The sequence below is a fragment of the Streptomyces sp. NPDC086147 genome (genome assembly GCF_040702165.1).
Taxonomy (GTDB): Bacteria; Actinomycetota; Actinomycetes; order Streptomycetales; family Streptomycetaceae; genus Streptomyces.
Genome location: NZ_JBFBJO010000003.1, coordinates 315,731 through 426,967, shown reverse-complemented (window position 1 = coordinate 426,967; position 111,237 = coordinate 315,731). Strand labels below are relative to the sequence as shown.

General features: G+C 72.3%; 111 protein-coding genes, 1 tRNA gene, 1 pseudogene and 1 riboswitch (2 of these 114 only partly in view). Of the genes and pseudogenes, 63 read left to right on the top strand and 50 right to left on the bottom strand.

The window, feature by feature from the left end; genetic code table 11:
- From AB0398_RS10070 to clpB, 4 genes are all read right to left on the bottom strand, one after another.
- Positions 1–528 carry the 5' portion of a YbjN domain-containing protein gene (locus AB0398_RS10070; RefSeq protein WP_366373475.1) on the bottom strand. It extends 6 nt beyond the left edge of the window, so 528 of the gene's 534 nt are visible here — the first part of the coding sequence; its start codon is at positions 526–528; the stop codon falls past the left edge of the window.
- A gap of 71 nt (positions 529–599) precedes the next feature.
- Entirely contained in the window at positions 600–923 is a 324-nt protein-coding gene (locus AB0398_RS10065; RefSeq protein ID WP_366373473.1) for a type II toxin-antitoxin system PemK/MazF family toxin, read from the bottom strand.
- Positions 920–1,144 carry a hypothetical protein gene (locus AB0398_RS10060; RefSeq protein WP_033208190.1) on the bottom strand — a complete coding sequence of 75 codons (225 nt, stop codon included), beginning with the start codon at positions 1,142–1,144 and terminating at the stop codon, positions 920–922. Before AB0398_RS10060 ends, AB0398_RS10065 begins: the two co-directional genes overlap by 4 nt.
- A 24-nt stretch (positions 1,145–1,168) precedes the next feature.
- On the bottom strand, positions 1,169–3,772 hold the full coding sequence (gene clpB / locus AB0398_RS10055; RefSeq protein ID WP_366373471.1) for an ATP-dependent chaperone ClpB: 2,604 nt from the start codon (positions 3,770–3,772) through the stop codon (positions 1,169–1,171).
- A gap of 145 nt (positions 3,773–3,917) precedes the next feature.
- Here clpB and AB0398_RS10050 point away from each other — a divergent pair, with 145 nt between their 5' ends.
- On the top strand, positions 3,918–4,322 hold the full coding sequence (locus tag AB0398_RS10050; protein ID WP_366373470.1) for a TIGR03618 family F420-dependent PPOX class oxidoreductase: 405 nt from the start codon (positions 3,918–3,920) through the stop codon (positions 4,320–4,322).
- A gap of 164 nt (positions 4,323–4,486) precedes the next feature.
- Here AB0398_RS10050 and AB0398_RS10045 read toward each other — a convergent pair whose 3' ends face one another.
- The gene (locus AB0398_RS10045) at positions 4,487–4,807 is read right to left on the bottom strand and encodes a hypothetical protein (protein ID WP_030206166.1); all 321 of its coding nucleotides are present in this window, start codon (positions 4,805–4,807) and stop codon (positions 4,487–4,489) included.
- Positions 4,804–5,100: a hypothetical protein gene (locus AB0398_RS10040; protein WP_366373468.1), complete on the bottom strand. Its 297-nt coding sequence runs from the start codon at positions 5,098–5,100 to the stop codon at positions 4,804–4,806. The genes AB0398_RS10045 and AB0398_RS10040 overlap by 4 nt, the downstream gene beginning before the upstream one ends.
- A gap of 127 nt (positions 5,101–5,227) precedes the next feature.
- Here AB0398_RS10040 and AB0398_RS10035 point away from each other — a divergent pair, with 127 nt between their 5' ends.
- Together AB0398_RS10035 and AB0398_RS10030 are read left to right on the top strand one after the other, a co-directional pair.
- The gene (locus AB0398_RS10035; protein ID WP_366373466.1) at positions 5,228–6,220 is read left to right on the top strand and encodes a helix-turn-helix transcriptional regulator; all 993 of its coding nucleotides are present in this window, start codon (positions 5,228–5,230) and stop codon (positions 6,218–6,220) included.
- Positions 6,217–6,714 carry a hypothetical protein gene (locus tag AB0398_RS10030; RefSeq protein WP_366373465.1) on the top strand — a complete coding sequence of 166 codons (498 nt, stop codon included), beginning with the start codon at positions 6,217–6,219 and terminating at the stop codon, positions 6,712–6,714. Before AB0398_RS10035 ends, AB0398_RS10030 begins: the two co-directional genes overlap by 4 nt.
- A 71-nt stretch (positions 6,715–6,785) precedes the next feature.
- On the opposite strand, the gene AB0398_RS10025 is transcribed toward AB0398_RS10030, so the two are convergent.
- The 4 genes from AB0398_RS10025 to dnaK are packed head-to-tail and all read right to left on the bottom strand — an operon-like array spanning position 6,786 to position 10,943.
- Positions 6,786–7,229 carry a helix-turn-helix domain-containing protein gene (locus AB0398_RS10025; RefSeq protein WP_121830304.1) on the bottom strand — a complete coding sequence of 148 codons (444 nt, stop codon included), beginning with the start codon at positions 7,227–7,229 and terminating at the stop codon, positions 6,786–6,788.
- Positions 7,230–7,233: 4 nt separating this feature from the next.
- Complete coding sequence (gene dnaJ, locus AB0398_RS10020) at positions 7,234–8,409, bottom strand: molecular chaperone DnaJ (RefSeq protein ID WP_366373463.1); 1,176 nt, start codon at positions 8,407–8,409, stop codon at positions 7,234–7,236.
- A gap of 30 nt (positions 8,410–8,439) precedes the next feature.
- Complete coding sequence (grpE, locus tag AB0398_RS10015; protein WP_366373461.1) at positions 8,440–9,102, bottom strand: nucleotide exchange factor GrpE; 663 nt, start codon at positions 9,100–9,102, stop codon at positions 8,440–8,442.
- On the bottom strand, positions 9,099–10,943 hold the full coding sequence (dnaK, locus tag AB0398_RS10010) for a molecular chaperone DnaK (RefSeq protein WP_366373459.1): 1,845 nt from the start codon (positions 10,941–10,943) through the stop codon (positions 9,099–9,101). The genes grpE and dnaK overlap by 4 nt, the downstream gene beginning before the upstream one ends.
- A gap of 260 nt (positions 10,944–11,203) precedes the next feature.
- Here dnaK and AB0398_RS10005 point away from each other — a divergent pair, with 260 nt between their 5' ends.
- The 3 genes from AB0398_RS10005 to AB0398_RS09995 all read left to right on the top strand — a co-directional run bounded on the left by AB0398_RS10005 (position 11,204) and on the right by AB0398_RS09995 (position 15,244).
- Complete coding sequence (locus AB0398_RS10005; protein ID WP_366373458.1) at positions 11,204–11,752, top strand: sugar transferase; 549 nt, start codon at positions 11,204–11,206, stop codon at positions 11,750–11,752.
- A gap of 213 nt (positions 11,753–11,965) precedes the next feature.
- Positions 11,966–14,227 (top strand): (Fe-S)-binding protein, encoded by a 2,262-nt coding sequence (locus tag AB0398_RS10000; RefSeq protein ID WP_366373456.1) that lies wholly within the window; start codon positions 11,966–11,968, stop codon positions 14,225–14,227.
- Positions 14,228–14,365: 138 nt separating this feature from the next.
- Complete coding sequence (locus AB0398_RS09995) at positions 14,366–15,244, top strand: YIP1 family protein (RefSeq protein WP_366373455.1); 879 nt, start codon at positions 14,366–14,368, stop codon at positions 15,242–15,244.
- Between the two features lie 72 nt (positions 15,245–15,316).
- Here AB0398_RS09995 and AB0398_RS09990 read toward each other — a convergent pair whose 3' ends face one another.
- The 3 genes from AB0398_RS09990 to AB0398_RS09980 form a co-directional block, all read right to left on the bottom strand.
- Positions 15,317–15,814, bottom strand: coding sequence for a phosphoribosyltransferase (locus AB0398_RS09990; protein ID WP_062754055.1), 498 nt, complete (start codon positions 15,812–15,814; stop codon positions 15,317–15,319).
- A gap of 13 nt (positions 15,815–15,827) precedes the next feature.
- The gene (dcd, locus tag AB0398_RS09985; RefSeq protein WP_362104232.1) at positions 15,828–16,403 is read right to left on the bottom strand and encodes a dCTP deaminase; all 576 of its coding nucleotides are present in this window, start codon (positions 16,401–16,403) and stop codon (positions 15,828–15,830) included.
- A gap of 69 nt (positions 16,404–16,472) precedes the next feature.
- A complete protein-coding gene (locus tag AB0398_RS09980; RefSeq protein WP_366373454.1) occupies positions 16,473–16,646 on the bottom strand; it encodes a hypothetical protein in 174 nt (57 codons plus the stop codon).
- Positions 16,647–16,814: 168 nt separating this feature from the next.
- Here AB0398_RS09980 and AB0398_RS09975 point away from each other — a divergent pair.
- Positions 16,815–16,885, top strand: a tRNA-Gly gene (locus AB0398_RS09975).
- Positions 16,886–17,006: 121 nt separating this feature from the next.
- Positions 17,007–17,228, top strand: a complete 222-nt coding sequence (locus AB0398_RS09970) for a hypothetical protein (RefSeq protein ID WP_366373452.1) — start codon at positions 17,007–17,009, stop codon at positions 17,226–17,228.
- 610 nt (positions 17,229–17,838) lie between these two features.
- On the opposite strand, the gene AB0398_RS09965 is transcribed toward AB0398_RS09970, so the two are convergent.
- The 4 genes from AB0398_RS09965 to AB0398_RS09950 all read right to left on the bottom strand — a co-directional run bounded on the left by AB0398_RS09965 (position 17,839) and on the right by AB0398_RS09950 (position 22,366).
- A complete protein-coding gene (locus AB0398_RS09965; RefSeq protein ID WP_366373450.1) occupies positions 17,839–19,020 on the bottom strand; it encodes an HTTM domain-containing protein in 1,182 nt (393 codons plus the stop codon).
- Entirely contained in the window at positions 19,010–19,567 is a 558-nt protein-coding gene (locus tag AB0398_RS09960; protein WP_366373448.1) for a DUF5819 family protein, read from the bottom strand. The genes AB0398_RS09965 and AB0398_RS09960 overlap by 11 nt, the downstream gene beginning before the upstream one ends.
- Before the next feature lie 302 nt (positions 19,568–19,869).
- On the bottom strand, positions 19,870–21,072 hold the full coding sequence (locus tag AB0398_RS09955; RefSeq protein ID WP_366373446.1) for an ice-binding family protein: 1,203 nt from the start codon (positions 21,070–21,072) through the stop codon (positions 19,870–19,872).
- Positions 21,073–21,511: 439 nt separating this feature from the next.
- The gene (locus AB0398_RS09950) at positions 21,512–22,366 is read right to left on the bottom strand and encodes a helix-turn-helix transcriptional regulator (RefSeq protein WP_366373444.1); all 855 of its coding nucleotides are present in this window, start codon (positions 22,364–22,366) and stop codon (positions 21,512–21,514) included.
- 242 nt (positions 22,367–22,608) lie between these two features.
- Here AB0398_RS09950 and AB0398_RS09945 point away from each other — a divergent pair, with 242 nt between their 5' ends.
- Both AB0398_RS09945 and AB0398_RS09940 read left to right on the top strand, forming a co-directional pair.
- Complete coding sequence (locus AB0398_RS09945; protein WP_366373730.1) at positions 22,609–23,286, top strand: DUF1206 domain-containing protein; 678 nt, start codon at positions 22,609–22,611, stop codon at positions 23,284–23,286.
- Between the two features lie 88 nt (positions 23,287–23,374).
- Complete coding sequence (locus tag AB0398_RS09940) at positions 23,375–23,788, top strand: hypothetical protein (protein ID WP_366373443.1); 414 nt, start codon at positions 23,375–23,377, stop codon at positions 23,786–23,788.
- 570 nt (positions 23,789–24,358) lie between these two features.
- Here the strand turns inward: AB0398_RS09940 and AB0398_RS09935 are convergent.
- Positions 24,359–25,012, bottom strand: coding sequence for a hemolysin III family protein (locus AB0398_RS09935; protein WP_366373728.1), 654 nt, complete (start codon positions 25,010–25,012; stop codon positions 24,359–24,361).
- Positions 25,013–25,508: 496 nt separating this feature from the next.
- Between AB0398_RS09935 and AB0398_RS09930 the strand changes: the two genes are divergently transcribed.
- The 3 genes from AB0398_RS09930 to AB0398_RS09920 all read left to right on the top strand — a co-directional run bounded on the left by AB0398_RS09930 (position 25,509) and on the right by AB0398_RS09920 (position 26,680).
- Entirely contained in the window at positions 25,509–26,060 is a 552-nt protein-coding gene (locus AB0398_RS09930; RefSeq protein ID WP_366373441.1) for a DUF5994 family protein, read from the top strand.
- 4 nt (positions 26,061–26,064) lie between these two features.
- Positions 26,065–26,274, top strand: coding sequence for a hypothetical protein (locus AB0398_RS09925; RefSeq protein ID WP_366373439.1), 210 nt, complete (start codon positions 26,065–26,067; stop codon positions 26,272–26,274).
- A 238-nt stretch (positions 26,275–26,512) separates the two neighbouring features.
- Positions 26,513–26,680 (top strand): hypothetical protein, encoded by a 168-nt coding sequence (locus AB0398_RS09920; RefSeq protein ID WP_366373437.1) that lies wholly within the window; start codon positions 26,513–26,515, stop codon positions 26,678–26,680.
- Positions 26,681–26,790: 110 nt separating this feature from the next.
- On the opposite strand, the gene AB0398_RS09915 is transcribed toward AB0398_RS09920, so the two are convergent.
- Positions 26,791–27,288: a DUF5994 family protein gene (locus AB0398_RS09915; RefSeq protein WP_366373436.1), complete on the bottom strand. Its 498-nt coding sequence runs from the start codon at positions 27,286–27,288 to the stop codon at positions 26,791–26,793.
- 239 nt (positions 27,289–27,527) lie between these two features.
- Here AB0398_RS09915 and AB0398_RS09910 point away from each other — a divergent pair, with 239 nt between their 5' ends.
- From AB0398_RS09910 to AB0398_RS09900, 3 genes and pseudogenes are all read left to right on the top strand, one after another.
- The gene (locus AB0398_RS09910) at positions 27,528–27,794 is read left to right on the top strand and encodes a hypothetical protein (protein WP_366373434.1); all 267 of its coding nucleotides are present in this window, start codon (positions 27,528–27,530) and stop codon (positions 27,792–27,794) included.
- Between the two features lie 166 nt (positions 27,795–27,960).
- A complete protein-coding gene (locus AB0398_RS09905) occupies positions 27,961–29,166 on the top strand; it encodes a PP2C family protein-serine/threonine phosphatase (RefSeq protein ID WP_366373433.1) in 1,206 nt (401 codons plus the stop codon).
- A gap of 581 nt (positions 29,167–29,747) precedes the next feature.
- Positions 29,748–29,881: pseudogene (locus AB0398_RS09900) on the top strand (IS5/IS1182 family transposase); the annotation flags it as partial.
- Between the two features lie 142 nt (positions 29,882–30,023).
- On the opposite strand, the gene AB0398_RS09895 reads toward AB0398_RS09900, so the two are convergent.
- Positions 30,024–31,673, bottom strand: coding sequence for a SulP family inorganic anion transporter (locus AB0398_RS09895; RefSeq protein WP_366373432.1), 1,650 nt, complete (start codon positions 31,671–31,673; stop codon positions 30,024–30,026).
- 184 nt (positions 31,674–31,857) lie between these two features.
- On the opposite strand from AB0398_RS09895, the gene AB0398_RS09890 reads away from it, so the two are divergent.
- The 4 genes from AB0398_RS09890 to AB0398_RS09875 all read left to right on the top strand — a co-directional run bounded on the left by AB0398_RS09890 (position 31,858) and on the right by AB0398_RS09875 (position 35,604).
- Positions 31,858–33,171 (top strand): DUF1254 domain-containing protein, encoded by a 1,314-nt coding sequence (locus AB0398_RS09890; RefSeq protein ID WP_366373431.1) that lies wholly within the window; start codon positions 31,858–31,860, stop codon positions 33,169–33,171.
- Between the two features lie 12 nt (positions 33,172–33,183).
- Positions 33,184–34,569 (top strand): DUF1254 domain-containing protein, encoded by a 1,386-nt coding sequence (locus tag AB0398_RS09885; protein WP_366373429.1) that lies wholly within the window; start codon positions 33,184–33,186, stop codon positions 34,567–34,569.
- A 7-nt stretch (positions 34,570–34,576) separates the two neighbouring features.
- Positions 34,577–35,257 (top strand): GAP family protein, encoded by a 681-nt coding sequence (locus AB0398_RS09880; protein ID WP_366373427.1) that lies wholly within the window; start codon positions 34,577–34,579, stop codon positions 35,255–35,257.
- A gap of 113 nt (positions 35,258–35,370) precedes the next feature.
- Positions 35,371–35,604: a hypothetical protein gene (locus AB0398_RS09875; protein WP_366373426.1), complete on the top strand. Its 234-nt coding sequence runs from the start codon at positions 35,371–35,373 to the stop codon at positions 35,602–35,604.
- Positions 35,605–35,890: 286 nt separating this feature from the next.
- Here AB0398_RS09875 and AB0398_RS09870 read toward each other — a convergent pair whose 3' ends face one another.
- Together AB0398_RS09870 and AB0398_RS09865 are read right to left on the bottom strand one after the other, a co-directional pair.
- Positions 35,891–36,106, bottom strand: coding sequence for a DUF6243 family protein (locus tag AB0398_RS09870; RefSeq protein ID WP_366373424.1), 216 nt, complete (start codon positions 36,104–36,106; stop codon positions 35,891–35,893).
- A gap of 161 nt (positions 36,107–36,267) precedes the next feature.
- Positions 36,268–36,747, bottom strand: a complete 480-nt coding sequence (locus AB0398_RS09865; RefSeq protein ID WP_366373422.1) for a MarR family transcriptional regulator — start codon at positions 36,745–36,747, stop codon at positions 36,268–36,270.
- Between the two features lie 58 nt (positions 36,748–36,805).
- Here AB0398_RS09865 and AB0398_RS09860 point away from each other — a divergent pair, with 58 nt between their 5' ends.
- Entirely contained in the window at positions 36,806–37,930 is a 1,125-nt protein-coding gene (locus AB0398_RS09860; RefSeq protein WP_366373421.1) for a questin oxidase family protein, read from the top strand.
- 208 nt (positions 37,931–38,138) lie between these two features.
- Here AB0398_RS09860 and AB0398_RS09855 read toward each other — a convergent pair whose 3' ends face one another.
- Positions 38,139–38,690 carry a Shedu anti-phage system protein SduA domain-containing protein gene (locus AB0398_RS09855; protein WP_366373419.1) on the bottom strand — a complete coding sequence of 184 codons (552 nt, stop codon included), beginning with the start codon at positions 38,688–38,690 and terminating at the stop codon, positions 38,139–38,141.
- 122 nt (positions 38,691–38,812) lie between these two features.
- Here AB0398_RS09855 and AB0398_RS09850 point away from each other — a divergent pair, with 122 nt between their 5' ends.
- The gene (locus AB0398_RS09850; protein ID WP_366373418.1) at positions 38,813–39,334 is read left to right on the top strand and encodes a hypothetical protein; all 522 of its coding nucleotides are present in this window, start codon (positions 38,813–38,815) and stop codon (positions 39,332–39,334) included.
- A 198-nt stretch (positions 39,335–39,532) separates the two neighbouring features.
- Positions 39,533–39,853 (top strand): hypothetical protein, encoded by a 321-nt coding sequence (locus AB0398_RS09845; RefSeq protein WP_366373416.1) that lies wholly within the window; start codon positions 39,533–39,535, stop codon positions 39,851–39,853.
- Between the two features lie 15 nt (positions 39,854–39,868).
- Here the strand turns inward: AB0398_RS09845 and AB0398_RS09840 are convergent, their stop codons facing one another.
- From AB0398_RS09840 to AB0398_RS09820, 5 genes are all read right to left on the bottom strand, one after another.
- Entirely contained in the window at positions 39,869–41,584 is a 1,716-nt protein-coding gene (locus AB0398_RS09840) for a hypothetical protein (RefSeq protein ID WP_366373414.1), read from the bottom strand.
- A 117-nt stretch (positions 41,585–41,701) separates the two neighbouring features.
- Positions 41,702–42,700: an ATP-grasp domain-containing protein gene (locus tag AB0398_RS09835; RefSeq protein WP_366373412.1), complete on the bottom strand. Its 999-nt coding sequence runs from the start codon at positions 42,698–42,700 to the stop codon at positions 41,702–41,704.
- 386 nt (positions 42,701–43,086) lie between these two features.
- The gene (locus tag AB0398_RS09830; protein ID WP_366373411.1) at positions 43,087–43,563 is read right to left on the bottom strand and encodes a hypothetical protein; all 477 of its coding nucleotides are present in this window, start codon (positions 43,561–43,563) and stop codon (positions 43,087–43,089) included.
- Positions 43,564–44,232: 669 nt separating this feature from the next.
- Positions 44,233–44,643, bottom strand: a complete 411-nt coding sequence (locus AB0398_RS09825; RefSeq protein ID WP_366373409.1) for a VOC family protein — start codon at positions 44,641–44,643, stop codon at positions 44,233–44,235.
- Between the two features lie 201 nt (positions 44,644–44,844).
- The gene (locus tag AB0398_RS09820) at positions 44,845–46,218 is read right to left on the bottom strand and encodes a glutamate decarboxylase (RefSeq protein ID WP_366373726.1); all 1,374 of its coding nucleotides are present in this window, start codon (positions 46,216–46,218) and stop codon (positions 44,845–44,847) included.
- Positions 46,219–46,651: 433 nt separating this feature from the next.
- On the opposite strand from AB0398_RS09820, the gene AB0398_RS09815 reads away from it, so the two are divergent.
- From AB0398_RS09815 to AB0398_RS09795, 5 genes are all read left to right on the top strand, one after another.
- Positions 46,652–47,401 carry a methyltransferase domain-containing protein gene (locus tag AB0398_RS09815; RefSeq protein ID WP_366373407.1) on the top strand — a complete coding sequence of 250 codons (750 nt, stop codon included), beginning with the start codon at positions 46,652–46,654 and terminating at the stop codon, positions 47,399–47,401.
- 277 nt (positions 47,402–47,678) lie between these two features.
- A complete protein-coding gene (locus AB0398_RS09810; RefSeq protein ID WP_030206327.1) occupies positions 47,679–47,882 on the top strand; it encodes a cold-shock protein in 204 nt (67 codons plus the stop codon).
- Positions 47,883–48,077: 195 nt separating this feature from the next.
- Entirely contained in the window at positions 48,078–49,526 is a 1,449-nt protein-coding gene (locus AB0398_RS09805; RefSeq protein WP_366373405.1) for a DEAD/DEAH box helicase, read from the top strand.
- Positions 49,527–49,730: 204 nt separating this feature from the next.
- A complete protein-coding gene (locus AB0398_RS09800) occupies positions 49,731–49,949 on the top strand; it encodes a CBS domain-containing protein (protein WP_366373724.1) in 219 nt (72 codons plus the stop codon).
- 43 nt (positions 49,950–49,992) lie between these two features.
- Positions 49,993–50,283, top strand: coding sequence for an SCO5918 family protein (locus AB0398_RS09795; protein ID WP_366373403.1), 291 nt, complete (start codon positions 49,993–49,995; stop codon positions 50,281–50,283).
- A 106-nt stretch (positions 50,284–50,389) separates the two neighbouring features.
- Here the strand turns inward: AB0398_RS09795 and AB0398_RS09790 are convergent, their stop codons facing one another.
- Positions 50,390–50,752 carry a hypothetical protein gene (locus AB0398_RS09790; protein WP_366373402.1) on the bottom strand — a complete coding sequence of 121 codons (363 nt, stop codon included), beginning with the start codon at positions 50,750–50,752 and terminating at the stop codon, positions 50,390–50,392.
- Positions 50,753–50,856: 104 nt separating this feature from the next.
- Between AB0398_RS09790 and AB0398_RS09785 the strand changes: the two genes are divergently transcribed.
- From AB0398_RS09785 to AB0398_RS09770, 4 genes are all read left to right on the top strand, one after another.
- Positions 50,857–51,258, top strand: a complete 402-nt coding sequence (locus AB0398_RS09785; protein ID WP_366373400.1) for a MerR family transcriptional regulator — start codon at positions 50,857–50,859, stop codon at positions 51,256–51,258.
- An 87-nt stretch (positions 51,259–51,345) separates the two neighbouring features.
- The gene (locus AB0398_RS09780; protein ID WP_366373398.1) at positions 51,346–52,818 is read left to right on the top strand and encodes an APC family permease; all 1,473 of its coding nucleotides are present in this window, start codon (positions 51,346–51,348) and stop codon (positions 52,816–52,818) included.
- Positions 52,815–53,252: a hypothetical protein gene (locus AB0398_RS09775; protein ID WP_366373397.1), complete on the top strand. Its 438-nt coding sequence runs from the start codon at positions 52,815–52,817 to the stop codon at positions 53,250–53,252. Before AB0398_RS09780 ends, AB0398_RS09775 begins: the two co-directional genes overlap by 4 nt.
- A 195-nt stretch (positions 53,253–53,447) precedes the next feature.
- Positions 53,448–54,407, top strand: a complete 960-nt coding sequence (locus tag AB0398_RS09770; protein ID WP_366373395.1) for a D-2-hydroxyacid dehydrogenase family protein — start codon at positions 53,448–53,450, stop codon at positions 54,405–54,407.
- A 66-nt stretch (positions 54,408–54,473) separates the two neighbouring features.
- Here the strand turns inward: AB0398_RS09770 and AB0398_RS09765 are convergent, their stop codons facing one another.
- The 3 genes from AB0398_RS09765 to AB0398_RS09755 all read right to left on the bottom strand — a co-directional run bounded on the left by AB0398_RS09765 (position 54,474) and on the right by AB0398_RS09755 (position 56,368).
- On the bottom strand, positions 54,474–54,830 hold the full coding sequence (locus AB0398_RS09765; protein ID WP_366373394.1) for a GntR family transcriptional regulator: 357 nt from the start codon (positions 54,828–54,830) through the stop codon (positions 54,474–54,476).
- 2 nt (positions 54,831–54,832) lie between these two features.
- Positions 54,833–55,786 (bottom strand): hypothetical protein, encoded by a 954-nt coding sequence (locus tag AB0398_RS09760; protein ID WP_366373393.1) that lies wholly within the window; start codon positions 55,784–55,786, stop codon positions 54,833–54,835.
- Positions 55,787–55,921: 135 nt separating this feature from the next.
- Complete coding sequence (locus AB0398_RS09755) at positions 55,922–56,368, bottom strand: MarR family transcriptional regulator (RefSeq protein ID WP_366373391.1); 447 nt, start codon at positions 56,366–56,368, stop codon at positions 55,922–55,924.
- 92 nt (positions 56,369–56,460) lie between these two features.
- Between AB0398_RS09755 and AB0398_RS09750 the strand changes: the two genes are divergently transcribed.
- The gene (locus tag AB0398_RS09750; RefSeq protein WP_366373390.1) at positions 56,461–56,808 is read left to right on the top strand and encodes a DoxX family protein; all 348 of its coding nucleotides are present in this window, start codon (positions 56,461–56,463) and stop codon (positions 56,806–56,808) included.
- A 110-nt stretch (positions 56,809–56,918) separates the two neighbouring features.
- Here the strand turns inward: AB0398_RS09750 and cobN are convergent, their stop codons facing one another.
- The gene (gene cobN / locus AB0398_RS09745; RefSeq protein WP_366373388.1) at positions 56,919–60,536 is read right to left on the bottom strand and encodes a cobaltochelatase subunit CobN; all 3,618 of its coding nucleotides are present in this window, start codon (positions 60,534–60,536) and stop codon (positions 56,919–56,921) included.
- 39 nt (positions 60,537–60,575) lie between these two features.
- Positions 60,576–60,702, bottom strand: a riboswitch (cobalamin riboswitch).
- A 53-nt stretch (positions 60,703–60,755) separates the two neighbouring features.
- Positions 60,756–61,004, bottom strand: a complete 249-nt coding sequence (locus tag AB0398_RS09740) for a hypothetical protein (protein ID WP_366373387.1) — start codon at positions 61,002–61,004, stop codon at positions 60,756–60,758.
- Between AB0398_RS09740 and AB0398_RS09735 the strand changes: the two genes are divergently transcribed.
- From AB0398_RS09735 to AB0398_RS09720, 4 genes are all read left to right on the top strand, one after another.
- A complete protein-coding gene (locus AB0398_RS09735) occupies positions 61,003–61,386 on the top strand; it encodes a hypothetical protein (protein ID WP_366373385.1) in 384 nt (127 codons plus the stop codon). The genes AB0398_RS09740 and AB0398_RS09735 overlap by 2 nt on opposite strands.
- Positions 61,387–61,519: 133 nt before the next feature.
- Entirely contained in the window at positions 61,520–62,737 is a 1,218-nt protein-coding gene (locus AB0398_RS09730) for a cobalamin biosynthesis protein CobG (RefSeq protein WP_366373383.1), read from the top strand.
- Complete coding sequence (locus AB0398_RS09725; RefSeq protein ID WP_366373381.1) at positions 62,734–63,384, top strand: precorrin-8X methylmutase; 651 nt, start codon at positions 62,734–62,736, stop codon at positions 63,382–63,384. Before AB0398_RS09730 ends, AB0398_RS09725 begins: the two co-directional genes overlap by 4 nt.
- A complete protein-coding gene (locus AB0398_RS09720; RefSeq protein WP_366373379.1) occupies positions 63,381–64,877 on the top strand; it encodes a precorrin-2 C(20)-methyltransferase in 1,497 nt (498 codons plus the stop codon). Before AB0398_RS09725 ends, AB0398_RS09720 begins: the two co-directional genes overlap by 4 nt.
- Positions 64,878–65,056: 179 nt before the next feature.
- Here AB0398_RS09720 and AB0398_RS09715 read toward each other — a convergent pair whose 3' ends face one another.
- Positions 65,057–65,782 carry a cobalt-precorrin-6A reductase gene (locus AB0398_RS09715; RefSeq protein WP_366373377.1) on the bottom strand — a complete coding sequence of 242 codons (726 nt, stop codon included), beginning with the start codon at positions 65,780–65,782 and terminating at the stop codon, positions 65,057–65,059.
- Between the two features lie 12 nt (positions 65,783–65,794).
- Here AB0398_RS09715 and AB0398_RS09710 point away from each other — a divergent pair, with 12 nt between their 5' ends.
- On the top strand, positions 65,795–66,925 hold the full coding sequence (locus AB0398_RS09710) for a cobalt-precorrin-5B (C(1))-methyltransferase (protein ID WP_366373375.1): 1,131 nt from the start codon (positions 65,795–65,797) through the stop codon (positions 66,923–66,925).
- An 85-nt stretch (positions 66,926–67,010) separates the two neighbouring features.
- On the opposite strand, the gene AB0398_RS09705 is transcribed toward AB0398_RS09710, so the two are convergent.
- The 3 genes from AB0398_RS09705 to cbiE all read right to left on the bottom strand — a co-directional run bounded on the left by AB0398_RS09705 (position 67,011) and on the right by cbiE (position 69,738).
- Entirely contained in the window at positions 67,011–67,367 is a 357-nt protein-coding gene (locus tag AB0398_RS09705; protein WP_366373373.1) for a type II toxin-antitoxin system prevent-host-death family antitoxin, read from the bottom strand.
- Between the two features lie 356 nt (positions 67,368–67,723).
- The gene (cobM, locus tag AB0398_RS09700; protein WP_366373371.1) at positions 67,724–68,473 is read right to left on the bottom strand and encodes a precorrin-4 C(11)-methyltransferase; all 750 of its coding nucleotides are present in this window, start codon (positions 68,471–68,473) and stop codon (positions 67,724–67,726) included.
- On the bottom strand, positions 68,470–69,738 hold the full coding sequence (gene cbiE / locus AB0398_RS09695; RefSeq protein ID WP_366373723.1) for a precorrin-6y C5,15-methyltransferase (decarboxylating) subunit CbiE: 1,269 nt from the start codon (positions 69,736–69,738) through the stop codon (positions 68,470–68,472). The genes cobM and cbiE overlap by 4 nt, the downstream gene beginning before the upstream one ends.
- Positions 69,739–69,985: 247 nt before the next feature.
- Between cbiE and AB0398_RS09690 the strand changes: the two genes are divergently transcribed.
- The 4 genes from AB0398_RS09690 (at position 69,986) to AB0398_RS09675 (ending at position 72,691) form a co-directional block, all read left to right on the top strand.
- Positions 69,986–71,065, top strand: coding sequence for an LLM class flavin-dependent oxidoreductase (locus AB0398_RS09690; RefSeq protein WP_366373721.1), 1,080 nt, complete (start codon positions 69,986–69,988; stop codon positions 71,063–71,065).
- Between the two features lie 4 nt (positions 71,066–71,069).
- Complete coding sequence (locus AB0398_RS09685; protein ID WP_366373370.1) at positions 71,070–71,693, top strand: FMN reductase; 624 nt, start codon at positions 71,070–71,072, stop codon at positions 71,691–71,693.
- A gap of 74 nt (positions 71,694–71,767) precedes the next feature.
- A complete protein-coding gene (locus AB0398_RS09680; protein WP_366373368.1) occupies positions 71,768–72,193 on the top strand; it encodes a universal stress protein in 426 nt (141 codons plus the stop codon).
- A gap of 123 nt (positions 72,194–72,316) precedes the next feature.
- A complete protein-coding gene (locus AB0398_RS09675; protein WP_366373366.1) occupies positions 72,317–72,691 on the top strand; it encodes a VOC family protein in 375 nt (124 codons plus the stop codon).
- A 44-nt stretch (positions 72,692–72,735) separates the two neighbouring features.
- On the opposite strand, the gene AB0398_RS09670 is transcribed toward AB0398_RS09675, so the two are convergent.
- The 4 genes from AB0398_RS09670 to AB0398_RS09655 all read right to left on the bottom strand — a co-directional run bounded on the left by AB0398_RS09670 (position 72,736) and on the right by AB0398_RS09655 (position 76,443).
- Positions 72,736–73,602 carry an ABC transporter permease gene (locus tag AB0398_RS09670; protein ID WP_366373364.1) on the bottom strand — a complete coding sequence of 289 codons (867 nt, stop codon included), beginning with the start codon at positions 73,600–73,602 and terminating at the stop codon, positions 72,736–72,738.
- A complete protein-coding gene (locus AB0398_RS09665; RefSeq protein ID WP_366373362.1) occupies positions 73,599–74,567 on the bottom strand; it encodes an ATP-binding cassette domain-containing protein in 969 nt (322 codons plus the stop codon). The genes AB0398_RS09670 and AB0398_RS09665 overlap by 4 nt, the downstream gene beginning before the upstream one ends.
- A gap of 36 nt (positions 74,568–74,603) precedes the next feature.
- Positions 74,604–75,011 (bottom strand): hypothetical protein, encoded by a 408-nt coding sequence (locus tag AB0398_RS09660; protein WP_366373360.1) that lies wholly within the window; start codon positions 75,009–75,011, stop codon positions 74,604–74,606.
- A gap of 97 nt (positions 75,012–75,108) precedes the next feature.
- Positions 75,109–76,443, bottom strand: a complete 1,335-nt coding sequence (locus AB0398_RS09655) for a PLP-dependent aminotransferase family protein (RefSeq protein WP_366373359.1) — start codon at positions 76,441–76,443, stop codon at positions 75,109–75,111.
- Between the two features lie 77 nt (positions 76,444–76,520).
- On the opposite strand from AB0398_RS09655, the gene AB0398_RS09650 reads away from it, so the two are divergent.
- The 9 genes from AB0398_RS09650 (at position 76,521) to AB0398_RS09610 (ending at position 84,868) form a co-directional block, all read left to right on the top strand.
- Complete coding sequence (locus tag AB0398_RS09650) at positions 76,521–77,318, top strand: alpha/beta fold hydrolase (protein ID WP_366373357.1); 798 nt, start codon at positions 76,521–76,523, stop codon at positions 77,316–77,318.
- Positions 77,319–77,355: 37 nt separating this feature from the next.
- On the top strand, positions 77,356–77,856 hold the full coding sequence (locus AB0398_RS09645) for a hypothetical protein (protein WP_366373356.1): 501 nt from the start codon (positions 77,356–77,358) through the stop codon (positions 77,854–77,856).
- A gap of 5 nt (positions 77,857–77,861) precedes the next feature.
- A complete protein-coding gene (locus AB0398_RS09640) occupies positions 77,862–78,290 on the top strand; it encodes a hypothetical protein (RefSeq protein WP_366373355.1) in 429 nt (142 codons plus the stop codon).
- A 55-nt stretch (positions 78,291–78,345) separates the two neighbouring features.
- Positions 78,346–79,389, top strand: coding sequence for an endonuclease/exonuclease/phosphatase family protein (locus AB0398_RS09635; RefSeq protein ID WP_366373353.1), 1,044 nt, complete (start codon positions 78,346–78,348; stop codon positions 79,387–79,389).
- A gap of 18 nt (positions 79,390–79,407) precedes the next feature.
- Positions 79,408–79,644 carry a DUF2630 family protein gene (locus tag AB0398_RS09630; protein ID WP_366373351.1) on the top strand — a complete coding sequence of 79 codons (237 nt, stop codon included), beginning with the start codon at positions 79,408–79,410 and terminating at the stop codon, positions 79,642–79,644.
- A 47-nt stretch (positions 79,645–79,691) separates the two neighbouring features.
- Positions 79,692–80,069 (top strand): nuclear transport factor 2 family protein, encoded by a 378-nt coding sequence (locus tag AB0398_RS09625; protein ID WP_366373350.1) that lies wholly within the window; start codon positions 79,692–79,694, stop codon positions 80,067–80,069.
- A gap of 100 nt (positions 80,070–80,169) precedes the next feature.
- Positions 80,170–82,128 carry an FUSC family protein gene (locus AB0398_RS09620; protein ID WP_366373349.1) on the top strand — a complete coding sequence of 653 codons (1,959 nt, stop codon included), beginning with the start codon at positions 80,170–80,172 and terminating at the stop codon, positions 82,126–82,128.
- Between the two features lie 195 nt (positions 82,129–82,323).
- The gene (locus tag AB0398_RS09615; RefSeq protein ID WP_366373347.1) at positions 82,324–83,793 is read left to right on the top strand and encodes an APC family permease; all 1,470 of its coding nucleotides are present in this window, start codon (positions 82,324–82,326) and stop codon (positions 83,791–83,793) included.
- Positions 83,794–83,860: 67 nt separating this feature from the next.
- The gene (locus tag AB0398_RS09610; RefSeq protein WP_366373345.1) at positions 83,861–84,868 is read left to right on the top strand and encodes a hypothetical protein; all 1,008 of its coding nucleotides are present in this window, start codon (positions 83,861–83,863) and stop codon (positions 84,866–84,868) included.
- A 25-nt stretch (positions 84,869–84,893) separates the two neighbouring features.
- On the opposite strand, the gene AB0398_RS09605 is transcribed toward AB0398_RS09610, so the two are convergent.
- Positions 84,894–86,945, bottom strand: a complete 2,052-nt coding sequence (locus AB0398_RS09605) for a PhoX family protein (RefSeq protein WP_366373343.1) — start codon at positions 86,943–86,945, stop codon at positions 84,894–84,896.
- Positions 86,946–87,204: 259 nt separating this feature from the next.
- Between AB0398_RS09605 and AB0398_RS09600 the strand changes: the two genes are divergently transcribed.
- Entirely contained in the window at positions 87,205–88,857 is a 1,653-nt protein-coding gene (locus AB0398_RS09600; RefSeq protein WP_366373341.1) for a VWA domain-containing protein, read from the top strand.
- Positions 88,858–88,860: 3 nt separating this feature from the next.
- Here AB0398_RS09600 and AB0398_RS09595 read toward each other — a convergent pair whose 3' ends face one another.
- Positions 88,861–89,946 carry an ATP-binding protein gene (locus AB0398_RS09595; RefSeq protein ID WP_366373340.1) on the bottom strand — a complete coding sequence of 362 codons (1,086 nt, stop codon included), beginning with the start codon at positions 89,944–89,946 and terminating at the stop codon, positions 88,861–88,863.
- Positions 89,943–90,596 (bottom strand): response regulator transcription factor, encoded by a 654-nt coding sequence (locus AB0398_RS09590; RefSeq protein WP_366373339.1) that lies wholly within the window; start codon positions 90,594–90,596, stop codon positions 89,943–89,945. The genes AB0398_RS09595 and AB0398_RS09590 overlap by 4 nt, the downstream gene beginning before the upstream one ends.
- A 90-nt stretch (positions 90,597–90,686) precedes the next feature.
- Here AB0398_RS09590 and metG point away from each other — a divergent pair, with 90 nt between their 5' ends.
- Together metG and AB0398_RS09580 are read left to right on the top strand one after the other, a co-directional pair.
- Positions 90,687–92,294 (top strand): methionine--tRNA ligase, encoded by a 1,608-nt coding sequence (gene metG / locus AB0398_RS09585; protein ID WP_366373337.1) that lies wholly within the window; start codon positions 90,687–90,689, stop codon positions 92,292–92,294.
- Between the two features lie 92 nt (positions 92,295–92,386).
- The gene (locus AB0398_RS09580; RefSeq protein ID WP_366373335.1) at positions 92,387–92,752 is read left to right on the top strand and encodes a hypothetical protein; all 366 of its coding nucleotides are present in this window, start codon (positions 92,387–92,389) and stop codon (positions 92,750–92,752) included.
- Here AB0398_RS09580 and AB0398_RS09575 read toward each other — a convergent pair.
- Positions 92,739–93,077: a DoxX family protein gene (locus AB0398_RS09575; RefSeq protein ID WP_366373334.1), complete on the bottom strand. Its 339-nt coding sequence runs from the start codon at positions 93,075–93,077 to the stop codon at positions 92,739–92,741. The two genes, AB0398_RS09580 and AB0398_RS09575, sit on opposite strands and share 14 nt — an antisense overlap.
- 525 nt (positions 93,078–93,602) lie before the next feature.
- On the opposite strand from AB0398_RS09575, the gene AB0398_RS09570 reads away from it, so the two are divergent.
- From AB0398_RS09570 to AB0398_RS09545, 6 genes are all read left to right on the top strand, one after another.
- A complete protein-coding gene (locus AB0398_RS09570) occupies positions 93,603–94,310 on the top strand; it encodes a helix-turn-helix domain-containing protein (RefSeq protein ID WP_366373332.1) in 708 nt (235 codons plus the stop codon).
- A 35-nt stretch (positions 94,311–94,345) separates the two neighbouring features.
- Positions 94,346–95,242, top strand: a complete 897-nt coding sequence (locus AB0398_RS09565) for a hypothetical protein (protein WP_366373330.1) — start codon at positions 94,346–94,348, stop codon at positions 95,240–95,242.
- Between the two features lie 314 nt (positions 95,243–95,556).
- Positions 95,557–96,033 (top strand): SseB family protein, encoded by a 477-nt coding sequence (locus AB0398_RS09560; protein ID WP_366373719.1) that lies wholly within the window; start codon positions 95,557–95,559, stop codon positions 96,031–96,033.
- Complete coding sequence (locus AB0398_RS09555) at positions 96,030–96,677, top strand: hypothetical protein (protein ID WP_366373328.1); 648 nt, start codon at positions 96,030–96,032, stop codon at positions 96,675–96,677. Before AB0398_RS09560 ends, AB0398_RS09555 begins: the two co-directional genes overlap by 4 nt.
- Complete coding sequence (locus AB0398_RS09550) at positions 96,677–101,350, top strand: putative T7SS-secreted protein (protein WP_366373327.1); 4,674 nt, start codon at positions 96,677–96,679, stop codon at positions 101,348–101,350. The genes AB0398_RS09555 and AB0398_RS09550 overlap by 1 nt, the downstream gene beginning before the upstream one ends.
- 11 nt (positions 101,351–101,361) lie before the next feature.
- The gene (locus AB0398_RS09545) at positions 101,362–101,805 is read left to right on the top strand and encodes a hypothetical protein (protein WP_366373325.1); all 444 of its coding nucleotides are present in this window, start codon (positions 101,362–101,364) and stop codon (positions 101,803–101,805) included.
- Between the two features lie 84 nt (positions 101,806–101,889).
- Here the strand turns inward: AB0398_RS09545 and aspS are convergent, their stop codons facing one another.
- Positions 101,890–103,707 carry an aspartate--tRNA ligase gene (gene aspS / locus AB0398_RS09540; protein ID WP_366373324.1) on the bottom strand — a complete coding sequence of 606 codons (1,818 nt, stop codon included), beginning with the start codon at positions 103,705–103,707 and terminating at the stop codon, positions 101,890–101,892.
- A 137-nt stretch (positions 103,708–103,844) separates the two neighbouring features.
- Between aspS and AB0398_RS09535 the strand changes: the two genes are divergently transcribed.
- A complete protein-coding gene (locus tag AB0398_RS09535; protein WP_366373322.1) occupies positions 103,845–105,965 on the top strand; it encodes a SpoIIE family protein phosphatase in 2,121 nt (706 codons plus the stop codon).
- 3 nt (positions 105,966–105,968) lie between these two features.
- Here AB0398_RS09535 and AB0398_RS09530 read toward each other — a convergent pair whose 3' ends face one another.
- From AB0398_RS09530 to AB0398_RS09520, 3 genes are all read right to left on the bottom strand, one after another.
- Positions 105,969–107,051: an AI-2E family transporter gene (locus tag AB0398_RS09530; protein ID WP_366373320.1), complete on the bottom strand. Its 1,083-nt coding sequence runs from the start codon at positions 107,049–107,051 to the stop codon at positions 105,969–105,971.
- Between the two features lie 182 nt (positions 107,052–107,233).
- Positions 107,234–108,196, bottom strand: a complete 963-nt coding sequence (locus tag AB0398_RS09525) for a pirin family protein (protein WP_366373318.1) — start codon at positions 108,194–108,196, stop codon at positions 107,234–107,236.
- Positions 108,197–108,320: 124 nt separating this feature from the next.
- Positions 108,321–108,821, bottom strand: coding sequence for an SseB family protein (locus AB0398_RS09520; protein WP_366373317.1), 501 nt, complete (start codon positions 108,819–108,821; stop codon positions 108,321–108,323).
- A gap of 257 nt (positions 108,822–109,078) precedes the next feature.
- Between AB0398_RS09520 and AB0398_RS09515 the strand changes: the two genes are divergently transcribed.
- Positions 109,079–110,908, top strand: a complete 1,830-nt coding sequence (locus AB0398_RS09515) for an acyl-CoA dehydrogenase (protein WP_366373315.1) — start codon at positions 109,079–109,081, stop codon at positions 110,906–110,908.
- Positions 110,909–111,042: 134 nt separating this feature from the next.
- A protein-coding gene (locus AB0398_RS09510) for a M18 family aminopeptidase (RefSeq protein ID WP_366373313.1) crosses the window boundary here: on the top strand, positions 111,043–111,237 show its 5' end (the start). 1,113 nt of this gene lie beyond the right edge of the window; 195 of the gene's 1,308 nt are visible here — the first part of the coding sequence; the start codon lies at positions 111,043–111,045; its stop codon lies off the right edge, out of view.

The window sequence follows — 111,237 nt, the reverse complement described above, 5'->3', positions numbered from 1 at the left end:
CTCGTCGCCGCCGGCCTTGTCCTCCGGGGACTCCAGGCCGAACTGCTCCACGATCCACTTGTCGAACTCGATGGAGGCGCGGACCCAGCTGACCGTGGAGGACACGAAGTGCTCCAGGGCGACGCCGGTGCCGATCAGCATCTGGGCCTCGCCGATGAGGCGGAGGGTGGCGGAGCCGTCCTCCTCCTCGTGCAGGTGGGTGTAGACCTTGGGCCACAGGGTGCGGCGGTTCCAGTCGTCGATCGCGTCGAGGATCTTCACGCGGTCGTCGGCCGAGTGCGGGCGGTCGTAGAACGTCCGGACCGAGAAGACCTGCTGCTCGTCCTCGCCGCGGAACATGAAGTAGGTGCGGAACTCCTCCCACGGCGCCGCGAGGTCACCCTCGTCGTCGACGACGTACTTCAGCTCCATCTGGTCGAGGAGCTGCTTGACGAGGTCCTGGTCGGGGACGACGGGGCCCGCCGGTCCTGCGGCCTGAGGCTGGGGCTGGCCCCCGAAATTCGGAATCGAGGACGGGTCGATGCTCACCGTGTATTTCCCTTCGTACGGATGCTCGCCATCCTCTCCCATCCCGGGCCCGTTGTGGCAACCCCAGGCCGTCAGAAGAGGCCGAGCTTGAGCATGAGGGCCCGGTCGAGGTCCCTCAGCTCCTCGGCGTCGAGCGCGCCCTTGAAGGCGCCGAAGCGCGCGGTCGGGTCGACGGAGTAGATCTGGTCGGTGAGGATCCGGGTCGTCCGGCCGTCGAACTCGATCTCCGGCCGGTAGACCGTCGGCGCGGCGCCGGTCGACGTCATCGCGACCGTCACCATCGAGGTCGCGAACTGGTCCGACTGGATCACGACGGCGTAGCGGTTCCCCTGCTGCTCGTGCCCCCGGGAACCGGGAATCCGCCGGATCTCGACGATCGCCCCCCGGAAGATCACTCGGCGACGCCCATGAAGCGCTGGATCGCCAGCATCTCGGCCTGGTCGTCGGGGTCCGCCGCCACGCGGGCCGCGTCGGACTTCGCCTGCTCGATCAGCCGCTCCTTGTAGGTGCGCAGGAGGGCGTAGCGCACGGCCTCGCTGCGCGAGCCGAACTCCTCCGCGAGCGCCCTTATGGCTGCCTCCATGGACTCGTCCGTGCGGACGTTCAGAGTTCCCATGGAGGCAGCGTATCGCAAAACGTGTTACAGGGTCTTGCCGGTGCCCGGGCCCACGATCAGGCCGTCCCCGACCCGGTCCACCCGCACCGTGTCGCCGTCCACGACCTCGCCCGCCAGGATCTCCCGGGCGAGCCGGTCGCCGATCGCGGTCTGGATCAGGCGGCGCAGCGGCCGGGCTCCGTACGCCGGGTCGTTGCCCTCCTCGGCCAGCCACTCCAGGGCCTCCGGGGTGACGTCCAGGGTGAGGCGCCGCTCGGCGAGCCGCTTGGCGAGCCGGTCGATCTGGAGCCGGGCGATCCGGCCCAGCTCGGCCCGGTCGAGGGCCGAGAAGACCACCAGGTCGTCCAGCCGGTTGAGGAACTCCGGCTTGAAACTGGCCCGCACGACCTCCAGGACCTGCTGCTTCTTGACCTCCTCCGAGGTCGCCGGGTCGACCAGGTACTGGCTGCCCAGGTTCGAGGTCAGGATCAGGATGGTGTTGCGGAAGTCCACCGTCCGGCCCTGTCCGTCGGTGAGCCGGCCGTCGTCCAGGACCTGGAGCAGGACGTCGAAGACCTCCGGGTGCGCCTTCTCGACCTCGTCGAGCAGGACCACGCTGTACGGGCGGCGGCGGACCGCCTCCGTGAGCTGGCCGCCCTCCTCGTAGCCGACGTAGCCGGGGGGCGCGCCGACCAGGCGGGCGACGGAGTGCTTCTCGCCGTACTCCGACATGTCGATGCGGATCATGGCCCGCTCGTCGTCGAAGAGGAAGTCCGCGAGCGCCTTCGCCAGCTCGGTCTTGCCGACGCCGGTCGGGCCGAGGAAGAGGAAGGAGCCGGTGGGCCGGTCGGGGTCCGCGATCCCGGCGCGGGTGCGGCGCACCGCGTCGGAGACGGCCCGGACGGCCTCGGACTGGCCGATGAGCCGCTTGCCGAGCTCGTCCTCCATGCGGAGCAGCTTCTGCGTCTCGCCCTCCAGGAGGCGGCCGGCGGGAATGCCGGTCCAGGAGCCGACCACGTCCGCGATGTCGTCGGGGCCGACCTCCTCCTTGACCATGGTGTCCTTCGAGGACTCCTGCTGGGCCTCGGCCTCCGAGGCCTCCTCCAGCTCCCGCTCCAGGGCCGGGATCTCGCCGTAGAGCAGCTTGGAGGCGGTGTCGAAGTCGCCGTCGCGCTGGGCGCGCTCGGCACGGCCGCGGGCCTCGTCCAGGCGCTCCTTCAGCTCGCCGACCCGGTTGAGGGACTGCTTCTCCTTCTCCCAGCGGGCGGTGAGGCCGCGCAGCTCCTCCTCGCGGTCGGCGAGGTCGCGCCGCAGCTTCTCCAGGCGCTGCTTGCTCGCCGCGTCCGTCTCGTTCTTCAGGGCCAGCTCCTCCATGCGGAGCCGGTCCACGGAGCGCTGGAGCTCGTCGATCTCGACCGGGGACGAGTCGATCTCCATGCGGAGCCGGGAGGCCGCCTCGTCGACGAGGTCGATGGCCTTGTCGGGCAGGAAGCGGGAGGTGATGTACCGGTCGGAGAGGGTCGCGGCGGCCACCAGGGCGGAGTCGTTGATCTGCACCTTGTGGTGGGCCTCGTACCGGCCCTTGAGGCCGCGCAGGATCGCGATGGTGTCCTCGACCGTCGGCTCGGCGACCAGGACCTGCTGGAAGCGGCGCTCCAGGGCGGGGTCCTTCTCGATCCGCTCGCGGTACTCGTCCAGGGTGGTCGCGCCGACCATGCGCAGCTCGCCGCGGGCCAGCATCGGCTTGAGCATGTTGCCCGCGTCCATGGCGGAGTCGCCGCCGGCGCCCGCGCCGACGACCGTGTGCAGCTCGTCGATGAAGGTGATGATCTGCCCGTCGCTCTCCTTGATCTCGGAGAGGACGGTCTTCAGGCGCTCCTCGAACTCGCCGCGGTACTTCGCGCCGGCGACCATCGCGCCGAGGTCGAGCGAGACGAGCCGCTTGTTCTTCAGGGACTCGGGGACGTCGCCCTTCACGATCCGCTGGGCGAGGCCCTCGACGACGGCGGTCTTGCCGACGCCGGGCTCGCCGATGAGGACCGGGTTGTTCTTGGTGCGGCGGGAGAGCACCTGGACCACGCGCCGGATCTCGTGGTCCCGGCCGATGACCGGGTCCAGCCTGCCCTCGCGCGCGGCGGCGGTGAAGTCCGTGCCGAACTTCTCCAGCGCCTTGTACTGCCCTTCCGGGTCGGGTGTGGTCACCCGGCGTCCTCCCCTGCTCGTCTCGAAGGCGTCCAGCAGCCTCTTCGCGCTCGCGCCCTGCCGGTCGAGGATCTCACCGGCCCGGCCGCCCTCGGCGGCGACACCGATGAGGAGGTGCTCGGTGGAGAGGAAGTCGTCCCCGAGCTCCTTGGCCCGCCGCGAGGCGTCCGCGATGACCGCGAGCAGCTCGCGGTTGGGCTGCGGGGGCGCGACCGTGGAGCCGGTGACGCTCGGCTGGGCGGCGAGGAGCCGCTCGGCCTCGGCGCGCACGGCCGCCTGGTCGGCCTCGACGGCGGCGAGCAGGTCGGTGATGTTCTCGTTGTCCTGGCCGGCGAGGAGGGCGAGCAGCAGATGGGCCGGGGTCAGGTCCGGGTGTCCCTCGGACACGGCGCGGCTGGTGGCCGCGTTGATCGCGTCCCGGCTCCTGTTGGTCAGTTCGGCGTCCATGTGCGGTGCTCCTCCTCGGCGTGCGGGTGCCTCGCGGATCCGTCCGGATCCGCTCCATGACTTCGGTGACTCCTCAAGAGTACACAAAGTTGAGTCGATAGCGCTCAAGTTAACGGAGGGAGGCCTCCCCGGGTAGTTTCCGGGCATGGCAACGGATCCCAGGAACCCCACCGACTCGTACCTCGGCTTCTGGCGCGAGTACCACATGTGCACCCTGACCACCCCGCGGCCGGACGGCACCCCGCACGTGGTCGCGGTCGGCGTCACGTACGACCCCGAGGGCGGGTACGCGCGGGTGATCACCAACAAGAACAGCCGGAAGGTCGCCAACGTCCTGGCGGCGGGCGCGGAGGGCGCGCGGGTCGCGGTCTGCCAGGTCGACAGGGGGCGCTGGGCCACCCTGGAGGGCGTCGCCCGGATCCGCACGGAGCCGGAGGCCGTCGGGGACGCCGTGGCCCGCTACGCGGAGCGCTACGGCCGCACGCCGACCCCGAACCCGGACCGGGTCGTGATCGAGATCGCCCTCACGCGGGCGATGGGCCGGGCCTGAGGCGACGGCGGAGCGCCCGGGGCTTGTCAGGGCCCCGGGAGAAGGCGCGGCGGGCGCCCGGAAGAACACGGACGCAGCACAGCGGCGCCATCGCGTTTCAGGTCCGCGATGGCGCCGCTGTGTGGGGGAAGTACCTGGGCGACCTACAACGACGGGGGGATCGCTCAGGCACTGCGGGGGGTGGCGGTGATGGTCTCGGGTTCGATCAGCTGGTGGTCCCGCTGGTCGAGGTTGACGAAGATCATGCCGTACCGGATGGCACAGCGGATGGGCTGCGGGGCACCGCGCGGCCGGCGCAGGCACCGGTAGGCGCGGACGTCCTCGTCCTGCTCCCGTGCGACGACGATCGGTTCTCCGAAGAGGGTGACCTTCAGCGAGTCGCCACGGTGGGGGATGGCCGTGGCGAGGTCGACGAAGTGCCAGCCCGACCGGTAGGCCGAGGCCATCTCCCGACGGAACCTGCGGTCGTCCGGTGGGACGCTCACGCTCCGACGCCCCTGGGCGCGATCTCCCAGGAGGGCTCCCCCTCCAGCGGGGCGACCTCCCACGAGGGCTCGCCCGGCTTGGCGAGCACCCCATGCGCCGGGGCGGTCTCCCACGAGGGCTCACCGGGCTTGGCGAGCAGCTCGCGCGCCGGGGCGGTCTCCCACGAGGGCTCGTTCTGCCCCGCCACCGAGTGCGCCGGGTGCGTCTCCCACGAGGGCTCGCCAACGGCGAGCGCACCGAGAGCAGCCGCCGCAACGGCTATGGCGCCAAGTGCACGAACCATCCTGGTCATGGCCGATCTCCACCTCTTTTGATCACTACCTCCCCCCCGCGCTTTAGACGATGGCTCACACCAGCTCCTTTTCACCACCCAAGCCGGGCATCATGTTCCTGTAATGCATGACCCTGAGGGGGTGTAAATGGGGCTTGAATGTGACGCTTCCGTACATAAGCACAGTCACGGGGAACTGTGCGCCGTGGGCAAGGACCTGTACGCGAAAGCCCTCCGCACGGGCCGAATAGCCCGTTCCGAGGCCGAGGCCGCCCCCTGTCTGAAGGAACTGTCGCTCCTGCACCCGGATCCGGACGACAGCCAGTGGCTGCACCCGATCCCGCCCACGATCGCCCTGAACCAGCTCATCCATCCCATAGAGCAGGAGATCCAGGCGCGCCGCCAGCACGCCATCGCCCTGGCCGACGTGTTCGAGCCGTTCCTCGCGATCCACACGCCGGACCCCTCCGCCACACAGGCGATCACCGTCCTCGAAGGCCTCAGTGTCATCAACGCCACGCTGGACCGGGTGATCAACGAGTGCACGACGGAACTCCTCACCGTCCAGCCGGGCAGCGGACGCCGGCCCGAGACCCTCGAAGCGGCCCTACGCCGCATGGAACCCCTGCTCGACCGGGGCGTCCGCATGCGCACGCTCTACCAGCACACCGCCCGGCACCATCCCGCCACCCTGGCCTACGTCGAGCGGGTCGCCCCCTACGGGCTCGTCCTGCGCACCCTGGAAGAGATCATCGACCGGCTGATCATCGTCGACCGGAAGGTGGCCTTCGTACCGGCCCGCAGCGACCGCCAGGTCGCCCTGGAGCTGCGCCACGAAGGGCTCGTCCAGTACCTCGTCGGCGTCTTCGAGCAGTTCTGGCTGCACGGCGTGCCCTGGGACGAGGAGATCCCCTACAAGCCGTCCGTGGACGGCATCGGCGGCGTCCAGCGCTCCATCGCCCGGCTCCTCGTCGAGGGGCACGTGGACGAGGCCATCGCCCGCCGGCTCGGCATGAACGTGCGCACCTGCCGGGCCCACATCGCCAAACTCGCCGCCACCCTCGGCAGCGGCAGCCGGGCCCAGCTCGGCTACCTCATCGCCCGGTCCGGCATCCTCGAACAGGACGAACCAGCACGGTGAACACCCCCATCAACAGGGACGCGGACGTACGGATCGAACTCGACGGGCCCGCCGGGACCCTGCGCGTCTCCGGGCCGGGACTGCCCGTCGTGGAGCTCGTACGGGCCCCCGGGACCGCGCCCGTGGACCACGTCCCGATCGGCACCCGCAAGGCGGCCCTCCTCACGCTCACCGTGGACGGCGCACCGGCCGTCCTCCGTCCCGCCCGGGGGCGGCTGCTGCGCCGCTCCTACCGGGTGGACGCCGTCGTCGGCGGGGCCCGCCACCGGCTCGTCCCCTGCTCGTACGCGGAGAGCCGGCTGACCCGGAACGGGCGGCGGCTCGGCACCCTGGTCTCCAGCGGGGACGGGCGCGTGGACGCCGAGTGGCTGCCGGACCGCGCCCCCGAACCGCTCGACCTCGCCGTCGGCACCGCCCTCGCCGCCGCCTTCGGCACGGGCGCGGCCCCCTGGTGGGAGACGGTCGGCGACATCGTGGCCGAGCTGATCCCCTGAGCCCCCGGGACGCGCGCGAGGCCCCTCCGCGGATGCGGAGGGGCCTCGCGACGTGAGGGCGAAGTGCGGGGCTACTCGCCGCGCTTGGGGCGCCAGACCACCAGCGCGCTCGCCTGCTGCACGTCCTGGTACGGCACGAGGTCGCGCCGGTAGGAGGCGTGCACCTGGGCCTCGCGCTGCCGCATCGCCGCCGCCGCGCCGTCCACCGCCGCCGACAGCTCGGCGATCCGGCTCTGGAGCGCCGCGACCTGGTTCTCCAGTTCGATGATGCGCTTGATCCCGGCCAGGTTGATGCCCTCGTCCTGCGACAACTGCTGCACCTGGCGGAGCAGTTCGATGTCACGGGCCGAGTAGCGCCGCCCCCGGCCCGCCGTGCGGTCCGGGGAGACCAGACCGAGCCGGTCGTACTGACGGAGGGTCTGGGGGTGCAGACCGGAGAGCTGGGCCGCCACCGAGATGACGTACACCGGCGACTCGTCGGTCAGTTCGTACGGATTGCGTCGGCGCCCTTCCACCGGGTCACGCTCCCTTCGCGGCCTGGAACAGCTCGGCCCGCGGGTCCTCGGAGGCGGTCGCCTCGCGGTAGGTCTCCAGGGCCTCGCGTGCCTTGTCGTCCAGCTCCTTCGGCACGGCGACCTCGACCGTGACGAGCAGGTCGCCGCGCGTGCCGTCCTTGCGGACCGCGCCCTTGCCCCGGGCCCGCATCTTCCGGCCGTTCGGCGTGCCCGCAGGCAGTTTGAGGGTGACCGCGGGACCGCCGAGGGTCGGCACCTTCACCTCGCCGCCGAGCGCCGCCTCCGTGAAGGAGACCGGCACCGTGACGGTGAGGTTGTCGTCCTGGCGGCCGAAGACCGGGTGGGCGTCGACGTGCACGACGACGTACAGGTCGCCGTTGGGCCCGCCGCGCTCGCCCGGCGCCCCCTTGCCGCGCAGCCGGATCTTCTTGCCGTCGCTCACGCCGGCCGGGATGCGGACCTGCATGGTGCGGGAGGACTTGGCCCGGCCGCTGCCCATGCAGACGTCGCAGGGGGTCTCGGCGATGAGGCCGCGTCCCTTGCAGTCCGCGCAGGGGTCGGTGAGCGAGAAGCCGCCGCCGCTGCCGCGCGATACCTGCCCGGTGCCGACGCAGGTCGGGCACACCCGGGGGGTGCCGTTCTTGTCGCCGGTGCCCGAACACGCCGTGCACGGCTGCTGGCTGGACATCCGCAGCGGCACGGTCGCGCCCTCGATGGCCTCGGTGAAGCTGAGCGTCACCTCGGACTCGACGTCCTGGCCGCGCCGCGGCTGGGTGCGGGCGCCGCCCCCGCCGCGGTTGAACAGGCCGCCGAAGACGTCCCCGATGCCGCCGCCCCCGCCGCCGAAGCCGCCGGGGCCGCCCTGGGCGCCTCCGAAGAGGTCGCCCAGGTCGAAGTTGAACGAGCCGCCGCCCCCGGGGCCGCCGGCCCGGAGGCCGCCGTTCCCGAAGAGCGCGCGGGCCTCGTCGTACTCCTTGCGCCGCTTGGGGTCACCGAGGACGTCGTTCGCCTCGGAGATCTCCTTGAAGCGCTCCTCGGCCTTGGTGTCGCCCTTGTTGGCGTCCGGGTGGTTCTCGCGGGCGAGCTTCCGGTACGCCTTCTTGATCTCGGCCTCGGTGGCGTCCTTGGGGACGCCGAGAACCTTGTAGTAGTCCTTCTCGACGAAGTCCTTCGTGCTCATCGACGTCCCTCCTTCCGGACGATCGTTGCGTCACCCCTCCTCGGGGGCACCGCTCTCCTCGTCGGCCGACTTCTTCTCGTCCTTGGCCGGGGCCGCGCCCGGCTGGGGCTCGGCGACGGCCACGCGGGCGGGCCTGATGGTCCGCTCGCCGATCCGGTACCCGGGCTGCAGGATCGCCACGCAGGTCGTCTCGGTGACGTCCGGCGCGTACGAGTGCATCAGGGCCTCGTGGATCGTCGGGTCGAAGGGCTCGCCCTCCTTGCCGAACTGCTGCAGACCCATCTTGGCGACGACGGTCTCCAGCGATTCGGCCACCGACTTGAACCCGCCCACGAGCTCGCCGTGGTCCCGGGCCCGGCCGACGTCGTCGAGCACGGGAAGGAGCTCGGACAGGAGGCTCGCGACGGCGATCTCCTTGACCGTGACCCGGTCCCGCTCCACGCGGCGGCGGTAGTTCTGGTACTCGGCCTGGAGCCGCTGGAGGTCCGCGGTGCGCTCGTCGAGCGCGGAGCGCACCTGGTCCAGCTGGGCCGTGAGGCCCGCGTCGGCGGCCGGCTTCTGGCTGCTTGCGTCCCCGGCCGGGGCCGTCGTGTCCTCCTGGGCGGAGTCCTCGACGGCCTCGGCGGCGTCGTCAGGGGTGGCGCCGGAGGGGACGTCGGGCTTCTCCTCGAAGCCCGGGGTCTCCTCGGTCACGCCTGACCGCCCTTCTTGGGCTCGTCGTCCACGATCTCGGCGTCGACGACGTCGTCGTCGGCCTTCGCCTGGCCGGCGGCACCGGCGTCACCGGCCGCCTGGGCGCCCTGGGCGTCGGCGTACAGCGCCTGGCCCAGCTTCTGCGAGACGGCCGCGACCTTCTCGGTGGCGGTGCGGATCTCGGCGGTGTCCTCACCCTTGAGCTTCTCCTTCAGCTCGGCGAGGGCCTCCTCGACCTCGGCCTTGACGTCGCCGGGGACCTTGTCCTCGTTGTCCTTGAGGAACTTCTCCGTCTGGTAGACGAGCTGCTCGCCCTGGTTGCGGGACTCGGCGGCCTCGCGGCGGCGGTGGTCCTCGTCCGCGTACTGCTCGGCCTCCTGGCGCATGCGGTCGACCTCGTCCTTCGGCAGCGAGGAGCCGCCGGTGACGGTCATCTTCTGCTCCTTGCCCGTGCCGAGGTCCTTCGCGGTCACGTGCATGATGCCGTTGGCGTCGATGTCGAAGGCGACCTCGATCTGCGGGACGCCGCGGGGCGCCGGGGGCAGACCGGTCAGCTCGAACATGCCGAGCTTCTTGTTGTACGCCGCGATCTCGCGCTCGCCCTGGTAGACCTGGATCTGCACGGACGGCTGGTTGTCCTCGGCCGTCGTGAAGATCTCGGACCGCTTGGTCGGGATCGTGGTGTTGCGCTCGATGAGCTTGGTCATGATGCCGCCCTTGGTCTCGATGCCGAGGGACAGCGGGGTCACGTCGAGGAGCAGGACGTCCTTGACCTCACCCTTGAGGACACCGGCCTGGAGCGCGGCGCCGATGGCGACGACCTCGTCCGGGTTGACGCCCTTGTTGGCGTCCTGACCGCCGGTCAGCTCCTTGACGAGCTCGGCGACGGCCGGCATGCGGGTCGAACCGCCGACGAGAACGACGTGGTCGATCTCGGAGAGGTTGATGCCCGCGTCCTTGATGACGTTGTGGAACGGCACCTTGCAGCGGTCGAGCAGGTCCGAGGTGAGCTGCTGGAACTGGGCGCGCGTGAGCTTCTCGTCCAGGTGCAGCGGGCCCTCGGCGGAGGCCGTGATGTAGGGCAGGTTGATCGTGGTCTCGGTCGAGGACGAGAGCTCGATCTTCGCCTTCTCCGCGGCCTCGCGGAGACGCTGGAGAGCCATCTTGTCCTTGGCGAGGTCCACGCCGTGGCCGTTCTGGAACTGCGTCACCAGGTAGTCGACGACGCGCTGGTCCCAGTCGTCGCCACCGAGGTGGTTGTCACCGTTGGTGGCCTTCACCTCGACGACGCCGTCGCCGATCTCCAGGAGGGACACGTCGAAGGTGCCGCCACCGAGGTCGAAGACGAGGATCGTCTGGTCGTCCTTGTCGAGGCCGTACGCCAGGGCGGCCGCGGTCGGCTCGTTGACGATGCGCAGGACGTTGAGGCCCGCGATCTCACCGGCCTCCTTGGTGGCCTGGCGCTCCGAGTCGTTGAAGTACGCCGGGACGGTGATGACCGCGTCGACGACCTTCTCGCCCAGGTAGGCCTCGGCGTCCCGCTTCAGCTTCTGCAGGATGAAGGCGCTCATCTGCTGCGGGTTGAAGTTCTTGCCGTCGATCTCGATCTTCCAGTCGGTGCCCATGTGGCGCTTGACCGACCGGATGGTCCTGTCGACGTTGGTGACGGCCTGGCGCTTGGCCACCTCGCCGACGAGCACCTCGCCGTTCTTGGCGAAGGCGACGACGGACGGCGTGGTCCTGGCGCCCTCGGCGTTGGTGATGACGGTGGGCTCGCCGCCTTCCAGAACGCTGACGACGGAGTTAGTCGTGCCCAGGTCGATGCCGACCGCACGTGCCATTTCGATTCCTCCAGCTGACTGACTTGAGTGGTACTGGCTCAAGGATGCACGACTCCGGGGACCGAGTCAACAGACCTGAGTCGAGTCGGCTCAACTCTTCGTCGGTCCGTTCGCTCAAAGGCCCGGCCCGGAGGGTGAGGAAGCGCGTCATTCCCCTTCCCGGGAGGGCGACCCGTGAGAGAGTCCGGGTGCCCCTTCCCGGGCAAAGAGGGCATATTCCACGAATATCCCATGATTCTCACGCGGAAGGATGTGGGGGAATGGCAGCGGGTACGGGAACGGCGGCCGACGGGGGAACGGCGGCCAAGCGCGCCTTCGACGTCCTGGGCGGTCTCGCCCTCCTCGCCGTCCTCTCCCCGCTGCTCGCCGCCGTCGCCCTCTCCCTCGCGCTCGGCCCGGCGACGCCCGGCCGCGGGGTGCTGCGCCGCCGGACGGTGGCGGGCCTGGCGGGCCGGCCCTTCACGATGCTGACCTTCCGCACCAGGGGCCCGCTGGCCGCGCTGCCCCTGCTGCTGCACGTCGTGACCGGCCGGATGTCGCTCGTCGGGCCGTGTCCGCTGACCCCGGGCCACCGGGAGTGCACGGGCGAGGGGCGCCGCCGGCTCTCCGTGCGGCCGGGGCTCACCGGGCCGTGGCAGATCAGCGGCCGCTCGGACCTGCCCTGGGAGGAGCGGGAGCTGCTCGACCTCCACTACGTGGACCACCACTGGCTGGGGACGGACCTGCTCGTCCTGGCGCGTACCCTTCCAGCAGTGCGTAGACGCCGTGCGGCGGGCCGCGCGGCGGACCGTCCGGCGGGGGTCGCGTGAGCTCCGGCGGGAGCCGCCCGGACTCCGGCGGACTCCGCCCCGGCCGTGGCGAGGGACGCCCGTGCTCCGGCAAGGGTTGCCTGAGCGACACAGATCACCGCGAGGTCCCCTGCATCAGCGGGCCCCGAACGGGTAATCTCAGCACGGACTAAATAAGTTACCGCTTAGTAGGCTCAGCTCAGGCACTGAGCGGGCCCGCTCGAGGAGCCCGTCATGCAACTCGCCGCGATCATTGTGTCGCTGACGCTGACCGTGGTCGGCGTTGCCCTGCTGGCTCGTGCCATCGGCCAGTTCGTCCGGTACTTCAAGCTCGGCCAGCCCGTCCCGGCCGGGACCCGGACCGACAATCCGTACCAGCGCAGCGTGACCCTGGTCAGGGAGTTCCTCGGCCACACGCGCATGAACCGCTGGGGCATCGTCGGATTCGCCCACTGGTTCGTCGCGGTCGGCTTCCTGACCCTGCCGCCCACCCTGGCGCAGGCCTTCGGCCAGCTCTTCCAGGCCGACTGGACGCTGCCGGTGATTGGCGGCTTCCTGCCGTTCGAGCTGTACATCGAGTTCATCGGCGTGATGACGATCCTCGGCATCGCGGCCCTGATCGTGATCCGCCTGCTGAGCCTCCCGGGCCGCGCCGGCCGCAAGTCGCGCTTCGCCGGCTCCAAGGCGGGCCAGGCCTACTTCGTCGAGTACGTCATCCTCACCATCGGCCTCGCGATCTACGTGCTGCGCGGTCTGGAGGGGGCGATCCACCACGTCGAGCACTACGAGGCCGCGTACTTCGCCTCGTACCCGCTCGTCCTGGCCTTCAAGGGCCTGAGCCTGGGCGTCCTCCAGAACCTCATCTACTTCACCGCCATGGTGAAGATCAGCACCTCGTTCGTCTGGATGATCGTCGTCTCGCTCAACACCAACATGGGCGTGGCCTGGCACCGCTTCCTCGGCTTCCCGAACATCTGGTTCAAGCGCAAGGCCGACGGCTCCACCGCCCTGGGCGCCCTCCAGCCGATGACCACCGGCGGCAAGGAGATCGACTGGGAGGACCCGGCCGAGGACGCCGTCTTCGGCGTCTCCCAGGTCGAGCAGTTCTCCTGGAAGGGCCTGCTGGACTTCTCCACCTGCACCGAGTGCGGCCGCTGCCAGTCGCAGTGCCCCGCCTGGAACACCGGCAAGCCCCTCTCCCCCAAGCTCCTCATCATGTCGCTGCGCGACCACGCGCACGCCAAGGCGCCCTACCTGCTCGCGGGCGGCGGCAAGACCATGGAGGGCGACGAGAAGGCCACCGAGGAGCAGCTCAAGGACGTCCCCGCGTCCGCCCTCGCCGAGGCCGAGCGCCCCCTCATCGGCACCGCCGAGGAGAACGGCGTCATCGACCCGGACGTCCTGTGGTCCTGCACCACCTGCGGCGCCTGCGTCGAGCAGTGCCCGGTCGACATCGAGCACATCGACCACATCGTCGACATGCGCCGCTACCAGGTGATGATCGAGTCCGCGTTCCCGTCCGAGGCGGGCACGATGCTCAAGAACCTGGAGAAGAAGGGCAACCCCTGGGGCCTGGCGAAGAAGCAGCGCGTCGAGTGGACCAAGGAGGTCGACTTCGAGGTCCCGATCGTCGGCAAGGACGTCGAGGACCTCTCCGAGGTCGACTACCTGTACTGGGTCGGCTGCGCGGGCGCCCTCGAAGACCGGGCCAAGAAGACGACGAAGGCCTTCGCCGAGCTGCTCCACATCGCGGGCGTCAAGTTCGCGATCATGGGCGGCGAGGAGAAGTGCACCGGTGACTCCCCCCGCCGCCTGGGCAACGAGCCGCTGTTCCAGCAGCTCGGCGCCGAGAACGTCGCCATGCTGAACATGGCGTTCGGCGAGGACGACGAGGACGAGTCGACGAAGAAGCCGAAGTCGGCGAAGAAGATCGTCTCGACCTGCCCGCACTGCTTCAACACCATCGCCAACGAGTACCCGCAGCTCGGCGGCGACTACGAGGTCATCCACCACACCCAGCTGCTCCAGCACCTCATCGACGAGGGCAAGCTGATCCCGGTGACCCCGGTCGAGGGCCTCATCACCTACCACGACCCCTGCTACCTGGGCCGTCACAACAAGGTCTACACGCCCCCGCGCGAGATCATGTCCGCCGTCCCCGGCCTGCGCCAGCAGGAGATGCACCGCCACAAGGAGCGCGGCTTCTGCTGCGGCGCCGGCGGCGCCCGGATGTGGATGGAGGAGCGGATCGGCAAGCGCATCAACAACGAGCGCGTCGAGGAGGCCCTGTCCCTGAACCCGGACATCGTCTCCACCGCCTGCCCCTTCTGCCTCGTCATGCTGACCGACTCGGTCAACGGCAAGAAGAACGACGGCAAGGCCAAGGAGTCCGTCACGGTCGTCGACGTCGCCCAGCTGCTCCTCGACTCGGTGAAGACCCCGGCCGACCCGGAGCCGGCGGAGGAGCCGGAGCAGGAGCCGGAGCCCGCCGCGTAACGGCACCCGAGTACGGAGAACGGCCGCCCCGCACGACATGCGCGGGGCGGCCGTTCCCGTACGTACCGTCCCTTAGGGGATGTCACAGGTCAGCCGCAAAGGAGCGCCCGACCGGCGGAAGCGGGTACGTTCATTGACGTGGCTGGATTCAGGAACGGACGCGGCCGGAACAACCGCTCCCCGCAACAACGACCGCAGCAGGCGCCGTACGGGTACGACGCGGCCCCGCCGCCCCACGCACGGCAGCAGTGGCCCCAGCAGGACCAGGGCCGGGCGCCGTACGGGCAGCAGGGCGGGCATCAGGGTGGGCAGCAGCCCTACGGCGAGCCGGAGTACTTCGGCGACCCGTACGGGCAGGAGCAGCACCCGCACGCGGTCACGGCGAACAACCCGGGCCACACGCAGATGTTCAGCGTGGACGACCCGTACGGCCCGGCCACGCCCCACCACGCCGGTGCGGCCCCCGTCCCGACGGGCCCCCGGCTCCCCTGGAAGGCCCTCCTGAGCGGCATCGTGCTGCGCCCCGCGGACACGTTCCTGCGGACGCGGGACCACGCCGTCTGGGGCCCGGCGCTGATCGTCACCTTCCTCTACGGCCTGCTGGCGATCTTCGGCTTCGACAAGGCCCGCGACGAGGCGATCAACGCGACCCTGTCGACGGCGATCCCGTACGTCCTGATGACCGCCCTCGGCTTCGTCGTCGGCGGACTGATCCTGGGCGCGGTCACCCACACCCTGGCCCGCCAGCTCGGCGGCGACGGCTCCTGGCAGCCGACGATCGGCCTGTCGATGCTGATCATGTCGATCACGGACGCGCCCCGGCTGGTCTTCGCGCTCTTCCTGGGCGGCGAGAACGGGCTGGTCCAGGTCATCGGCTGGCTGACCTGGCTGGCGGCGGGCGCCCTCTTCACCGTGATGGTGAGCCGCTCCCACGACCTGCCGTGGCCGAAGGCGCTGGGCGCGTCGGCGATCCAGCTGGTGGCGCTGCTGAGCCTGATCAAGCTGGGCACGCTGTAACGCGCACGGATGTGGAGAAGGCCCCCACCGGCATCCGGCGGGGGCCTTCTCCGTGACCTGGGGCCCGGCGTCTCAGGCGTCGAGGACCTGGCCCTCGCGGCGGACGACGGGCGGCTCGACCGACCAGGGGAAGTTGATCCACTCGTCGGTCTTCTTCCACACGTACTCGCACTTCACGAGGGAGTGGGACTTCTCGTAGATGACGGCCGAGCGGACCTCGGCGACGTGGTCGACGCAGAAGTCGTGGACGAGCTTGAGGGTCTTGCCGGTGTCCGCGACGTCGTCGGCGATGAGCACCTTCTTGTCGCTGAAGTCGATCGCGTTGGGGACGGGCGCCAGCATGACCGGCATCTCCAGGGTGGTCCCCACGCCGGTGTAGAACTCCACGTTCACCAGGTGGATGTTCTTGCAGTCCAGGGCGTAGGCCAGACCGCCGGCGACGAAGACGCCGCCGCGGGCGATGGAGAGCACCACGTCGGGCTCGTAGCCGTCGTCGGCGATGGTCTGCGCCAGCTCGCGGACGGCGAGCCCGAACCCCTCGTACGTCAGGTTCTCGCGTACTTCACTCATGACTGCGACCGCCTCACACCTGGGTCCGATGGAAGTTCATGTACGAGCGGGAGGCCGTCGGTCCCCGCTGGCCCTGGTACCGCGAGCCGTACCGCTCGCTCCCGTACGGGAACTCGGCGGGCGAGCTCAGCCGGAACATGCACAGCTGGCCGATCTTCATCCCCGGCCAGAGCTTGATCGGCAGGGTGGCGAGGTTCGACAGCTCCAGGGTGACGTGCCCGGAGAACCCGGGGTCGATGAACCCGGCGGTCGAGTGCGTCACGAGCCCGAGCCGCCCGAGGGAACTCTTCCCCTCGAGGCGGGACGCGATGTCGTCCGGGAGGGTGATGACCTCGTAGGTGGAGGCGAGCACGAACTCGCCCGGGTGGAGGATGAACGCCTCGTCGCCCTCCGGCTCGACCTCGCGCGTCAGGTCGAGCTGCTCGGTGGCGGGGTCGATGTGGGGGTAGCGGTGGTTCTCGAACACCCGGAAGAAGCGGTCAAGCCTCACGTCGATGCTCGAGGGCTGCACCATGGATTCGTCGTACGGGTCGATGCGCACCCGTCCGGCGTCGATCTCGGCCCGGATGTCCTTGTCTGAGAGAAGCACGCCCCCACGATACGCAGGGGGCGCGGGCCCGCCCCAATCGGCGGGGCTCCGCGCCCCCGGCCCTCTTCCTCAGCTCCGTTCGAGCTCCACCGGCACGGCGTGCCGCAGCCGCGCACACCGCGGACACCGGATGAGCCGCCCGGGCCCGATCCGCCCGGCCCCGAGCTGCTGGAGCGGGAACGAGGCGGTACTGAACACGTGCCCCTCGGCACAGCGGACGACGGTGCGCTCCATGGAACCCATCAAGTCCCTTCCCCTACACATGCGGTGGACGAGACAGCCACATTAGGCGACCGCGGGCCCCACCCCGGGACGGCACTCCGCACACGCGCCGGAGCGAAGGCGACTTCGCCTCGGGTGGCACATGGGGTACAGTGTGCAACGATGCGGCAGAGATCATCGGGCCGCTGTGCGGATGTAGTTTAATGGTAGAACATGAGCTTCCCAAGCTTATAGCGCGGGTTCGATTCCCGTCATCCGCTCTTGAACGAAGCCCCAGGTCAGAGACCTGGGGCTGTTGTTTTCGGCGAGACCCTCCTCGACTACCGCGCGCTGCGGACGTGAACGGCCGTAGCGGGTGTGCGTGGGCGCATACTGGCAGCAGTGACAAAGCCAAGTGCACCGAAGCGTTTTTTGCCCACCAGCCCCTTCAAAGCCCCGGTCGCGCCGCCTCCTCAGCAGTTCGCCGTGGGCGACCAGGTCACACACGACGTGCACGGCCTCGGCCGGGTCATCGGCATCGAGGACGGCATCGCGGTGGCCGTGGATTTCGGCCCGGCGCAAGAGCGGATCCTGAGTCCGTACGCCAAGATGAGCAAGTTGTAGGACCGCCGTGCCCGGTCACGGCACACCAGATCCGTTCATGGCCCCGCATGGAAGAGGACCCCTCTCATCGACCTGACCTCGCCGTTCTCCGCTCCGGAAGGGGCGCTCCCCTGTTTCGCTGCGACATCACCGCACCCCACCACGAACCCCTTCCAGGCGCCTGACTTCGGGGAGGTCGAAACCTTCCTGATCGAGGAGGATGCGCAAGCGTCCGCCTCGGGTCGAACATGGATCGAGCACTCTCACGTGTGACGATCCGGAAGGGCGGCCTCGGCAGAGTGAATGCGCTGGGGCCGTTGTGACGCACACCGCCGTGAGGTCGCTCCCCTCGACCACCGCTTCGGCGATCGGGCGGGCCGTGCGTCCCAGCGAGGCCGTCACCGCGCTCCTCGTAGGCGAACCCGTCGTGGACGAGAAGGACTGCACCCGGGCTTCCCCGCGCCGTCCTCGTCCTTGCGCGCACCGTCTCCCTCACGGCGGAACCATCCCGGCGGCTCGACCGTGACGCGCTCGCACGCGGACGGGTCCCGGCGGGTCTGGACCGTCTCCCGTCCGAGGTCGAGCCGCCTGGAAGTCCGTCACAGGGCCCATCACGTGGACCGAACCGCTTCTACCCTCTGCCCGGAACTACCTGGTCCTGCGGGGCGGGCAGTTCCGGTCTTCCCTGTGCGGGTACGGATCCCGGTCTTGTGGCCCGGTCCGGTGCCGCCCGCCGCATTCCGGTGCGCTGTGCCGCGCGGCGCAACAGGCGGGGCAGGAAGGCGTAGAAGCGGTCGGGCAGGAACACGGCGTCCGCGATGATCATCGCGCCGGAGAAGAGGGGAAGGCCCATGAGTACGGCGATGCCGATGTGCATGCCGAGCAGTACGGCCAGAACGGGGTACTTGAGCCGGCCGAAGAGTACGAACGGGAAGGCGACCTGTGCGAGCACCGTGACGTAGCCGGTGATCGCGATCACCATCGGGAAATCGTCCACGAGGTGGGAGAGCGCGGGCCAGGGCTGGAACAGTTCGAGGTTCAGCGCGTAATGGAGAGCGGTGCCGCCGCCCCAGGTGGAACCCTGGACCTTGTACAGGCCTGCCGATCCGTAGAGGAAGCAGACCTGTGCGGCGATGACGAAGACGCCGCAGTTGTGCACCACCGTGGTCAAGGTGACGCGGGCACGGCGGAGTTCCCGCGCGTACAAGCCCCGCACCGGCTCCGGCACGTCGCCCGTACGAGCCGACTTGAGCCGGTCGCGACGCGCGTCCAGGGACCAGCGCCGACCGCACGCGGTCAGGACGAGGTACACGGCCATCAGCAGGACCAGGTTGTCGCCCCCGTCCGTCATGAAGATCGACCTCGCGTGGAACGAGATCACCACGACGGCGAAGAGGACGGACATGACGCGGGTCCGCCAGCCCAGCACGAACAGTACGGACGTGACGACGGCCAGGGCGTAGCAGAACTCGAAGTAGGCAGGACTGTCGGACAGGATCAGAACGCTGTTCCAGCCCGTCTGCCCGAAGAGCTGTTCCGCCAGCGCAGGCGTCCAGGGGGAGCCGGGACCCCAGATCTCGCCGCGATGCGGGAACTCGCGGAGCAGGAAGGCCAGGTAGAGCAGCCCGTAGCCGATGCGCAGCACAGCGGCGGCATACAGGGACACCGGGCGGCCGGTGAGGAGTGCCCATAGAGCGCCGGCCCGGCCGAGGAGCCGCCGATGGGCGGTTCCGGTGAGCGAAGTCCCCGGCTTCTGGGGGTGTTGTGGTGCGGCCGCCGCGGAGGAGGGCCGGGAGGTCTGCTCATTTCCCATGGGGGGTCACCTTCCACCAGGGCAGGAGCCGGTTCTCGGTGGGTGCCGGAGGGCGGTCACCGGCGGCGGTGCCGGGCGCGGCGATGGGCATCGTGACGACCCGAAGCTGAACGAAGTCGAACGTGTCTCCGCCGTGGTGGGCCGCGAAGCGGTCCACGGCGATATTGCGCAGGTACTTCTGCATCATCACCGCCCGTTCCGAGCGTGCCGTGTCGCTTCCTCCGTGCGTCTCGACATAGGAGCTCCAGGCGCGACGCAAAAGGTTCTGAGCCGTGTGGCTCGGAAATGCGTTGTGGTCGACCACGGCATTGTCCACGGCGGCCAGGTCGAACCAGGGGCTCACTCGCACCGATCCGTCGGGGGCCTTTTGCGCGGTTCTCGCCAGAACCTTCCGGTTGAAGGAATCGGGGTCCGGTGCGAAAAGTCGCCAATTCTGCTCGAAAAGGGGGTAGACCCATCCGTTGATCTGCGGGCCGTACCTCTTCGATACGGGATTGGAGGGGGCTACGTGAAGGAACACCGTGACGAGATGGACCAACGTGGTCACCACACACAGGACCACGGCCGCGCGCAGCCCTGCTCCGAGTGCGCGGACCCTCATGGGCCGTCTGCCGGGCGGGGTCGCGCTGCCGTGTTCTGGTGGCAGGGGGGCCGCCGGACCGGAACCGGACTGCTGAAGTTCCTGCACGGCCGCTGATTCGATTCCGCCCGACACCGCCCACCCTGTCCTTCGTGCATGCGCTGCTCGCGCCTGAGTCCCTGCGCCTCCCACCGGCGGCGCACGCCGGAACCGCTGAGTGTTCCGCCGTGCGCCGTCGTCCGATGGAGGGTCTTGATGCAGCCCGCTGCTCAGCCCTCGTGGACCGCGGGCTTGTCGGCGTAGCCGTAGTGCCCGTCAGCCTGCTCACCGTGGCCGCCGTGGTCCGGCTTGCCAGGCCCCTCGTGGTGCCCGTGGTCGGGCTTGCCGTGGTCGGGCTTGCCGTGGTCGGGCTTGCCGTGGTCGGGCTTGCCGTGGTCGGGCTTGCCGCCGTTCCCTCCGGTGGCGGACCCCCCGATCGTGTTGCCGGCACTGTTGCCCGACGTGTTACCACCAGTGGTGTTCCCGGCGGTGTTGCCCACGGTGTTCCCGGAGGTGTTGCCCGCCACGTTCCCCGAAGTGCCGCCGCCCACCAGGTTGATGCTGGGCCCGCCGATGAGGGTGCCGCCGATCAGCCCCAGAGTCGTACCGGTCGTCGTGCCAGTCGTCGTACCGGTCGTCGTACCAGCCGTCGTGCCAGTCGTCGTACCGGTCGTCGTACCGGCCGTCGTGCCACCGGTAGCGCACCCGCCGAGGAAGATCCTGTTGGTGTCGAGCGTCACGGCACCGTTACGGGCCAATGCCCGACCCTCGATGTTCGTTCCTGTGGTCACGCTGATCGAGGTCAGAGCCATGATGGTGCCCACGAAGGTGGAGCTGGTACCGGGGGTGGCCGAACTCCCGACCTGCCAGTACACGTTGCATGCCGAAGCGCCGTTCGTGAGGAGCACCCGGCTGTTGGAAGCCGTCGTCAGGGCTTCAGGGATCTGGAACACCCAAACGGCGTTGGGGTCTCCTCCGGCGTCCAGGATCAGGTCGCCCGTGAGTCCGACACCGGCGACAGCGGTGTGGACGCCCGGAAGCAGCGTCTGACCGGCGCCGATTCCCGCCGGAAGCGCGAAGTCCGTGGCCTGGCCGGCAGCGTTGTTGTACGCCTGCACCAGGTCGGCCTTCGCCTGAAGGGCTACGGCGTCCGCAGCGTGCACGGCGCCGAGCACCAGGCCCGGCGGGAATCCCGAGATGGCCGGGTTCGGGTGCGTTCCGAGGTCGTGACCGATGACGGAGGGCCCGGTGTTGGTGACACCCTGACCGGCCAGAACGGAAAAACCGGCGGCTGTGGCCAGAGGCACGGGTGTCGCGATGGCCAGTGCCTGTGTCGGCAATCCGGCGACCATCACAGCGGCGACCGTCACCGCGACGGCCGAGGCCAGCCAGCCGGACAGAGCGCGGCGAGCCGCTTGGGTTCTCAGCTTCATCAAGAGGCCATTTCCTGTTGGGGGGCATGGCGTCCCGGACCTACCGATCGAACGGGACACTTTCCAGTTACGGCCGCATATTACGCATGAAAATTTGCGCACCCGCTCCAGGAGGAAACTCGAAAGGAGAATGGACATAAAAAAGTTCAATATCCCACGCTCCCGACTGTGATGAAAATATGCAGCCCTACGCCTCCGACTCATCCGGAACATCGCCGGATAGGGGATTTTTGATCAGCTCACGTGAAGCGGCACCGCACAGCTGTCCATGAAACCGAACCGATGTGAACACGGAAGTACGCCGTCCGGGTCGAATCACGAGCGCCGCAGCATGGGCGTGGCGCCCGGGACGAAAGCGGCGGGGGCGCCACTGCGCCCGCGTACGGGCCGAGGGTCGGTTCCGGGGTGCCGGGACAGCCCGGCGCGTCGTGCTCTGGGCTCAGGATGCGTAGAGCTTGATGGCGTCGGTGATGAAGTGCCGGCTCTGCTCCGGGGCGAGGGCCAGCGCCCGCAGCCGGGAGTGCGTCACGCTGTACTGCTGTACGTCGGACGTCTTCTCCAGGCAGAGGTCGCTGGTGAACCTCTCCAGATACACCACCGCCTCACGGGTGTCGGAGAACTCCAGGATGGAGAACTGTCCCGTCAGCCCCGGGTGAGCGCCTGCGCTGTGGGGGAGCACCTGGACGGTGATGTGCGGTTCGGCGCTGAGCGCGTGCAGGTGCTCCAGTTGCTCGCGCATGATCTCCCGGCTGCCGACGACACGCCGCAGGGCAGATTCGTCCAGGACGACCCGCAGGTGCAACCGGCGGGCTGGGTCATAGATCCGGTGCTGACGGCGAAGTCGCACCTTCAGCCGCGCGGCAGCCTGGTCGACCGTGACGAGAGGGATCGTTTCCTCAATGACCGCGGCGGCGTAGGCGGGAGTCTGCAGCAGGCCGGGAATCACCATGAACTCATAGGCCCGGATGGAGGCGGCGGCCGCCTCCAGGTCGAGATGGACGCTGTGGGGGATGTCGCCGTAGGAGTGCCACCAGCCCTGTCGGCTCGACTCCCTGGCCAGTGCCGTCAGGTGGTCGACGAGATGCTGGTCGGTGACGCCGTAGAGCACGCAGAGATCGCGTACGTCGCGGCGGCTGACCGCACGGCGGCCCGTCTCCATGTGACTGACCTTGGCCTGGGAGATCAGCAGTTCCGCCGCGACCTGCGTGCCGGTCATGCCGCGGTCCTTGCGGAGCCGGCGCAGCTCCGCCCCCAGTCGTCGTCCTGCGACGGTGGGGTTGTTGTTCGCCGCCATGGGCGGTGTACCTCCGGCTCCAAGCCACTACGTGTCCGAGCAGATTGGCATGGAGCGCCGATTGTCGATCACGTGCCGTGCCGCCGGTGTCGTGCGTCGGGAAAAAGGATTGTGCCGATGTAACATGCCCGGCGTCGCCCGTACGCATCAGTGCACCGACGAGCATCGAGTCGGCGGTGATCAGCGCGACCGCAACGGTCAGCAGGAAGGCGAAGCCGGCCACGTGGCCGTCGCCCCGCAGGATGGTTTCGAGGGCGCTTGTAGACGTGCCCCGATGCCCCGGAGTGATTCCGGATCCCTGTGTGTGCAGGACGGTCCCCATGCGGGTGGTTACTTCCCACAGGGGACAGCCCTACCGTGGAAAGGCAGGGAACAGCTATGGGAGCGGGGTCGTGCCGGTCAGCGCCGGAGGCCCGGACCCGGCCGTCACATCGGCCGGTGTGGCATCGCGATCCGCGGACAGCGGGCGCGTCCGGGACGCCTTCGCACGCTGGCTCCGACCCGCGACGCCCATCCCGACCGACGGTACGCCGTTCGGTGGGACCCGGCACATGGAGGTGCCGGACATGGAGCGCAGTCAGAACAGTCCGGCTCAGCCCAGGTCGCGGGGGCGACGTGTGGCCGACGGTAGTACGGCGGAGGTCGCGCCCAGGGACGGGCTCTGTGCCCGGGGAGCGATCCACGTGCTGGTGGGGATTCCGGCCGTGCGGATCGACCTCGGCAGCGACAGCGGCCGGGAGGCCGACCGGTCCGGTGCGGTGGGGATCCTCGGCGAGCAGCCGTTCGGCCGGGCCCTGCTGTGGCGGTGGCGGTGGCGGTGCAACGACTGTGTGAGGCGGCGTTCGGGCAGACGATGGAGGGCGGGGAGAAGTACTCCCGGCGTCCGGGTTCTTCGGGGATGGCGGTGTTCCACGCCGTGATCTGTGTCGGCGTGGTGCAGACGGCGCTGGTCGGTGGTTCCTCCGGGGCCGCCCCGGTGACGAGACGTCGAAGGAGTACACCGATGGGGTGCTGGACCGGCCGGGCGGCCGAGTGATCGTCGGTGCGTTCGGGATCGTCCTGATCATCGTGGGCGTGGTGATCCTGATGCGCAGCCTGATACGAAAGTTCGAGGAGAATCTCCGGGCGGATGAGATGAGCCCGGCGGGGCGTCGCGATACCGGGCATCGTCGGCGGCGCGGCGTGCGGCGTGGTTGCGGCCGGCCTGTCCGTCCTGCCGGCCGCCGTGCGGTACGACCCCGGCCGGGCCAAGGGCCTGGACGATACCCTGCGCTCGTTCGCCGCGGCCCCGCCGGGCCCGCCTTGCTGATCGCCGCCGCTGCGGGACTCCTGCTGTTCGGCCTGTGCTCGTTCTGCGAAGCCCGCCGGCGCAAGGCCGCCGAGTACGGGACTCCGGCGGTACATACGACCGGGGCTGAATGACGACCGTGCCCCGTCCGTGCCCTTCGGAACGGTGAACAGCGGTCGACACGGGTATCGACAGACCACCGAAAGGAGCCCCAGGAAGGGGCGTTTCTGCAGTTCAGATGCCTTATGATCGGCGCCGGCCACGGTGATTCCCAAGCTTATAGCGCGGGTTCGATTCCCGTCATCCGCTCTTGTGTGAAGCCCCGGGCCAGCGGCCAGGGGCTTCTTCGCTGCCCGAGTCCGTCCAGGAGCCGCGCACCACGCGTGCGCCACACGCTCTCCGTGGCGTCCGTCCTGCGGACTTCTCGCGGACCGCCCGCGTCGCCCCGTCAAGGCGGGCCATCGCTCCCCCACCCCTCGCGATCCGGGCCCCGGCCAGGACTCCTTGAGCCCGCGCGCCCTCGCGAGGTCCGCCCTCGACCGCCAGTGCCGTAGAGGCTGATCCGCGCCCTGCGCGGGCCTCTCCGACGTGCTGGCGGGTCTTCCCCGGCCGCGGCGGTCCGTGCGCTCGGTCGTCACCCTCGTACGCCGACGGGGCGCTTCGGCACCGGGGCCCATGAATGAAATCAGGCTACCGACGGAGCGTCATGACCGGTGGACGGCGAGGAAGACGGCTGTGCAGTGGGCGGCGAAGGCCGCCACGGTCAACGCGTGGAAGACCTCGTGGAAGCCGAACCAGCGGGGCGAGGGGTCGGGGCGCCGGAGGGCGTAGACGACCGCGCCCGCGCTGTAGAGGAGGCCGCCGGTCACGATCAGGGAGGCCACGGCCACCCCGCCGCCCCGCAGGAAGTCGGGCAGGTACCCCACGGGTGCCCAACCCAGGGCCAGGTAGCAGGGGGTGTACAGCCAACGGGGAGCCCCGACCCACAGGACACGGAAGGCGATGCCGGCCATCGCGCCCGTCCACACGGTCCACAACAGGACAGACCACTGGTCGGGAGAGAGCAGGAGGACGGCGAGCGGGGTGCACGTGCCGGCGATGACCAGGAAGATGTTGGCGTGGTCGAGGCGACGCAGAACGGCCTCGCCGGGCGGCCCCCAGGTGCCGAGGTGGTAGACGGCACTGGTCCCGAACAACAGCCAGGCCGTGGCGGAGTACACGGTGCAGGCCAGCACGGCCCGCGGCTCCCCCGCACGGCAGATGAGGACGATGCCCGCCACCAGCGACACGGGGACCATGCCGGCGTGGAGCCGGCCGCGCAGCCTCGGCTTGACCTGTTCCGCAAGCTCGGCGGCCAGTTCGGCCGGACCGGCGGCGGGACGGGCGTCCTCGGCGGCACCGCCGTGACGCGGTCCGGGGGCGGGACCGGCCGGCCCGTGCCCCACGACCGCCGGCGCGGAAGGGCCACCGCCGGCTTCGGCGTCGCCTCGGGACACCGCCTCCTCCGGTCCCGAACCGGTCTGTCGGGGATCGCGGGCAACCATGTGCACATCGTAGGAACCCGCCCGGAGGAGATCCCGGAACCCCGCCCCGTGGCACTCCGCGTGACGAGCTCCGGCCCTGCGGGCGGCTCCCCGCCGTCGAAGGGCGTCGGACCGGCCTGCCGGGTCGGGGCGGACGCCCGGGAACCGTCCGGCGAAAACCCTTTCGCCGGGAACCGCTCGTCCGGGCGCGGGGCGCAGTAGGCTGGGATTACCGGAAGTAACCCGTACATCCGCCGCCACGCGGACGTCGTTTCCGGCGATCAAGACACTGGGCCGCTCCGCGGAGCGGCCCGGGAATGGGTCCGCGATCATGACCACCATCGCTCCGCCCCTCCCGACACGTCTGACCCTGACGCCGGGGACCACCCCCGCCGGCTTGTTGGACGGCGCCTGGTGGCCCCGCTCACGCGATCTCGCCGTCGGGCTTCCGTCACTGGTCGACGCACTGGAGAGCCGCTTCGGGCGCATCACGCGCGTCACGGTGAACCCCGCCCGCTGGCCCGTCGTCCCTCACAAGGTCCCCGCCACCGGGCACACCGTGCACGTGGGCTGGTTCACCGAACAGGATCCCGACAAGATGATCCTGCTCTCCTACGCCGTCGGCCGCTGCGACCTGCTGGTGATCCCGCCCGGGACCAAACCCGCCGCGGCAGCCCGGCTCATGGCCGCCGCCGCCGTCCCCGGCGGCATCCTCACCGCCGGCGCACTGCTGTCCGGCGAAGCCGCGGCCGACCGCGGCGCACGGGACGCCCGAAGCCGCGAGGACTCCTGGGAGACCGATGGCGGGGCCGCCCCGCCGGCCCTCCGGCACCCGGTCGTCGGGGCACGGATGATCTCCCTGCCGGGGAACGTGCGGAGGTGACGACGTGGAGATCCTGATCACGCTCGCGGCGGGAGCCGCCCTGATCGTGCTCGGCCTGTTCCTGATCCACCGGCTCAACGCCCAGCACGACGCGCGCATCGCGGCCCACCGCTTCGGCGACCCCTTCCCCGCCGTCGCCCGGCCACCGGGTCACAGCACCCGCAGTTCGTCGGGACAGGCACCCGGCCGCGGACGCACGGGCATCCGGTCCTGACCCTCGAACCGCTCCTCCGGCCGGAGGCCGCGGGCGGTGCATCCGGCACCCGGGACGACCCGCCCGGCGGCCCGCTCCACCTTTCGTCACCAACCCACCCGAAGGCATACAATGGAACCAAGATCGAGCACTCTCACGTGCGACGGTCCGGAAGGGCGGCCCTGGCGGAGTGAATGCGCCGGGGCCGTTGTGACGACCGCCGCCGTGAGGTTCCCGCATCCGCGAACCGAGGCACACCATGGTCCTCATCTTTCTCCTGCTGATCGCCGCGATCGCGCTGATCGTCATCGGCGCGACCGTCGACGGCATGCTGTACCTGGCGTCCATCGGCACGCTCCTCCTCGTCGTGGGCGTCCTCTCCCTCGCCGTGAGGTCGGTACTGCGCCACCGACGCCCGGCGCACTGAGGTCCTTTCCCCGCCGCCGGCCCTCCCGGACCCCTCCAACCGTCACCGGGCCGCGTGACGGCAGGCGGAGCGGCGGGAGCACAGGGCCCGGTTTCGTTTCGCGGTCCGGGTCATGACGGTCCCTCGGGCCCGGTCGTCGGGGAGGGCAGGACGGCGACGAGGATCTCGGCGGCCCGCGTCACGTTGTCGGCACGGACCGCACGGGCCATGGCCGTGCGCGCGGCCTCGGGCTCGGTGTCCGGCGGCACCACCATCAGCGCGAAGTGGTCCTCGTCGCCGCGGGTGATGAGGACGGTGTCGTCGCCGACGGGGAAGGAGTCGACGTGGACGACCCGGCCGTCGACGGTCAGACGGGTCGGGATGCCGTTCCAGGCGGAGGCGTCGACACCGACCCGGCTGAGCGGACCGAGGTGCTCGGTCAGGGCGGTGACCAGGGGCGGGAACTCCCGTTCGACGTCGCGCGTGCGCGGCCACCACGCGCCGTCGAGGAGGCCCTGCCGGGACCGCGTCGTCTCCAGGCGGAGCAGGACGGTGCCCGGCCGGACGGCGTGATGGATCTCGTCGGGCAGGAGGAGCGGGGAGGTGGGGGAAGTGCCTGCGTCGGTCATGACCGGTCCGCCTGTCTGCAGGGAGCGGCTGCCGCACGGGGCGCGGCCACAGCGGGTGCCGGGCCGGCGGGCGGTGCGGGGCCTCGCTCCTTCACCGTACTCCGCGGGTTCCGCGCGTGCGCCGCTCCGTCGACGCACGAGGCCGGCGTCACCGGACGTACGGTGGACGTACCGGGAAGCGCGCCGGGCCCGCTCCGGGCGCCCGCGAACGCGTCCCGGGTGAAAGGACGGTGCCCGCCGTGGAGCACAACGACCCCGAAGCCCTGCCGCCACCCGGACACGCCGAGGTGCGCGTCGTCGCCGCCACCCCGGAAGCCGCCCGCGCGGTGGCGGAGGTCCTCCGCCGCTGCTTCGCCGGCGGCGAGCAGCGCAGCTACCCCGTCCCGGGCGGGGGCTCCCGCCTCCACCTCACCGTCGACACCGCCCGCACCGCCGGCCCGGCCCGGTCCTGGCTGACCACCAGCAGGCCCCCGAGCGGCACCGGAGCCCACTCCGAGGAACCCTGACCGGGTCCCCCGACGGCAGGACGGCACGGCGTCCCCGGCCCTAGCAGGGCACGCGTGGCGGCCCCGGCCGCCGTGCAGCATCCTGGAAGCCGCACCACGGTGCCGCCGGAACCGCACACCGGCGCCGGCCCCGGTCGTCGCCCCGCCGCCCGCCTGGAGGCCCCGGATGACCGTCGGACGGTACGAGCACGGGGGCTCCGACCGCTCGGAAGGCTTCGGGGAGACGCTGTTGGGCGGGCTCCTGGACCCCGCGCACGAGCTGCCGCCCGACCGGGTCGGGCCCGTCGTCGCCGACCTGCTGGTCCGGCTCGGATGCCGGGAGGTGCGGATCCTCCTCCAGGACTACGGGCAGCGGAAGCTGGTCCCCCTTCCCGGGGAAGGACTGGCGGGCGGCGAGCCGCTGCCGGTCGACCACTCGGAGGCCGGCCGGTGCTTCCTCACCTCACGCCCGGTCGAGACCGCGTCGGCCGAGGGGGTGCGCGTCCACGTACCGCTGCTGGCCGGCGGTGACCAGGCCGGGGTCCTGGCCGTCACCCTGGACACGGTCGACGACGACGACCGCCGCATCCTGCGCAGGATCGCGGGCCTGGTCGCCGACCTGCTGCAGACCAAGAACGGCTACACCGACCTCTTCTTCCGGACCCGCCGCGGCGAACCGATGAGCGTCGCCGCGGAGATCCAGTGGTCGCTCCTGCCGCCCCTGGCCATGTCGATGCCCCGTGTCGCGGTCGCCGGGGCCCTGGAACCCGCCTACGACGTGGCCGGCGACAGCTTCGACTACGCCCTGAACGGCGATGCCTTCCACCTCGCCATGATCGACGCGATGGGCCACGGCCTGGACGCGGCGACCATGGCGACCGTGGCCATCGGCGCGTACCGGCACGCCCGCCGGATCAGCGTCGAGCTGTCCGAGATCTACCTGTTCATGGACCGGGCCGTGGCCGAGCAGTTCGCCCCCGACCACTTCGTCACCGCGCAGATGATGCGGCTGGACACGGACACCGGCCGCCTCCGGTGGGTCAACGCCGGGCATCCCGCCCCCATGCTGATCCGCGGGCACCGCGTCGTACGCCGCCTGAACAGCCCCACGACCCTCCCCGTGGGCTTCGGAGGGGACCAGCCGCAGATCGGCGAAGTGACGCTCGAACCCGGCGACCGCGTCCTCTGCTTCACCGACGGCCTGGTCGAGGAGCACGAGAGCGGACGGGAACAGTTCGGCGAGGACCGGTTGATCGACTGCGTCCACCGACTGGACCGGGCCGACCGGAGCGTCCGTGCCGTGGCGCGCGACCTGTCCCACACGCTCGTACGCGCCCGTGACGGGGCCACCACCGACGACGCGACGCTCGTCCTCGTCGAGTGGCGCGGGTGACGGAAACCCCTCGCGTCCGGCGGTGCGGCCGCGAGGGGAGACCCGGTCGTACGCCCTCGCCGGGCCCCTGCGCGGAGTGCGTCAGAGGTACCGGGAACACCTCGTACGTCCCCCTCACGCGGGCGGCTTCTCCGGCGGTCGACACGCCGGGCCCCTCACGGAAGCCCGGGACCAGGAGGACGCTTGGGAGACGGAGGGAGGGGCCGGTCCACGCCCACGCCCACACCCACGCCCACGCCCCCGTCCTGTCGCCGGAGCGCGCATGATCGCGCTTCCGCGCAAGAGGCGGAGATGACGACCACGGCCCCTCGCCCGGCCCGGTCCCCTGTCGGGAGGCTGTCCGGTCGCCGCGTCCCGTTCGCCTCCGGCACCGTGCCCCGGCCGTGCCCTTCAAGGCGGTGAACAGCGGTCAACAGGGGTGCTCGGGGAGTGTTCGAAAGGCCGTCTCGGAGCACGTTCTCGCAGCTCGAGCCAGGGTTGGCCAAATCGAGTGACGGTGATTCCCAAGCTTATAGCGCGGGTTCGATTCCCGTCATCCGCTCTTGAACGAAGCCCCAGGCCAGCGGCCTGGGGCTTCGCCGTTGTGTAGGGGTTTGATCACGGCGTCCGAGCTGTCCTGGACAGCCCCGTTCACCGGTCTGGGCCCCGCTCCTTCGGCAAGTCGGTAACCGCGCCGCGTCGCGAGGGTGCTGACTCCGCGGGCCAGGGCCGGCCGTGATCGCTGTCGCGCGGACAGCCGTTATCCCGGATCACGCCGTCCCTTCAGCGCGGCCTTCGCCCCGGGCGGGGCCGTGTCGCCCCCGGTCCACGGCTGGATCGTGGACGGCGCGGCGAGCGCCACGATGCTGGCCTTCCCTTCAGTTCTTCTCGCCGGTCGCCGCCGAGACGGCGTCGTCCACGGTGCGGTGGAGGCCGCGCGGTCCGACGCGGTCCGCCAGGGCGTGCCTGGCCAGGTCCGGTTCGGCACGGGCCCGTACGTGAGCCAGGTGCAGGGTGATGTCCTTCCTGGTCAGTTCTTCTCCCAGTTCGTCGAGTGTGTCGAGGACCGGGATGCCGAGCCGATAGCTGCCGGTCAGGTCGAGGACGACGGCTCGCGGTGGCGGGGAAGCGTTCGTGACCAGGTCACGGATGGCGAGGCGGACGCGGTTGACGTTGCCGAAGAACAGGCTGCCGTCGGGCCGCACGGCGAGCACGCCGGGGGTGGTGGCCGCGTCCGGGTGCTGTGCGGTGTCGGCGTACAGACGGGTGCCGGGCAGGCGCCCGAGGACGGCGACGTCGCGGCGGCCGGCGGCGGCGATGAAGAGAACGAGGGAGAGCGCCACGGCCAGCAGCAGTCCGGGAAGCAGGTCGAAGAGGAGGACGCCGATCAGGGCGGTGAGCGCCACCCACAGGCTCTGCCGGTCCAGTGCCGCGTAACGGCGCAGTTCGTCCGTCCGCATGAAGCCGCGTACGGCCACGATCACGATGGCGCCCAGGACCGGCTCGGGCAGGTCGGTGAAGAGCGGGGTGAGGAAGGCCCCGGTCAGCAGGATCAGGCCGGCGGCGATCAGGGACACCATCGGGGTGCGACCGCCCGCGCCGGTCGCCGCGGCGCTGCGCGAGGCGCTGCCCGAGACGACGAAACCCCGGACCAGGCCGACGGCGATGTTGCTGAGGCCGACCGCGGCCATCTCCCGGTCGGCGTCGACCTCCTGGCCGTGTTCACGCGCGAAGCGGTTGGCGATGCTGAAAGCCTCGGCGAAGACCACCAGGGCGACGCCGAGCGCACCCGCCGACAGGGCGATCCAGTCCTCGGCCGCGATGCCCGGCAGGTGCGGTACGGGGACGGCCGGGGGAATCTCGCCGACGAGGTCCACGCCGTGGTCCTTCAGGCCCAGCGGGGCGGAGAGAAGCAGCGCGAGGGCGAGCACGATCAGCGCGGCGGGCAGGCGGGGCGCGAACCGTTCCAGCAGGAGCAGCAGCGCCAGCGCGCAGGCTCCGACGGCGAGCGTGGCGAGCGACCAGTCGGGGATCCTGCCCAGGATGGTCCACAGACGTTCGAAGAAGTCGCCGTCCCCGCTGGAGACGCCGACGAGCTTGGCGCCCTGCCGGACGACGATGGTCAGGGCCATCCCGAACAGGAAGCCCACCAGAGCGGGCTCGGCGAGGAAGTTGGTGACGAACCCCAGGCGGGCGACGCCGGCGATCAGCAGCACCACCCCGACGACGACCGCGAGAGCGGCCGAAAGGCCGACGGCGTCCTTCGGATCCCCGCTGATGCCGGACACGGCCGCCGCCGACAGGACCGCCGCCGCCGATGTCGCTCCGACGATCAGGAAGTTGGACCGGCCGAACAACGCGTACACCAGCAGGGCCACGGGGGCGGCGTAGAAGGCGTTCTGCGGGGGCAGCCCGGCGATCTGCGCGTACGCGACGCTCTCGGGGACGATCAGCGCCCACGCCGTGAGCGCCCCCAGCACGTCGCCCCGCAGCAGGCCCTTGCGGTAGCTACCCAGCCAGTCGGCCACCGGCCGGTTCCGGTGTTCCTGTCCGGCCCTCACGCGGACGGCCCCGGAGAATCCCTCGTGATTCCCATGGCCGGCTCCTTCGCTGCGCCCGGTTCTGTGCCCGCGGGGGCAGGGCTGCGGATGCGTCCCGCGAAGTAGCGTGACATTTTGTACCGATATGTGCGCTCTGTACGAGGAGGCCGGTGTGTCGGAGCTGACGGTCGAGGAGGCGCGGCGGACCGCGGCCGACGGCTGGATCTGGGGTTACCCGCTCCTGGAGAACTACCGGACGATGTACCCGCAGGCGGTCGACTCCGACGATCCCCGGTACGTGGGGGGCTTCGGCCGCTTCCGGCACTACTCGGAGCCGTTCACCCCGGCCAACACCGATGTGGTGACCCCGAACAACGACACCCCCTACTCGTGGGCCTGGCTGGACCTGCGCGCCGAGCCCTACGTGATCTCGGTGCCGGCCGTGGAGCGGTACTACGTCCTGCCGCTGCACGACCTGGACACCTCCTACGTCGGCTACATCGGCGCCCGTACGACCGGCCCGGAGGCCGGTGACCACCTTGTGGTCGGCCCCGGCTGGGACGGCGCCGTTCCCGGGGGCATCGCGGGCGTGCTGCGCGCCGACACGTTCCTGGTCGGCATCCTGGGCCGCACCTGTCTGGCCGGTCCCGGCGACGTACCGGCCCTGCGGGCGATCCAGGAGCAGTACCGCCTGCGGCCGCTGTCGGAGTTCACCGGCACCGTCGCACCGCACCCGGTCGACGAACCGGTGTGGCCGGTCTGGCGGGAGGAGGACCTCGGCACCGTCGAGTTCTTCACCCTCCTCGACTTCCTGCTCCGTTTCTTCCCCGTCCTCGACGGAGAGCGGGAGCTGCGGGACCGGCTCGCCGCTCTCGGGGTGACGGGCAGCGGCGAGTTCGAGCCCGCCGCCCTGAAGCCCGAGACCCGTGCCGCGATCGAGCAGGGCGTCGCGGACGCCCGGGCCCGTCTGGAGGAGGCGAAGAAGGACGCCGTCGACTCCACCCACTGGTTCGGCACCCGCGCCGAGCACGGCGACGACTACCTGACCCGCGCTGTCGGCGTCGACAAGGGCCTGTACGGCCTGCCGGCGGCAGAGGCGTGGTACGCCGGATGGGCCCAGGACGACCAGGGCAACCGGCCTCCGAACGCCTCCACGCACGACCACGTCATCCACTTCGCCCCCGGAAAGCTGCCGCCGGCCCGCTCCTTCTGGTCGGCCACGATCTACCGGCTGCCCGAGCGGCTCCTCGTCGCCAACGAGATCGACCGCTACTCCATCGGCGACCGCACCCCCGGACTGGTCCACGACGACGACGGCGGCCTCACCCTGTACGTACGCAAGGACCGCCCGGCCGACCCGAAGCAGGTGGCGAACTGGCTGCCCGCACCCGACGGACCCTTCACCATCGCCATTCGCGTGTACGGTCCCGAGCCCTCGGTCCTCGACGGCACCTGGACCCTGCCCGCCCTGAGCACCGACGCCTGACAGGAGCCGGCCGTGAACAACCGGACCAGTGCGAACAGCACCGACAACCGTGCCGCCGACAGCCTCGCCGACCTGGCCGCCGACGCCTACGTCTACGGCTATCCCCTCGTCTTCGACGTGTCGATGATCTCCGCGTCCATGCACGAGGGCTTCGGCTCGCTGCCGCCCACTCCCTTCAACCGCTTCGGGCACTCGACCAAACTGGCCACCCCCGACGCCCACTTCGTGTCCGTCAACAACGACACCGTCTACTCCATCGCCCAGATCGACCTCTCCGGCGGCCCCCTCCTGCTCCACGTCCCGGACACCGCCGGCGCGTACTACGTCCTGCAGTTCGTGGACGTGTGGAGCAACAACTTCGCGTACCTGGGAAAACGCGCCACCGGCACCGAAGAGGGCGACTGGCTCGTCGTCCCGCCCGGCTGGTCCGGCACCGCTCCCGACCAGGTGCGCGGCGTGATCGAGGCACCGACCACCGTGATCTCCCTCATCGGCCGCAACGCCTGCGACGGCCCCGAGGACATGCCCCGGGTCCACGCCCTGCAGCAGCGGCTCACGCTCACCCCGCTGGACGCGCCGGCCGCCCACCCCACGGGCCTGCCCGCGCCGGATCCCGACGTGCCCGAGGAGCTGCGCTTCTACGAGCGGCTGCGCGTCTGGATGGCGGACTTCCCGCCCGCCGGCCCCGACCAGGACTACCAGGAACGCTTCCAGCCCCTGGGCCTCCTCGAAGAAGGACCCTCGCCGTACGTGAACGCCAGCCCCGCCCTCGTGAAGGCCCTCACCGAGGGGCTCACCGCCGGCAAGGCGCGCGTCGAGACCGCTTCGAAGCCGCCCACCGGCGGAGACCGTCCCCCGGGCGCCTGGGAGGCGAACCCGCACCTGTTCGACTACAACCTCGACCACCTCGGCATCGGGACGATCGACGCGCCTCAGTGGAAGATCGCCGACCGTGAGGCGTCGTACCTCGTGCGGGCCGCTGCGGCGCGGGCTGGGCTGTGGGGCAACCACGGCTACGAGGCGGTGTACGCGCACACCTTCACCGACTCCACCGGCGAGCGGCTGAACGGGGCCCGGTCCTACACCCTGCGCTTCGAGCAGCCGCCGCCCGTCGAGTCGTTCTGGTCGGTGACCATGTACGACACCCCCGACTACTACCTCGTCGCCAACCCCGCCGGCCGCTACTCGCTCGGCGACCGCACCCCCGGCCTGGTGTACGCCGAGGACGGCTCGCTGACCGTCGTCATCCAGCGGGAACGCCCCGACGACCCGGCCGAGGCCGCGAACTGGCTGCCCGCCCCGGAGGGCGACTTCCGGCCCATGATCCGCCTCTACGCGCCCGGGCCGTCCGTCCTCGACGGCACCTACCGGCTGCCGCCCGTCGTGGCGAAGGGCTGAGGCCGCCATGGGAGACGCCGTCGGGCAGATGCTCGCCTCGGCGGTCGGCATCGCCATCAGCCCCCTGCCGCTGATCGCCGTGATCCTCATGCTGGCCACCCCCAAGGGCCGGGGCAACGGCATCGCCTTCACAGCGGGCTGGCTGATCTCGCTCGCCGTGCTCGTCACGGTCGTCGTCCTCGCCGGCTCGGGCGGCGACGCCTCCGGCGACGACGACGGCCCGGCCTCCTGGACGCTGTGGCTGAAGCTGGGCCTCGGCGTCCTGTTCCTGCTCATGGGCGTCAAGCAGTGGAAGGACAGGCCCCGGGAGGGGCGTGCGGCCGGGCAACCGGGCTGGATGAAGGCGATCGACACCTTCACCCCGGGCAAGTCGGCCGGACTCGCCGCCGCGCTCGCCGTCGCCAACCCGAAGAACCTGGTCCTGGCCGTCGGTGGCGCCGTCTCCATCGCCGCGAGCACGGCCTCGACGGGCGGGAAGGCGGTCGCCGCCGTCCTCATGGTGCTGATCGCGTCCCTGTGCACCCTGCTGCCTCTCGGCGTCTACCTCCTCGGCGGCCGGAAGTCGGCGAAGGTGCTCGGCGAATGGAAGGAATGGATGGCCACCCACAACACGGCCATCATGACCACCGTCCTGATCGTCCTCGGCGCCAAGTACATCGGCGACGCGATCAGTGCACTGGCGGGCTGAACCCCTGACGGCAGCGCGCGGCAGGCGATCGTGGAGGGCACGGACGATGCCGGCGCCACGCGGCCGCCCCACGTGTCAAGGAGCTTGAGGAGCAGCTGGACAGCACGCGGCGCGTGTACGAGGTCAACGGCTGCCAGGTCGTGAAGGTCGGCGGGTACGGATATCGCTGGCGCGGGAACGAACCGCTCGAAGTCGGTGATCGCGTGCTGCTGCCCGAGAACTACGTGAGCCGCATCAAGAACGGACCGGGCCCCACGGTGGGTGTGGTCAGCAAGCTCGGCACCACCTGTCGCGGTTCCCTGTCCGACGTCGTGGGGCGGGCGCCGATGGCTGGCGAAGACGGCTGACGGAACCTCGTGCCCCAACCGTGCCCTTCAGAGCGGACAACAGCGGTCGACATGGGTGTCCGCAGGATTGTGGGACGAGCCCAAGGAAGCGACTTTCCGCAGGTCAGGCACCAGATGACCACGATGGGCGACGGTGATTCCCAAGCTTATAGCGCGGGTTCGATTCCCGTCATCCGCTCTTACGTGAAGCCCCAGGCCAGAGGCCTGGGGCTTCGTCGTTGCCGGAGTCGGTCGGGGTCGCTCGGGGCCGGTCCGGGGCCGCGAAGGCGGAAGTCCGCCGGTGGGGTCAGTCCTGGGTGGTGTCGTCGTCCGTCCGGGCGGTGGTCCCGGTGCCGTGGGTCTTCTCGCGCATCTTGCGTGCCAGCTCCGCCTTGCGGTCGGCGGCGCCCTTGCGGTCGAGGTTGCGGTGGGGGCCGTTGTTCTGGCGTTCGGCGCGGGACAGCTTCTTGCGCTGGCCGCCGCCCTGGCCCACGGGGTTGTTGATGTTCTTGCTGTCGGTCACGGGTTCTCCCGGTGGTGAGGTGAGGTGATCTGCGGATCCATCGGCGCGAGGCGTCGGCGGGGCCCCTCACGCTCTCCGCCGTACGTCGGCGTCCGGAAGAACATGCCGGAGACGTTACCCGGTCCCGGTACCCCGTACGACGGTGGCCGAGGGGGCCGCGGTCACTTCTGTACTTCGCCGACCCAGGCCGTGAGTCCCGCCAGGAAGCCCGCCCTCTCCTCGGGGGTCAGGCCCTCCAGGGCGCGCAGGAGGGGGGCGACGCGGCGGACGACGAAGGTTTCGAGGGGTGGACGGTACTTCTCGGACAGGGTGACCAGGACGCGGCGGCGGTTCGTCGGGTCCTCGGCGCGGTCGACGATGCCGGCGCGGCTCAGGGCTCCGACCAGTTCGCTGGCGGTGGGGAGAGACACCTGGAGCCGACGGGCGATCTCGCTGACGACCAGGGGTCGGCCCGCGAGGAGTTGGGGCAGTACGGCGCCGTGACGCGGCGTCAGGCCGTGCGCCTCCATGGCGTCCCGCAGCGGCTCCGGCATCAGGTCACGTACGACCGAGCCCCGGAAGAACGGCTCCAACAGCGGTACGAGACCGGCGACTTCAAGCTGTTCCGGGGCCATCTTCCCGGCGTTCCCACTCTGCGGCATTCTATAAGTGTATATGGTTCGGATATCCAAACCGTTTGAATCTCCGAAGGGTTTGCTCATGTCGTCGATCAGCTACAGCGATGCGCTCAACGACGCACTGGAACGCCTGGACGACCTGGGGTACGAGCGGGGGCAGGGGATGGACCTCGCCAACCACGGCCCGATGGGCGCCGAGGCGCTCGCCCTGCTCGGGCAGACGGACGAGGTCGCCCGGTGGGTGGGGCGCTACCGGAAGGCGATGGAGCACCACGAGCCCCCCGCCGCCCGCTTCGCCCTGGATCCCGCGGACGAGTCCTCGTGGCGTCCCGCCCTCGGCGCCTTCCGGCGGGCCGGGGACTGGGAGCGGCTCTTCCTCCGCGAACTGGCCGGGGGCCCCTGGCGCGAGGTGCTCGCGCACTGGTGGCCCCGCCTGCTCCCGGGACTTTTCGCGGGCCTGACGCACGGGGTCATCCGCACCGCGCACGCCGTACGCGGCCTGGACGCGGCCGGCGACGGAGCCACGGCGCTCCAGCGGGGGGAGCTGGCCCGGGGCCTGGCCTACTGGGCGGCCCGCTACCGCGAACTCCCCGGCCGGCCGCGGCTGCGCGGCACCCACGAGCTGTCAGAGGCGGTCGCCGCGCTGCCCCGCGTACCGCTCGACGGCCCGGCGGGACCGGACACCGGCCGCCACCGCCTGGACATGCTCGCCGAACTCCCCGGCTACGGGGACTCCTTGGAGGCGCTGGCGCCACGGCAGGCGTCCCGGCTGCTGAGCGAGATGACGGCCCAGTTCGCCGACGTCTACCTCGGCCACCCCGAGGTGTACCCCGTCCCGCTGGTCCACGGCGTCACGGCCCCCGCCGCCGTCCGCCTCGTCCTCCCGCACCTGCCGCCCGCGCTGCACGAGCCGACGCTGGCCCGGCTCTGGCAGGTGCAGTCGGCGTTCCTGCTCGTCTTCACCTCGGACCGGCGCGACGAGGGCACGGACGCCTGGCGGTCGGATTCACCGGACCTTCCACCGCTGGACGAGTTGGGCGCCCGCGCCGCCGAACACGGCGACGAGCACGTCATCAAGTTCACCGAGGCCTGCCTGCGCGAGTACGCCCTCCGCCCCGACCCCCGCTACCCGGCCGCCGCCTTCGCCGCACAGCGCCGCGTCACCCGGCTCGACGACGGCGGCGGGGTCCGGGGGGTCGCCTCGTGACGCGCGTCCGACACCACCGGTTGGAGCGCGCACGAGGTCACCTGAGGTGCTGTGTCGGGTCATCGGCCCGGTCCTTCTTCGTCGTCCCTCCTCGGGGCGACGCGTCAGCCGCGCTTCTCACGCAGGTGGCGGGAGGCGGCGAAGCAGGAGGACAGCCATGTCGCCTCGGCATGATTGATGATCGGGCCGCCTGCGGTGATCACCCCGTTCATCGCGTTGCCGAGCCGTATCGAGTGGTCGCCGACGCGGAACATCTTCCAGCGGTCCGGTCGGCGGGGTCCTGCTGCGCCGAGGCGAGGGCCAGCGTCCGGGCCGCCGACTCCAGCAGGGTTTCGTAGGTGATCACTTCGATGCGTGCCGCGTGCGTGTTGTAGGTGCGCGGCGTCTCCGCGATCTCCCGGGAGGTGATGCCCCCGGCCACGTATCTCGGGTGTCCGATCACCACCGTCGCCGAGGCCCTCCGCGCGTCGACGCCGTGCCGCGTGAGGACGGCCTCGCGGTTCTCGTCCATGGTGCGGAGATAGTTCTGCGCCTGCGACACCGCGTGGCGGGCCGCGGCCCCCGGCATGAGGTGGCCGCTGCGGCGAATTACCAGGTCCTTGATGTGGGCACGCTTCAGTTCCACCACGTGGAGGGCGCTTTCGGAACTCGTCGCGTCCTCCACCGCGGTCCGGAGGGCGTCGAGACCCGCTCTCCGGGCCTCCAGTTCCAGCAACTGGGCAAGCAACCCCGCGTCGGCGTCCGCCAGGAAGTCGCCCACCAACGGAATGTCGTCATGCGGTGACCCCAGGAGGAGACACTGACAGCGGCGCCGGGTGCGATCGGTCCGGGATTCGTCACGGGCGTCAGGAAGGGTCTCGCCGTACTCGGTGAAGGGTGGACGTGCGCACCAACCAGCAGATGAGGAAGCTCCTGGACGGCGTGGACCTGGCCGGTCTCTCCCCGTCGGACGTCCCCCCGATGTTCCGGGAGGTCGTGGAGCGGGGCTGGTCGGTGACGGGGAGCGGTGCGCGGGTGCTGACCGCTCTGCTCCTCGTCCCGGCCGTGGCCGCCTTCGACCGCCTGGCGGAGGAGACCCCGGTCAACGGTCGCGGGATGACGGACCACGACCTCCCCACCGGGCCCGCCGCCGCGGACGAACGGGCGGACGCGTTGCTGCGCCGGTGCCTGGCGTACGCCGCCGCCTGTCTGTGCGCGGCACGGGACCGTTTCCGCGACGACGCGGTGCGGGCGTACGTCTCGCCGTCGCCCGGCGGCGTCGACGAAGACCTCCTGACCGCCTACGTCACGTTCTGCACGCCCCGGCCGGACACCCCGCCCTGCGTCGCCGCCCTCGAACAGGTGCGGGGCACCGCCGTGGCCGAGCTCTCCGTACACGACTGCTCGGGTTGGGGCGCGGCCTGACGAGGGGCCTGGGTCACCGCGCGTACGCGGCCCGGAGGGTGTGTCGCGAGGAGCCGCGCGTCGCCGCTGGTCATGGCGGGACCGCACCGGGATGCCGCCCGGGAGGGTCCGAGGCGGCCGGGTGCGACTTCGGGCACGGGTGCCGGAGTTGGCTCGATCGTGCCGAGCGGCGGCTCGACGCCTGACAGGGTGGGGACCATGCGGTACTGCGAGCGACACGAGATGCACAACTGCGCGGACTGCGCTCCGCGCGCGCCGCGTGGTGGCGGGCCCGTCACCGGTGAATGGAGCGACTGGCCGGCGGCCACGATCATCATCCACCCCAGCGGCAAGGCGCACCTTCCCGGCTGCGGGCACATCGAGCCGGCCGACGTCCGGGCGCCCCGTTACGGCTGGGTGGCCGCGCCGTCCCCCGGGGCGTGGCGTCGTCTCGCGTCCTCGCATCCGCTCCGTGCCACCGAGGGGAACGTCGAGCGGGTGGCCGTGAGCCGGTGCGAGAGCTGCGACGCGACGCAGTAGGAACGGTGTCCGTCGTCACGGGCACGTCGTGCCGGTTGCCGGGTGGAGGGAGACGTCCTCGGCCCTCATGCGGACGGCGTGATCGCTGGAGAGGCGGCCCCGTGCGGGGGAGGGGTCCCAGACCCACAGGTCGCCGCCTTCCCGGGGGAAGGCCAGGACCGGTCGGCCCGTCGGGGGCGGGCCGGGATGGACGGAGAACGGTTTGCCCGGCTCGACCGGGCGCACGCACACCAGTCGCCCGTCGATGCCGAAGTAGGACGGGGGCCGCTCCCCCCTGGTCGCGGCCAGGTACGTGCGCTCGGCGGCGGCCTGGACCTCCTTGAGGGTCAGGTCCGCCGTGCTGAGGACGGCGACCAGGACGAAGAGGGGGAACATGCCGATCACCATGGCGCCCTGCGCGATGTGCGGGTTGAAGTACTTGCCCCAGCCGTAGAGGGCCACGAAGACCAGGGTGATCGCGAGGGCCAGCGCCACCGGCTTGAGGGCCACGAAGGAGCGCCAGTAGAAGGAGATGTGCACGGCGGATTCGGGGATCCCCAGCGCCTCTTCCAGATAGGCGGTGTGGAGGAAGGAGCCGACCCAGGGGAGGACGAACGGGAGCGGGGCGAGGAGCAGGGGCAGGAGCAGCAGCAGGTTGCGGCTCAGCCACGAGCGGGAGAAGGCGTGCCAGCAGCCGACGGCGGTCGCCAGTATCAGCAGGGCCTGGGCCATCCCCCAGAGCTGGGATCCGAACCCCGCGGGGCTGTTCGCCAGCCACGCGTACGTCACCCAGGTGAAGCCGCCCACGACGATCGCCCCGCACGCGAGGCGCAGCAGCCGGGGCCGGGGCTCGTTCGACGTGGCCCAGTAGCCCACCGGACCGAAGGCCGCGAGGGGCGCCAGCAGCGCCAGGAAGCGCCACGGCGAGGAGAACGAGGCGAGCACCCAGGCACACGCCAGGGGAACGGGGACGGCGAGGAACGCCGACGCCACCGGCCAGAGGCGTCGCAGGCCGGTGCGCGGCGACGGCGGCTCCTCCGCCTGCGGCCTCGGCTTCGGTCCGACGGACAGGCGGAGGTCGTGGAGGTCGTCGTCGAAGGCCTCGGCCCCCTGGGTGAGCTCCGCCCACCGCTCCTTCACCCGGGCCTTCAGCTGCTCGGCGTCCTCCCCGGGGAGGAACGGAACGGTCAGCACGTGGCCCGTGTCGGCTCCGCCCAGGGCCTCCAGGTGGCGTCCGAGCCAGCGGCGGAACCCTCCCGAGCCCGGCGGGGTGCGCCGTACCACCCGGACCAGCGTGGTGCCCCGCTCCTCCTCGTACCGGATGAGTCTGGCCTCGCGGATCCGGAAGTCGACCGGCGGTTTCCTGAGCAGGTCGGTCACCTGCGCGCGGACCGCGTCGACCGCCGTCCTGCGCTGCCCGTACGCGAGGGCGTCCACCACCAGGACGACGCGGCCGTCCGCCGTCGCCACCCTGTCGTGCGGCCGCGCGGGCCGTGTCTTCCAGCCGGGCCGGGAGCCCAGGGCCTCGACCGCGCGCTCCGTCTCGTCCGGGTCGTCCGGCCCCTCGACGATCAGCCGGACGCGCTGGGTGGCGGCGGTGGTCGCCCCGTTCGCCGGGGTGCCGCCGCCGTCGGGCGGGCCGGGGTCGGGCCCGCCCGTTCCGGGCCCGCTCCACTGCGGCGGCACCGCCGCCGACGCCGTCGCCCGGCCGGAGCGCCGTGCTTGTACGAGGGCGTTCAGAAGGCCCGCCATCGTCCGTCTCCTCTCCTTTTACCCTCGGCTCCTCCGTCCGCTTCGGACGGGGCCAGGAGAGAAATACTGGCGGTGCGCACTGACAACGCCCCGTGAGACGGCGCGATCCGGCCGGGGTCAGTCCAGCGGCCGTACGTCCAGGAGTTCGCCCTTGCGGTCCAGGGACAGGACGTGGGTCGTGTCGCGGGAGAGGGTGTCCGGGTCTTCGTGGGAGAGGACCACGCGGCCGTACGAGGTGATCAGGTCGGTGGTCTTCGCCACGGGGTCGCCGGGGGCCTGGGCGCAGGTGTCGAACAGGTAGCTGTCCAGTTCCCCGCAGGCCTCCCTGACGCGGTTCACCGTCACCGTGCCCGTCGCCGGGGAGGGGAGGAAGCACTCGACCACGCCCCGGTGGAGGGCGGGCGCCGTCCGGGTCCTCTCCAGGAACTCCTCCGGGGCCACCCGGGAGGCCAGGGCCAGGTCGGTCAGGGAGTGGGTGGAGGCGTGCTCGACCAGGGTCGGACCCAGGCCGCCGTGCATCCGGGCGCCCGTCTCGACGAGGACCGGGCCCCGGTCGGTGAGGACGAGCTCGCTGTACGCGGGGCCGTTCTCGATGCCGAGGGCGGCGAGGGCCCGCGCCACGTAGTCCGTGATCTCCGGGTGGTCGCCGACCTCCACCGCCGTCATCGCGCGGTAGACCGGGGTCCCGTCGATCGTCTCGTTCGTGTAGCGGAACATGTTCACGACGAACGGCGACCCGTCCAGGGACACCGAGCCGACCACGTACTCCGGGCCGACCGGCCTTTCCTGGACGAGGAGTTCGGTGATGCCCTCGCCGGCCAGGTCGACGCGGCCGAAGAGGCGGTCGCACGCGGCCCGCACCTCGTCCGGCGTGGCGCAGAAGGACACGCCGTCGGTGGCGAAGGACCGCATCGGCTTCACGACGAACTCCGCCAGGCCGCTGCCCTCGGCCCACGCGACCGCCGACTCCGTGTCGGACGTCTTGTGGTGCGGGATGTGCGGGACGCCCGTCTCCCGCAGCCGCTCCTGCATCGGGAACTTGTCCCGGCGTACGTCCAAGGATCCCGCGTTGGGGCGCATCCCCCAGTGGGCGGCCAGCGCGTCGTACGCCTCCACGCCCGGCTCCGAGCCGCGGACGAGGAAGTCCGGGCGGCGCCCGCCGCACAGCCGCTCGACCTCCGCCGCCGTCTCCCCGGCGGTCGAGAAGCGGAGCTCCGCGGCGAAGTCCTCGCGCGGGTACGTCGCCAGGAGGCCGGCGGGAGGGTCTCCGAGGTGAGGACGGCGACCGCGTCCAGGCCGTAGCGCTCCTTCGCCCGGCGGGCGAAGACCGAGCCGCTGGAGTACGGGGCGACCACGACGAGGACCGGGGTGCCGGGCACGGTTGCCGGGTTCTCGGGCCCGGTTTCCCGGGCCCCCGGCGCGGAGTTCGGGTGCTCAGGCATTCCCCAGGACCTTTCCCTCGCGCTCGGCCTTCGGGGCCGGTTCCGCGTTCCGGACCAGGGTCATCGCCAGGGAGCCGACCAGGGCGCAGCGAGAACTTCTTGACCAGGACCGGCGCGAAGACGGCGCCGAAGATGCTGACGATCTTGTCGGTGCCCAGGATCAGCGAGATGTCGCTCACCGAGGTGCCGTAGATCTGGGCGAACAGGACGTTCGCGAAGCGGAAGAACAGCGCGATCGACGCGCCCAGGAAGCCCGAGGCGACGAAGAGGGTGACGAAGTTGCGCTTCTCGCCCGCCGCCCCGGCCGGGTCCTGCGCCGACTTCGCCGCCGGGCGCGGGACCTCGCGCCGACGGCAGGCGCAGGAGCAGCATCAGGCAGGCCGCGACGAAGGACAGCAGCAGGAGGAGCGGGACGACCGCGACCGCCATGGCGCCGGTGGCGACGGCGTAGATCACGCCCGCGTCGCCCTCGCTGATGCCGCGCTCGGCGAGGTAGAAGTTGAACACCACGTCGAAGATGGTGTTGGCGAGCCCCATGAAGAACGAGGCGGCCAGGTAGAAGTAGACGGGCGGGGCACCGCCGCGAGCTTGCTACGCAAGGGGAACACGTCCCTCGGTCGTCTCCGGCGCCGTGCCCGGGGCGGCCGGACGCCGCTTCGGTACGGCTCCCGAGTGGCGTGCGATCAGGGTCGCCACGTGGTCCCACAGCCCGTAGCCGTCCCGGGTGGCCAGGTGGCCGCCACCGGGGACGACCTCGACGGTGGCGCCCCCACGCCGCGAGCGCCGCGCCCCGGTCCGGGGACAGGAACGGGTCGTCGTCGGAGACCACGAGGTGGGTCCGCAGCGGCAGTGCGGAGGCGGGGGACGGGGCGGGTCGGACGGCTGCGGGTCGGTCGGCCGTCTAGGAGGCGACCGGCTGTCTAGAAGGCGACCGGCGCGGGGGCGTCCCGCACCGGGACCACCTGCTCGGGTACGACCGGGCCGGGGGCAGCCGGGGCCGGGGTGACCGGACCCCGTACGGCCGAGGCCGGGACGGCCGGGTCAGGACCAACCGGCCCCGGAGCAACCGGATTCGGGGCTCCCTGGGCCGGGGCGGCCGGGCCCGGAACGGCCGGATCCAGCGCGGCCCGCTCCCGGGCGGCGCGTTCGCGGGCGCGGGCCCACGCGGGGTGGCACATGGGGAACTCCCCTCTCCCGTAGGGCGGATCAGCGGAGTTCCTGGACGCGGACGAGGTTGCCCGCCGGGTCGCGGAAGGCGCAGTCACGGATGCCGTACGGCTGCTCCGTCGGCTCCTGGACGACCTCGGCGCCGGCGTCCCGCACCTTCTCGAAGGTGGTGTCGAGCGCGCGGGTGGCGAGGAGGATCCAGCCGTACGTGCCCTTGGCCATCATCTCGGTGACGACGCGGCGCTCGTCCTCGGTGACGCCGGGGTCGGCGGCGGGCGGCGCGAGCAGGATCGACGTGCCGGGCTGCCCGGCCGGGCCGACCGTGATCCAGCGCATGGCCCCCTCCCCGACGTCGCTGCGCACCTCGAAGCCGAGGGCGTCGCGGTAGAAGGCCACGGCGGCGTCCGGGTCGTCGTGCGGGAGGAAGGTGGTGTGGATGGTGAGGTCCATGGGCGTCACGCTAGCTCCGCCCGCCCGGACACCGCTTCTCGAATCCTGACCGATGCCGGCCGCCCCTGACCGATGCCGACCGGACTCCGGCCCGGCCCCGGCCGTGCTCCGGTCCAACCCCGACCCGACCCCGGCCGGACTCCGACCCGGCCCCGGCCAGGCCCAGGTCCGACTCCGATCAGGCCCCGCCCCGCCCCCGTCTCAGTGGTGGAAGCCCGCCCGTTCCGAGTCCGCCGGCTTGCCCTTCCTCAGGCGTTCCAGGGAGTCGCGCATGTCCCGGGCGAGCAGGTCGACCTCGTCCCGGCCCACCCCGTGCCGGATCAGGACCCGTTGGATCACGGTCTCCTGCCGGTCGGCGGGCAGCGGGTACGAGGGGACCTGCCAGCCGCGCATCCGGAGCTGGTCGGACAGGTCGTACAGGCTGAAGCCCGCGCCCGCCGGATCGGTGAGGGTGTACGAGACGGCCGGCAGCGCCCCCTGCCCGTCGTACAGCAGGGTGAACGGGCCCATCTCCGCCACCTGCCCGGCCAGGTACCGGGCCGTCTCCGCGCACACCCCCTGGACCCGGCGGTAGCCGGCCCGTCCCAGGCGCAGGAAGTTGTAGTACTGGGCGACGATCTCGCCGCCGGGCCGGGAGAAGTTGAGGGCGAAGGTCGGCAGGTCGCCGCCGAGGTAGTTCACGTCGAACACCAGCTCCTTCGGCAGCAGGTCGGCGCTGCGCCAGACCGCCCAGCCCACGCCGAGGGGCGCGAGGCCGTACTTGTGGCCGGAGGCGTTGATGGAGGAGACCCGTTCGAGCCGGAAGTCCCAGACCAGGTCCCGGTGCAGGAAGGGGGCGACGAAACCGCCGCTGGCGGCGTCCACGTGGATCGGGACGTCGAGCCCCGTCTCCCGCTGGATCCGGTCGAGCTCGGCGGCGATCTCCGCGACCGGCTCGTAGTCGCAGGTGAAGGTGACGCCGAGGATCGCGACGACGCCGATCGTGTTCTCGTCGACGTACTCGCGGAGCTGGTGGGGCCGCAGGCCGGTCGCGCCCTCCTCCAGGGGGACCTGGCGCAGCTCGACGTCGAAGTAGCGGGCGAACTTGTCCCAGCAGATCTGCACGGGCCCGGCCACGATGTTGGGCCGGTCGACGGGCCTGCCCTCGGCCCGGCGCCGCTCCCGCCACCGCCACTTCAGCGCCAGGCCGCCCAGCATGGCGGCCTCGCTGGAGCCGGTGGTGGAGCAGCCCATGGCACGGCCGCCCTCGGCCTCGGGGGCGTTCCACAGATCGGCCAGGATGTTCACGCACCGCGCCTCGATCTCGGCGGTCTGCGGGTACTCGTCCTTGTCGATCATGTTCTTGTCGAGGCACTCGTCCATGAGGCGGCGGACCTCGTCGTCCGACCAGGTCGTGCAGAACGTCGCCAGGTTCTGCGCCGCGTTGCCGTCGAGCAGCAGCTCGTTGTGGAGCATCGCGTAGACGGCCTCCGGCATGGAGGGCTCCTCGGGCATGCGGTACTTCGGCAGGACCCGCTCGCTGAGCGGCGAGGCGAACACGTCCGTCCTCGCGTCAGCGCTCGTCGGGGCCTTCATCTCGTGGAGCGCCACGGCTTCCCCTTCGCTCGACAGCTCGACGGCACGCCCGTCGCGGACGGCCCCGTGCCTCTCATCAACCCACGGGGACGGGGGCGGCGCCCGGCAGCGGGGAGGCCGTTGGCCCAGGCGGGTGAGGGGGAGCGCCACCCGGCCCCGTCCCACGCCACCTTGACGGCTCCGCCCCCGCTGACCTGCGGTTTCGTACGACGGACCGGATCGGGGGTTCACCCGTTGGACGGGTGGCGTCCTGGTGACACCGGCCCCCGGCGGGCCCGCCGTACCCCCTCCGACCTGCGGAGACGACACCCCCGGAGCAAGCCGACACGAACGATCGGGCGGATACCGGCACCACGGGACAAGCAGTACGTTCCGGGAGAAGTGGATCACCGTTGACGTTCCCCCGTCAGCCGAGGCCGGAAGGCGACCCCGCATGAGCAGCAGCACCGCATGGAAGGACGCCGGCGACGTCGCCGACGGCTACGACTCCTACGACGACCTCCCCGAGCGCCTCATCGGCTACCCGGCCGTCTTCCACGCCCTCGGCATCGGCTCCTCCGCCGTCCGCACCGTCCTGGACCACGGCTGCGGGCCCGGCAAGGTCGCCGTCCGGGTCGTCGAGGCCTCCGGCGCGCGCGTCGTGGCCGCCGACGTCTCGCCGCACATGCTGGCCGTCGCCCGCGAACGGCATCCGCACCCGAGGGTCGACCACCGGCTGATCGAGGACGACGGACGCCTCGCGTTCCTCGACGACGGCTCCGTGGACGCCGCCATGTCCTGCTTCGTCTACGTCGCCGTCGGGGAGATCGAGGGGCTGCACGACATCGCCGCCGAGGTCCACCGCGTCCTGCGCCCCGGCGGCCGGTACGCCGTCCTCGACACCAACCCGCGCAGCGCCGGCGTCCGCTTCTCCACCTTCCGCGCCGGCGACCCCGGCCGCGTCTACACCAAGGGCGAGCTCCGGCCGACCCTCCTCGAACGGCCCGGCGGCGGCGCCCCGCTGGAGCTGGCCGGCCACCACTGGCCCTGCCAGACGTACCTCGACGTCCTGGGCAAGGCCGGCTTCACCGACCTGGACGTCCACGAGCCCGTGCTCCCCCGGCACTCGGCCCTCCTGGGCAGCCGCCCGGCGGAGGCCGACCACCCGCCGTTCCTGGTCGTCTCCGGGGTGAAGAGGGCATGAAGAGGTGACGGGCCGGACGAATAAATCTGTTCCCGCGAAGTGAGAATTCAGTACCACGCGCCGTGAGCATTTCTCACCGGACCACGCGGAAAGAATTAATCACCACGCACTCCGCCCGCCACCGTGCTACTGTCGAAATCAGTTGCAGTTGTGGTTCCCGAAGCATGAGCGTCAACGGTCATGAGAATTGCCGGTCTTTTCCGGTTGGGGCGATCATCGCGGCGACACGGAATCCGCACGGTGCGGATTCCGGGCAATGCCCCGAAGGAGAATTGACATGGCTTCCGGTACCGTCAAGTGGTTCAACGCGGAAAAGGGCTTCGGCTTCATCGAGCAGGACGGTGGCGGCCCCGACGTGTTCGCCCACTACTCGAACATCGCCTCGCAGGGCTTCCGTGAGCTCCAGGAAGGCCAGAAGGTGAACTTCGACATCGCGCAGGGCCAGAAGGGCCCGACCGCGGAGAACATCGTCTCCGCCTGACGCTGTCGCTGTCGCGCAGCGCTTCTCACGAAGCGCTGCGCGCGGCACGAGCTGGGGCCCGCACCTTGGGGTGCGGGCCCCAGCTCTTTGCATAGAAGGACCCACCGATTTCGGTCCGGCTTGTCTCGCAATTGTCCGTGCTGCATTTCTGCTGCGGAAATTCCTTGATATGCGCCGCATCGAGGAAGGTTCGCCATGAACCGCACGCGCACGCACACGCATTCCACCCGCTCCACTCGTTCCGCCGGTTCCGCCCGCTCGCAGCCCCGCGGCCGCACCCGCCCCCAGGGCGGGGGCCGGGCACCCTCGGGTCCGGCCGAGTTCGCGCTCCCCCGGACGGTCACCCCCGCGCTGCCGGCCGTCGAGACGTTCGCCGCGCTCGACCTGCCCGCCCCGCTGCTCGCCGCGCTCACCGCCGAGGGCATGACCGTGCCGTTCCCGATCCAGGGCGCGACCCTGCCGAACACCCTCGCGGGCCGCGACGCCCTGGGCCGCGGCCGGACCGGCTCCGGCAAGACCCTGGCCTTCGGCCTGGCGCTGCTCGCCCGGACCGCCGGGAAGCGCGCCGAACCCCGGCGGCCCCTCGCCCTGGTCCTCGTGCCCACCCGCGAGCTGGCCCAGCAGGTGACCGACGCCCTCGCCCCGTACGCCCGATCGCTCCGGCTCCGGACCACCACCGTCGTCGGCGGGGTGTCGATCGGCCGCCAGACGCACGCGCTCCGCTCCGGCGCCGAGGTCGTCGTCGCGACCCCCGGCCGCCTCAAGGACCTCATCGACCGCGGCGACTGCCTGCTCGACCACGTGGCGACCACCGTCCTCGACGAGGCCGACCAGATGGCCGACATGGGCTTCATGCCGCAGGTCACCGCGCTCCTCGACCAGGTGCGGCCGGAGGGGCAGCGGATGCTGTTCTCCGCCACCCTGGACCGCAACGTCGACCTGCTCGTACGCCGCTACCTGAACGACCCCGTCGTCCACTCGGTGGACCCGTCCGCCGGCGCCGTCACGACGATGGAGCACCACGTGCTGCACGTCCACGGCTCCGACAAGCAGGCCGCCACGACGGAGATCGCCGCCCGCGACGGACGCGTGATCATGTTCCTCGACACCAAGCACGACGTCGACCGGCTGACCCGCGACCTGCTCCTCAGCGGCGTACGGGCCGCCGCGCTGCACGGCGGGAAGTCGCAGGCGCAGCGCACCCGCACCCTGACGCAGTTCAAGACCGGCCACGTGTCCGTGCTCGTCGCCACGAACGTCGCCGCCCGCGGCATCCACGTCGACCACCTCGACCTCGTCGTCAACGTCGATCCGCCCGCCGACCACAAGGACTACCTGCACCGCGGCGGCCGCACCGCCCGCGCGGGCGAGTCCGGCAGCGTCGTCACCCTGGTCACCCCGGGCCAGCGCCGGGGCATGGTCCGCCTCATGGCGGACGCGGGCATCCGGCCCCGCGTCACCGAGGTCCGCTCCGGCGGGGACGAGCTGCGCCGCATCACCGGCGCGCAGGCCCCGTCCGGCGTCCCCGTCGTCATCACGGCCCCCGCGGCCGAACGGCGCCGCGACGGCGCTCCCGCCCGCTCCCGCCGCGGCGGCCGCCCCCACCGGTCCGGCCGCCGGCCCGGCGCACGCGACGCCGCGTAGGACCGCCGCACGCGCACACCGCACGCGACCGCCGAGGCCCGCCCGCCGGACCGGAACCTCCGGAGCCCCGGGTGACCGGAACCCCCGGCGCCCCGACCGGTCGCCCGCGTCCCCCCGTACGGCGTCCCCCCGTCACTTCCCCGCAGGAGGCCCCCCGTGACCCCGCTCCGCACGCAGCTCCGCCGGACCTCCCCCGACGAGACCATGGCGCAGACCATGACGCAGGCCGCCGACCACATGACCGTCGAGGTGGCCCTGTCCGTCATGGCCGCCGCCCGTACCGGGCGGCTGCTCGTCTGCGACGGCGACGACCGGCCCACCGGCCTGGTCACGCGGGCCCAGCTCGCCGCCGCCCGCGCCGCCTCCTCGTACACGGACCGGCTCCGGCTCCGGGACGTCGTCGACGCCGCGCCCGCCCTCTGAACGCCCCTTCACCCGCCGTCCCCACCACCCCCTGAGAGGCATCATGCGCTGTGTCATCGCCCGTTTCCCCTTCGACCTGACGAAGGCCGGCGTGCTGGACTCGATGAAGGGCGTCAAGCCCGAGCCGGGCACCGGCGACTTCGTCACCATCGGCCGCCGTCAGTACCCCGCGAAGCAGGTCGGTGAGGTCCTCACCCGCCAGGACCGGCGCGACTTCAGCGCCGGCGAGGTCGTGCGGGCCATGACCCGCCTCGGCTTCACCTGCGGCACCTTCCCCACCGAGACCACCGAGACCGCCGGGGCCGCCCTGCCTCCGGACCGCCTGACCGCCTGACGGCGGAACGGCCGGGCGGCCCGACCGCCCGACCGACCGCCCCGAGAACGACGGGGGCCCTGCCGGCACGTGCCGGCAGGGCCCCCGTCGTTCGTCCGCCGGCGGCTCAGTGGTCGGAGTACCTGAAGTCGCCCACCGTCCACGCGCTGACGTCGGCGATCGCGACGCGGTACATCCCGCCGGTCTCGGGAATGCCCACCGTGCCCTGGAGGATCCGGGCCAGGTGGAAGTGGAGGTGCGTGGGACGTTCGTCGTCCTTCCGGTCGACGGGCGAGAAGACCCCGGAGAACTCGCCCAGCCGGGCGGAGTCCGTCAGGACCTCCGACACCCGCTCTCTCCAGAGGGCCTCGGGGGCCAGGCGCCCGGTGATGACCACGCCCCCCGCGACCACGGTCAGGGACATCTGATTGCTCTGCCCGGACTCCACCGTGGCGGCAATGTCAATCAGCAGTTCGTCAGGCTTCGACATGAGAGCCGATTCTAGGCGGCACGCCCTCCGGTGGTTGAATTTCCCCCGGGGCTCCGAAGCCTTACGGCGCCGGGGCCCCGAAGCGTTCCCCAGAAGAGGTGCAGATGACAGCGGACAATCCGCTCGGCGACCGACTCGACGACGACGACTACCCGGCCTACACCATGGGACGGGCCGCCGAGATGCTCGGCACGACCCCGGGCTTCCTCCGCGCCCTCGGCGAGGCCCGCCTGATCACCCCGCTCCGCTCCGAGGGCGGCCACCGCCGCTACTCCCGCTACCAGCTGCGGATCGCGGCCCGCGCCCGGGAACTCGTCGACCAGGGCACTCCGGTCGAGGCGGCCTGCCGCATCGTCATCCTGGAGGACCAGCTGGAGGAGGCCCAGCGCATCAACGCCGAGTACCGGCGGGCGGCGGAACGGGCCGCGTCCGAAGGGCCCGCGGAAGAACGGGCCCCGGACGGGCGGGCGGAGTCCCCGCCGCGGGGGCGGACCGGGCGCGGTTAGCCCTTCCGGGCGTCTCCGGTTGCCGTACCCCCGGGGCCGTTCGAGCGTGAGGGAATCGATCGCCCCACGCCCCACCCCGGAGGGCCCATGAGCAGCATCGACACCCCGGCCGACGTTCCCCGGCCACGGGCGGCGGCGACGCGGCCCGCGCCCACCACCCTCACCTGGGTGACGCTGGCCCTGATGACGACCGCGTCGGTGGCGAGCCTGCGGGCCGCGCCGACGATGGCCGTCTACGGCCTGGCCTGCGTGTTCCTCTACCTCGTCCCGGCCGTCGTGTTCCTGCTGCCCACGGCCCTGGTCTCCGCCGAGCTCGCCTCCGGCTGGAGCGGCGGCGTCTACCGCTGGGTGTCCGAGGGCCTCTCCAAGCCGCTCGGGTTCCTCGCGGTCTGGTGCCAGTTCGCGATGACGATCTTCTACTACCCGAGCCTGCTCGCCTTCGTGGCCTCGACCATCGCGTACGTCATCGACCCGTCCCTCGCCTCGAACGGCGTCTACACGGCGATCGTCATCATGGTCCTGTACTGGACCGGCGTATGGGTCTCCTCACGCGGCACGAAGGCCCTCGCCGGGCTCTCCAGCTGGGGCCTGATCATCGGGACCCTCGTGCCCGGCACGGTCCTCGTCGTCCTCGGCATGGTCTTCCTCGGGCAGGGCAACGCGTCGGCCGCGCCGATGGACGCGAACCACCTGCTGCCGCAGTGGACGGGCCTCGCCAGCCTCGTCCTGATCGTCAACAACTTCCTGTCGTACTCCGGCATGGAGATGAACGCCGTGCACGTCTCCTCGCTCAAGGATCCGGCGAAGGAGTACCCGAAGTCGATGTTCCTGGCGGTGGGCCTGGTCCTGCTGATCTTCATCCTGCCGGCGCTCGCGATCAGCTGGGTCGTCCCCTCGGACCAGCTCAGCCTGACGGCCGGTGTGATGCAGGCCTTCAACGCCTTCTTCTCGTACTTCCACGTCGGCTGGATGACCCCGATCGCCGCCGTCATGCTGATCTCCGCCTCCCTCGGCGGCATGCTGACCTGGCTCGCCGGGCCGTCCAAGGGCCTCCTGGAGATCTCCCGCAGCGAGGGCTACCTGCCGCCGTTCCTGCAGAGGCTCAACAAGTACGGCATCCAGCAGAACATCCTGGTCACGCAGGGCGTCGTGACCTCGGTCATCGCGCTGCTCTACGCGCTGATCCCCAACGTGTCCAGCGTGTACTGGATCTTCTCCACCATCACCACGCAGGTGTACCTGATCGTCTACCTGCTGATGTTCGTGGCCGCGATGCGCCTGCGGAGGACACGGCCCGACCATCCGCGCGGCTACCGGGCGCCCGCCCTGGGCCTGCTGTGCTCGGTCGGCCTGCTCGCCTCCCTCGCGGCCCTCGCCATCGGCTTCGTCCCGCCGTCGCAGTTCGGCGGCAGCAGCGTCTGGTCGTACGTGCTCGTCATCGGCGGCGGTCTGGTGATCCTGGGCCTGCTGATCCCGGCGCTCTTCCTGAGGTTCCGCAAGCCGGACTGGCGCACGGCCGCCGCCGACGGACCGAACGCGACCGAGGGAGAGCAGGCATGAGCCCCACCCGCTTCGCCTCCGAGCACCGGTGGATCTACTGGGGATCGATCCTGATCCTGGTCGCCCTCGTCGTCACCGGTCTGATCCGCTACGAGTCCGTGAAGCGGAACAACGAGACGCTGTCCAAGGCCAACGAGCTCCAGGAGGAGCTGGTCAGGGCCGGCTACCCGTCCCCCGACACGGACACCGTGGAGCGGCTGCTCGGCACGGACGGCGGGCAGGTCTGCGAGGCGCCGGGCAACGCCCTGAAGACGGCGCTGTGGAAGATCCAGCAGTCCAACGGCGCCACCGGTCCAGGCCAGCGGCCCGTCATCTCCGACGACAAGGCCGTCGAGGCCGAGCGGATCGTCCTGAGGGTCTACTGCCCGGACAAGCTCGACGAGTTCGAGGAGGAGCTCGCGGACCTCAAGACCGACGGCACCGTACGCCGGTGAGGGACGGAGGAGGACGGGAGGGGACGGGGGGACAGGGGGGGCGGTGAGCGATGGGGGGCCGAGGGGGAAGCGAGGAGCCGATGGGGGACGAGGAGGTCCCGAGAGCGACCCGACCCATGGTCCCGGCCGGACGAGGAGTTCCCGGAACCGACCCGACCCGTTCCCCCGGCGGAGCCCGTACGCGATCATGGAGCCATGAAGCTGCGCTGTGCCGTACTCGACGACTACCAGGGTGCCGCCCTCTCCTCCGCCGACTGGAGCCCGCTCGACGGCCGCGTCGAGGTGCGCGTCCTGCGCGAGCACCTCACCGGCCGGGACGCGCTCGTCGACGCCGTCGGGGACTGCGAGATCCTCGTCGTCATGCGGGAGCGGACGCCGGTCGACGCGGCGCTCCTCGACCGGCTGCCCCGGCTGCGGCTCCTGATCACCTCCGGCATGCGCAACGCCTCGATCGACGTCGCCGCCGCCCGCGCCCGGGGCGTCACCGTCTGCGGCACGGCCAGCAGCTCCGAGCCGCCCACCGAGCTGACCTGGGCGCTGATCCTCGGACTCGCCCGGCACGTGCCGGCCGAGGCGCGGGCGGTGCGGGAGGGCGGGCCCTGGCAGTCCACCGTCGGCACCGACCTGGCCGGCCGGACCCTGGGGCTCGTCGGCCTCGGGAAGATCGGCGCCAAGACGGCCCGGATCGGCCTCGCCTTCGGCATGGACGTCGCCGCCTGGAGCCCGAACCTGACGGAGGAGCGGGCGGCCGAACACGGCGTGCGGTTCGTGGCGGACCGGCGGGAGCTGATGGCGGAGGGCGACTTCGTCTCCCTGCACCTGGTGCTCTCCGACCGCACCCGGGGCCTGGTCGGGGAGCCCGAACTGCGGGCGATGCGCCCGTCCGCGTACCTCGTCAACACCTCCCGGGCCGGTCTGGTCGACGGCGGGGCGCTGCTGCGGGCGCTGCGCGAGGGGTGGATCGCGGGGGCGGGCCTCGACGTCTACGACACGGAGCCGCTGCCCGCCGACGACCCGCTGCGGACCCTGCCGAACGTCCTGGCCCTCCCCCACCTCGGTTACGTGACGGAGGGGAACTACGGACGGTACTTCGGGCAGGCGGTGGAGGACGTCGAGGCGTTCCTGGCGGGTTCGCCGGTCCGCGAACTGGCCTGACGCGCGCGGGCCCGTCCGGGGCGCGGGACTCGCCCGGGGCGCGGGCCCCGGGGCGCGAGGTTCCTCCTACCCCAGGCTCGTCCGCGCCAGGTCCAGGAACTCCTGCTCCGAGAGGCCCAGTCCGCGGGCCTCCGCCGCCGCCTCGCGCAGCCGGGAGACCAGCCGGGCGCGGTCGGGGGCGGTGGCGCCGGGGACGACGATGGCGCCCCGTCCCCGGCGGAGTTCGATCAGCCCCTCCTCGCGCAGCCGCTGGTAGCCGCGCAGGACGGTGTGGACGTTGACGCCCAGGGAGTCGGCGAGCTCCCGGGCGGCCGGGAGCCGTTCGCCGGGGGCGGCCGAGCCGTCGGCGAGCGCGGCCCGGACGCAGGCGGCGATCTGGTCACCGAGGGGGACGGCCGAGGCCGGGTCGACGCGGAAGAGCACGGTCAGAGCCTCCCACGCCGTTCGACGAGGGTGTTGAGGAGGGCGGCCGCGGTGCGCGCGTCGGACACGGTGACGGCGAACTCGCGCCCGCTGTCCCGCCGTACGACGAGGGCCTCGCCGGAGCGCAGGATGACGCCCGTGCGCCGCGGCCACACCCGGTAGCCCCAGCCGCCGAACTCGGCGACGGGGTCGACGTCGCGGACGGTGGCGCCCGTGACCTCGTCGAGCGGGACGCGGACCCGGGGCCGGGGTGCGAGGGCCGGACGGACGGTGAGGCCGCGCCGGTCGACGGTGACCCGGACGCGGGCGAGGGCGAGGCCCGGCACCCCGACGACCAGCCCGAGGAGGGCGAGCCAGGCCCCGGGCCGGGGGGCCAGGAGCAGGGTGACGGGGACGGCGGCGAGGGCGAGCACCGCGAGGACGGTGAGGGCGCGGGAGCCGGCGGAGCGGGACCAGCCGGCGACCTCGCTCGGGCCGAGCGGGAGCCGGGGTCCGTCCGGGGCGCCGGGTCCGAGGGCCGGCTCCTCCTCGGGGACGAGCCGGGTCAGGGCCAGGCCCGCGAGGGCGAGGACGGCGGCGACGGCGGCCGCGACGGTGAGGTCGGCGAGGGGGGAGACGACCTCGGCCGCGTCGGCGGCGTCCAGGTTGTCCCGCAGGATCAGGACGAGCAGCCCTCCGGTGAAGCCGGCCGTGGCCCACGCGCCCCAGAGGGCGGTGCGGCGGACGAAGAGGTTCCAGCCGACGGCGGCGCCGAGGAGCAGGCCCGTACTGACGAGCGCGTAGGCGGCACGGCCGGTGAAGCCGTCGGCGCGGCCCCCGCCGCCGGGTCCGAAGTGGGTGGCGAGGGGGTCGGGGAGCCGGTCGTACCAGAGGGCGAGCACCAGCAGGTACGCGGCGATCGCGAGGACGAAGGGGAGCGCGGCGAGCACGCGGAGACGAGGTGTGGCACGGTTCATGAAAACCTCCCTTGTTCGCACTCTACTAGAACAAGTGGCTTCAGGGAGGGCCCTTGGGCAGCACGAATCGCCCGCCGAACAGCGCGAATCAGCGCAAAGGGGAGTTTTTCAGGCGTCGTTGACCGCTCCCGGGAGCTACCCGGCCCCGCAGTCGTGGTCGGCCGGGTCGACCACGACCCGGTCCAACAGGCTTCGCAGCAGGACCTGTTCGGCGTCGGTGAGGCCGCCGAAGAGCTCCCGTTCCGCCGCGTTCACCGCCGTGTCGACCCGCTCCAGGGCGGCCGCGCCCGTCTCCGTGATCTCCACGATGTGCCGGCGCCGGTCGGCGGGGTCGCGCCGCCGCTCCGCGAGCCCCTGATCCTCCAACTCGTTGAGGATCGCGACCAGTTGGCTGGGGTCGACTTCCATGGCGGCGGCCAGGTCCCGCTGGCTCATGGCGCCGGGGGCGAGCTGCATGAGCGTCATGACGCTCCTCGGGTGCAGCCCCGCGACGCCCAGGGCGGCACGGATGCGCGCGCCGGTGAGCTCCCCGCGGAAGGAGAGGAGGAAGCCGAGGCGGTCGTTCGGGAGGGCTGCTGCCATGCCCTCCACCGTAACAGCGGCCCTATTGTGGAGCACCGTGAATCGTTGATACAGTTCAACGATTGAAGCTGACTTACCGTTGGAGCGATCCCATGTTCATCGCCTATGCCGTCGTCGCCGCGCTGCTCGCCCTCGCGCTCTCCGCCTCCGCCTTCTTCACCTTCACGCGCAACCCGCAGATCACGGGCAGCATGACGAAGCTCGGCGTCCCGGAATCCTGGTTCCCGTGGCTCGCGGCCGCGAAGGCGGCCGGCGCGATCGGCCTGCTCGTGGGCCTGGCCGTGCCCGCGCTCGGCGCGGCGGCGGCGATCGGCGTGGTCCTCTACTTCCTCGGCGCCCTCGTCACCCACCTGCGCGCGAAGGACTACGCGGTGGCCCCGGTCGCGGTCCTCACCCTCCTCGCGGCGGCCGCCCTGGTCCTGCGCATAGCCTCCGCCTGACCGCACCACGAACGCGGTGGCGGCCGCACCGGCACGGGAACGCGAAACGGCCCGGCCGAGTGGTCGGCCGGGCCGTGACGCCGTACGTGACGGCGCGGCAGGATCGCGCGTCAGTCGTCCGAGCCGTCCGCGTCCCCTTCGAGGTCGCCCTCCGTCTCCAGGAACACCTGCCGCAGCGCGGCCAGGGTCCCCGGGTCCGGCTTCTCCCACATGCCGCGCGACTCGGCCTCCAGGAGGCGCTCCGCGATGCCGTGCAGGGCCCAGGGGTTGGCCTCCTTCAGGAAGGCCTGGTTCTCCGGGTCGAGGACGTACTCCTGCGTCAGCTTGTCGTACATCCAGTCGGCCACCACGCCCGTCGTGGCGTCGTACCCGAAGAGGTAGTCGACGGTCGCCGCCAGCTCGAACGCGCCCTTGTAGCCGTGGCGGCGCATCGCCTCGATCCAGCGCGGGTTGACCACGCGGGCCCGGAAGACCCGGGAGGTCTCCTCGACCAGGGTGCGGGTGCGGACGGTCTCCGGACGGGTCGAGTCGCCGATGTACGCCTCGGGGGCCGTGCCCTTGAGCGCGCGCACGGTCGCCACCATGCCGCCGTGATACTGGAAGTAGTCGTCCGAGTCCGCGATGTCGTGCTCGCGCGTGTCCGTGTTCTTCGCGGCCACCGCGATCCGCTTGTACGCGGTCTCCATCTCGGCCCGCGCCGGGCGCCCTTCGAGCCCGCGCCCGTACGCGTAGCCGCCCCACACCGTGTACACCTCGGCGAGGTCGGCGTCCGTGCGCCAGTCGCGGGAGTCGATCAGCTGGAGGATGCCCGCGCCGTACGTCCCCGGCCGGGAGCCGAAGATGCGGGTGGTGGCGCGCCGCTCGTCGCCGTGCTCGGCGAGGTCGGCCTGCGCATGGGCCCGTACGTGGTTGTCCGAGGCGGACTCGTCCTCAAGGCCGGCCACCAGCCGTACGGCGTCGTCCAGGAGGCCGATGACGTGCGGGAACGCGTCGCGGAAGAAGCCCGAGATGCGCAGGGTGACGTCGATGCGCGGACGGCCCAGCTCCGCGAGCGGGATCGGCTCCAGGCCGTTCACGCGGCGCGAGGCCTCGTCCCACAGCGGGCGGACGCCGAGCAGGGCGAGCGCCTCGGCGACGTCGTCGCCGGCGGTGCGCATCGCGCTCGTGCCCCACAGGGAGAGGCCCACGGAGGTCGGCCACTCGCCGTTGTCGGTGCGGTAGCGCTCCAGGAGCGAGTCCGCGAGCGCCTGGCCGGTCTCCCAGGCGAGGCGGGAGGGGACGGCCTTCGGGTCGACGGAGTAGAAGTTGCGGCCGGTCGGCAGGACGTTGACCAGGCCCCGGAGCGGGGAACCGGACGGACCGGCCGGGACGAAGCCGCCGTTCAGCGCGTGCACGGCGTGCGCCAGCTCGTCGGTGGTGGCGGCCAGGCGCGGCACGACCTGCTCGGCGGCGAACCGCAGCACGGCCCGGACGTCGGGACCGTGGTCGGCCGCGACCGACTCGACCGCGTCCACCGCCCAGTCGGCGGCCTCCATCGCCTCGACGAGCTCGCGCGCCTTCGCCTCCGCCTCGTCGGCGGTGGTGCGGGTCGCGGCCGACTCGTCCAGGCCCAGGGCCTCGCGCAGACCGGGCAGCGCCTGCGTGCCGCCCCAGATCTGGCGGGCGCGCAGGATGGAGAGGACCAGGTTGACCCGGGCCTCGCCGGCCGGGGCGCCGCCGAGGACGTGCAGGCCGTCGCGGATCTGGGCGTCCTTGACCTCGCACAGCCAGCCGTCGACGTGCAGCAGGAAGTCGTCGAAGCCGTCGTCCTCCGGGCGCTCCTCCAGACCGAGGTCGTGGTCGAGCTTGGCGGCCTGGATCAGGGTCCAGATCTGGGCGCGGATCGCGGGCAGCTTCGCCGGGTCCATGGAGGAGATCTGCGCGTACTCGTCGAGCAGCTGCTCCAGGCGCGCGATGTCGCCGTACGAGTCGGCGCGGGCCATCGGCGGCACCAGGTGGTCGACCAGGGTGGCGTGCACGCGCCGCTTGGCCTGGGTGCCCTCGCCCGGGTCGTTGACCAGGAACGGGTAGACCAGCGGCAGGTCGCCGAGGGCCGCGTCCGGGCCGCAGGCGGCGGACAGGCCGGCGTTCTTGCCGGGCAGCCACTCCAGGTTGCCGTGCTTGCCCAGGTGGACCATGGCGTCGGCGCCGAAGCCGCCGTCCTCGGCGCGGGCCGCGATCCAGCGGTAGGCGGCCAGGTAGTGGTGGGACGGCGGGAGGTCGGGGTCGTGGTAGATCGCGATCGGGTTCTCGCCGAAGCCGCGCGGCGGCTGGATGAGGACGAGGAGGTTCCCGCGCCGCAGGGCGGCGAGCACGATGTCGCCCTCCGGGTTCCGCGACCGGTCGAGGAACATCTCGCCGGGCGCCGGGCCCCAGTGCTCCTCGACGTGGGTGCGCAGCTCCTCGGGGAGGGTCGCGTACCAGCGCTTGTAGTCGGCGGCCGGGATGCGGACCGGGTTCCTGGCCAACTGCTCCTCGGTCAGCCAGTCCTGGTCGTGGCCGCCGGCCTCGATGAGGGCGTAGATCAGCTCGTCGCCGTCGCCCGAGACCAGGCCGGGGAGGTCCTCGGCGGGCCCGAAGTCGTAGCCCTCCTCGATCAGCCGGCGAAGGAGGGAGACGGCGGAGGCGGGGGTGTCCAGGCCGACGGCGTTGCCGATGCGGGAGTGCTTGGTGGGGTACGCGGAGAGGACGAGCGCGAGCCTCTTCTCGGCGTTCGGGATGTGCCGGAGGCGGGCGTGCCGCACGGCGATCCCGGCGACGCGGGCCGCGCGCTCGGCGTCCGCCACGTACGCGGGCAGGCCGTCCTCGTCGATCTCCTTGAAGGAGAACGGGACGGTGATCAGGCGCCCGTCGAACTCGGGGACGGCGACCTGGCTGGCGGAGTCCAGCGGGGAGAGGCCCTCGTCGTTCTCCTCCCACGCGGACCGCGAGCCGGTCAGGCAGAGGGCCTGGAGGATCGGCACGTCGAGCGAGGCGAGCGCGCCCGCGTCCCAGGCCTCCTCGTCGCCGCCGGCCTGCGCCTCGGCGGGCTTGGTGCCGCCCGCCGCGAGGACGGTGGTGACGATCGCGTCGGCGGTGCGGAGGGTGTCGAGCAGCTCCGGCTCGGGGGCGCGCAGGGAGGCCACGTACAGCGGGAGGGCCCGCGCGCCGGCGTCCTCTATCGCGTCGCACAGGGCGCCGACGAAGGCGGTGTTGCCGCTCATGTGGTGGGCGCGGTAGTAGAGCACGGCGATCGTCGGGCCCTCGGTGGCCTTCGGGGTGCGCTCCAGCGGGCCCCAGGTGGGGGCGGCGGCCGGGGCCTCGAAGCCGTGGCCGGTGAGCAGGACGGTGTCGGAGAGGAAGCGGGCGAGCTGCTCCAGGTTGGCGGGGCCGCCGTGCGCCAGGTAGGCGTGCGCCTCGGTGGCGACGCCGACGGGCACGGTGGACGCCTCCATGAGCTGCGCGTCGGGCGCCTGCTCACCGCTGAGCACGACGACAGGCTTCCCGGCGGCGCGAATCGCGTCGAGCCCGTCCTGCCAGGAGCGGAGCCCGCCGAGGAGCCGGACGACGACGAGTTCGGCGCCGTCGAGCAGCCCGTCGAGGTCGGCGAGCGGGAGCCGGGACGGGTTGGCGAACCGGTACTCCACCGGTCCGCCGGCCGCGCGGGCGCTGAGCAGGTCGGTGTCGGAGTGCGACAGCAGCAGAAGCATGGCGAGCGCAGGCCTTCCTCGGGGTTGTCCGCGCCCCGGGTGGTCGTGTGGACGGCAGGAGTTCCTGACTCACCGGCCCGAGAACACCGGGCCGGCTCACAGTGGCGGGACCGCGCCGGAATCTCACCGGGCTTCCTCCCCGGGGTCCTGGGACCCCATGCCGCTTGCATCCTAGATCGTGAGCTCCGGACGCCGGAGGGAGCGGGAGGGTCAGGCGGATCACACCGGGTCCTGGGGCGGACAGCGGACCGGTGCCTCCGCGCCGGGGGCCGGGGTGGCCGGGAGCCGGGGCGCGCAGGAGCGCGGGCCGAAGACTGCCGGGCACCGGCAGTGCGCGGCGCCGGGCGGGCCGGTCATGCTGACGCCACCCGGCGCGAGCCGGTGCGAGGAAAGGGGGTGGACGGTGCTGTTCTCCGTACCGGTGCACACGTGGTGGCTGATCGCGACGGCGGCGACCCTGGTGCTCATGATCACGATGGAGAGGTTCTCCGCCACCGGGATCGACGAGGCGCCGGAGGAGTTGCGGGACAGGGCGGAGGGCATGCGGAAGACCGCCGTGCGGGTCGTCTTCGCGGGGTTCCCCGCCCTCTTCTCCGTGGTCGCCCTGCTGGAGCTGCTGAACCGGGAGCGGGAGGGGATCTACCTGTTCCTGTACAGCGTCATGGCCGTGTCCATGCCGGTCGCCCTGCTCCCGTTCCGGCGCCGGATGTACCGGCACCACTTCGCCCAACTGCTGAGCGGCGAGGAGATCACCATGGACCGCGTCGCGTCCGTCTGGCTCTGCACCACCCTCCTCGTCCCCGTCCTGGCGGCGAGCGCGTTGCTCGCGACCGCGGGCGGAACGTCCTAGGGCACGTCCGGCGGGACCGGAGCGCGCCCGCCGAAGCACCGGGGGCCGGGTCGGCCGCGCCCGCCCGAGCCCCCCGAGTCAGGCCCGTCACACCCCGCCGACCGCCGGTTTTCCCGTGGGTATGCTCGCCGCCATGCCGCCCGTCCCGACCCCGAAGCCCGCCCCCGGCGCACCCCGTGTGCGGGAGCGCGGCGACGCCTGCCCCGGGGCGCTGCGGCTGCACTCCGCCGACGACGGGCACCTGGCCCGACTGCGGCTGCCCGCAGGGAGGTTGACGGCGCATCAGGTCGAGGTCCTGGCGGACGCCGCCGAGTCCCTGGGGGACGGGCGGATCAGCGTCACCTCGCGCGGGAACGCCGAGCTGCGCGGCCTCGCGGACGGCTGCGGGGCGGAGCTCGCGGCGCTCCTGGCGGAGGCGGGCCTGCTGCCCTCGGCCACCCACGAGCGCGTCCGCAACATCGTGGTCTCCCCGGCCGCGGGCCTCGACGGACTCGGCGCCGCCGACGTGCAGTTGTGGGCCCGCGAGCTGGACGAACGGCTCTGCGCCGCGCCCTGGGCCGCCGCGCTCTCCGGGCGCTTCCTCTTCGTCCTGGACGACGGCCGCGGCGACGTCACCGGCCTCGGCGGGGATGTGACCTTGGTCGCAGTGGACCCCCGCACCGCGCTCCTGCACCTGGGCGGCCGGGCCGTGCGCGTCGCCGCCGACGACGCGCCCCGCGCCGCCCTCGCCGCCGCCCGTGTCTTCCTCTCCGCCGCCCGCGCGGCCGGCACCGGCGCCTGGCGCGTACGGGAACTGCCGGAGGGGCACGGGGCCGACGTACGGGACGTACGGGAGGCGCTCGTGGTGGAAGAGGTACCGGAGCCGGTCCTGCCGCAGGGGCCGCCCCCCGCCCCCGGCCCCCTCGGCCCCGCCGCCCTCCACGTGCTCGCCCCCCTCGGCCGTCTCACCGCCGCCCAGCTGCGGGCCCTGCTGCCCGCCGACGAGGTGCGGCTCACGCCCTGGCGCGGAGCCGTCGTCGTCGGCGCCGGGCCCGACCGGACGCCCGCGCTCGACGCGGCCGGACTGATCACCCGGCCCGACTCCCCCTGGGCCGGCGTCAGCGCCTGCACCGGGCGGCCCGGCTGCGCCAGGTCCCTCGCGGACGTCCGGGCGGACGCGGCCCCCGGCCGTCCCGGCCTGCCCGTCCACTACTCCGGGTGCGAGCGCCGCTGCGGCCACCCGCACGGCGACTGGGTCGACGTCCTCGCCGCCCCCGGCGGCGGCTACCTGGTCGACGGCGCCCCCGTCCCCCGTACCGATCTGGCCCCCGCGGTCACCACGGCCCGTACCGCGCCCCGCACAACGAAATGAGCGAGAACAGGATGTTCGACTACGAGAAGGACGGCACGGAGATCTACCGCCGCTCCTTTGCCACGATCCGCGCCGAGGCGGACCTCACGGGCCTGCCCGCCGACGTCGCCCAGGTGGCGGTCCGGATGATCCACGCCTGCGGCATGACGGACCTCGTCCAGGACATCGCGTACTCGCCGGGCGTCGTCGCGAGCGCCCGCGCCGCGCTGCGGGCCGGCGCGCCGATCCTCTGCGACGCGCGGATGGTCGCCAGCGGCGTCACCCGCAAGCGGCTGCCCGCCGACAACGAGGTGGTCTGCACGCTCTCCGACCCGGCCGTCCCGGCCCTGGCCGCCGAGCTCGGCACCACCCGCTCCGCCGCCGCCCTCGAACTGTGGCGGGACCGCCTCGAAGGCTCCGTCGTCGCCATCGGCAACGCCCCCACCGCCCTCTTCCACCTCCTGGAGATGGTCGCGAAGGGCGCGGGGCGGCCCGCCGCCGTCCTCGGCATACCGGTCGGCTTCATCGGCGCCGCCGAGTCCAAGGACGCCCTCGCCGAGAACACCCTCGGCCTCGACCACCTCGTCGTCCGGGGCCGGCGCGGCGGCAGCGCCATGACGGCCGCCGCGATCAACGCCCTCGCGCACGAAGCGGAGATCCAGCAGTGACCGGGAACACCATCGGCAGGCTGTACGGCGTGGGGCTCGGCCCCGGCGACCCGGACCTCCTCACCCTCGCCGCCGTGAAGGCCATCGCCGAGGCCGACGTGATCGCCTACCACTCGGCCCGCCACGGACGCTCCATCGCCCGCTCGATCGCGGCCCCGCACCTGCGCGAGGACCACGTCGAGGAGCGGCTGATGTACCCGCTCACGGTGGAGACCACGGACCACCCCGGCGGCTACCGGGGCGCCCTGAACGACTTCTACGAGGAGGCGGCGGCCCGGCTCGCCGCCCACCTGGACGCGGGCCGCACGGTCGCGGTCCTCGCCGAGGGCGACCCGCTCTTCTACGGCTCGTACCAGCACATGCACAAGCGGCTCGCGCACCGCTACGACACGACCGTCATCCCCGGCGTCACCTCGGTGAGCGCCGCCGCCGCCCGGCTCGGCGAACCGCTGTGCGAGGCGGAGGAGGTCCTGACGATCGTCCCGGGCACGCTGCCGGAGGACGAGCTGACGGCCCGGCTCGCGGGCACGGACTCGGCGGTCGTGATGAAGCTCGGCCGCACCTTCCCGACCGTGCGGCGGGCCCTGGAGCGGGCGGGCCGCCTGGAGGACGCGCGGTACGTGGAGCGGGCGTTCATGGCGGGCGAGCGGACCGGGCGCCTGGCGGAGGTGGACCCGGAGTCCGTCCCGTACTTCTCGGTGGCCGTCCTGCCGTCCCGCGTCGACGAGGAGCCCCCCGTACGGGAGCGGGGCGAGGTCGTCGTGGTCGGCACGGGTCCGGCGGGCGCGCCCTGGCTGACGCCGGAGTCGCGCGGCGCGCTCGTCAACGCGGACGACCTGGTCGGCTACACCACCTACCTGGACCGGGTGCCGGCCCTGCGCCCCGGCCAGCGGCGCCACGGCTCCGACAACAAGGTGGAGTCGGAACGCGCCGAGTTCGCCCTCGACCTGGCCCGGCGCGGGCACCGGGTCGCGGTCGTCTCGGGCGGCGACCCGGGCGTCTTCGCGATGGCGACGGCGGTCCTGGAGGTGGCGTCGGAACCGGAGTACGCGGACGTTCCCGTACGGGTCCTGCCGGGCGTGACCGCCGCCAACGCGGCCGCGGCGGCGGCGGGCGCCCCGCTCGGCCACGACTACGCGACGATCTCGCTCTCCGACCGCCTCAAGCCCTGGGACGTCATCGCGGACCGGCTGCGCGCGGCGGCCGGCGCGGACCTGGTCATCGCCCTGTACAACCCGGGCTCCAAGTCCCGCACCCACCAGGTGGCGGCCGCCCGCGAGCTCCTCCTGGAGGTCCGCTCCCCCGACACCCCGGTGGTCGTCGCCCGCGACGTGGGCGGCCCCGAGCAGTCGGTCCGGGTGCTGACCCTGAAGACCCTGGACCCCTCCGAGGTCGACATGCGCACGCTGCTCCTGATCGGCTCCTCGCAGACCCGGGCGGTGGAACGCGCGGACGGCCGCACGATCACGTGGACGCCGCGCCGGTACGGCTAGGGCGTGTGTCGAAAGTCCCGCCTGCCCGGCGGCGCCCGGCACGCACGCTCGCCGCGTTGTCGGGTCGCCCCGATACAACCAGTATCGGGGCGACCCTCCGCCTTGCGATCGCACGCACCGGACACCGCCGGGCCTGCCCTTCGGGCAGACGACGCCACTTTCGACACACGCCCTGGTACTCAGTACCCGAGGACCAGGGCGGCGGCCTCCTCGGGGGTCGTCGCCGTCCGTACGCACTTCGGGACCGGGGGCCGGCGGACGACGACGACCGGAACGCCGGCCTCGCGGGCGGCGGTCAGTTTCGGGGCGGTGGCCGCGCCGCCGCTGTCCTTGGTGACCAGGACGTCGATGCGGTGGCGGCGCAGCAGTTCGCGTTCGCCGTCGAGGGTGAAGGGGCCCCGGTCGAGGAGGACCTCGGTACGGGCCGGCACCGGGGCCTCGGGGGCGTCGACCGAGCGGACGAGGAACCACTCCGGGCGGTCGGCGAAGGCGGCGAGGCCCATGCGGCCGGTGGTGAGGAAGACGCGGTCGCCGAGGCCGTCGAGGGCGGCGGCGGCCTCCGTCAGGGAGCCGACGTCCCGCCAGTCGTCGCCCTCCTCCGGGACCCAGCCGGGGCGGCGCAGGGCCAGCAGGGGAACATGGGCGGTGGCGGTCGCGAGGGCCGCGTTGAAGCTGATCCGCTCGGCGAAGGGATGGGTGGCGTCGATGACCGCGTCCACCGCGTGCTCCCCGAGCCAGGCAGCGAGCCCGTCGGCGCCGCCGAAGCCGCCGATCCGGACCTCGCCCTCGGGCAGCCGGGGCCGGGCGACCCGTCCCGCGAGGGAGCTGGTGACCCGGACGCGGGGGTGGAGCAGTCCCGCGAGGGCGCGGGCCTCGGTGGTCCCGCCGAGAATGAGTACGTGCACAGGAGCCCCTTCGTGAGTTCAGGCGGCGGGCGCGAGGCCCAACTCAAGCACACCGGTCTGCGCCCGGGCTGGACGACCGGTGCCTGCGCGACGGCGGCGACGACGGCCGCGTACACGGCCCTGCTGACCGGCGACTTCCCGGACCCGGTGACGATCACGCTGCCGAAGGGGCAGACGCCGTCGTTCGCGCTCACCGCCGAGAAGCACGCCGGGAACACGGCGATGGCGGCGGTGGTGAAGGACGCGGGCGACGACCCGGACGTCACGCACGGGGCGGTGATCCGCTCGACGGTACGGCTCCTGCCGCCGGGCTCGGGCGTGGTCTTCCGGGCGGGCGAGGGCGTCGGCACGGTCACCCTCCCCGGACTGCCCCTCGACGTGGGCGAGCCGGCGATCAACCCGGTGCCCCGGCAGCTGATGCGCGAGCACGTGGCGCGGGTCGCCGCCGCGCACGACGGCACGGGGGACGTGGAGATCACGATCTCCGTGGACCACGGCGCCGAGATCGCCCGCTCCACCTGGAACCCCCGGATCGGCATCCTCGGCGGCCTGTCGATCCTCGGCACGACCGGCGTCGTCGTCCCGTACTCCTGCTCGGCCTGGATCGACTCGATCCGCCGGGGCGTGGACGTGGCCCGCGCGGGCGGCCTCACGCACGTCGCCGGCTGCACCGGCTCGACCTCGGAGCGGACGGTGACGGAGCTGTACGAGCTGCCGGAGATCGCCCTGCTGGACATGGGCGACTTCGCGGGCGCGGTCCTCAAGTACGTCCGCCGCCACCCGGTGGACCGCCTGACGGTCTGCGGCGGCTTCGCGAAACTCTCCAAGCTGGCGGCGGGCCATCTGGACCTGCACTCGGCCCGCTCCCAGGTCGACAAGGGCTTCCTGGCGGACCTGGCCCGCTCGGGCGGCGCGTCCGAGTCCCTGGCGGCGGAGATCGCCGCCGCGAACACCGGCCTGGCCGCCCTCCGCCTCTGCGAGGCCGCCGCCGTCCCCCTCGGCGACCTGGTCGCGGCCCGCGCCCGCGACGAGTCCCTGACGGTCCTGCGCGGCGCCCCGGTCGCGGTGGACGTGATCTGTGTCGACCGCGCGGGGACGGTGGTGGGGCGGTCGTCGGTGAAGGGGCCGGGGGCGGGGGCGTAGAGCGGGGGGCCGTTCCTGCCGTCGGCAGCTCACCGTCCGGGACGGGCCCCCGGAGCCGTCGGCCCGGCTGTCCCGTCGCACGACCTCATCCGCGCGCCTCCCGCGCCCGGCGGCGGCGTTCGTGCCCGGCGTCGAGCTCGTCCAGCTCGGCGCGTGCGGCGTCCCGCTCGGCCTCCGTCACCGGTCCGTGCTGCTCCTCCAGCCAGGAGACGAGCTCCCGGAGCCGGTCGCGGGGGCCGAGGTCCGGAAGGCCGAGGTCCGGAAGGCCGATCTCGCCCATGGGGTCGGTGGGGTGCGGGGGCGCCCCGGCCCCGGTCGGCACCACGTGCGCGACGGCGGCACCGTTCTCGGTGACGGTGACGGGCTCGCCCGCCCTGACCGCGGCGAGGACCCACGAGGGCCTCCGGCCGAACTCCCGGCGCGTGATCTGCGTGCGGTCCATGCTCCTGCCCGCCGACATGCGATTCCAGCACTCCGCCCCTAGGCTTACCGGCGAACACCCGACCGAGCGACCGAGAGGGAGACTCATGTCGAAGCGTGGCAACAAGCGGCGGGCCCGGAAGAAGAAGGGCGCGAACCACGGCAAGCGGCCGAACACCTGAGCCGGGCCGTGGTGACGGAGGGGCCCCGGGGATCTCCCCGGGGCCCCTCCGCGTGTACCGGCTGACCCCTCCGCGTATACCGGGGTCGGCCCCTCCGCGTGTACTGGTCGGCCCCTCCGCGTATGCGCGGTCACCCTCTCCGCGTGTACCGGTCGCCCTCCACGTGTACCGGTCGCCCCCGCGTGTGCGCCGTTCGTCAGCAGGCGTGGCGGTCGCGGGCCGGGTCGTACAGGTGGCTGTCGCGGAACTCGGAGGCCGCGAGGGTGCGGCCGACGATGATGACGGCGGTCTTGGTGATCCCGGCCGCCTTCGTCTGCGCCGCGATGTCGTCGAGGGTGCCGCGCAGGACGACCTCGTCGGGGCGGCTGGCCATCGCGACGACGGCGGCCGGGCAGTCCGCGCCGTAGTGCGGGACGAGTTCGGCGACGACCCGGTCGACGTAGCGGGCGGCGAGGTGGAGGACGAGCAGGGCGCCGCTGCGGCCCAGGGTCGCCAGGTCCTCGCCCTCCGGCATCGGCGTGGCCTGCTGCGCGATCCGGGTGAGGATGACGGTCTGGCCGACCGTCGGGACGGTCAGCTCCCGCTTCAGCGCGGCGGCCGCCGCCGCGAAGGCCGGGACGCCGGGGACGACCTCGTACGGGATGCCGAGCGCGTCCAGGCGGCGCATCTGCTCCGCGACCGCGCTGAACACCGACGGGTCGCCGGAGTGCAGCCGGGCCACGTCCCGCCCGGCCTCGTGGGCGGCGGCGATCTCCGCAATAATCCGGTCCAGGTCGAGACGGGCCGTGTCGACGAGCCGCGCGTCCGACGGGCACTCGGCGAGCAACTCGACGGGGACGAGGGAGCCGGCGTAGAGGCAGACCCCGCACTTCGCCAGGGTCCGCGCGCCGCGCACGGTGATCAGGTCGGCCGCGCCGGGGCCCGCGCCGATGAAGTAGACGGTCATCCCTCTTCAGAACCTTTCGTGACGGGCCGCCGCGTGACGGACCCCTCCGTGTCGGGCCGTTTCGTCACCGACCACTGCGTGACCGGCATCGCCTGTCGCCAGCCGGTGAAGCCGCCCACGGGGACGGCGGTGGCGACCGCGAGCCGGACGAGTTCCCCGCCGTGGCGGCGGTGGGCCTCGGCGAGCAGCGCCTCGGATTCGAGCGTGACGGTGTTGGCGACGAGCCGGCCGCCGGCGGGCAGCGCGTCCCAGCAGGCCGCGAGCAGGCCGGGGGCGGTCAGGCCGCCGCCGACGAAGATCGCGTCCGGGGTCGGCAGGCCCGCCAGGCCCTCCGGCGCCGGGGCGGTGACGACCTTCAGGGCGGGGACGCCGAGCGCGTCGGCGTTGCGCGCGATGCGGGCGGCCCGCTCGGGGCTCTTCTCGATCGCGACGGCGCGGCAGGCGCGGTGGGTCCGCATCCACTCGATGCCGATCGAGCCGGAGCCGCCGCCGACGTCCCAGAGGAGTTCGCCGGGGGCGGGCGCGAGGGCGGCGAGGGTGGCGGCGCGCACGTAGCGCTTGGTGAGCTGCCCGTCGTGCTCGTACGCCTCGTCCGGCAGGCCCGGCGCGGCGCCGAGCCGCAGCGCGTCCGGGTCGCGCACGCAGTCGAGCGCGAGGACGTGGAGCGCGTCGGTCCGCTCGTACGGCCAGGTGCCGGCGGTCGCGTCGAGGAGCCGTTCGCGGGGCCCGCCGAGCTGTTCCAGGACCCGGATCCGGGTGCCGCCCCAGCCGGTGTCGCGGAGGTGCGCGGCCACGCCGGCGGGGGTCTCCGGGCCCTCGCCGAGAACGAGGATCCGGCGCCCGGGGTGCAGGACGGCGGCGAGGGCGGCGAGCGGCCGGGCCACCAGGGACACCGTCTCGGTCTCCTCCAGGGGCCAGCCGAGCCGGGCGCAGGCGTACGAGACGGAGGAGGGGTGCGGGTGGATCCGGAGCCGGTCGGCGCCGACGGTCTCCGCGAGGGTGCGGCCGATGCCGTAGAAGGAGGGGTCCCCGCTGGCCAGGACGGCGATCGCGCGCCCCGCGTGGGCGGCGAGCAGGCCGGGCACGGCCGGGCGGAGGGGGGAGGGCCAGGCGATCCGCTCGCCGGGGCAGTCGCCGGGCAACAGGTCGAGCTGACGGGGGGCGCCGATCAGGACCCCGGCGGCGCGCAGGACGCGGCGGGAGGCGCCGGGGAGTCCGTCCCAGCCGTCCGCGCCGATCCCGACGACCGATATCGCATCCGATATCGCACCCGCCGCACCGTCCACACCCGCACCGTTCACGCCGCCGAACTCTACGGGAGCCCGGGGTTTCCCCTGCTCGCGGCGGCTTGTGGGAGTGCTCACGTCCGGGAGGACCCACGTCCGGGACCGCGCGCCGGGGCGGGGGCACCGGGGTCCGGAATACCCCGGACGGTGGCGCCGTTGGAGCAGATAGTTTAAGCTTCAACCACTAGCCGGGAGAGGCACCCCGGGAACGCGAGAGGTGAGCACGATGCAGTTCGGGATCTTCACCGTCGGCGACGTGACGACCGACCCCACCACCGGCCGCACCCCCAGCGAGCACGAGCGGATCAAGGACACCGTCGCCATCGCGCTCAAGGCCGAGGAGGTCGGGCTCGACGTCTTCGCGACCGGGGAGCACCACAACCCGCCGTTCGTCCCGTCGTCCCCCACCACCCTCCTCGGGCACATCGCCGCCCGCACGGAGAACCTGATCCTGTCCACGTCCACGACCCTGATCACCACCAACGACCCGGTGAAGATCGCCGAGGACTACGCGACCCTCCAGCACCTCGCCGACGGCCGCGTCGACCTGATGATGGGCCGCGGCAACACCGGCCCGGTCTACCCGTGGTTCGGCCAGGACATCCGCCAGGGCATCCCGCTCGCCATCGAGAACTACGCGCTGCTGCACCGGCTGTGGAGGGAGGACGTGGTCGACTGGGAGGGCAAGTTCCGCACCGCCCTCCAGGGCTTCACGTCCACCCCGCGCCCGCTCGACGGTGTCCCGCCGTTCGTCTGGCACGGCTCCATCCGCTCCCCGGAGATCGCCGAGCAGGCCGCCTACTACGGCGACGGCTTCTTCGCGAACCACATCTTCTGGCCCAAGCAGCACACCGAGAAGATGGTCCGGCTCTACCGGCAGCGGTACGCGCACTACGGCCACGGCACTCCCGAGCAGGCGATCGTCGGCCTCGGCGGCCAGGTCTTCCTGAGGAAGAACTCGCAGGACGCGGTACGGGAGTTCCGCCCGTACTTCGACAACGCTCCGGTCTACGGCCACGGCCCCTCCCTGGAGGACTTCAGCCGCGAGACCCCGCTGACCGTCGGCTCCCCGCAGGAGGTCATCGAGCGGACCCTGTCCTTCCGCGAGTACGTGGGCGACTACCAGCGCCAGCTGTTCCTGGTCGACCACGCCGGACTGCCCCTGAAGACCGTCCTGGAGCAGCTCGACATCCTCGGCGAGGAGGTCGTCCCGGTGCTGCGCAAGGAGTTCGAGAACCTGCGCCCGGCCGGCGTCCCCGCCACCGCCCCGCTCCACCCCGCCGTCGTGAAGTCCCAGGAGGTCTGACGTCATGCGCACGCTCAAGCTGGTCGCCGTCTCGGCCGGCCTCAGCAGCCCCTCCTCGACCCGGCTCCTCGCCGACCGGCTCCTCCGGGCGGCCCGCTACCGGCTGGCCGAGCAGGAGTACGCGGTCGACGTCGAGGTGGTCGAACTCCGCGACCTGGCCGTCGACATCGCGAACAACTTCGTCACCGGCTTCCCCTCCGGGAGGCTCCGGGAGGCCATCGACACGGTGACCGGCGCGGACGGCGTCATCGCGGTGACGCCGGTCTTCACGGCCTCGTACAGCGGTCTGTTCAAGTCGTTCTTCGACCTGGTCGACCCGGCCGCGCTGACCGGCACTCCGGTCCTGATCGGGGCGACCGGCGGCACCGCCCGCCACTCGCTGGTCCTGGACCACGCCCTGCGGCCGCTCTTCGCCTACCTGCGGGCCCTGACCGTCCCGACCGCCGTCTACGCGGCCTCGGAGGACTGGGGTTCGGGCGGCGACGAGTACACCGAAGGGCTCCCCGCCCGGATCAACCGGGCCGGATACGAGTTCGCGGACGCGGTCGCGGCCCGGCCGGCCCGGGAGGCGGACGAGGACGAGGTCGTGCCGTTCGAACGCCAACTGGCCGATCTGCGCCTCGACTGACCGCCCGGTCCAACCGATTTGTTACGTTGGAGACGGATCGCACCGAGGTGCCGTACGACGGACGGAGGTCGGCGATGGCCGGCAGGATCGTGGTGGGCGTGGACGGGTCGGAGCCCGCGCTGAAGGCCCTGAAGTGGGCGGCCGGGCAGGCCGCCCTGACCGGGGACTCCCTGGAGGCGGTCATCGCCTGGGAGTACCCGGCCTCCTGGGCGACGCTGATGCCGGGCGTGCCCGCGGAGTTCGACCCCGAGCGGCTCGCCGCGCAGATCCTGGACCAGGCCCTGGCCGACGCGCTCGCCCCGGAGGCGGCGGCCGACGCCGTCCGCACGGTGGTCGGCGGCAACGCCGCGCAGGCCCTGGTCGACGCGGCGAAGGGCGCGAGCCTCGTCGTCGTCGGGGACCGCGGCCACAGCGGCTTCCGGGCGGCCGTCCTCGGCTCGGTCTCCACCCAGGTCGCCCAGCACGCGCCCTGCCCGGTCGTGGTCGTCCGGGGCGAGTAGGACCCCGCCCCCGGAAAACCCGCCCCCGGGCCCTCCCGAGCGGCGGCGCGCGGCCTCCCGGCGCATGATGCCGGTGGGGCCGCGCGGCGCGGCCCGCGCCCGTGAGGAGCGTGAGGAGCCCGTATGGACATCAAGCTGGAGCTGATCGGCGTCCCCGTCACCGACGTCGACCGGGCCAAGGCCTTCTACGAGAAGGCCGGCTTCCACGCCGACCACGACGTCACCGTGAGCGAGGACGTGCGCTTCGTCCAGCTCACCCCGCCCGGCTCGGCCTGCTCGATCGCCCTCGGCAGGGGCGTCACCGGAATGGAGCCGGGCTCCCTGGACAACCTTCAGGTCGTCGTCGCCGACATCCAGGAGGCCCACGACGACCTCGCCGGGCGCGGCATCGAGGTCAGCGACATCGACGACCGGCCGTGGGGCTCCTTCGTGTACTTCGCCGACCCCGACGGCAACCGCTGGTCGGTCCAGCAGACCGTCCCGCGCACGGCCGCCTAGGGCCTGTCCGGCGGATCATGGCCGGGGCCCCGGCTCCTGGAGCTCTACTTGCGGTTGTACAGCCGCATCGTGACCCAGCCGAAGACGAGGACGAAGACCGCCGACCAGCCCAGGGACCAGGCGACGTCCACGCCAGGCCAGCCGCCCGCCATCAGTTCGCGGACCGCGCTCGCCACGTGGGTCACCGGGTTGTTGTTCACGAAGGCCTGGAGCCAGCCCGGCATGGTCCTCGGGTCGACGAAGACGTTCGACAGGAAGGTCAGCGGGAAGATCACCATCATCGAGACGCCCATGACGGACTTCTCGCTGCGCAGCAGCAGGCCGAACATGGTCCAGATCCACGAGAAGGAGAACGAGAACACCAGGAGCAGCGCGACCCCGAGGAGCACGCCCGGGAGGCCGCCGTCCGGCCGGTAGCCGATGATCACGCCGACCGTCAGCATCACGGCGGAGGCGATCAGATAGCGCACGACGTCGCCGAGGAGGTAGCCGACCATCGGCGCCGGGCGCCAGATCGGGAGCGTGCGGAAGCGGTCGAAGACGCCCTTCTCGATGTCGGTGTTGACCGAGATCCCGGTGTACATCGTGATCATCACGACGCTCATCACCAGGATGCCGGGCAGCAGGAACTGGACGTACGAGGAGACCGAACCGGCCAGCGCGCCCCCGAAGAGGTACGTGTACATCAGCACCATCATGATCGGGAACGCCGTCACGTCGAAGAGCTGCTCCGGCACGTGCTTGATCTTCAGCATGGCCCGCCAGCCGAACGTCATCGAGGCGGAGAGCGCGCCGGGGCGAGGCGGACGGGACCGCCCGACGAGGAGTTTCGTGAGTTCCTCCGCCCTGAGGCCGGCGAACTCGGCGGTGTCGGTGCCCTTCGTGTCCTTGCCGGTGGTGACGGTGGTCATGCCGCCGTTCCCTTCCTGTCCGTCAGCGCCAGGAACACCTCGTCGAGGCTGGGCTGCCCGAGCGCGAAGCTGTCGACCGTGATCCCGGAGCGCGCCAGCTCCGCGAGCGCCCGTGCCGCCTGCTCGGCGGCGCCGAGGTCCGTCCCGTGGCCGTCGACGGTGGCGGTGAGCGCGACCGGGTCCGGGTCGAGCTGGACGGTGGCCCGCAGCGCGCCGCGCAGGACCCGCTCGGCCTCCCCCCGCCGCTCGGGGTCCCGGAGCCGCACGTGCACCGAGCCCGAGCCGACCGAGGCCTTCAGCTCGCCCTTCGTGCCCTCCGCGATCACCCTGCCGTGGTCGATGACGGCGACCCGGGAGGCGAGCTGGTCCGCCTCGTCCAGGTACTGGGTGGTCAGCAGGACGGTGGTGCCCTGGGCGACCACCGCGCGGACGATGTCCCAGACCTGGTTGCGGCTGCGCGGGTCGAGGCCGGTGGTCGGCTCGTCGAGGAAGAGCAGGTCGGGGGTGTTGAGGATGGACGCGGCGATGTCGATGCGGCGCCGCATGCCGCCCGAGTAGTTCTTGATCTGCTTGTCGGCCGCCTCCGCGAGGCCGAACGCGGCGAGGAGCTGCTCGGAGCGCTCGCGAGCGGCGGGCCGGGAGTGGCCGAGCAGCCGGCCGAGCAGCACCAGGTTCTCCGTACCGGTCAGGTCCTCGTCGACGGAGGCGTACTGGCCGGTGAGGCTCACGCGCCCGCGTACGGCGTCGGCGTCCTTGACGACGTCCTTGCCGAAGACCCCGGCCCGGCCCCCGTCGGGCCGGAGCAGGGTGGCGAGCACCTTGACGACGGTCGTCTTGCCGGCGCCGTTGGGGCCGAGGACGCCGTAGACGGTTCCGGCGGGGACCCGCAGGTCGACGCCGTCCACGGCCCGGTTGGTGCCGAAGACCTTGACCAGGCCCTCGGTCTCGATGGCGAGGTCGGTCATGCGGTTCCTCCGTCGTCCCCGGCGTCCGTGTTCCGGTCAGCGGGTCGCGGGGCGGCCCGCCGTGCCCTCGTGGGTGTAGAAGAAGTAGTGGGCGGCGACCGTGGTGGCCAGGGCGGACGCCAGGCCGAGCCCGCTCGACGAAAGCACGGTGGCGTCGGTGAGGCTGTAGGCGTAGCCGACCGAGATGCCCACCAGGGCGCCCCACGCGGCGGCGCGCGGCACGCGGGGAAGGGCCCGGCCGTAGCGGTGGAGGGTGTGGATCGCCACGGAGAGCACGACGGCGGAGACGAGGCCGATCCAGAGCTGGCTCAGGGCGAGGGGACCGCCGTGGCGGGCGTTCGTCTCGGCGTAGAAGCCGTACAGGACGCCGATCGTGATCGGCACGGCCCAGCCGTGGGTGCTGACCCGGCGCCGCCGGGCGGGCACCGCTGCGTGTGCGGCCATGGCAGGAGCTCCTTCGTCTCGGGCGCCTCCGGCGCCTCTCACCCCCTGGTTCCCGCACCCTCCAGGGCACACCCGCGACCGGTGCGCCGCAAGTGGATCAGCCGGGTCCGGACGCCGCGAGGTCCGCGAGGCGGGCGAGGGCCCCGTCGAGCACGGCGTGCGGCGGCGAGGCCAGGCCCACCCGGATCGCGCCGGGCGCCGCCCCCGGGCCCGTCGCGAAGGCGCCGCCTGGGGTGACCGCCACGCCCGCGCGTGCGGCGGCCGCCGCCGCGAAGGTCTCGGCGCGCCAGGGCGCGGGCAGCTCCCACCAGCAGAAGTAGGCGTGCGGGGAGGTCCGGAAGGCCTGTCCGGCGAGCCGCCGCAGGACCAGGGCGTGCCGGGCGACCACGTCCGCCCGCTTGGCGGCGACGGCCTCCGCGACCGTCCCGTCCCCGGCCCAGCGGGTCGCGGCGGCGAGCGCGAACCCGTCCGCCGTCCAGGCGCCGGAGCGCAGCGCCTCCGCGACCGCCGCGCGCAGCCGGCCGGGGACGACGAGGTAGCCGACGGTCAGGCCGGGGGCGAGCCGCTTGGAGAGGCTGTCCACCAGGACGACGCGCTCGGGCGCGTGCGCGGCGAGCGGGGCGGGCGCGGCGGGGTCGAGGAAGGCCCAGGTGGTGTCCTCGACGGCCGTCAGGTCGAGCCCGCGCAGGAGCTGGGCGAGCGCGGCCCGCCGCTCCTCCCCGGCGGTCGTCGCGAGCGGGTTGTGCAGGGTCGGCTGGAGGTAGACGGCGGCGAGCGGCGCCGTCCGGTGGGCCGCCGCGAGCGCCCCGGGCCGCACCCCCTCGGCGTCGAGGGCGAGAGGCACGAGCCGGATGCCGAGCCGTTCGGCGACGGCCTTGAGCGGGGGGTACGTGAGCTCCTCGACGCCCAGGCGTCCGCCGGGCGGCACGAGCGCGGAGAGCGCGGCGGCGACGGCCCGGCGGCCGCTCCCGGCGAAGAGGACGTTCCCGGGGTCCGGGGCCCAGCCGGTCCCGGCGAGCACGGCCGCCGCCGCGTCGCGGGCCTCCGGGGTGCCGTCGGCGGCGGCCGGCCGCGCCAGGGTCCCGGCGAGGACGCCGGGCCGGGCGAGGGCCGTGAGCGCGCGGGCCATCAGCTCCGACTGACCCTCCGCGACCGGGTAGTTGAGCTGGAGGTCGACGGGCGCGGTCCCGGTCGCCTCGACGAGCGCGGGCCCCGGCGGCGGGGGCGCCGCCCGGACGAAGGTGCCGCGCCCGACCTCCCCGACGACCAGGCCCCGGCGGGCCAGCTCCCCGTACACCCGGATCGCCGTCGAGTTCGCGATCCCGTGCCGCCGGGCGAAGACGCGCTGGGGCGGCAGCCGGTCGCCGGGCCGCAGCCGCCCGTCCCGCACGGCCGCCTCGACGCGGTCCGCGATCCTCCGGTACTCCTCCACGGGGCACTCCTTCTCCCATTGCACCGAGGGCAAAGTTTTCATTGCACCGAGAAGTCGGCGCTGCCTAGCCTGCCGTCATGCCCGTCTCCCGAACAGCCGGTACCGAGACCTTCTACGAGGACCGGGGCTCCGGACCCGTCCTCCTCCTCGTCCACGGCCACCCCTTCGACCACACCATGTGGCGGCCCCAGCTCGACCGCTTCTCCCGCACGCACCGGGTGATCGCCCCCGACCTGCGCGGTTACGGCTCCACCCCGCTCGCGACGGACGCGAAGGCCGTCGGCCTCGACGTCTTCGCCGGGGACCTGGCCGCCCTCCTCGACGGCCTCGGCGTCGAGGACTGCGTCCTCGCCGGGCTCTCCATGGGCGGCCAGATCGCCATGGAGTTCCACCGCCGCCACCCCGGCCGCGTCCGGGGCCTGGTCCTCGCGGACACCTTCCCCGCCGCCGAGACCGAGGAGGGCAGGGCCGCCCGGAACGCCATGGCCGACCGGCTCCTCGCCGAGGGCATGCGGGGGTACGCCGACGAGGTGCTGGACCTGATGGTCGCCCCGTACAACACGCACGCCGCGCCCCACGTCCACCGCATGATGTGCGCCACCGACCCCGTCGCGGCGGCGGCCGCCCTGCGCGGCCGGGCCGAGCGGCCCGACTACCGGGAGTCGCTCGCCGCCGCCACCGTGCCCGTGCTCGTCGTGGTCGGCCGGGACGACGCGTACACCCCGGTCTCCGGCGCGGAGGAGACGCACGCGCTGATCCCCGGCTCCACGCTCGCCGTGGTCGAACGGGCCGCGCACCTGCCCAACCTGGAGCGGCCGGAGGAGTTCGACGCGGCCCTGGAGGCGTTCCTGCGTTCACTCGAACGGACCGCTTGAAGGTTCGTCCGCGTGCGGACGCTCGCACGATGGACCCATGAGCCAGAACGACGACGGGACCGCGCGTCCGGGCCAGGGCCAGAGCCAGGGCCAGCACGCAGCGCCGCCCCGCAATCCGAACGCAGCGCCGCCCCGCAAGCAGAGCACCGCCGGTGCCTGGGCCTCCGGCGGCACCCTCTTCGCCGGTGTCCTCATGCTGGTCATCGGCTTCATGGACGTCTTCCAGGGCATCGCCGGCATCGCCGAGGACGACGTCTACACCCGGGTCGGCGACTACGTCTTCAAGTTCGACCTCACCACCTGGGGCTGGATCCACCTGATCCTGGGCGTGATCCTCGTCATCGCCGGCTACGGCATCCTCAAGGGCGCCGAGTGGGGCCGCGCCGCGGGCATCACGCTCGCCTCCCTCAACGTCCTCTTCCACTTCCTCTCCCTGCCCTACCAGCCCTGGTGGGCGCTCTTCTCCATGGCCGTCTCGATCTTCGTGATCTGGGCGCTGGCCACGGACGAGGCGTACGGCCCGGACGAGAGGTACTAGCGCGCATGGGACGCACCGCCGGAGCCGCCGCGGTCCTCGCGGCGGCGCTCGCCCTCACCACCGGCTGCGACGCCGCCAAGGACGCGGCCGGCGGTGCCGTCTCGTCCGCGACGGCGGCGGTCGCCTCGGCCGCCGAGCGGAAGATGAACGAGGTCGAGGACGGTGTGGACGCGAAGGGCGACGTGAAGGCCGGGGCCCCTCGCGCCGACGGCGACCGGACGGTCGCGGAGATCACCGCGACCAACCCGAAGGACCAGAACGCCGATTACACGGTCAAGGTCGACTTCCGTGACGCCGACGGGAAGCTGCTCGACACCGTCGTCCTGAACATCGACGCCGTGGCACCGGGCGCGTCCAAGTCCGGCACGGCGCGCAGCAATCGACAGCTCTCGGGCGCGACGAAGACGGAGATCGGCCGGGCCCTGCGGCACTGAGGCGGGCCGGGCCGGAACCGGCGACGCCGGGACCGATCCTGCGACACTGAACGGCGTGGACTTCGACCCCGCCCTCGCCGCCGCCCCCGAGCGGGAGCCCGGGACCGTCGCGACGAGCCCCGCCCCGATCCCCGGCCCGCCGCCCCTCCGGCCCCGGCGCCGCCCGGTCGCCCTGTTGGCCGGGCTCCTGCTCGTCGTGCCCGCCCTGATCACCGCCTGCCGCCTCCTGGACACGGACGGGATCACGCCCGTCCCGCAGCTCCTCTCCTTCCTCCCCTGGCTGACCGTCCCCGCGGGAATCGGCCTCCTCCTGGCCGCCGTCGCCCGCCGCCGGGGCCTCGCGTTCACCGCCGTCGTCGTCCTCGCCGCCACCGCCTGGAGCTCCCTGCCGTACACGACGTGGACCGTCGTCGGCCACGGGCTGCCCCTCGCCCAGGTCCGCGTCCTCGCCGCCAACGTCGAGTTCGGCCGGGCCACGGACGCGCTGATCGCCGCCGTCCGGCGCGAGCGCCCCGACCTCGTGTACGTCTCCGAGTGCGACCGCGCCTGCGGGCGCGCCCTCACCGCGGCCTTCGCGGCCGAACTCCCCCACCGCGCCGCCGTCGAGGCCGACGGATCGGCGGGCTCCGTGCTGCTCAGCGCCCATCCGCTGCGCGACCGGCGGATCATCCCGGCGGCCATGGGGATGCCGGGTGCCACGGCCGAGATCGCCGGGCGTTCCGTGCGCGTCCAACTCGCCCACCCGATGCCGCCGGTGCCGGGCCAGGTGGACGTCTGGAAGCGGGAGCTGGGCCGCATCGGGGACTTCGCCGCCCCGCGCACGGGCCCGACGCTGATCGCCGGGGACTTCAACGCCTCCCAGGACCACGCGGCCTTCCGCGCGATCCTGAAGGAGGGCCGCCTGCGGGACGCGGCCTGGGCGGCGCGCAAGAGCCGCGCCGCCACCTGGCCCATGGAGGGGCCGGTCCCCCCGTACGTCCAGATCGACCACGTGCTGGTCAGCGACGAGTTCAGCGTGGACGACGTCCGCTTCCTCGATCTGGCCGGCACCGACCACCGGGCCGTCCTCGCCGATCTCGACCTGCGGGGAGAGCGCTGATCGGCCACGCTGGAAGGCATGGACAACGAGGAGATCCTGGACGACATCGGTGCCCTCGTCGAGGAGGAGCGCGCCCTGCGGCAGCGCACCGGCGGCCTCCTGCCCGAGGAGCGCGCCCGCCTGGCCGAACTGGAGGTGCGCCTCGACCAGTGCTGGGACCTGCTGCGCCAGCGCCGCGCCAAGGCGGAGTTCGGCGAGGATCCGGACACGGCCACCCTCCGCCCGGCGGCCGAGGTGGAGTCGTACCGCAGCTGAGCGGCGGTGCCGGGCCGGTTGTCGGACCCCTCTGACAGAGTGCGCGCATGGAATCGTCGAGCGTGGTCGGGTCGTTGTGGGACCGGATGCAGGCGCGGGACTGGGAGGGCCTCGCCGCCCTGTTCGCGGAGGACGTCGTCGTCGAGTGGCCGGTCAGCGGCGAACGGATCGTGGGCAGGGACAACTACGTCGCGGTGAACCGCGAGTACCCGGAGGGCTGGTCGGTCCGGGTGCTGCGGATCGTGGCCGGGGACGGCGAGGCCGTCTCCGAGGTCGAGGTCCCGCACGAGGGCGTCGGGATCTTCCGCGCGGTGTCGTTCTGGACCGTCCGCGACGGCCGGATCGTCCGGGGGACGGAGTACTGGACGACCCCCGGCTCCGACCCGAGCCCCGTGTGGCGGGCCGCGTTCGTCGAGCCCATGTGACGCGCCCCGAGTGGCGTGCCGCCCGCATCGAGCCCGTGCGACGGCCCGGGGCCGGGCGCGGGCGCGGCGGCGCGGGCGCCCCGCCAGTACGTTGGTGGGCATGGCGCGATCCGAAGGAGCCGGACGGCTCACCCCGCCCGCCTGGCTGACCGCCGGAATGCGGCCCGCCCCCGCGCCGGTCCCGTGGGCCGCCGTGCTGCGCGCCGCCGTCGCCCTGTCCGCGCCGCTCGCCGTCGGCCTGGCCGTCGACCGGCCCGCGTACGGGGCGCTGGTGTCGATGGGCGCCCTGTCCGGGGTCATCGGGGACACCGCCGACGCCTACCGGATGCGGGTCCTCAACATCGCCGTGCCGCAGCTCTTCGGGGCCGTCGGCGTCACCCTCGGCACCCTCGTCTTCGGGTACGGATGGGCCTCCGTCGCCGTCCTCACCTGCGTCGCGCTCGTCTCCGGGATGATCTCCTCGATCGGCGCGGTCGCCTCCGTCTCCGGCCTCCTGCTGCTGCTCAACGCCGTCGTCGGCGCGGGCCTGCCCATGCCCGACCCGTGGTGGACGGCGCCGCTGCTGCTCGCCCTGGGCGGGCTCGTCGTCCTCGTCCTCACCCTGCTCGGCTGGCCGCTGCGGCGCGACGCGCCCGAGAAGGCCGCCGTCGCCGCCACCTACCGCGCGGTGGCCGACCTCTACGAGGCCGCGGGGACCTCCGCGTACGACGAGCGGCGGCAGGCCGTCACCGCCGCCCTGAACCACGCGTACGACCTGGTCCTGGCCCGCCGGGCCCGGCAGCACGGCCGCGCCGCCGCCCCGGTCCGGCTGCTCGCGCGGCTCAACGTCGTCGTCCCGCTCGTCGAGGCCGCGCCCGCCGCCCATCTGCGGGCCCGGATCACCGGCCCGCCGCCCGCCGGGGTCCCGGCCGCCGTCCGGAAGCTCGCGGACGCCGTCGAGGACGGCCGCACCGGCGCCCCCGACCTCGACCTGCCCGCCCCCGAGCGGCCCTCCGAGAAGGCCGTCGACCACGCGCTGCGGCACGCGGCGCACGTCGTCCACGAGACGGACCCCGACCCCCACAACGTGGACGACCGGCTCGGCCGGCCCGCCGCGCTCCGGGTCCGGATCCGCCGGACCACCCGCGCCGTCCTCCTCTCCGGGGCCTCCTGGCGCTACGGCCTGCGGCTCGCGCTCTGCATCGGCCTCGCGCAGGCCCTGGTGTCGCTGGTCGCCGTGCCCCGCTCGTACTGGGTCGCCCTCACCGTCACCTTCGTGATGAAGCCCGACTTCGGCTCGGTCTTCTCCCGGGCCGTGCTCCGCGCCTTCGGCACCGCCCTCGGCGTCCTCCTCGCCGCCCTCGTCCTCGCCGAGGTGCCCCGAGGCTGGTGGGACGTGCCCGTGATGACGGTGCTCGCGGCCCTGATCCCGGCGTTCTCCGCGAAGGGGTACGCCTTCCAGACGGCGGCCATCACCCCGGTGATCCTGCTGCTCTCCGACACCCTCAACCACCAGGGCTTCGGCCTCGTCCTGCCCCGCCTCTACGACTCGCTCATCGGCTGCGGGATCGCCCTCGTCGCCGGCTACCTGCTCTGGCCCGAGTCCTGGCACACCCGGATCGGGGACCGGCTCGCGGACGCCGTCTCCGACACCGCCGACTACGTGGCCCGGGCGTTCGCGGACGGCGAGCGGCCCGACCCGCACGCCCGGCTGCGGGCCCGCCGGGCGCTCTACCGGGACCTGTCGACCGTCCGCACCGAGTTCCAGCGGGCCCTGACCGAACCCCCGCCGACCGGCCCCCGCGCCGCCGCCTGGTGGCCGCTGGTCGTCGCCGTCGAGCGGATCGCGGACGCCACCACCGCCGCCCGCATCCGGATCGACCACGGCGCCCCCGCGCCCGCCCCCGAGGAGGCCGCCGAGGTGGAGCGGGAACTGCGCGAACTCGCCGACGGGCTGCGCGCGGACGACACCCTCACGGAGGTCCGCACCGAGCTGCCCGGGGACGAGAACGGAGTCCTCGAACCGCTCCGCCAGGAGGTCCGCGCGGCCCGCGCCATCGCCGGTCCCGACCTGCGGTAACCCCCCTCCGGGGGGCGCACGGGAGAACTTACCGGCGGTCACGGAACGGAACCCTCCCCGCCGCCGTTACCGGAAGCCGTCCCGGCGACTACGATGCGCTCGATTCACCGTGATCCGCGCCCGCCGCCGTCGGCAACCGGCTCGGCGGGCGGGCCACTTCGCCCTGCCTCACCCCCCGCGCCCCGAGGATCCGCCATGCGCACCACCACCAGCAGAGGGCTCCAGCCCAATGTCCTCGGCACCTTCGACACGATCGTGATGGCCGTCGCCGGCAGCGCCCCCGCCTACTCGCTCGCCGCGACCACCGCCGTCCTCTTCGGCGCGGTCGGCGTCGGCGGCCCCGCCGCCCTGCTGTACTGCGCGATACCCATGCTCGGCATCGTCCTCGCGTACGCCCGGCTCGGCCGGATCGACGTCAACGCCGGTGCCGCGTACTCCTGGGTGGGCCGCACCCTCCACCCCTTCCTCGGCTTCCTCTCCGGCTGGGCGCTCGTCTTCTCCACCACCGTCTTCATGGTGGCCGGTTCGCTGCCCGCCGGTTCCCTCACGCTCTCCCTGGTCGCCCCGGGCCTCGCCGACCACACCGCGCTCGCGGCGGCCGTCGGCGCCTGCTGGTTCCTGGTGATGCTGCTCGTCGTCCTGGGCGGCGCCCGGCTCACCGTACGGGCGCAGCTGATCATGTCCGGGGTCGAGATGCTGATCCTGGTCGGCTTCGTCCTCGCCGCCGTGGCCCACCGGGGCCACGCCACCGCCTTCGACTGGTCCTGGTTCGGCCTCGCCCGGTTCGACGGCCCCGGGGGCTTCGCCGCCGGCGCGCTGATCGCCGCGTTCTACTACTGGGGCTGGGACGTCACCAGCAACCTCAGCGAGGAGACCCGGAACAGCCGCCGGACCGCCGGGGTCGCCGCGCTCGTCGGCGTCGGCTTCGTCTTCGTCCTCTTCGTGGCCATCACCGTCGCCGTCAACGTGCTGCTGACCTCGGAGGAGATCCACCGCGCCGGGCCCAACGTCCTCGCCGTCGTCGGCCAGGAGGTGTGGCCCGGCGTCGGCGGCAAGCTCCTCGTCGTGGCCGTCCTCCTGTCGACCGTCGCCACCCTGGAGACCACCCTCATCCAGGTCACCCGCTCGCTCTTCGCGATGGGCCGCGACCGGACCCTGCCGACCGCGCTCGGCACCGTCCACCCGCGCTGGAACACCCCGTGGATCGCGATCGCGACGGTCGGCGGGGCGGCGCTGCTGCTGTTCGCCGCCGCGGCGGCGGCCGGCTCCGTGCAGCAGATCCTCCGGGACGCCGTCTCCGCGATCGGCCTCCAGATCGCCTTCTACTACGGCCTGGCGGGCATCGCCGCCGTCGTCGCCTACAAGGGCCTGCTCTTCCGCTCCGTGAAGAACCTGCTCGTCGGCGGCCTCTGGCCGCTGCTCGGCTCGGCGTTCATGCTGTGGGCCTTCGTCGAGTCGCTGGGCGAACTCTCCACCACCGCCCTCGCCATCGGCCTCGGCGGCCTGCTCCTCGGCGTGGTCCCGCTGGCCGTGTACGCGGGGAGGGGCAGCGACTACTACCGCCGCCCGGCCCGTCTCGACGCCGTCCGCGCCCTCGCCGCCTCGGCCGCCGCCGGGGCGGCCACCCCGGGCGCCCGGGACAAGAGCTACGCGACAGACTTCTGAGCCGTCCGGCAGCCGCCGGCCGGCCGGACACCGGACGGCGGCGGGCGAACCCGAAGGAGGACCAGGCATGGCCGTACGCCGCCGCTCCCCGCGGCCGTCGCGCCCGGAGCGCTTCGTGCCCGACTTCGACCCGGACTTCGGGGACCGGGCACTGACCGAGGCGCGCCACGACATCGTCATCGGCCGCTGGCAGGGCGTGCGCGACCTGCTCGCCGCCACCGGCGACGACTGGGCGCGCCGCACCCACCGGATCCGGCTCCTCTCGCACGCAGCCGCGGGCAGCTCCACCGTCGAGACCTGGCGGGGCGCCGAGCCGGGCAACCCGGACTCCGCCGTGCTGCGGGCCGCGACCGAGGTGGTGCGGGTCTTCGACGCGGCCATCGCGGCCGGCCGGGGCGCGGCCGTCGACCGGGGCCGGATCGACGCGGCCGTGGACGCCTGCCGGGGCGCGGCCGAGGCCGCACCCGCCGACCCGATGCCGTGGGTGTCGCTCCTGTCGGTGGCCAGGCTGTACGAGGGCGGGGTGCCGCGCCGCGAACTGCGCCACTGGTTCGACGAGTTGCGGCGCCGCGACCCGTACAACACCGAGGGCCACATCCAGGTGCTGCGGTACTGGTCGGCGCGGTGGCACGGCACGCACGGCAGCATGTACGACTTCGCCCGCGACGCGGCGGGCGTGGCGCCGCCCGGCTCCCCACTGCCGGTCCTGGTGCAGGTGGCCCGGGTCGAGGAGTACCGCTACATCGCGGACGGCGCCCTGGGCCGGGGCCCGGTGCGCGGCTTCGACCAGCACTGGAAGCACGAGCTGGCGGTGACCGAGCTGCGCCGCACGCACGCCCGCTGGATCGGCGGCCGGGACCCGGCGCTCCCGGTGGCCCCCGAGGAGGTCGGAGACCTCAACTTCCTGGCGCACGCGGCCTGTTACGCGGGCCAGGTGGACATCGCCAGGGAGCTGCTCGGGATGCTGGGGCGGCGGGCGGCGTGGGTGCCGTGGGCGTACACGGGGGACCCGGAGGAGCAGTTCACCCGGTTCAGGGAGGGCCTGGGGGTGGAGTGCCCCCAGGTCCGCGACTGAGACCGGTTCCGCCGTACGGCTCCGGTCAGACGCCGATGTCGCGCCCGTCCGTGCGCCAGACGGCGACGACCGACGGGCGGACGATCTTCCCGGGCCCGTCGGGCCAGGCCGACGCGGGCTTCTCGACCGACGCCCCGTCGACCTCGCCCGGGTGCTGCACGGCGACGAGCACGCGCCGGTCCTGGACGATCGGGCCGCAGGTCTCGGCGCCCTTCGGCACGGTCAGGAACTGCTTCAGCTCACCGCGCCGCTCGCCCTGCACCGCGACGCCGAACAGGCCGTCGTGCGAGCCGAGCTGGGAACCGTCGGTGGAGATCCACAGGTTGCCGTGCGGGTCGAAGGCGACGTTGTCCGGGCAGGAGATCGGGGAGACCTTCTCCTTGGGGAAGCCGGCGAAGTAGGTCGCCGGGTCGTTCGGGTCGCCCGCGACGAGGAAGAGGCGCCAGGCGAAGCCGTCCGAGGACGGGTCGTCCCAGTGCTCGGCCAGCTCCAGGATCTGCCCGTGCTTGTTGAGGTTGCGCGGGTTGGCCTCGTCCGCGCCCGCCTTGCCGGCCTTGCCGCGGTCGGTGTTGTTGGTGAGCGCGACGTACACGCGGCCGGTGCGGGGGCTGGGCTCGACGTCCTCGGGGCGGTCCATCTTCGTCGCCCCGACCTTGTCGCCGGCGAGGCGGGTGAAGACGTACACCTCCTCGGCGGTCATGCCGGGGACGTGCGAGACGTTCCCGGTGGCGAGCGGGATCCACGTGCCGGAGCCGTCGAACTCGCCGTCGTTCGGGAGCTTTCCGGTGCCGTCGACCTCGGCGGCCGGGGAGTCGCCGGTCAGCTTGGCGACGTACAGGGTGCCCTCGTCGAGGAGGGTGAGGTTGTGCTCGCGGGCGGCCCGCGAACTCCCCTTCTTCATCCGCTTGCTGGAGACGAACTTGTAGAAGTAGTCGAAGCGCTCGTCGTCGCCCATGTAGACGACCGGGCGCCCGTCGGCGGTGAGGCGGGGCTGCGCGGCCTCGTGCTTGAAGCGGCCGAGGGCGGTGCGCTTGCGGGGCGTGGAGTCGGGGTCGTACGGGTCGAGTTCGACGACCCAGCCGAAGCGGTGGACCTCGTTGGGCTCCTGCTTCAGGTCGAAGCGCCGGTCGAACCGCTCCCACTTGCGCTCGGTGGCGCCGGAGCCGACGCCGTAGCGCTTGTCGGTGGCGCTGGAGCCGTTGGCGAAGTACTGGTTGAAGTTCTCCTCGCCGTGGAGGGTGGTGCCCCACGGGGTGGTGCCGCCGGCGCAGTTGTTGAGCGTGCCGAGGACCGTGCGGCCGGTCGGGTCGACGGAGGTCTTCAGCAGGTCGCTGCCCGCGGCGGGCCCGGTGACCCGGAACTCGGACGTCGTGTGCAGCCGCCGGTTGAGGTGGTGGCGGGAGACCGGCGTCAGCCTGCCGCTGCGGCGCTCCTCCTCGACCACGACGACGGACAGGCCGTGCGCGGCCCAGGCGGTCTCGACCTGCTCGCGGGTCGGGTTCTCGGGGTCGTAGCCGCGGAACATCAGGACTTCGTCGGTGTACTCGTGGTTGGCGACGAGGACCTGGCGGTCGCGTTCCCCGGACAGCGGCAGCAGGGAGAGGAAGTCGTTGTTGTAGCCGAACTGGCCGGCCTGGGCCTTCGCGGTCTGCTTCTCGGCGTCGAAGGCGGGGGCGCCGCGGAGGATGGGCTCGCCCCAGCGGATGACCACGTTCTGGGAGTAGCCGGAGGGGACGGTCACCTTGTCGGCGGTGTTGGGCGCGACGGGGGTGAAGCGGAGGCCGCGGGCGCCGTCGGCCCTGCCGGGCTGGTGGCCGTGGCCGCCGTGGGCCTCGGCGGCCGGGGCCTCGCCGAGCACGGCGGCGCCGCCGACGGCGGAGGCGACGGTGACGACGGCGGCGGCCCGCAGGGCGGAACGGCGGGAGAGGACACCGGCTATGAGGTCGCCGGCGTACTCGTTGTCGCTGGTGTTGGGCACCTCGTGGAAGCAGGCGTCGCCGCAGCGGTACCGGCAGGTGAGAGCGGAACGGCCGCCTCCGTGCGGGTTCGTGCTCAGGAGCGGCAGCAGTTTGCGCACTTCGTCCTCCTCCGGCGCAGCACTGCGCCGACATGGTGTCGGGATGTCTTCGGCGGTGACGCTAGGTGCGGGTCCCTGCACGGGGGCGGCGGCGGAATGAACGCCGGATGAATGCGGGGCGTCCGAGGGCGACCGGGGCACGGAGGTGGCGGGAAGTGGCCGCTAACCTTACGTATCCGCCCTGGCCAGGGATGAAAGTCCCGAAACACCCAGTACGGACATTCACACTGCACCCCCACTCATGCGAAAGGGTTCGCCCATGGGTATTCGGAGCATGCTGCGCAAGGTGTTCGGCCGGGACCGCGAGGACTCCCCGGCAACCTCCGTCCCGCCCCAGTCGCGTGAGGAGACGGTGGAGACGGGGGAGGCCGTGACGGCCTCGGAGACGTCGGATTCGGCCACGTCGGCCACCCCGGAGACTCCGGTGGCCCCGGTGGCCCCGGCGGCTCCCGAGGAGGAGGCCCGCCGGGCGGCGGACGACCTGGTGGCGGCGTCCTTCGACAACCCGCAGGTCCCGAAGGCCCGGAAGGCGGAGCCGGAACCGGAACCGGTCGTCGCGGAGGAGCCGACGCCGGTCGCTCCCACGGAGCCGGAAGCGGTGACGGAACCGGCCACCGAGACGGCCCCCGCGACGACTTCCGCTCCGGAGGAGCCCGAGGCGGTTGCCGATGCTCCGGAGGAGCAGGTGGCGGAGGAGCCCGAGGCGGTTGCCGCGACCGAGGACGGCCCTGTGACGGCCCCGGCCCCGGAGGAGCCCGAGGCGACCGCCGTCGAGGCCCCGGCCGAGTCGGCCGAAACCGCCGTCGAGACCCCGGCCGAGCCGGAGGCCACCACCGAGGCTCCGGTGGCGGAGCCGCAGGCCGAGACGCCCGCCGCCGTCGAGGAGAAGGCCCCGGAAGCCGAGCCGCAGGCCGAGGCCCCGGCCGAGCCCGCCGCCGCTCCCGCTCCGGAGGAGCAGCAGGCGGAGCAGCCGACGGACACCACCGACGAACCGCGGCCGCAGGCGCGGGAAGCCGCCCCGGCGGAGCCCGAGACCCCGGCCGAGCCCGGACTCGCCGAGGTCACCGCCCCCGAGGCCCAGGCCAAGCCCGAGGCCCAGCCCGAGCCCGCCGAAGCCACCGCGCCCGAGGCCACCCCCGCCACCGCGCCGGAGGCCCCCGCCACCGTCCCCACCCCGGAAACCCCCGTGATCACCGCCCTGGAGCCCGAGGCCCCCGCGGCTCCCGTGGCTTCCGCGCCGGAGGCGACCGGCCCCGCCCTCCCCCTCGCCAAGGTCAAGGCCGTCGCCCCGCACCTCGCCGACGCGTACAAGGCCGCCGGGACCGTGCTCAAGAAGCAGGGGCTCGACGGGGCGCGGGCCGCCGTGTACCTGGTCGTCGACCGGTCCGGCTCGATGCGCGGGTACTTCAAGGACGGCTCCGTGCAGCGGCTCGCCGAGCAGACGGTGGCGCTCGCGGCGCACCTCGACGAGGACGCCGCCGTCACAGCCGTGTTCTTCTCCACGGACATCGACGGCACCGCCGAGCTGACCCCCGCCACGCTCTCCGCCACCGGCATCGAGGAGATCAACGCCGGTCTCGGCCGCCTGGGGCGCACCCACTACCACCGCGCCGTGGAGGAGGTCCTCGCCCACCACGAGAAGACCGACCCCACCCGCCCGGCCCTGGTCGTCTTCCAGACGGACGGCGCGCCGGACGCGAAGACGGCCGCCACGCAGGCGCTCGCCGGGGCGGCGGACCGCCCGCTGCACTGGCGGTTCGTGGCCTGGGGCGAGCCGGACAACAAGGCCTTCGACTACCTCAGGAAGCTCGGCGGCACGCCCCGTACCGCCGCGTACTTCCCGGGCGCGGCCCCGGCCGGGACGGCCCACGCCGCCTTCTACCGGGGTCTGCTCGAAGGCCTGGAGCTGTAGGTCCTAGGACCGGGTGGCGGTGACCGGCAGGGTCACCGCCACCGTGAGGCCGCCGCCCTCGGCGGCGCTCCGCGCCACCGCCGTCACGTTCCCGCCGTGGGCGACGGCGATCGACCGCACGATGGAGAGCCCGAGCCCGGCGCCGGGCCCCGTGCGGTCGCGCCCCTGGCCGCGCCGGAAGGGCTCGAAGAGGGCCTCGACGTCGCCCGGCGGAACGACGGGCCCGGTGTTGACGACGGTCAGCACACCGCCCGCCACCCGCACGTCCACGAAACCCCCGGGCACGTTGTGGACGACCGCGTTCGCGACGAGGTTCCGCACGAGCTGCCGGAGCAGCACGCGACTCCCCCGTACGACGCCGTTCTCCGCGACGGCCGCGTCCTCGTACTCCTCCGCGACGACCTCGCCGAAGGGCACGTCCTCGCGTTCGGCGAGCCCGCGCTCGCTGCGGGCGAGGAGGAGCAGGCCGTCGAGGAGGCGTTCGCTGTGCCGGTTGGTGTCGAGGAGGACCTGCCGGACCTCGCAGTCCTCGTCCAGACCGACCTGGAGGGCCGCGCGCTGGGTGGCGAGCGGGGTGCGCAGCTCGTGCGAGGCGTTGGCGATGAACCGCCGCTGGCTGTCGAAGGCGGCCTCCAGGCGCCCGAGCAGCGCGTCGATCGTGTCGCCGAGCTCCTTCAGCTCGTCGTCGGGCCCGCGCACCGCGAGCCGCCCGCCGAGGTCCCGCTCGGAGAGGCGCCGGGCGCGGGCGGTCATCTCGTGCACGGGCCGCAGCACGCGCCCCGCCGTCCACCAGCCCACGACCACGGCGCCGCAGGCGATCACGAGCAGGGCCAGGCAGGACCACATGAGCATCTGCTGGTGCGCGGCCCGGCCGATGTCGTCCCCGATCCGGTACGCCTCCACGAGGGCGACGTCGCCGGCCCGCGCCACGATCGCCTCCGTCTGCCCGTCCGTACCGGCCCTGACCAGCAGGTTCACCACGAGCAGCAGTAGGGCGCCGAGGACCAGGAAGACCCCTCCGTACACGAGGGCGATCCGGGTCCGGACGGTCGACCCGGCCCCGAGGTATCCGGTCCCGGAGGCGCTCACAACACGTACCCCACGCCCTGCACGGTCCGGATCATCCCCGGCTCCCCCAGCTTGGCCCGCAGCTTGCTCATGCAGACGCGCACGGCTCCGGTGAAGGGGTCGGCGTGGGCGTCCCAGGCGCGTTCGAGGAGTTCCTCGGCGGAGACGGCGGCGCCGTCGGCCTCCATGAGGATCTGGAGGACGGAGAACTCCTTGGGGGAGAGGTCGAGGGCGCGCCCGTCGCGGTCGGCGGTCCGCCGGACGGTGTCCATCCGCAGCCCGTCCCGTCGGAGGAGCGGCGGCAGGGGCCGGGCGGAGCGGCGGCGCAGGGCGCGGACGCGGGAGACCAGCTCGGGGAACTCGAAGGGCTTGCCGAGGTAGTCGTCGGCGCCGAGGTCGAGCCCGGCCACCCGGTCCTCGACGGCCGTGGCGGCGGTCAGCATCAGGATCCGGGTGCGGGAGCCGCCGGCGACGAGGCGGCGGGCGACGTCGTCGCCGTGGAGGCGGGGCAGGTCGCGGTCGAGGACGAGGACGTCGTACGCGTTCAGGCCGAGCCGTTCCAGGGCGTCCTCGCCGTCGTGGACGGTGTCGACGGCGAATCCGGCCCGCCGCAGGCCGGTGGCGACGAACCCGGCGAGAACCCGCTCGTCCTCGGCTACCAGTACACGCATGCCGCCATCCTCACCGAGCCGCTCGCACTCCCCTCCCCCGGGGTTTAAGTGAGGTGAGTGGATCTTCACGGGGCCGTTAGGATTTCGACCATGGCGGCCACTGGATCCGAGAAGCAGGGGACGAAGGCGTTCTACGTCACGACCCCCATTTACTACGTCAACGACGCTCCTCACCTGGGCCACGCCTACACGACCGTCGCAGGCGACGTGCTCACGCGCTGGCACCGTCAGCGCGGCGAGAAGGTGTGGTACCTCACCGGCACGGACGAGCACGGTCAGAAGATCATGCGCACGGCCGAGGCGAACGACGTCACGCCCCAGGCCTGGTGCGACAAGCTCGTGGAAGAGGCGTGGAAGCCCCTCTGGGAGCACCTGAACATCGCGAACGACGACTTCATCCGCACCACGCAGAAGCGTCACACCGACCGCGTGCAGGAGTTCGTGCAGGACCTGTACGACAAGGACGAGATCTACAAGGGCGGGTACGAGGGCCCCTACTGCGTGGGCTGCGAGGAGTTCAAGCTCCCCGGCGACCTCATCGAGGCGGAGGACGGCACGAAGCTGTGCGCCGTCCACAAGAGGCCGGTGGAGATCCTCAAGGAGGAGAACTACTTCTTCAAGCTGAGCGCGTACGGCCCGAAGCTCCTTGAGTTCTACGAGGCGAACCCGGGCTTCATCCAGCCGGAGTCGGCCCGCAACGAGGTCGTGAACTTCGTCAAGCAGGGCCTGGAGGACCTCTCCATCTCGCGCTCGACGTTCGACTGGGGCATCCCGGTGCCGTGGGACGAGAAGCACGTCATCTACGTGTGGATCGACGCGCTCCTGAACTACGCGACGGCCGTCGGCTACAACGAGAACCCGGCGAAGTTCGAGGAGACGTTCCCGGCGGACGTGCACCTGATCGGCAAGGACATCCTGCGGTTCCACGCGGTGATCTGGCCGGCGATGCTGATGGCGCAGGGCCTGCCGGTCCCGGGCCGGGTGGCGGCCAACGGCTGGCTGATGGTCGGCGGCGAGAAGATGTCGAAGTCGAACCTGACCGGCATCAAGCCGCAGGACCTGACCTCGCACTTCGGCGTGGACGCGTACCGCTGGTACTTCCTGCGGGCGATCGCCTTCGGCCAGGACGGCTCGTTCTCGTGGGAGGACTTCACCGCCCGCTACACGAGCGAGCTGGCGAACGACTACGGCAACCTCGCCTCGCGCGTGGCGGCGATGGTCGGCAAGTACTTCGGCGGCGAGCTGCCGGCGTCGGCGGCGGACGGCGACGCGGAGAAGGCGGTCCAGGACGGCCTGGCGGCGGCGGTCGCCACGGCCGACCTGAAGATCGGCGAGGAGCTGGACTTCCAGGCCGGCATCCTGGCGATCTTCGACTTCGTGAAGCAGGTCAACGGCTACATCACGGAGCAGGAGCCGTGGAAGGTCGCGAAGGACGAGTCGGAGGAGGGCCGCGCCCGCCTGGCGACGATCCTCTACACGGCCGCCGAGTCCCTCCGCGCGGTCGCCGTCCTCCTGAACCCGATCATGCCGGAGACCTCGCAGGCCCTCTGGGACTCCCTGGGCGCCGAGGCGTCGCTGGGCGCCCTGGCCGCGCAGCCGGTCCAGTCCTCCGCCACGTGGGGCCGGCTCCCGGCCGGCGCGACGGTGACGAAGGGCGCGGTGCTGTTCCCGCGCCTGGAGGAGCCGAAGAAGGACTGACGGCCCCGCGGCCGTCGATCGCACCGAAGGCCGCCGCTCCCGTACGCACGGGGGTGGCGGCCTTCGTCGTACCGGAAAGGAAACCAGGTCCCATGGACGAAGAAGCCCCCGGCCCTCCGGCCCCGGACCCGGCCGGCTCCCGCATGAACCCGCCCCGGCGCCGCTCCCGGTCCGCCCCCGCCGACGTCGCCCCGGACAGCGCGGCGGCGGAGCAGCTCCGCCTCCTCGACGGCTTCACGTCCGGAAGGATCACGGCGGCGGACTTCGCCCTCGGCTGGCACCCGGCCCGCAGGGCGTCGACGGCGAACGGCGAACGCCTCCACGGCCCCTTGTCCGACCTCTTCGACCGGGTCTTCATGCTCCTGGAGGACTACACCCACGACCCGTCCCTCCGGGAGGAGGGCGACCTGTCGGATACGGAACTCCTCACTGCGGTAACGGCCCTCACACAAGGATGAGCACGGCCACGGCGGGCGCCATGTAGACCAGCGGGAAGGGCACGTGGCCGTACGCGCGGGCCCGCAGGACCGTGGCCACGGCCCCGGCGAAGTACAGGACGAGTCCGACGGCGGCCAGGACGCCGACGATCGGCACGGTGTACCCGACGAGCAGCCCGACGGCCCCGGCGAGCTTGGCGGCGCCGAGCGGGTTCCACCACGCCCGGGGCACCCCGTACGCGGCGAGCGGCCCGACGACGAACTCGGCCCGCACGAGGACCGCGACCCCGGAGAACCCGGCCATGAACGCGGCGACGGCGGTGACGACGGCGGCGGTGGTGGACATGAGGGCTCCTTCGGCGTTCCCGGTGCCCGACCCGACCGGGCCGGACACCACGTCGACGGAGCGGGGAGGGGAAGTGTGACGGACCGCCGAAGACTTCCCCGGGCACCGACCCCGTACGCCACGAACCGGGCCCCGTACCGCAGAAGAGGGTCCGGACCGGACTCGACCCGTCACCGCGCCCGTGGCACGGAAACTCGTGCTCCGGTGGTTCGGGCTGCCTTCCAAAGGAACGAGGAGAGAGAAAGAACCCTCACCAAACCCCACCCTTTCCCGCCCCGGCGGGCCTTCACTCCCAGGAGTGAAAACCACCAAAAGGGCTGGTTGAGGCGCGGGTTGGCGGATCTATGCTCAGCGCGATTGGCATATGACCGCAGACATGCGTCGGCCCCCGCCGGAACTGGCATTCCAAAGACGGGGGCCTGACCACCGAGGAAATAGGGCTTCCTGATGGGTATCCAGAACACTAGCGCGCGCCCCCACGTCCCGTCCCGCAACGGCGGGCAAAACCGCCCCGTGAAGCTCGGCATGAGGTCCGTTCGGGCGGGTGGCGTCATCCACGAGAACGTCCGCCACACCACCCGGTTCACAGTGGTCGGCAACCACCTCTCCCAGCACGCCGAGCTGTCGCTCGTGGCCATCGGCCTGGCCGTGCACATCCAGTCGCTGCCCGGCGGGTCGCCCGTCGACATCAAGAGCCTCACCAAGCGCTTCCGCGAGGGGGCGTGCCGGATCGCCGCCGGGCTGCGCGAGCTGGAGACCCACGGCTATCTGCGCCGCGAGCTGGACCGCGACGCCACCGGGAAGATCGTCACGCTCACGATCTCCTGCAACCACCCGGGCCGGTCGGCCGCCGACGAGGAGGAGCCGGTACGCAGGGCCCCGGCCCGCCGCACGGAGGCCCCGCGACGGGCCCTGCCCGCCGTACCGCAGCCCGCGTACCCGTCCCCCGACCTGCTGAGGACGGCCCTCGGCGTCCTCGCCGGCCTGCGGCGCGAGGACGCCCGTCTGCACCTGTCGGCCACCGAGGCCGAACACCTGGCGCCGGGGGTCGTCGCCTGGCTGGAGCGCGACCTCACGCCGGAGGCCGTCCACCGGGTCCTGACCTGCGCCCTGCCCCAGGAGCCCCTGCGCCGCCCGGCCGCCCTCCTGGCCCACCGCCTGGCCGACCGGCTCCCGCCCCTGCCGCCCTTCCGCGCCCCCGAACCCGGCACCTGCGGCGCCTGCCGCACCTGACAGCCCTCCGCGACACCACACCCCCGAGGAACTCCGTGGTCAACCCACCGCACGAAGCGATGCACCACATCTTCCGGCACGACCTCCACCTCTTCAGCCGTCTGAAGGACGTGCTGGGCCTCCCCCTCCCGGACGCCGTCGAGGCGGTCGTCCTGCCGAACGACCTCACCGAGACGCGGCCGGTCGAGCGCCGCGTCGACACCCTCCTGCGGCTCGACAGCGCTCAGGACGGCTCCCTCCTCCTCGCCATCGAGGCGCAGGGCAGGAAGGACCCGTCCAAGCCGGCGAGCTGGGCCTACTACGTCTCCTACCTGTGGACGAAGTACGGGCTGCCGACCGTCCTCCTGGTCGTCTGCCAGGACCGGGCCACGGCGGAGTGGGCCGCTCTGCCGGTCTCCAGCGGGCCCGCCTACATGCCCACCCTCAGTGTCCGGCCGATCGTCGTGGGCCCGCACAACATGCCCGTCATCACCGACCCGGCCAAGGCCGCCGAGGACCTGGCGCTGGCCACCCTGTCGGCCGTCACGCACGCGGGTGATCCGGACATCGGTGCCATACTGAAGGCGCTGTCCACCGCGCTGCGGGACGTTCCCGAGAACGTCGCCGACCCGATCATCGAATTCACCGCACAAGGGCTGAGCAAGCGCCCAGCCCAGGAGCTCTGGAGGACCCTGGTGGCCGTGGACCTCTCCTTCTACAAGTCGTACCTCGCCGAAGAGATCCGGGACGAAGGCCGAGCCGAGGGCAAGGCTGAAGGACGCGCCCAGGCGAGCGCCGACGCCATACTGCTGGTCCTGGAGCAGCGCGGCCTCGACGTGTCCGACGACGTCCGCGCCCGTGTCACCGGCTGCGACGACCCCGAGACGCTGCGCGGCTGGCTGGCCCGCGCCGTCACGGCCGTCTCGGCGGAGGAGATCTTCGCGGAGGAGTAGTCCGGTCAGGCGGACGGAAGGGCCGGGGAGGAGCGCCCTCCCCGGCCCTTCCAACACGGCCGCCCCTGCGGGCCCTCGCTCCGGACCGGACACGAACCCCCGCACGCCCTGCGTTTGCGTACCGGTCCCGTACGGCTCCACGTCGCCCCGGACCGTCGCTTCGCCGCCCGTCTGACATGACAAGCTCGTTTTTTTGTTCGTTGCTCGTGTGAATGCGCGCGTGGCAGCATGCGGGCGTGAAGGACAACGGGGATGACAACGGGGACGGCATACCGGAGCCTCGGCGGGTTTCGAGGTTGACAGAGCTGGCGGAGATGGCGGACACGCCGATTCCGCCCGCACCGCCCGCATCCGCGCCATCGGCACCCGAGCCGGTACCGACCGCTTCGGAACAGGTCGGGCCGGGAGACGCGATCACGACGGCACGGCGTGACTTTGCGCGTTTGCTGGGTGAGTTCCGGCGCACCGCCGTCTTGGTGCCGTTCGACGACCGGGAAAGCCTGTGGACCGCGGACTTCAACGGAGTGCGGTGGATCTGCGCGTTCTCGGACGAGGAGGCGCTGGCGCGGTTCGCGGTCGCGCGCGGAGAGGCCGGGCGCGAGTGGACGTACCGGACGATCCTCGGTGCTCGGCTCCTCGACGTGATGGTGCCGATGCTGCCCGGTCCGGGCGGGGTCGCGCTGGACGCGGGAAGTGCGGACGGGGTGCTGTTCCCGCCGGTCGCGGGGATCGTTCCGGACGAGGTCGTGGTGGGCCTCGGGGAGACGGACAGGGGGACGAGGACACAGTGAGCGGCAACGAGCCCGACCTCGCGGCGCCGACGGCGGCGCTCGCCGAGATCGTGAAGGGCATCGACCTGGCGCACGCCGAGCTGAAGGAACTCGGCATGATCGGTCAGGCGTCGGTGGGCCGGGGGTTCTCCGACCTCGCCCTTTCGGGAGTTGAGTTGGGGCACGGCGGGCTGACGTCGGAGTTCGAGTCCTTCTGCAACCGGTGGGAGTGGGGCGTGCGCGCGCTGACCGCGCGGGGGAACGGCTTCGCCCAGGCCGTCGGTCTGTCGGCCGGTTCGTTCGCCGAGCAGGAGCGGTACATCAAGGACTCGTTCAAGATCGGGGTGAACTCGTTCAACGGCAACCCCCACCTCTCCGAGGACGACGTCAAGAAGATGAGCTGGGAGACCGTCCGCGACCAGCACACGTGGGACGGCGCCGACTGGAGCCCGGAGTCGTTCACCGGCGCCCACCAGGAGGTGAAGCAGACCTGGCAGAACACCGCGTACGACGTCGAGGACTCGCTGCTCGACTCGATGGAGCGCTCGGGCGCCCTTGACCCGAAGCTGCGGGACGCGATGGACGAGGAGCTCAAGGAGACGCTCGATCCCGACAGGGCGACGGTCGAGCAGGCCGAGCAGCCGCGGTGGGGGGAGAGCCGCTGATGGTGGACTGGGGCGGCCTGGCCGACAAGGGCATCGACAAGATCGGTGGCGTCGTCGACAAGGGCAAGGAACTCGTCGGCGAGGGCGTCGACTTCGCGACCGACCAGACCGGTCGGCTCCTGGACAGGGCGGGTGCGCACGACTGGGCGGACTCGGTCGAGGACTGGGGCGACGAGACCGCCTCCTCGCTCGGCGCGCAGGTCGGGGAGAAGCAGCTCGGGCAGACCGAGGAGGCGGACGAGCTCGTCCACGGCAAGCCGGAGAAGATCGCCGCGGCGGTGAAGAACCTCCGGGACTTCCAGCGCGCGTTCGACCTGGTCGGCGGCGGGATGAAGAAGCTGGACCCCAGCCACTGGAAGGGCGCGGCGGCCGACGCGTTCCGGGAGAAGTTCCAGACCCTGCCGACCGACTGGCTCCACGCAGCGGACGCGATGGAGAACGCGGCCAAAGCGCTGGAGACGTACTCCCAGGCGATCGTGAGCGCGCAGGGCAAGGCCCGTGAGGCGATCGCGCTGCACAAGGAGGGCGAGAAGGACACCAAGGAGGCCGAGGAGAACTACCAGAAGAAGACCGCCGCCTACGACGCGGCCCGCGAGGGCGACGATCCGCTGCCCCACCCCGGTGCGTACTCCGACCCCGGCGAGTCCAAGCGGCGGCGCGCCCGGGAGGTCCTGAGCGACGCGCGCACGGCCCGCAACGAGGCCGGGGAGACGGCGAAGGCGGCGGTCCGCGCCGCGCTCGCCCACGCTCCGAAGGAGCCGACGGGCCGCGAGCGGGCCAAGCTGGAACTGATGGACCGCGGCATGGCCCAGGGCTTCGAGCTGGCCCACTTCGGCGGCGGCGTCGTGAAGGGCACGGCCGGTCTGGTCAACTTCGTCCGCTCGGTGAACCCGATGGACGTGTACAACATCACCCACCCCGCGGAGTACTACAAGGGCGTCAACATGACGCTCGCCGGCCTGGCGTCCTCGGCGGCGAACCCGGACCGGGCCCTGAAGAACGCCTGGGACGCGGCGAAGGGCGACCCGTCGGAGTTCCTCGGCCGGCTGGTGCCGGAGCTGATCGGCACCAAGGGCGCGGGGCTCGCCCGCAGTGGTGTGCGGCTCGGACTGAACGGGGCCAGGCACCTGCCCGAGCCGAGGAAGCCGGGCGCCCCGGAACCGGAGAAGCCGGGCGGCAGCCGCGGGGACCACGAGAAGGACCCGGACAGCAACGGCAAGCGGAACTGCGAGACGGCCTGCAAGAAGGACCCGATCGACATCGCGACGGGCCGGATGCTGCTGCCCCAGACCGACGTCGTCCTGCCCGGTTCACTGCCCCTCGTCTTCCGGCGCGTCTTCGACTCCTCGCGCCGCTCCGGCCGCTGGTTCGGCCCGACGTGGTCGTCGACGGTGGACCAGCGCCTGGAGGTCGACTCGGAAGGCGTCGTCTTCAGCTGTGACGAGGGCAGTCTCCTCGCCTATCCGCATCCGGCCCCCGGGGTTCCGGTCATGCCCACGCACGGCCGGCGGTGGCCCCTGGACCGGGTCGAGGGCGGCTACACGATCACCGATCCCGACACCCGCACGGTCCGGCACTTCGCCGACCACGGCGACGGGCTCGCACTCCTGGTCCAGCTCGACGACCACAACGGCAACTGGATCACCTTCGAGTACGACGAGTCGGGCGCTCCGACGTCGGTCGTCCACCACGGCGGCTACCACCTGAAGCTGACCACGGACGAGGGCCGGGTGACCGCCCTTCACCTCGCGGGCGCGGCGCCGGACGGCTCCGACCAGGAGATCCTGCGCTACGGCTACACCGACGGGCACCTGACCGAGGTCGTCGACTCCTCCGGGCGCCCGCTGCGCTTCGACTGTGACGAGCACGGCCGCATCACGTCGTGGACCGACACCAACGGCAGCCGCTTCGACTACGTCTACGACGACCGGGACCGCTGCACCTACCAGTCGGGGACCAACGGACACCTCGAAACCACTTTCACCTGGGACGACGTCGACCCCGAGACCGGACTCCGCGTCACCACCCTCGCCGACGGCACGGGACACGCCGAACGCCACCTGATCGACGAGCGTGCCCGGGTCGTCGCCGAGATCGACCCCCTGGGCGCGGTCACCCGCTTCGCGTACGACCGCCTGGGCCGCCTGCTGTCCCGGACGGACCCGCTGGGACACGTCAGCAGCACCACCTACGACGAACGAGGCCGCCCGACGTCCGTGGAGCGTCCGGACGGGCGGCGGGCGCGGGCCGAGTACGACGAGGACGGCTTCCCCGTACGGATCGTCGGCGCCGACGGCAACGCCGTGCGCCAGACCTTCGACGCGCGCGGCAACCGCACGTCGGTGACGGCTCCCTCGGGCGCCCGGACGGAGTTCGCGTACGACGGGTCGGGGCGGCTCGTCTCGGTGACGGACCCGCTCGGCGCGACCACCCGGCTCGTCATGGACGCCCGGGGCCTGCCCGTCGAGGTCACCGACCCGCTGGGGGCCACGACCCGGTACGCGCACGACGCCTTCGGCCGTACGGTCCGGATCACCGACCCCCTCGGCGCGGTCACGCGCCTGGAGTGGACGGTGGAGGGCCTGCCGTCCCGGCGCGTCGCACCCGACGGGACGGTGGAGTCCTGGACGTACGACGGCGAGGGCAACTGCCTGAGCCACACGGACGCGATGGGCGGCACGACCCGCTTCACGTACACCGACTTCGACCTGCTGACCTCCCGTACGGATCCGGACGGGGTGCGGTACGAGTTCACGCACGACACGGACCTGCGGTTGACGCGGGTGACGAATCCGCAGGGCCTGACCTGGGACTACGCCTACGATCCGGCGGGCCGGACCCTGTCCGAGACGGACTTCGACGGACGGGCGCTGGGGTACGCGTACGACGCGGCGGGCCGGCTGGTGGCGCGTACGAACGGCCTCGGCCAGACGGTGCGCTTCGAGCGCGACGCGCTCGGCCGGATCGTCCGCAAGGACGCCGAGGGTGCGGTCAGCACGTACGAGTACGACGTCTTCGACGAGCTGGCGGTGGCGACGAACCCGGACGCGCGGCTCGAACGCCTCCGGGACCGCTACGGCCGGCTGGTATCGGAGACGGCCAACGGACGGACGCTGTCGTACACGTACGACGCGGTGGGCCGCCGGGTGGGCAGGACGACGCCGGGCGGTTCGGTCAGCACGTGGGCGTACGACGCGGCGGGCCGCAGGACGAGCCTCACCGCGTCCGGGCGCGAACTGGCCTTCTCCTTCGACGCGTTGGGCCGGGAGGTCGAGCGTACGGTCGCGGACTTCGTGTCGCTGACGTCCTCGTACGACGTGATGAGCCGGCTGACGGCGCAGGAGGTCACGTCGGCTCGGGGCGGTGGCCGTCTCCAGCACCGCGCGTACGACTACCGCCCGGACGGCGGTCTGGTCGCCGTCACGGACGGCCTCTCGGGGACGAGCCGCTTCGACCTCGACGGTGCCGGGCGGGTCACGGCGGTGCGGGCGGACCGGTGGACGGAGCGGTACGCGTACGACGAGGCCGGCAACCAGACGGAGGCGGAGTGGCCGTCCGGGCATCCGGCCCACTCGGCGACGGGCCCGCGCGCGTACGAGGGCACGCGGATCACCCGGGCGGGGGCGGTCCGCTACGAGCACGACGAGCAGGGCCGGATCGTCCTGCGCCGGAAGACCCGCCTGTCGCGGAAGCCGGACACCTGGCGGTACGCGTGGGACGCGGAGGACCGTCTGACGTCGGTGACGACACCGGACGGCACGGTCTGGGAGTACGCGTACGACCCGCTGGGCCGTCGCATATCCAAACGATCCCCTTCCGAGACGGTCCACTTCACCTGGGACGGCACGACCCTCTGCGAGCAGACGACCGAGAACGTCGTCCTGACCTGGGACCACGCGGGCCTGCGGCCCCTGTCCCAGACGGAACGCCGCACGGACACGGACGACGAGCGCTTCTTCGCCGTCGTCACCGACCTGATCGGCACCCCGACGGAACTCGTCGACGAGTCCGGCGCCCTGGCCTGGCGCACCCGCTCCACCCTCTGGGGCACGACGACCTGGACCCGCGACGCCACGACGTACACCCCGCTCCGCTTCCCGGGCCAGTACTTCGACCCGGAGTCGGGTCTGCACTACAACTACTTCCGGTATTACGACCCGGAGTCGGCACGGTATCTGAGCCAGGATCCGTTGGGGTTGGACCCGGCACCGAATCCGGCGACGTATGTCCAAAATCCGCATACGTGGAGCGATCCGCTGGGACTGGGGCCATGTCCACCCAGAGGTGAACGCCCGAACCCGTTCGAAACGCGTGAGGAGGCCAGACAAGCCGCCTATGAACTGGCGGGTATCAAACCCGGTGAGGCGGAGTTCTGGGCCGAATGGGAGGTCGGCCCTGACATCACGAGAAAGCACAGTCCGGGGTACGTGTACTCTTCGGAGAATTCACATTGGGGCACCTTCCGACAGTATGAGACACCTCAGGGATCACGTGTAGTGGTGGAACACACAGCCGATCCGGCGGGACCCCACTTCCATGCAGGCAAGCCTAAGGGTGATTCGGAGCGCACCTTTGTGAACTTCGGCTGGGATAATACGATTTATAGAGATATGGAAAGGTACGCGAAAATCAACAAACCAGAGGGGGATCACCATCTTTTCTACAAACAATGAATCTCGCACACATGGCTGAGTCAATAAGGAACACCTGGTTGAACCGTATGGCCGCCACCGGCCTGACAGTCTCCGACGCCCCGGCCCCGGTCGATGTTCCCTCTGTTCTCGAGGCGATGCAGAGCGTGGCCAACTGGGAGGTCCAGCCTGCTGTAGAGGTCTCTTTGAGCCACCCGGAAGCCCTCCAGGAGTTGGACCGGCAGTGGTACGCACAGGCCACCCAGAACGGGCTTTTCGGCGACGGGGATTCTTTCCTTCTCAGCATTTCCGGATCTGGCTCGTCCGCCTTCGGCTGGGTCGTGGTGAAGTGGGCGCCCGGCGCGGAGCTGGCACCACGACTCGCGAGGGCCGAGGAAGGATTGGACTTTGTCGCGATGTCAGTGGATGGGCGAGTGGTGTGTGCCGTGACAGAAGAGGAATACGAGTATTGGGTCGTCGTCCAGCACCTTCGGTAGAGGAGACCGGACGGTGACGACCGGAATGCGCGAAGGGCCCGGAACCTGCTTGAGGTTCCGGGCCCTTCGTACGAGCGGGTAGTGCTACCGCGCCGCATCCGGATGCACAGCCTCCGTCACCGGACGCCCCTCCACCACCTTCGGCTCCACCGGCTTGCGGAGCTGGATGTTCAGCTCGCGCAGGCGGGTCTCCTCCAGTTCCGTGGGGGCGCCCATCATGAGGTCCTGGGCGTTGCCGTTGAGCGGGAAGGCGATGGTCTCGCGGATGTTGGGCTCGTCCGCGAGGAGCATGACGATGCGGTCCACGCCCGGGGCGATGCCGCCGTGCGGCGGGGCGCCGAACTGGAAGGCGCGGAGCATGCCGGCGAACTCGGTCTCGACGGTCTCGCGGGAGTAGCCCGCGATCTCGAAGGCCTTGAACATGATGTCGGGCTCGTGGTTCCGGATCGCGCCGGAGGAGAGCTCGATGCCGTTGCAGACGATGTCGTACTGCCAGCCCAGGACGTCCAGCGGGTCCTGGGTCTCCAGGGCCTCCAGACCGCCCTGCGGCATCGAGAACGGGTTGTGCGAGAAGTCGATCTTTCCGGTCTCCTCGTCCTTCTCGTACATCGGGAAGTCCACGATCCACGCGAAGCGGAAGACGTTCTCCTCGAACTGGCCGGCGCGCTTGGCGGTCTCGACCCGGACCGGGCCCATGATCTTGGAGACCTCGTCGAACTCGCCGGCGCCGAAGAAGACGGCGTGGCCGGGCTCCAGGCCCAGGCGTTCGGTGAGGACCTTGACGTTCTCCTCGGTGAGGAACTTGGCGATCGGGCCGGTGAGGGCGCCGCCCTCGCCGACGCGGATCCAGGCCAGGCCCTTCGCGCCGAGCGAGATCGCGAAGTCGCCCAGACCGTCGAAGAACTTGCGCGGCTGGTCGCCCGTGTCCGGGACGGCGAGCGCGCGGACGTGCTTGCCGGCGAACGCCTTGAACTCGGAGTTGGCGAACACGTCGGTGAGGTCGACCAGTTCGAGCGAGGTGCGCAGGTCCGGCTTGTCGTTGCCGTACTTCAGCATCGACTCGCGGAACGGGATCCGCGGGAACGGCGAGGTGACGTGGCGGCCGCCGCCGAACTCCTCGAAGAGCTCCGTCATGAGCTTCTCGATCGGCTGGAAGACGTCCTCCTGCTCGACGAAGCTCATCTCGACGTCGAGCTGGTAGAACTCGCCCGGCGAGCGGTCCGCGCGGGCGTCCTCGTCGCGGAAGCAGGGCGCGATCTGGAAGTAGCGGTCGAAGCCCGAGATCATCAGCAGCTGCTTGAACTGCTGCGGGGCCTGCGGCAGCGCGTAGAACTTGCCCGGGTTCAGACGGGACGGGACGACGAAGTCGCGGGCGCCCTCGGGGGAGGTCGCGGTGAGGATCGGGGTCGCCATCTCGTTGAAGCCGAGGGCCACCATCTTGGAGCGGATGGCGGCGATGACGGCCGAGCGCAGCATGATGTTGCGGTGCATGCGCTCGCGGCGCAGGTCGAGGAAGCGGTACTCCAGGCGCCGCTCCTCGTTGACGCCGTCGTCGGCGTTGATGGTGAAGGGGATCTGCTGGGCGGCGCCCAGGATCTCGACCTCCGCGACCTCGACCTCGACCTCGCCGGTGGGCAGCTCGGCGTTGACGTTCTCCGCGCCGCGCGAGACGACCTTGCCGTCGACGCGGACGACGGACTCCTTGGTCAGCTTGTCGAGCGCCTCGTACGCGGCGGTGCCGGGCCGGGCGACGAGCTGCGTGATGCCGTAGTGGTCGCGCAGATCGATGAAGAGGATGCCGCCCAGGTCGCGCCGATTGTGCAGCCAGCCGCTCAGCCGGACGTCGGTGCCGACGTCAGAGGCGCGGAGCTCGCCGCAGGTGTGGGACCTGTACCGATGCATCGTCGTTCATCCAGTCTTCGGGATCGATGGTGAAGGGCTTGACGGTGTCAAGGTTTCCCAGCCTACCGGCCGGGCCGGAATCGCTCCCCGGACACCGTCGGTGGCGGCTCGCGGTCCGATATTCATAAAGTGGGGCAATGCGCACCGAGGACGTCCTGGCCGCGATCGCGACCGGCCTGTGGCGCTGGGACAACGCCTCCGGGACCGTCTCGCTCGACGCCGAGGCCGCCCGGCTGCTCGGGCTGCCCGCCGAGCCCGTACGGCTCGGCGAGGCGGCCGTACGGGCCCGTTTTCATCCGGTCGACTGGAACGAGATCGACGGGGTGGTGAACCTCGCCGTCGCCGAGGGCACCCTCGCCGAGTCCCGGCTGCGGATCATGGACGAGCACGGGCGGGTGATCCGTACGGTACGGACCCGGTCCAAGCCGTTGCGGGAGGGAGGCGACCACCAGCTCGTCGGCACGCTCCAGGAGGTCGCCGGGCCGGCGCCGGGCGCCGCCTCCCGGACCCCGGTCACCGGCGACTGGCGCCGCTCCCGCGAGGCCTTCCTGCTCGACGCGGGCCGGGCGCTCGCCGAGGCGCGGTCGACGGCCGAGGTGCTGCGGGTGGCCGCCTCCCTGTCCATGCCGGGCTTCTCGCCGGACGGGCTCGCGGTCTTCGGGGTCTCGGGCGACCGGCTGACGATCATCGGGCACCACGGGCAGAGCCACGACGACGAGGGCCCCTTCGCGTCGATGTCGCTGGACACCGACTACCCGGCGGCCGAGGTGGTCCGCACGGGCCGGGCGATCTACCTGCCGTCGCCCGAGGAGTACCTGCGCCGCTTCCCCGTCACCTGGCCGCTCGCCCAGCGCTTCGGACGCCGCTCCTGGGCCTTCGTGCCGCTGGTCGTCGCCGGGCGCACGATGGGGGCCTGGATGGCGGCCTTCAAGCACCTGGTGGCCTTCACGCCCGACGAGCGGTCGGTCCTGGCCACGGTGGCGCGGATGCTGGCGCAGGCCCTCGCACGCGCGGGCGTGGCCGAGTCGGAGCGCGAGCTGTCGCTCGGCCTCCAGCGGACGATGATGCCGGTCCTGGGGCCGGGGATCCCCGGCCTGCGGGTGGCCGCGCGGTACGTGCCGACCGGCGGCGGGCTCCAGGTCGGCGGCGACTGGTACGACGTGATCCGGCTGCCCGGCGGCGCCTCGCGCCCCGACGGCGGCGGCGCGGGCCGGATCGCCCTGGTCATCGGGGACGTGCAGGGGCACGACGTGCGGGCGGCGGGCCTGATGGGGCAGCTGCGGATCGCCCTGCGCGCGTACGCCTCCGAGGGGCACCGGCCGGACGCGGTCCTCTCCCGGGCCTCGCGCTTCCTGTACGGGATCACGGACGGCGACGACGGGGAGAGCGAGAGCGGCCCCCGGTTCGCGACCTGTCTCTACCTGGAGGTCGACCTGGAGACGGGGACGGTGGAGATCGCGCGGGCGGGGCACCCGGACCCGGCGGTGCGGACGACCGACGGGACGGTGCTGCTGCGGCCCACGGCCGGCGGCCTGCCCCTCGGCGTCGAACCCGACACCGACTACCCCACCACCCGGATCGCGCTCGACCCCGGCGAGACCCTGATGATCTGCACCGACGGCCTCCTGGAGACCGGCGGGCACGATCTGGACACCGGCTGGGAGCGGGTCCGGAAGATCCTGGAGTCCCACGACGGCGAGGACCTGGAGGAGCTGGCCGACACCCTCGTGGAGGCCGTCCACGGCCCCGGCTCGCACCACACCACGGGCCCGCTCGCGGACCGGCGCGAGGACGACATCGCCGTCCTGCTGCTCTCCCGCCGCCCCGCCGGGTCCGTACGGGAGGCCCCGCGCCGCACCCTGATGACGATCGCCCAGGCGGAGCCGGAGCGGATCGCGGAGGCGCGGGAGCAGGTGCGGCAGCTGCTGCACGACTGGGCGGACGGGGACCAGCTCGACTCGGCGGTCCTGATGGTCTCCGAGATGGTCACCAACGTCCTCGTCCACACGGACGGCGACGCGCTCCTGGTCGCGGAGGTCGCCTGCGACGGGGCGTCCCGCCGACTGCGCGTGGAGGTCTCCGACACCAGCGACGAGCTGCCGCACCGGCGCCGGCCGGGCGAGATGGCGTCGAGCGGGCGCGGCCTGGTCCTGATGGAGATGCTGGCGCACGCGTGGGGCGTCGACCCGCGCGGCGAGGGCAAGTCGATCTGGTTCGAGCTGAACGAGCCGGGGACGACGGAGGGCTGTTGCGGTTAGGGCCTAGGCCCCGGGCCCGTCCGGCGCGCCGGGGCCGTCCCCCGACCCGTACCGCCCCCGCAGCTCCCCCAGCACCCCCGTCGCCGCGGCCGTCAGGGGGACGGCCAGGAGCATGCCGAGGATGCCCGCGACGGAGGCGCCGGCCGTGATCGCGAGCATGACGGCCGCCGGGTGCATGTGGACGGTCCTGCTCTGCACCATGGGCTGGAGCAGGTGCCCCTCGATGACCTGGACGGCCAGGACGACGCCGAGCGCCCACAGGGCGATGACGAAGCCGCGGTCCGCGAGGGCGACGAGGACCGCGACCGCGCCGGAGAGGAAGGCGCCGAGGTAGGGGATGTACGCGGTGACGAAGACGAGCGCCGCGAGCCCGACCGCCCCGGGCACGCGCAGGACGAGCAGCCCGATGCCGATGAGGGTCGCGTCGACCAGGGCGATGAAGGTCGTGCCGCGCATGAAGCCCTCGACGGCCTCGAAGGCGCGGCGGGCCATGGCCTCGACGACGTCGCCGGTGTCGCCGGGCACGAAGGAGCGCAGGGCGCCGGCGGCCCGGTCCGAGTCGCGCAGGAAGAAGAAGATCAGGATCAGGGCCAGGACGGCGGTGGCGATCAGGTGGCCGACGACGCTGATCCCGGAGATCACCCCGGAGGCGGCGGTCCCGCCGAACCGCTTGAGGAGGGTCTCGGCGTTCCCGCTGAGGTCTTCGAGGGAGGTCCCGACCGCGCCGAAGTGCTTCGTGATGTCCTCGGCGGCCTGCCGGAGCGAGGCGACGATCTGGTCGCCGGTGTCGACGAGGGCGGCGACGACGATGTACGTGGCGCCGCCGACGACCGCGAGGACGGCGGCGACGGTGAGCGCGGCGGCGAGGGACTTCTGGACCTTCATCCGCAGCAGGCGGCGGTGGAGCGGGCCGAGGAGGGCGGTGCCGAGGATCGCGAGCAGGGCGGGCGTGACGGCCGTCTTGAGCTCGACGCACAGCCAGATCCCGACGGCGGCGACCCCGGCGACGAGCAGCAGGACGGCGCACCAGGCGGCGGTCCGGCGGGCGGGTTCGGGAAGGAGCGGTCGTCCGGTGGTCGTCTGCACCCGACCACCGGACCACGCCGCCCGGCGCGCCGTCGCGCGCTGACGGTCCGTACGGGTGACGACTCGTCAGGGGAGGACGTACGGGCCGGGGAGCACGTACGGGCCGGGGAGCACGTACAGGCCGGGGAAGGCGTACGGGCCGGTGCGCGCGCCCCGGCCCGTGACCCCGTGCTCCTTACTCGTTACTCGCCCATCCCGTGGACCGCCGGGATCGTGCCGAGGCGGCCCGCCTGGAAGTCCTCGAAGGCCTGGCGCAGTTCGGCCTGGGTGTTCATGACGAACGGGCCGTAGTGGGCCATGGGCTCGCGGATCGGGCGTCCGCCGAGGAGGACGACCTCCAGGTCCGGGGTGTTGCCGTCCTGCTTCTCGTCGGCGCGGACGGTCAGGGCCCCGCCCTTGCCGAAGACGGCGGTCTGGCCGGTGTGGACCGGGCGCCGCTCGGCGCCGACGGTGCCGCGGCCGGCGAGCACGTACGCGAGGCCGTTGAAGTCCTCCCGCCAGGGGAGGCTGATCTCGGCGCCGGGGCGCAGGGTGGCGTGGATCATCGTGATCGGGGTGTGGGTGATGCCGGGGCCCTCGTGGCCGTCGAGCTCGCCCGCGATGACGCGGAGCAGCGCGCCGCCGTCGGGGGAGGTGAGCAGCTGGACCTGGCCGCCGCGGATGTCCTGGTAGCGGGGGGCCATCATCTTGTCGGAGGCCGGCAGGTTCACCCACAGCTGGAGGCCGTGGAAGAGGCCGCCGCTGACGACGAGGGACTCCGGCGGGGCCTCGATGTGGAGGAGGCCGGCGCCGGCGGTCATCCACTGGGTGTCGCCGTTGGTGATGGTGCCGCCACCGCCCTGGGAGTCCTGGTGGTCGAAGGTGCCGTCGATGATGTAGGTGACGGTCTCGAAGCCGCGGTGGGGGTGCCAGGGCGTGCCCTTGGGCTCTCCGGGCGCGTACTCCACCTCGCCCATCTGGTCCATCATGATGAACGGGTCGAGGTACTGGTAGTTGATCCCCGCGAACGCCCGGCGGACCGGGAAGCCCTCTCCCTCGAAGCCGGAGGGGGCGGTGGTCACGGCGAGCACGGGACGGGCCGGGGCGTCGGCGGGGGCGGCGACGCGCGGCAGGGTGAGCGGGTTCTCGACAGTCACGGCGGGCATGGCGGGACCTCCTTGGGCGACCTTGCACATCCACTTTAGTTGAACGATGAACTTCCTGCCACCCGGAACGCGGAACGCCCGGGAGGAATTCCCCCCGGGCGCCCCGTCGTGGCGCGTGAACGCGTCAGCCGTACATCCGCCGCATCGCGAAGTCGACCATCTGCTCCACGGCCTTCGCGTCGAAGACCATGCGGTGGTCGCCCTCCATGTCGAGCACGAAGCCGTAGCCGGTCGGGAGCAGGTCGATCACCTCGGCGCCGGTGATCACGAAGTACTTCGACTCCTTGCCCGCGTACCGCCGCAGCTCCTTGAGCGAGGTGAACATGGGGATGACCGGCTGCTGGGTGTTGTGCAGGGCCAGGAAGCCGGGGTTGTCGCCGCGCGGGCAGTAGACCTTGGAGGTCGCGAAGATCTGCTGGAAGTCCTCGGCGGCCAGGGTGCCGGTGGTGAAGGCGCGCACGGCGTCCGCGAGGGAGGGCGGCGAGGGCTCGGGGTAGAGCGGGGCCTGCTGCCCGTACCCGCCCTGCGCGCCCCCCGGCATGCCGGCCTGCATCCCGCCCTGCTGGGGCGGGATGTACTGCTGCTGGGCGGCACTACCGTCCGCGTGCTGGCCGTATCCGTACATGGGGGCAGCCTATCGAGCGGCGGGGGGCCGTCGGGGGCCCGCGCCCCTTACCCGCCGGTACGTCCGAGGCGTGGGACGGGTGGGGCGGAAGGGGCCCACGAGGCCCGTGCGGCACGGGAGGAGGGCGAGGCGCGTCACAGATGCGCGCCAGGGGTTGCCCTTATTACTGACGGGTAGCATCATGGTGGAGAGCGTTTTGCTACTCACTGGTACGTGTACGAGGAACCTCCCTCCCCGAGCCTTACGGAGCCGTCGCCATGGGGCACTACAAGTCGAATCTCCGCGACATCGAGTTCAACCTCTTCGAGGTCCTCGGCCGCGACAAGGTGTACGGCACCGGTCCGTTCGAGGAGATGGACGTCGAGACCGCCAAGAGCATCCTCGACGAGATCCGCCGCCTCGCCGAGAACGAGCTCGCGGAGTCCTTCGCCGACGCCGACCGCAACCCGCCGGTCTTCGACCCCGAGACCAACACCGCCCCGGTCCCGGCAAGCTTCAAGAAGTCGTACGACGCCTTCATGGAGTCCGAGTACTGGCGCCTGGGCATCCCGGAGGAGATCGGCGGCACCGTCTCCCCGCGCTCCCTGATCTGGGCCTACGCGGAGCTGCTGCTCGGCTCGAACCCGGCCATCTGGATGTACTCCTCCGGCCCGGCGTTCGCCGGCATCCTCCACAACGAGGGCAACGAGGCGCAGAAGAAGGTCGCGCGGATCGCCGTCGAGAAGCGCTGGGGCTCCACCATGGTCCTCACCGAGCCCGACGCGGGCTCGGACGTCGGCGCCGGCCGCACCAAGGCGGTCCAGCAGGAGGACGGCTCCTGGCACATCGAGGGCGTCAAGCGCTTCATCACCTCCGGCGAGCACGACATGGAGGAGAACATCCTCCACTACGTCCTCGCCCGCCCCGAGGGCGCAGGGCCCGGCACCAAGGGCCTCTCCCTCTTCCTCGTCCCCAAGTACGAGTTCGACTGGGAGACCGGCGAGCTGGGCGCCCGCAACGGCGTGTACGCCACCAACGTCGAGCACAAGATGGGCCTCAAGGCCTCCAACACGTGCGAGATGACCTTCGGCGACCAGCACCCCGCCAAGGGCTGGCTGATCGGCGACAAGCACGACGGCATCCGCCAGATGTTCCTCATCATCGAGTTCGCCCGCATGATGGTCGGCACGAAGGCGATCTCCACCCTCTCCACGGGCTACCTCAACGCCCTGGAGTATGCCAAGGAGCGCGTCCAGGGCACCGACCTGGCCAACTTCATGGACAAGGCCGCGCCCAAGGTCACCATCACGCACCACCCCGACGTCCGCCGCTCGCTGATGACGCAGAAGGCGTACGCCGAGGGCATGCGCTCCCTCGTCCTCTACACGGCCTCCGTGCAGGACGAGATCGCGGTCAAGGAGGCGGCCGGCGAGGACGCCAAGGCGCTGCACGGCCTGAACGACCTGCTGCTCCCGATCGTGAAGGGCTACGGCTCCGAGAAGGGCTACGAGCAGCTCGCGCAGTCGCTCCAGACCTTCGGCGGCTCCGGCTTCCTCCAGGAGTACCCGATCGAGCAGTACATCCGGGACGCCAAGATCGACACCCTCTACGAGGGCACCACGGCCATCCAGGGCCAGGACTTCTTCTTCCGGAAGATCGTGCGCGACCAGGGCGCGGCCCTGAACACGCTGTCCGAGGAGATCAAGAAGTTCCTCGCGGTCGGCACCGGCGGCGAGGAGCTGTCCGGCGCCCGCGACGCGCTCGCCAAGGCGGCCGTCGACCTGGAGGCCATCGTCGGCACGATGATCACCGACCTCACCGCCACCGGCGAGGACGTCAAGAACATCTACAAGGTCGGCCTGAACACCACCCGCCTGCTGCTCGCCTCCGGCGACGTCGTCGTCGGCTACCTGCTCCTCAAGAGCGCGGCCGTCGCCGCCGAGAAGCTGGCCGCCGGCGCCTCCGGCAAGGACGTGCCCTTCTACCAGGGCAAGATCGCGGCCGCGAAGTTCTTCGCCGCCAACGTCCTGCCGGGCGTCTCCGCCGAGCGCGCGCTCGCCGAGGCCGTCGAGGGCTCGCTGATGGACCTGGACGAGGCCGCGTTCTAGGACCGCTGTCCGCAGCGGCCGGGAACACCTCTCGTCCACCACAGGAACGGCTCGTCCCCGGGGAGGGGGGCGGGCCGTTCCGCCTTCCCGGGGACCTCGGCCTCCCCGTCAGCCCCCTGCGTAAGGTGAACCCCATGAGCAGCGCAGCTTCCCGTACCGCCGCGGGCCCCTTCGACCGCGGGCACACCGACGACCTCATGGCCTTCCTCTCGGCCTCCCCCTCGCCGTACCACGCGGTCGCGAACGCGGCCGAGCGGCTTGAGAAGGCCGGATTCCGGCGGGTCGAGGAGACCGCGGCCTGGGACGCGACCAGCGGCGGGAAGTACGTG

Excerpts from the sequence above, each read along its gene's own strand:
- AB0398_RS09735 (WP_366373385.1), top strand. The coding sequence starts at position 61,003 with ATGATCACGATGGAGAGGTTCTCCGCCACCGGGATCGACGAGGCGCCG.
- AB0398_RS10000 (WP_366373456.1), top strand. The coding sequence starts at position 11,966 with ATGCAACTCGCCGCGATCATTGTGTCGCTGACGCTGACCGTGGTCGGC.
- AB0398_RS09525 (WP_366373318.1), bottom strand. The coding sequence starts at position 108,196 with ATGCCCGCCGTGACTGTCGAGAACCCGCTCACCCTGCCGCGCGTCGCC.
- AB0398_RS09600 (WP_366373341.1), top strand. The coding sequence starts at position 87,205 with ATGGGTATTCGGAGCATGCTGCGCAAGGTGTTCGGCCGGGACCGCGAG.
- AB0398_RS10050 (WP_366373470.1), top strand. The coding sequence starts at position 3,918 with ATGGCAACGGATCCCAGGAACCCCACCGACTCGTACCTCGGCTTCTGG.
- AB0398_RS09665 (WP_366373362.1), bottom strand. The coding sequence starts at position 74,567 with ATGACCGACCTCGCCATCGAGACCGAGGGCCTGGTCAAGGTCTTCGGC.
- AB0398_RS09725 (WP_366373381.1), top strand. The coding sequence starts at position 62,734 with ATGAGCGAGAACAGGATGTTCGACTACGAGAAGGACGGCACGGAGATC.
- AB0398_RS09650 (WP_366373357.1), top strand. The coding sequence starts at position 76,521 with ATGCCCGTCTCCCGAACAGCCGGTACCGAGACCTTCTACGAGGACCGG.
- AB0398_RS09810 (WP_030206327.1), top strand. The coding sequence starts at position 47,679 with ATGGCTTCCGGTACCGTCAAGTGGTTCAACGCGGAAAAGGGCTTCGGC.
- AB0398_RS09545 (WP_366373325.1), top strand. The coding sequence starts at position 101,362 with ATGGCTGAGTCAATAAGGAACACCTGGTTGAACCGTATGGCCGCCACC.
- AB0398_RS09740 (WP_366373387.1), bottom strand. The coding sequence starts at position 61,004 with ATGAGCACCAGGGTCGCCGCCGTCGCGATCAGCCACCACGTGTGCACC.
- AB0398_RS09645 (WP_366373356.1), top strand. The coding sequence starts at position 77,356 with ATGAGCCAGAACGACGACGGGACCGCGCGTCCGGGCCAGGGCCAGAGC.
- AB0398_RS10060 (WP_033208190.1), bottom strand. The coding sequence starts at position 1,144 with ATGGGAACTCTGAACGTCCGCACGGACGAGTCCATGGAGGCAGCCATA.
- AB0398_RS09690 (WP_366373721.1), top strand. The coding sequence starts at position 69,986 with ATGCAGTTCGGGATCTTCACCGTCGGCGACGTGACGACCGACCCCACC.
- AB0398_RS09965 (WP_366373450.1), bottom strand. The coding sequence starts at position 19,020 with ATGGGAAATGAGCAGACCTCCCGGCCCTCCTCCGCGGCGGCCGCACCA.
- AB0398_RS09640 (WP_366373355.1), top strand. The coding sequence starts at position 77,862 with ATGGGACGCACCGCCGGAGCCGCCGCGGTCCTCGCGGCGGCGCTCGCC.
- AB0398_RS09615 (WP_366373347.1), top strand. The coding sequence starts at position 82,324 with ATGCGCACCACCACCAGCAGAGGGCTCCAGCCCAATGTCCTCGGCACC.
- dnaJ (WP_366373463.1), bottom strand. The coding sequence starts at position 8,409 with ATGAGCACGAAGGACTTCGTCGAGAAGGACTACTACAAGGTTCTCGGC.
- AB0398_RS09670 (WP_366373364.1), bottom strand. The coding sequence starts at position 73,602 with ATGACCACCGTCACCACCGGCAAGGACACGAAGGGCACCGACACCGCC.
- AB0398_RS09580 (WP_366373335.1), top strand. The coding sequence starts at position 92,387 with ATGGACGAAGAAGCCCCCGGCCCTCCGGCCCCGGACCCGGCCGGCTCC.
- AB0398_RS09760 (WP_366373393.1), bottom strand. The coding sequence starts at position 55,786 with ATGAACCGTGCCACACCTCGTCTCCGCGTGCTCGCCGCGCTCCCCTTC.
- AB0398_RS09955 (WP_366373446.1), bottom strand. The coding sequence starts at position 21,072 with ATGAAGCTGAGAACCCAAGCGGCTCGCCGCGCTCTGTCCGGCTGGCTG.
- AB0398_RS09915 (WP_366373436.1), bottom strand. The coding sequence starts at position 27,288 with ATGACCGACGCAGGCACTTCCCCCACCTCCCCGCTCCTCCTGCCCGAC.
- dnaK (WP_366373459.1), bottom strand. The coding sequence starts at position 10,943 with ATGGCACGTGCGGTCGGCATCGACCTGGGCACGACTAACTCCGTCGTC.
- AB0398_RS09785 (WP_366373400.1), top strand. The coding sequence starts at position 50,857 with ATGACAGCGGACAATCCGCTCGGCGACCGACTCGACGACGACGACTAC.
- AB0398_RS09860 (WP_366373421.1), top strand. The coding sequence starts at position 36,806 with ATGTCGTCGATCAGCTACAGCGATGCGCTCAACGACGCACTGGAACGC.
- AB0398_RS09800 (WP_366373724.1), top strand. The coding sequence starts at position 49,731 with ATGGCGCAGACCATGACGCAGGCCGCCGACCACATGACCGTCGAGGTG.
- AB0398_RS09880 (WP_366373427.1), top strand. The coding sequence starts at position 34,577 with ATGGGAGACGCCGTCGGGCAGATGCTCGCCTCGGCGGTCGGCATCGCC.
- AB0398_RS09625 (WP_366373350.1), top strand. The coding sequence starts at position 79,692 with ATGGAATCGTCGAGCGTGGTCGGGTCGTTGTGGGACCGGATGCAGGCG.
- AB0398_RS09620 (WP_366373349.1), top strand. The coding sequence starts at position 80,170 with ATGGCGCGATCCGAAGGAGCCGGACGGCTCACCCCGCCCGCCTGGCTG.
- AB0398_RS09945 (WP_366373730.1), top strand. The coding sequence starts at position 22,609 with ATGGTTTCGAGGGCGCTTGTAGACGTGCCCCGATGCCCCGGAGTGATT.
- AB0398_RS09560 (WP_366373719.1), top strand. The coding sequence starts at position 95,557 with ATGGCGGACACGCCGATTCCGCCCGCACCGCCCGCATCCGCGCCATCG.
- AB0398_RS10035 (WP_366373466.1), top strand. The coding sequence starts at position 5,228 with ATGGGGCTTGAATGTGACGCTTCCGTACATAAGCACAGTCACGGGGAA.
- AB0398_RS09905 (WP_366373433.1), top strand. The coding sequence starts at position 27,961 with ATGACCGTCGGACGGTACGAGCACGGGGGCTCCGACCGCTCGGAAGGC.
- AB0398_RS09755 (WP_366373391.1), bottom strand. The coding sequence starts at position 56,368 with ATGGCAGCAGCCCTCCCGAACGACCGCCTCGGCTTCCTCCTCTCCTTC.
- clpB (WP_366373471.1), bottom strand. The coding sequence starts at position 3,772 with ATGGACGCCGAACTGACCAACAGGAGCCGGGACGCGATCAACGCGGCC.
- AB0398_RS09950 (WP_366373444.1), bottom strand. The coding sequence starts at position 22,366 with ATGGCGGCGAACAACAACCCCACCGTCGCAGGACGACGACTGGGGGCG.
- AB0398_RS09990 (WP_062754055.1), bottom strand. The coding sequence starts at position 15,814 with ATGAGTGAAGTACGCGAGAACCTGACGTACGAGGGGTTCGGGCTCGCC.
- AB0398_RS09815 (WP_366373407.1), top strand. The coding sequence starts at position 46,652 with ATGAGCAGCAGCACCGCATGGAAGGACGCCGGCGACGTCGCCGACGGC.
- AB0398_RS09920 (WP_366373437.1), top strand. The coding sequence starts at position 26,513 with ATGGTCCTCATCTTTCTCCTGCTGATCGCCGCGATCGCGCTGATCGTC.
- AB0398_RS09845 (WP_366373416.1), top strand. The coding sequence starts at position 39,533 with ATGCGGTACTGCGAGCGACACGAGATGCACAACTGCGCGGACTGCGCT.
- aspS (WP_366373324.1), bottom strand. The coding sequence starts at position 103,707 with ATGCATCGGTACAGGTCCCACACCTGCGGCGAGCTCCGCGCCTCTGAC.
- AB0398_RS09520 (WP_366373317.1), bottom strand. The coding sequence starts at position 108,821 with ATGTACGGATACGGCCAGCACGCGGACGGTAGTGCCGCCCAGCAGCAG.
- AB0398_RS09750 (WP_366373390.1), top strand. The coding sequence starts at position 56,461 with ATGTTCATCGCCTATGCCGTCGTCGCCGCGCTGCTCGCCCTCGCGCTC.
- cobN (WP_366373388.1), bottom strand. The coding sequence starts at position 60,536 with ATGCTTCTGCTGCTGTCGCACTCCGACACCGACCTGCTCAGCGCCCGC.
- AB0398_RS09840 (WP_366373414.1), bottom strand. The coding sequence starts at position 41,584 with ATGGCGGGCCTTCTGAACGCCCTCGTACAAGCACGGCGCTCCGGCCGG.
- AB0398_RS09515 (WP_366373315.1), top strand. The coding sequence starts at position 109,079 with ATGGGGCACTACAAGTCGAATCTCCGCGACATCGAGTTCAACCTCTTC.
- AB0398_RS09705 (WP_366373373.1), bottom strand. The coding sequence starts at position 67,367 with ATGGACCGCACGCAGATCACGCGCCGGGAGTTCGGCCGGAGGCCCTCG.
- AB0398_RS09820 (WP_366373726.1), bottom strand. The coding sequence starts at position 46,218 with ATGAAGGCCCCGACGAGCGCTGACGCGAGGACGGACGTGTTCGCCTCG.
- AB0398_RS09535 (WP_366373322.1), top strand. The coding sequence starts at position 103,845 with ATGCGCACCGAGGACGTCCTGGCCGCGATCGCGACCGGCCTGTGGCGC.
- AB0398_RS09685 (WP_366373370.1), top strand. The coding sequence starts at position 71,070 with ATGCGCACGCTCAAGCTGGTCGCCGTCTCGGCCGGCCTCAGCAGCCCC.
- AB0398_RS09575 (WP_366373334.1), bottom strand. The coding sequence starts at position 93,077 with ATGTCCACCACCGCCGCCGTCGTCACCGCCGTCGCCGCGTTCATGGCC.
- AB0398_RS09795 (WP_366373403.1), top strand. The coding sequence starts at position 49,993 with ATGCGCTGTGTCATCGCCCGTTTCCCCTTCGACCTGACGAAGGCCGGC.
- metG (WP_366373337.1), top strand. The coding sequence starts at position 90,687 with ATGGCGGCCACTGGATCCGAGAAGCAGGGGACGAAGGCGTTCTACGTC.
- AB0398_RS09980 (WP_366373454.1), bottom strand. The coding sequence starts at position 16,646 with ATGGGTTCCATGGAGCGCACCGTCGTCCGCTGTGCCGAGGGGCACGTG.
- AB0398_RS09805 (WP_366373405.1), top strand. The coding sequence starts at position 48,078 with ATGAACCGCACGCGCACGCACACGCATTCCACCCGCTCCACTCGTTCC.
- AB0398_RS09730 (WP_366373383.1), top strand. The coding sequence starts at position 61,520 with ATGCCGCCCGTCCCGACCCCGAAGCCCGCCCCCGGCGCACCCCGTGTG.
- AB0398_RS09775 (WP_366373397.1), top strand. The coding sequence starts at position 52,815 with ATGAGCCCCACCCGCTTCGCCTCCGAGCACCGGTGGATCTACTGGGGA.
- AB0398_RS09590 (WP_366373339.1), bottom strand. The coding sequence starts at position 90,596 with ATGCGTGTACTGGTAGCCGAGGACGAGCGGGTTCTCGCCGGGTTCGTC.
- AB0398_RS09825 (WP_366373409.1), bottom strand. The coding sequence starts at position 44,643 with ATGGACCTCACCATCCACACCACCTTCCTCCCGCACGACGACCCGGAC.
- AB0398_RS09865 (WP_366373422.1), bottom strand. The coding sequence starts at position 36,747 with ATGCCGCAGAGTGGGAACGCCGGGAAGATGGCCCCGGAACAGCTTGAA.
- AB0398_RS09660 (WP_366373360.1), bottom strand. The coding sequence starts at position 75,011 with ATGGCCGCACACGCAGCGGTGCCCGCCCGGCGGCGCCGGGTCAGCACC.
- AB0398_RS09680 (WP_366373368.1), top strand. The coding sequence starts at position 71,768 with ATGGCCGGCAGGATCGTGGTGGGCGTGGACGGGTCGGAGCCCGCGCTG.
- AB0398_RS09790 (WP_366373402.1), bottom strand. The coding sequence starts at position 50,752 with ATGTCGAAGCCTGACGAACTGCTGATTGACATTGCCGCCACGGTGGAG.
- AB0398_RS10005 (WP_366373458.1), top strand. The coding sequence starts at position 11,204 with ATGGCAGCGGGTACGGGAACGGCGGCCGACGGGGGAACGGCGGCCAAG.
- AB0398_RS09630 (WP_366373351.1), top strand. The coding sequence starts at position 79,408 with ATGGACAACGAGGAGATCCTGGACGACATCGGTGCCCTCGTCGAGGAG.
- AB0398_RS09550 (WP_366373327.1), top strand. The coding sequence starts at position 96,677 with ATGGTGGACTGGGGCGGCCTGGCCGACAAGGGCATCGACAAGATCGGT.
- AB0398_RS09780 (WP_366373398.1), top strand. The coding sequence starts at position 51,346 with ATGAGCAGCATCGACACCCCGGCCGACGTTCCCCGGCCACGGGCGGCG.
- AB0398_RS09770 (WP_366373395.1), top strand. The coding sequence starts at position 53,448 with ATGAAGCTGCGCTGTGCCGTACTCGACGACTACCAGGGTGCCGCCCTC.
- AB0398_RS09930 (WP_366373441.1), top strand. The coding sequence starts at position 25,509 with ATGACCACCATCGCTCCGCCCCTCCCGACACGTCTGACCCTGACGCCG.
- cobM (WP_366373371.1), bottom strand. The coding sequence starts at position 68,473 with ATGACCGTCTACTTCATCGGCGCGGGCCCCGGCGCGGCCGACCTGATC.
- AB0398_RS09610 (WP_366373345.1), top strand. The coding sequence starts at position 83,861 with ATGGCCGTACGCCGCCGCTCCCCGCGGCCGTCGCGCCCGGAGCGCTTC.
- AB0398_RS09570 (WP_366373332.1), top strand. The coding sequence starts at position 93,603 with ATGAGGTCCGTTCGGGCGGGTGGCGTCATCCACGAGAACGTCCGCCAC.
- AB0398_RS09830 (WP_366373411.1), bottom strand. The coding sequence starts at position 43,563 with ATGGGGCTCGCCAACACCATCTTCGACGTGGTGTTCAACTTCTACCTC.
- AB0398_RS09675 (WP_366373366.1), top strand. The coding sequence starts at position 72,317 with ATGGACATCAAGCTGGAGCTGATCGGCGTCCCCGTCACCGACGTCGAC.
- AB0398_RS10040 (WP_366373468.1), bottom strand. The coding sequence starts at position 5,100 with ATGACCAGGATGGTTCGTGCACTTGGCGCCATAGCCGTTGCGGCGGCT.